The sequence below is a fragment of the Paraburkholderia sp. Cpub6 genome (assembly GCF_014201065.1).
Classification (GTDB): Bacteria; Pseudomonadota; Gammaproteobacteria; order Burkholderiales; family Burkholderiaceae; genus Paraburkholderia; species Paraburkholderia tuberum.
The window spans coordinates 113,698-208,148 of sequence record NZ_JACHDM010000012.1 but is presented as its reverse complement, the minus strand read 5'-3'; the positions used below and the strand labels follow the sequence as shown (position 1 = coordinate 208,148).

At 64.7% G+C, this 94,451-nt stretch carries 78 protein-coding genes and 3 pseudogenes (1 of these 81 running past the window's edge); 25 read left to right on the top strand and 56 right to left on the bottom strand.

Annotation, left to right across the window (positions count from 1 at the left end):
* Nucleotides 1-252: 252 nt before the first annotated feature.
* The 3 genes and pseudogenes from HDG33_RS21260 to HDG33_RS38365 form a co-directional block, all read right to left on the bottom strand.
* Nucleotides 253-1,002: a serine hydrolase gene (locus HDG33_RS21260; RefSeq protein WP_311548367.1), complete on the bottom strand. Its 750-nt coding sequence runs from the start codon at nucleotides 1,000-1,002 to the stop codon at nucleotides 253-255.
* 931 nt (nucleotides 1,003-1,933) lie between these two features.
* Complete coding sequence (locus tag HDG33_RS38370; RefSeq protein WP_409259051.1) at nucleotides 1,934-2,233, bottom strand: group II intron maturase-specific domain-containing protein; 300 nt, start codon at nucleotides 2,231-2,233, stop codon at nucleotides 1,934-1,936.
* A 93-nt stretch (nucleotides 2,234-2,326) separates the two neighbouring features.
* Nucleotides 2,327-2,605: pseudogene (locus HDG33_RS38365) on the bottom strand (reverse transcriptase domain-containing protein); the annotation flags it as partial.
* A gap of 257 nt (nucleotides 2,606-2,862) precedes the next feature.
* Here HDG33_RS38365 and HDG33_RS36980 point away from each other — a divergent pair.
* From HDG33_RS36980 to HDG33_RS21230, 5 genes are all read left to right on the top strand, one after another.
* Nucleotides 2,863-3,210, top strand: coding sequence for a hypothetical protein (locus HDG33_RS36980; RefSeq protein WP_221311487.1), 348 nt, complete (start codon nucleotides 2,863-2,865; stop codon nucleotides 3,208-3,210).
* A gap of 842 nt (nucleotides 3,211-4,052) precedes the next feature.
* Nucleotides 4,053-4,898 carry an IclR family transcriptional regulator gene (locus HDG33_RS21245; protein ID WP_184032955.1) on the top strand — a complete coding sequence of 282 codons (846 nt, stop codon included), beginning with the start codon at nucleotides 4,053-4,055 and terminating at the stop codon, nucleotides 4,896-4,898.
* Between the two features lie 433 nt (nucleotides 4,899-5,331).
* Nucleotides 5,332-6,729: an MdtA/MuxA family multidrug efflux RND transporter periplasmic adaptor subunit gene (locus tag HDG33_RS21240; RefSeq protein WP_184032953.1), complete on the top strand. Its 1,398-nt coding sequence runs from the start codon at nucleotides 5,332-5,334 to the stop codon at nucleotides 6,727-6,729.
* A gap of 23 nt (nucleotides 6,730-6,752) precedes the next feature.
* A complete protein-coding gene (locus tag HDG33_RS21235; RefSeq protein ID WP_184032951.1) occupies nucleotides 6,753-9,887 on the top strand; it encodes an MdtB/MuxB family multidrug efflux RND transporter permease subunit in 3,135 nt (1,044 codons plus the stop codon).
* Nucleotides 9,888-9,890: 3 nt separating this feature from the next.
* Nucleotides 9,891-13,217, top strand: a complete 3,327-nt coding sequence (locus HDG33_RS21230; protein WP_184032949.1) for an efflux RND transporter permease subunit — start codon at nucleotides 9,891-9,893, stop codon at nucleotides 13,215-13,217.
* A 17-nt stretch (nucleotides 13,218-13,234) separates the two neighbouring features.
* Here HDG33_RS21230 and HDG33_RS21225 read toward each other — a convergent pair whose 3' ends face one another.
* The 3 genes from HDG33_RS21225 to HDG33_RS21215 form a co-directional block, all read right to left on the bottom strand.
* Nucleotides 13,235-13,699, bottom strand: a complete 465-nt coding sequence (locus tag HDG33_RS21225; protein ID WP_090804017.1) for a hypothetical protein — start codon at nucleotides 13,697-13,699, stop codon at nucleotides 13,235-13,237.
* Nucleotides 13,700-13,776: 77 nt separating this feature from the next.
* The gene (locus tag HDG33_RS21220; protein WP_184032947.1) at nucleotides 13,777-14,340 is read right to left on the bottom strand and encodes a peroxiredoxin; all 564 of its coding nucleotides are present in this window, start codon (nucleotides 14,338-14,340) and stop codon (nucleotides 13,777-13,779) included.
* A gap of 171 nt (nucleotides 14,341-14,511) precedes the next feature.
* On the bottom strand, nucleotides 14,512-15,813 hold the full coding sequence (locus HDG33_RS21215) for an EAL domain-containing protein (RefSeq protein WP_184032945.1): 1,302 nt from the start codon (nucleotides 15,811-15,813) through the stop codon (nucleotides 14,512-14,514).
* A 353-nt stretch (nucleotides 15,814-16,166) separates the two neighbouring features.
* On the opposite strand from HDG33_RS21215, the gene HDG33_RS21210 reads away from it, so the two are divergent.
* Both HDG33_RS21210 and HDG33_RS21205 read left to right on the top strand, forming a co-directional pair.
* A complete protein-coding gene (locus HDG33_RS21210; RefSeq protein WP_184032943.1) occupies nucleotides 16,167-17,981 on the top strand; it encodes a bifunctional diguanylate cyclase/phosphodiesterase in 1,815 nt (604 codons plus the stop codon).
* 95 nt (nucleotides 17,982-18,076) lie between these two features.
* Entirely contained in the window at nucleotides 18,077-19,534 is a 1,458-nt protein-coding gene (locus tag HDG33_RS21205; protein ID WP_184032941.1) for an HDOD domain-containing protein, read from the top strand.
* Between the two features lie 100 nt (nucleotides 19,535-19,634).
* Here the strand turns inward: HDG33_RS21205 and HDG33_RS21200 are convergent, their stop codons facing one another.
* From HDG33_RS21200 to HDG33_RS21130, 15 genes are all read right to left on the bottom strand, one after another.
* Nucleotides 19,635-21,011, bottom strand: a complete 1,377-nt coding sequence (locus HDG33_RS21200; protein ID WP_184032939.1) for an EAL and HDOD domain-containing protein — start codon at nucleotides 21,009-21,011, stop codon at nucleotides 19,635-19,637.
* A 250-nt stretch (nucleotides 21,012-21,261) separates the two neighbouring features.
* Complete coding sequence (locus tag HDG33_RS21195; protein ID WP_184032937.1) at nucleotides 21,262-22,056, bottom strand: ABC transporter substrate-binding protein; 795 nt, start codon at nucleotides 22,054-22,056, stop codon at nucleotides 21,262-21,264.
* A gap of 146 nt (nucleotides 22,057-22,202) precedes the next feature.
* On the bottom strand, nucleotides 22,203-23,261 hold the full coding sequence (gene astE / locus HDG33_RS21190) for a succinylglutamate desuccinylase (RefSeq protein WP_184032934.1): 1,059 nt from the start codon (nucleotides 23,259-23,261) through the stop codon (nucleotides 22,203-22,205).
* Nucleotides 23,245-24,585 (bottom strand): N-succinylarginine dihydrolase, encoded by a 1,341-nt coding sequence (gene astB / locus HDG33_RS21185; protein WP_184032982.1) that lies wholly within the window; start codon nucleotides 24,583-24,585, stop codon nucleotides 23,245-23,247. Before astB ends, astE begins: the two co-directional genes overlap by 17 nt.
* A 12-nt stretch (nucleotides 24,586-24,597) precedes the next feature.
* Nucleotides 24,598-26,061 carry a succinylglutamate-semialdehyde dehydrogenase gene (astD, locus tag HDG33_RS21180; protein WP_184032932.1) on the bottom strand — a complete coding sequence of 488 codons (1,464 nt, stop codon included), beginning with the start codon at nucleotides 26,059-26,061 and terminating at the stop codon, nucleotides 24,598-24,600.
* Nucleotides 26,062-26,063: 2 nt separating this feature from the next.
* Complete coding sequence (astA, locus tag HDG33_RS21175; RefSeq protein ID WP_184032930.1) at nucleotides 26,064-27,101, bottom strand: arginine N-succinyltransferase; 1,038 nt, start codon at nucleotides 27,099-27,101, stop codon at nucleotides 26,064-26,066.
* Nucleotides 27,098-28,150 (bottom strand): arginine/ornithine succinyltransferase subunit alpha, encoded by a 1,053-nt coding sequence (aruF, locus tag HDG33_RS21170; RefSeq protein WP_184032928.1) that lies wholly within the window; start codon nucleotides 28,148-28,150, stop codon nucleotides 27,098-27,100. Before aruF ends, astA begins: the two co-directional genes overlap by 4 nt.
* A 67-nt stretch (nucleotides 28,151-28,217) precedes the next feature.
* Nucleotides 28,218-29,453, bottom strand: coding sequence for an aspartate aminotransferase family protein (locus HDG33_RS21165; RefSeq protein ID WP_184032926.1), 1,236 nt, complete (start codon nucleotides 29,451-29,453; stop codon nucleotides 28,218-28,220).
* A gap of 157 nt (nucleotides 29,454-29,610) precedes the next feature.
* Nucleotides 29,611-30,654: a GlxA family transcriptional regulator gene (locus HDG33_RS21160; protein WP_184032924.1), complete on the bottom strand. Its 1,044-nt coding sequence runs from the start codon at nucleotides 30,652-30,654 to the stop codon at nucleotides 29,611-29,613.
* A gap of 28 nt (nucleotides 30,655-30,682) precedes the next feature.
* Nucleotides 30,683-31,474 carry an ABC transporter ATP-binding protein gene (locus HDG33_RS21155; RefSeq protein WP_184032922.1) on the bottom strand — a complete coding sequence of 264 codons (792 nt, stop codon included), beginning with the start codon at nucleotides 31,472-31,474 and terminating at the stop codon, nucleotides 30,683-30,685.
* 91 nt (nucleotides 31,475-31,565) lie between these two features.
* A complete protein-coding gene (locus HDG33_RS21150; protein WP_184032920.1) occupies nucleotides 31,566-32,279 on the bottom strand; it encodes an ABC transporter permease in 714 nt (237 codons plus the stop codon).
* Nucleotides 32,280-32,284: 5 nt separating this feature from the next.
* A complete protein-coding gene (locus HDG33_RS21145; protein WP_184032980.1) occupies nucleotides 32,285-32,974 on the bottom strand; it encodes an ABC transporter permease in 690 nt (229 codons plus the stop codon).
* Between the two features lie 355 nt (nucleotides 32,975-33,329).
* On the bottom strand, nucleotides 33,330-34,283 hold the full coding sequence (locus HDG33_RS21140; protein WP_184032918.1) for a patatin-like phospholipase family protein: 954 nt from the start codon (nucleotides 34,281-34,283) through the stop codon (nucleotides 33,330-33,332).
* Nucleotides 34,284-34,342: 59 nt separating this feature from the next.
* Nucleotides 34,343-34,894 carry an outer membrane protein assembly factor BamE gene (gene bamE / locus HDG33_RS21135; protein WP_090803993.1) on the bottom strand — a complete coding sequence of 184 codons (552 nt, stop codon included), beginning with the start codon at nucleotides 34,892-34,894 and terminating at the stop codon, nucleotides 34,343-34,345.
* A 531-nt stretch (nucleotides 34,895-35,425) separates the two neighbouring features.
* Nucleotides 35,426-37,027 carry a rhodanese-related sulfurtransferase gene (locus HDG33_RS21130; protein ID WP_184032908.1) on the bottom strand — a complete coding sequence of 534 codons (1,602 nt, stop codon included), beginning with the start codon at nucleotides 37,025-37,027 and terminating at the stop codon, nucleotides 35,426-35,428.
* Between the two features lie 325 nt (nucleotides 37,028-37,352).
* Between HDG33_RS21130 and HDG33_RS21125 the strand changes: the two genes are divergently transcribed.
* Nucleotides 37,353-38,348, top strand: a complete 996-nt coding sequence (locus tag HDG33_RS21125; protein ID WP_184032906.1) for an LLM class flavin-dependent oxidoreductase — start codon at nucleotides 37,353-37,355, stop codon at nucleotides 38,346-38,348.
* 126 nt (nucleotides 38,349-38,474) lie between these two features.
* Here HDG33_RS21125 and HDG33_RS21120 read toward each other — a convergent pair whose 3' ends face one another.
* Nucleotides 38,475-39,266 carry an SDR family NAD(P)-dependent oxidoreductase gene (locus tag HDG33_RS21120; RefSeq protein ID WP_184032904.1) on the bottom strand — a complete coding sequence of 264 codons (792 nt, stop codon included), beginning with the start codon at nucleotides 39,264-39,266 and terminating at the stop codon, nucleotides 38,475-38,477.
* 554 nt (nucleotides 39,267-39,820) lie between these two features.
* Here HDG33_RS21120 and HDG33_RS21115 point away from each other — a divergent pair.
* Nucleotides 39,821-40,021: a hypothetical protein gene (locus tag HDG33_RS21115; RefSeq protein WP_184032899.1), complete on the top strand. Its 201-nt coding sequence runs from the start codon at nucleotides 39,821-39,823 to the stop codon at nucleotides 40,019-40,021.
* 51 nt (nucleotides 40,022-40,072) lie between these two features.
* On the opposite strand, the gene HDG33_RS21110 is transcribed toward HDG33_RS21115, so the two are convergent.
* Entirely contained in the window at nucleotides 40,073-40,990 is a 918-nt protein-coding gene (locus tag HDG33_RS21110) for a LysR family transcriptional regulator (protein ID WP_184032897.1), read from the bottom strand.
* A gap of 128 nt (nucleotides 40,991-41,118) precedes the next feature.
* Between HDG33_RS21110 and HDG33_RS21105 the strand changes: the two genes are divergently transcribed.
* Both HDG33_RS21105 and HDG33_RS37525 read left to right on the top strand, forming a co-directional pair.
* Nucleotides 41,119-42,051 carry a DMT family transporter gene (locus HDG33_RS21105; protein WP_184032895.1) on the top strand — a complete coding sequence of 311 codons (933 nt, stop codon included), beginning with the start codon at nucleotides 41,119-41,121 and terminating at the stop codon, nucleotides 42,049-42,051.
* 460 nt (nucleotides 42,052-42,511) lie between these two features.
* Nucleotides 42,512-43,741: pseudogene (locus tag HDG33_RS37525) on the top strand (acyltransferase family protein).
* Nucleotides 43,742-44,053: 312 nt separating this feature from the next.
* On the opposite strand, the gene HDG33_RS21090 reads toward HDG33_RS37525, so the two are convergent.
* Nucleotides 44,054-45,166, bottom strand: coding sequence for an alpha/beta fold hydrolase (locus tag HDG33_RS21090; RefSeq protein WP_184032889.1), 1,113 nt, complete (start codon nucleotides 45,164-45,166; stop codon nucleotides 44,054-44,056).
* A gap of 475 nt (nucleotides 45,167-45,641) precedes the next feature.
* Here HDG33_RS21090 and glgC point away from each other — a divergent pair, with 475 nt between their 5' ends.
* The 5 genes from glgC to HDG33_RS21065 all read left to right on the top strand — a co-directional run bounded on the left by glgC (nucleotide 45,642) and on the right by HDG33_RS21065 (nucleotide 51,810).
* Nucleotides 45,642-46,904: a glucose-1-phosphate adenylyltransferase gene (gene glgC / locus HDG33_RS21085; protein WP_184032885.1), complete on the top strand. Its 1,263-nt coding sequence runs from the start codon at nucleotides 45,642-45,644 to the stop codon at nucleotides 46,902-46,904.
* Between the two features lie 130 nt (nucleotides 46,905-47,034).
* A complete protein-coding gene (gene glgA / locus HDG33_RS21080) occupies nucleotides 47,035-48,495 on the top strand; it encodes a glycogen synthase GlgA (protein ID WP_184032883.1) in 1,461 nt (486 codons plus the stop codon).
* 269 nt (nucleotides 48,496-48,764) lie between these two features.
* Entirely contained in the window at nucleotides 48,765-49,631 is an 867-nt protein-coding gene (gene pdxY / locus HDG33_RS21075; protein ID WP_184032881.1) for a pyridoxal kinase PdxY, read from the top strand.
* Between the two features lie 145 nt (nucleotides 49,632-49,776).
* A complete protein-coding gene (locus HDG33_RS21070) occupies nucleotides 49,777-50,238 on the top strand; it encodes a hypothetical protein (protein ID WP_184032879.1) in 462 nt (153 codons plus the stop codon).
* 420 nt (nucleotides 50,239-50,658) lie between these two features.
* The gene (locus tag HDG33_RS21065; protein WP_184032875.1) at nucleotides 50,659-51,810 is read left to right on the top strand and encodes a branched-chain amino acid ABC transporter substrate-binding protein; all 1,152 of its coding nucleotides are present in this window, start codon (nucleotides 50,659-50,661) and stop codon (nucleotides 51,808-51,810) included.
* Nucleotides 51,811-51,868: 58 nt separating this feature from the next.
* On the opposite strand, the gene HDG33_RS21060 is transcribed toward HDG33_RS21065, so the two are convergent.
* Nucleotides 51,869-53,797: a DUF3857 domain-containing transglutaminase family protein gene (locus tag HDG33_RS21060; protein ID WP_409259050.1), complete on the bottom strand. Its 1,929-nt coding sequence runs from the start codon at nucleotides 53,795-53,797 to the stop codon at nucleotides 51,869-51,871.
* Nucleotides 53,798-53,984: 187 nt separating this feature from the next.
* Nucleotides 53,985-54,647 (bottom strand): hypothetical protein, encoded by a 663-nt coding sequence (locus tag HDG33_RS21055; RefSeq protein ID WP_184032871.1) that lies wholly within the window; start codon nucleotides 54,645-54,647, stop codon nucleotides 53,985-53,987.
* A 342-nt stretch (nucleotides 54,648-54,989) separates the two neighbouring features.
* On the opposite strand from HDG33_RS21055, the gene HDG33_RS37520 reads away from it, so the two are divergent.
* On the top strand, nucleotides 54,990-55,124 hold the full coding sequence (locus HDG33_RS37520) for a hypothetical protein (protein WP_260330535.1): 135 nt from the start codon (nucleotides 54,990-54,992) through the stop codon (nucleotides 55,122-55,124).
* A gap of 278 nt (nucleotides 55,125-55,402) precedes the next feature.
* Here HDG33_RS37520 and hutG read toward each other — a convergent pair whose 3' ends face one another.
* The 8 genes from hutG to HDG33_RS21015 form a co-directional block, all read right to left on the bottom strand.
* A complete protein-coding gene (hutG, locus tag HDG33_RS21050) occupies nucleotides 55,403-56,215 on the bottom strand; it encodes an N-formylglutamate deformylase (protein WP_184032869.1) in 813 nt (270 codons plus the stop codon).
* A gap of 51 nt (nucleotides 56,216-56,266) precedes the next feature.
* Entirely contained in the window at nucleotides 56,267-57,652 is a 1,386-nt protein-coding gene (locus HDG33_RS21045; protein WP_184032858.1) for a formimidoylglutamate deiminase, read from the bottom strand.
* A 15-nt stretch (nucleotides 57,653-57,667) separates the two neighbouring features.
* Nucleotides 57,668-58,897 carry an imidazolonepropionase gene (gene hutI, locus HDG33_RS21040; RefSeq protein WP_184032855.1) on the bottom strand — a complete coding sequence of 410 codons (1,230 nt, stop codon included), beginning with the start codon at nucleotides 58,895-58,897 and terminating at the stop codon, nucleotides 57,668-57,670.
* Between the two features lie 84 nt (nucleotides 58,898-58,981).
* Complete coding sequence (locus HDG33_RS21035; protein ID WP_184032853.1) at nucleotides 58,982-59,632, bottom strand: HutD family protein; 651 nt, start codon at nucleotides 59,630-59,632, stop codon at nucleotides 58,982-58,984.
* Nucleotides 59,633-59,640: 8 nt separating this feature from the next.
* Complete coding sequence (gene hutU / locus HDG33_RS21030) at nucleotides 59,641-61,329, bottom strand: urocanate hydratase (RefSeq protein ID WP_184032851.1); 1,689 nt, start codon at nucleotides 61,327-61,329, stop codon at nucleotides 59,641-59,643.
* Between the two features lie 61 nt (nucleotides 61,330-61,390).
* On the bottom strand, nucleotides 61,391-62,086 hold the full coding sequence (gene hutC / locus HDG33_RS21025; protein WP_184032849.1) for a histidine utilization repressor: 696 nt from the start codon (nucleotides 62,084-62,086) through the stop codon (nucleotides 61,391-61,393).
* Between the two features lie 25 nt (nucleotides 62,087-62,111).
* Nucleotides 62,112-63,632: a histidine ammonia-lyase gene (gene hutH / locus HDG33_RS21020; RefSeq protein ID WP_184032847.1), complete on the bottom strand. Its 1,521-nt coding sequence runs from the start codon at nucleotides 63,630-63,632 to the stop codon at nucleotides 62,112-62,114.
* Nucleotides 63,633-63,972: 340 nt separating this feature from the next.
* The gene (locus tag HDG33_RS21015; RefSeq protein WP_184032845.1) at nucleotides 63,973-64,896 is read right to left on the bottom strand and encodes a LysR family transcriptional regulator; all 924 of its coding nucleotides are present in this window, start codon (nucleotides 64,894-64,896) and stop codon (nucleotides 63,973-63,975) included.
* 158 nt (nucleotides 64,897-65,054) lie between these two features.
* Between HDG33_RS21015 and HDG33_RS21010 the strand changes: the two genes are divergently transcribed.
* Nucleotides 65,055-65,969 carry an NAD-dependent epimerase/dehydratase family protein gene (locus tag HDG33_RS21010; protein WP_184032843.1) on the top strand — a complete coding sequence of 305 codons (915 nt, stop codon included), beginning with the start codon at nucleotides 65,055-65,057 and terminating at the stop codon, nucleotides 65,967-65,969.
* A 130-nt stretch (nucleotides 65,970-66,099) separates the two neighbouring features.
* Nucleotides 66,100-66,282, top strand: a complete 183-nt coding sequence (locus tag HDG33_RS21005; RefSeq protein ID WP_018418561.1) for a hypothetical protein — start codon at nucleotides 66,100-66,102, stop codon at nucleotides 66,280-66,282.
* Between the two features lie 100 nt (nucleotides 66,283-66,382).
* Here HDG33_RS21005 and HDG33_RS21000 read toward each other — a convergent pair whose 3' ends face one another.
* Nucleotides 66,383-67,129 (bottom strand): thioredoxin family protein, encoded by a 747-nt coding sequence (locus HDG33_RS21000; protein ID WP_184032841.1) that lies wholly within the window; start codon nucleotides 67,127-67,129, stop codon nucleotides 66,383-66,385.
* A gap of 89 nt (nucleotides 67,130-67,218) precedes the next feature.
* Complete coding sequence (locus tag HDG33_RS20995; protein ID WP_184032839.1) at nucleotides 67,219-68,616, bottom strand: NCS2 family permease; 1,398 nt, start codon at nucleotides 68,614-68,616, stop codon at nucleotides 67,219-67,221.
* 441 nt (nucleotides 68,617-69,057) lie between these two features.
* Here HDG33_RS20995 and HDG33_RS20990 point away from each other — a divergent pair, with 441 nt between their 5' ends.
* Nucleotides 69,058-70,134 (top strand): PRC-barrel domain-containing protein, encoded by a 1,077-nt coding sequence (locus HDG33_RS20990; protein ID WP_184032837.1) that lies wholly within the window; start codon nucleotides 69,058-69,060, stop codon nucleotides 70,132-70,134.
* Nucleotides 70,131-71,378 (top strand): MFS transporter, encoded by a 1,248-nt coding sequence (locus HDG33_RS20985; RefSeq protein ID WP_184032828.1) that lies wholly within the window; start codon nucleotides 70,131-70,133, stop codon nucleotides 71,376-71,378. The genes HDG33_RS20990 and HDG33_RS20985 overlap by 4 nt, the downstream gene beginning before the upstream one ends.
* A gap of 106 nt (nucleotides 71,379-71,484) precedes the next feature.
* Here the strand turns inward: HDG33_RS20985 and HDG33_RS20980 are convergent, their stop codons facing one another.
* Nucleotides 71,485-72,624, bottom strand: a complete 1,140-nt coding sequence (locus tag HDG33_RS20980; protein ID WP_184032825.1) for a Gfo/Idh/MocA family protein — start codon at nucleotides 72,622-72,624, stop codon at nucleotides 71,485-71,487.
* Nucleotides 72,625-72,627: 3 nt separating this feature from the next.
* Nucleotides 72,628-73,395: a sugar phosphate isomerase/epimerase gene (locus HDG33_RS20975; RefSeq protein WP_184032823.1), complete on the bottom strand. Its 768-nt coding sequence runs from the start codon at nucleotides 73,393-73,395 to the stop codon at nucleotides 72,628-72,630.
* Nucleotides 73,396-73,726: 331 nt separating this feature from the next.
* Between HDG33_RS20975 and HDG33_RS20970 the strand changes: the two genes are divergently transcribed.
* The gene (locus HDG33_RS20970; protein ID WP_184009354.1) at nucleotides 73,727-74,719 is read left to right on the top strand and encodes a LacI family DNA-binding transcriptional regulator; all 993 of its coding nucleotides are present in this window, start codon (nucleotides 73,727-73,729) and stop codon (nucleotides 74,717-74,719) included.
* Nucleotides 74,720-75,295: 576 nt separating this feature from the next.
* On the opposite strand, the gene HDG33_RS20960 is transcribed toward HDG33_RS20970, so the two are convergent.
* On the bottom strand, nucleotides 75,296-76,195 hold the full coding sequence (locus HDG33_RS20960) for a LysR family transcriptional regulator (RefSeq protein ID WP_184032819.1): 900 nt from the start codon (nucleotides 76,193-76,195) through the stop codon (nucleotides 75,296-75,298).
* 103 nt (nucleotides 76,196-76,298) lie between these two features.
* Here HDG33_RS20960 and HDG33_RS20955 point away from each other — a divergent pair, with 103 nt between their 5' ends.
* Complete coding sequence (locus tag HDG33_RS20955; protein ID WP_184032817.1) at nucleotides 76,299-77,279, top strand: NmrA/HSCARG family protein; 981 nt, start codon at nucleotides 76,299-76,301, stop codon at nucleotides 77,277-77,279.
* A gap of 664 nt (nucleotides 77,280-77,943) precedes the next feature.
* On the opposite strand, the gene HDG33_RS20950 is transcribed toward HDG33_RS20955, so the two are convergent.
* Both HDG33_RS20950 and HDG33_RS20945 read right to left on the bottom strand, forming a co-directional pair.
* Nucleotides 77,944-80,052, bottom strand: coding sequence for an acyltransferase family protein (locus tag HDG33_RS20950; protein ID WP_184032815.1), 2,109 nt, complete (start codon nucleotides 80,050-80,052; stop codon nucleotides 77,944-77,946).
* Nucleotides 80,049-80,537: pseudogene (locus HDG33_RS20945) on the bottom strand (IS3 family transposase); the annotation flags it as partial. The gene HDG33_RS20950 and the pseudogene HDG33_RS20945, both read right to left, overlap by 4 nt.
* Before the next feature lie 192 nt (nucleotides 80,538-80,729).
* Between HDG33_RS20945 and HDG33_RS20940 the strand changes: the two are divergent.
* Nucleotides 80,730-81,275 carry a hypothetical protein gene (locus HDG33_RS20940; RefSeq protein WP_184032814.1) on the top strand — a complete coding sequence of 182 codons (546 nt, stop codon included), beginning with the start codon at nucleotides 80,730-80,732 and terminating at the stop codon, nucleotides 81,273-81,275.
* A 103-nt stretch (nucleotides 81,276-81,378) separates the two neighbouring features.
* On the opposite strand, the gene HDG33_RS20935 is transcribed toward HDG33_RS20940, so the two are convergent.
* The 7 genes from HDG33_RS20935 to HDG33_RS20905 all read right to left on the bottom strand — a co-directional run bounded on the left by HDG33_RS20935 (nucleotide 81,379) and on the right by HDG33_RS20905 (nucleotide 85,356).
* Nucleotides 81,379-81,834: a GNAT family N-acetyltransferase gene (locus HDG33_RS20935; protein WP_184032811.1), complete on the bottom strand. Its 456-nt coding sequence runs from the start codon at nucleotides 81,832-81,834 to the stop codon at nucleotides 81,379-81,381.
* A gap of 421 nt (nucleotides 81,835-82,255) precedes the next feature.
* Complete coding sequence (locus tag HDG33_RS38360) at nucleotides 82,256-82,519, bottom strand: CHAT domain-containing protein (protein ID WP_184032809.1); 264 nt, start codon at nucleotides 82,517-82,519, stop codon at nucleotides 82,256-82,258.
* 132 nt (nucleotides 82,520-82,651) lie between these two features.
* The gene (locus HDG33_RS20925) at nucleotides 82,652-83,326 is read right to left on the bottom strand and encodes a GntR family transcriptional regulator (protein WP_184032807.1); all 675 of its coding nucleotides are present in this window, start codon (nucleotides 83,324-83,326) and stop codon (nucleotides 82,652-82,654) included.
* A 126-nt stretch (nucleotides 83,327-83,452) separates the two neighbouring features.
* Nucleotides 83,453-84,400, bottom strand: coding sequence for an alpha/beta hydrolase (locus HDG33_RS20920; protein ID WP_184032805.1), 948 nt, complete (start codon nucleotides 84,398-84,400; stop codon nucleotides 83,453-83,455).
* A complete protein-coding gene (locus tag HDG33_RS20915) occupies nucleotides 84,394-84,672 on the bottom strand; it encodes a 2Fe-2S iron-sulfur cluster-binding protein (protein ID WP_116124114.1) in 279 nt (92 codons plus the stop codon). The genes HDG33_RS20920 and HDG33_RS20915 overlap by 7 nt, the downstream gene beginning before the upstream one ends.
* 22 nt (nucleotides 84,673-84,694) lie before the next feature.
* A complete protein-coding gene (locus HDG33_RS20910; protein WP_311548365.1) occupies nucleotides 84,695-85,051 on the bottom strand; it encodes a hypothetical protein in 357 nt (118 codons plus the stop codon).
* On the bottom strand, nucleotides 85,048-85,356 hold the full coding sequence (locus HDG33_RS20905) for a 2Fe-2S iron-sulfur cluster-binding protein (RefSeq protein WP_175165272.1): 309 nt from the start codon (nucleotides 85,354-85,356) through the stop codon (nucleotides 85,048-85,050). The genes HDG33_RS20910 and HDG33_RS20905 overlap by 4 nt, the downstream gene beginning before the upstream one ends.
* 234 nt (nucleotides 85,357-85,590) lie before the next feature.
* Between HDG33_RS20905 and HDG33_RS20900 the strand changes: the two genes are divergently transcribed.
* Entirely contained in the window at nucleotides 85,591-86,520 is a 930-nt protein-coding gene (locus HDG33_RS20900; protein WP_184032803.1) for an ornithine cyclodeaminase family protein, read from the top strand.
* An 85-nt stretch (nucleotides 86,521-86,605) separates the two neighbouring features.
* On the opposite strand, the gene HDG33_RS20895 is transcribed toward HDG33_RS20900, so the two are convergent.
* The 8 genes from HDG33_RS20895 to HDG33_RS20860 all read right to left on the bottom strand — a co-directional run.
* Nucleotides 86,606-87,373, bottom strand: a complete 768-nt coding sequence (locus tag HDG33_RS20895; RefSeq protein ID WP_184032801.1) for a YjbE family putative metal transport protein — start codon at nucleotides 87,371-87,373, stop codon at nucleotides 86,606-86,608.
* Between the two features lie 12 nt (nucleotides 87,374-87,385).
* A complete protein-coding gene (locus HDG33_RS20890) occupies nucleotides 87,386-89,011 on the bottom strand; it encodes a hypothetical protein (RefSeq protein WP_184032797.1) in 1,626 nt (541 codons plus the stop codon).
* Nucleotides 89,012-89,179: 168 nt separating this feature from the next.
* On the bottom strand, nucleotides 89,180-90,199 hold the full coding sequence (locus HDG33_RS20885; RefSeq protein WP_184032794.1) for a 2Fe-2S iron-sulfur cluster-binding protein: 1,020 nt from the start codon (nucleotides 90,197-90,199) through the stop codon (nucleotides 89,180-89,182).
* Nucleotides 90,200-90,213: 14 nt separating this feature from the next.
* Nucleotides 90,214-90,693, bottom strand: a complete 480-nt coding sequence (locus HDG33_RS20880; RefSeq protein ID WP_184032792.1) for a heme-binding protein — start codon at nucleotides 90,691-90,693, stop codon at nucleotides 90,214-90,216.
* A gap of 18 nt (nucleotides 90,694-90,711) precedes the next feature.
* Complete coding sequence (locus HDG33_RS20875) at nucleotides 90,712-92,166, bottom strand: aldehyde dehydrogenase family protein (protein ID WP_184032783.1); 1,455 nt, start codon at nucleotides 92,164-92,166, stop codon at nucleotides 90,712-90,714.
* Nucleotides 92,167-92,291: 125 nt separating this feature from the next.
* Complete coding sequence (locus tag HDG33_RS20870) at nucleotides 92,292-93,023, bottom strand: TenA family transcriptional regulator (protein WP_116124107.1); 732 nt, start codon at nucleotides 93,021-93,023, stop codon at nucleotides 92,292-92,294.
* Nucleotides 93,024-93,134: 111 nt separating this feature from the next.
* Nucleotides 93,135-94,229 (bottom strand): porin, encoded by a 1,095-nt coding sequence (locus HDG33_RS20865; protein WP_184032781.1) that lies wholly within the window; start codon nucleotides 94,227-94,229, stop codon nucleotides 93,135-93,137.
* A 168-nt stretch (nucleotides 94,230-94,397) separates the two neighbouring features.
* On the bottom strand, nucleotides 94,398-94,451 hold the final stretch of the coding sequence (locus tag HDG33_RS20860; protein WP_184032777.1) for an MFS transporter. It continues 1,278 nt past the right edge of the window; only the last 54 of its 1,332 coding nucleotides appear in the window; its start codon lies off the right edge, out of view; the stop codon is at nucleotides 94,398-94,400.

Genomic DNA, 94,451 nt, shown 5'->3' with positions numbered 1-94,451 from the left:
CTTCCGCTCATCGCCACGTCCTCATACCAGTGCTACACAAGACACTTTAGTACGCAGCGAACATATTTCAATGAATTTTTAACTCACGACACTAGCTCGCGAAACTTGTTTCATTGACACACCGCTGGAATAACGGTTCGATCGCCGACCCGAGCTGTGAGGTCGCCGCGCAAAACCGCGCAAATCAGTCAACGGTGGGCGTTGCGAAACGTAACCTCGGCGACGGACGCAACGCCCCAGCGCGTTGCGCGCTCAGCGGTGGCGCATGGTTCGGATCCAGCGCCGCAGCTCGATCGCGTCCTGAAAGTGCGCGTGCGGATTCGGAGCGCCGAGCAGCACGATCACCATCATGTGTCCGCTCACCGGCGTCATCACGATCAGGCAATGACCGGCCTCGTTCGTAAAGCCTGTTTTTTGCAGCGCAACGTGCCATGACGCGCGATGCACGAGCGGATCGGTGTTGTGATACATCAGCGGGCCGTCGCCGCCAAGAACGACTTGCCTATGGGACGTCGAATACGATTGTATCTTCGGATACCGGTACGCGGCGCTTGCGAGTTTCACCAGATCGCGCGCGCTCGATACGTTCTGCGGCGACAGTCCGGTCGGATCGACGAAATGGCTGTGAGTCATATGCAGACGCCGCGCCTTGCGATTCATCGCTTTGACAAAGCCGGCACGTCCGCCCGAATAATCACGGCTCAGCGCAAATGCCGCGCGATTCTCCGACGACATCAGCGCGATATGCAGCATCGTTCGACGCAGCAGCAGCGAGCCGACCGGCAGGCGCGAGCGCGACCACTTCAAGCGGTCGACATCGGCGTCCGTGATGCGTGACGGCTTGACCAGCGAGCGTTTCGAGTCGATCACCACCATTGCGGTCAGAAGTTTGGTCAACGACGCGATCGGGAGGCGCTGATCCGCATGCTTCATATACAGCGCGCGCCCGGTCGTCAGATCGACGACCATCGCAGCGCGCGCGAGCACCGCGGGTTTCGCCACGACGCGTTTGATATGACGGGCGCGCGCCATCGCGGGACCGGCGAATAAGGAGAACAAAACCAGGATCAGGATGCACGCACGCATGCCCCGACGCTCACGAAACATCTGCCGGACATATTGCCTGCTGCGCGAGCCGGGCGCGCCTGGTCCGTGGCAGCGGGAGTGGCGGCGAGCAAAGCGCCGGCGCATCCGTCGCGTGGACGCAAGGGGTCGAACGGAAAAACAGGAGTTTGCCGGTGCGTGCTGCCGGCACTTCGAATGTGGGAAAACTCATAAAGGAACGGCGGGAAGCGGTGATATTGAACGACGGCGACTCGGCTCGCGTGCCGTCACGAATGAAGAGAGGCCGGACCCGATGCCAACTTTGCATGGCCAGGCCCGCCACGGTCATTCGCGCTACGCACGCGTCGCGAAGCTCGGGCTTGTTCGGATACCGCTGTCGGTGCGCTTGCCTAACATCTGTCCGCATGCCTTCGGGGCGACCGTGTCTTCGGAGGGGTAACCGTAGGGATCGAAACTTAAGCGAAACTTAAAACGTCAATCGATTCACAGGGTCGGCACCGCGAAAGCGAAGCCCGGGGTCAAGCGCGAGAACTCAGTAATGGGCAGCGTGCGCGTTCCGCAACCGGCCCGGACGGCCCGCCGCGGCAGCGAGGTCGGTGATCGGGATCACCTGCCGCGAATATAGGACATTCCGAAAACAAAAGGATGCCCACTCGAGACCGGCGTGATCGGCGGGATCATCGTGGCTGGCTGAGACCCCCTTCCAAGGTCGAGCGCGCCGTGCCAATCGTGGCTTGAGCAGTTTCCTCTAGTGTGCGTTCACGACGAGCGTCCATTCGGTGCTGTGATGAGGTGAGTAGACCCGGGGAGTTGCCCCCCGAGCCTCTCGCAGAACCGAACGTGAGCCTCTCGACTCATTCGGCTCCCGTTATCCGACCGATACGCCAACGACACGCCAGTGGACAAACAACCTGGGGTGGGTGAACTTCATCTTGCGTAGCCATTCCGCACTACGTCGCTTGCGCTGCCGCAGCCTCCTGTACTTTCGTCGAGCCCACCGCATAAGCCGTAGGTCGATGTAGCCGAAGAGGCTGTGCATCGTCGTCCGGTAGAACGCCCCATAGTAGTTCCACCACCCTTGTATCGTCGTGTTGAATTGCTGCGCAAGTTCATCCAGCGTCGCCGATGTTCGTCGGTGTATTCGCCAACTTCGCACGTGCTGTCTCATCCGCTTTAAGGCATCGCTGCTCACCGCTGGCAGAAAGCCAGTAAATCGCCGCTGGTGTTTGCTCAATGCCCCTCTCGGTCTAAACGTAAAACCGAGGAACGTAAACTGCACATTCGGATAAGTGCCAGTGCGATTGCTGTCCTTGCAATACGCGATCTTCGACTTCTCCGGATGCATCGTCAGGCCACAGTCTTCCAGCCGTGACGCAATCGCTCGCATCACGGCTTGCGCCTGCACCAGACTGCGGCAATGAACCACCGCGTCGTCGGCGTAGCGCGCAAAGGGAGACTGAAGCCATGTCCGCTGCATCCAGTTATCGAACGCATAGTGCATAAACAGATTCATCAGGATCGGGCTGACCACTCCGCCCTGTGGTGTACCCCGCGTTCAGGGCAAATTAGTCCCCTCCGCAGTTTCGAACGGCGCAGCGTGATTATCGCGCGGACCCTAGCCTCCAGATGGGAGATCGCAGGCCGGACGGCGAGCAACGCCCCCATTGCTCGCGCGGCGAAGTCCAGGCCAATTAGCCACGCAAGATCGGCGACTACCGCTCTTGTCGGCGCCGCTCGCTGCGCTCCGTACAAGATCGAGCTCGTTCTGTTTCAGCCTGAGGACCAAGGAAGGAACCAGTGAGCCCGTGGCTCAGGGAATTCGTTACGCCGGTGGCGACCATCGCGTTCGGCAAAATCAGCTATGAAAGATCTTTGTCGATCAGATGCGTTGTGGTAAATGCAGGTAAGCACCAGAGGGGTGAATTACGAGACGCTCCGCCGCTACGTGGATTGGGTGTATCAGGTTCAGGGCGGCAAGGAAAATATAAGCATTGTCGTAAGGGACCGCGATCGCGCGATGATCAAGAGAGTTGGATTGGATCAACTGCATCAGATTCTCAGCCGGACACCGCCGCCGCATCCTCCTCAACAACCTGGCGGCAATTCATCCAAAAGAGCGAAGCGCTGGAGCAAGTAGATAAATAGGGTTATCGAAGGTGATCGCGTTCGCGAACGATGCGGTACGCCTCCAATGACCGTGGGCTGTCCGATGACAGCTTTCTGCGTCTGTGCCGGGCGCGAGACAGAATGAGCGCCGTTAGGGAGTGGCTTGCAAATTCACCGGGGACCGCCGCACGACAGAACTTCGGCGAGATGCTGCGTGGCTCAATGAAAATGCGGGCAATGGAATGGCCGAACGAATACGTGATCGGCGCGCTGGAGCGGCCACCTGTCGAGCGACGCTTGTCAACAAGTGGCACTTTGAATGCCACCGAAGTTCGTCGACGAGCACTCACCCGCCTACCGGGAGCGCGTTCACGGTAGCCAAAGCTCAGTCAGAATTGTGCATTGCACAGTGAATTTTCCCGGTGCTGCAGACTTTGCAGTACCCGAAAGACGAAGCTTACGTTCCTGCAGACTTTGTTGTGCACCCATAACAACCAAAAAAAAAGCGTCACGTTGCCGTGACGCCTTAAAAAGTTCTAGCCATTCCGAGGGCCGTGCTAGAACCTGAGAGAAGGTAATTCGAAAGGCGCAAGCGCATTGGACGGGCAATCGATCCTGCATTTTGGGATTTTTCCGCTCGCGCGTACCAAAATGCAGCGGAGACAAGCGACTTTCGAAATGAGGTTCCATTTTTTATGGTTATGCTGACTAAGTCAAGCAAAAAGATATAGTCGACCATCGATCGGCAATTCCTTCCGATACAATGACTTTTCTTAAAAATGTATGAATGGGTGCCCCGGTTTGGAGATGTCCCTGCCTCTGTGAGCGGCCGTCAACACGTTGTCGCACGAACAATTTGAAATGCTGTTCCATAAAAACGCATGAACCGATCCACTCCCAACCAACCCGTCGCCGCCAAGGTCCCCGCCAGCAAAGACCGAGACGGCCCAGGCGATGAAGTCACCGCGCTCGCGCGCGGCCTGACCGTGCTGCGCGCCGTCGCCGCCGCGCACGCACCACTCAGCAATCGCGAACTCGCCGAGTTGACCGGCATCCCGAAGCCCACCGTGTCGCGCATCACCGCGACGCTCGTGGGCACAGGTTTTCTGCTGCGACTACCCGACAGCGAGCGCTTCGTGCTGACATCGTCGGTGCTCGAACTGAGCAACGGCTTTCTGCGCAACTTCGACATCCGCTCGCGCGCGCGGCCGTTTCTGATCGAACTCGCGGAACGCACCGCGTTGTCGGTGCATCTGGCGGTGCGCGATCGCTACGACATGGTCGTCATCGACGCGATCCGGCCGCGTTCGGCGGTGCTCGTGTCGCGACTCGAAATCGGCTCGCGCATGAGCTTGACGCGCACCGCCGTCGGCCGGGCGTACCTCGCGGCGCTCTCGCAACCGGACCGCGACCGTCTGCTGGTCGGCCTGCAGACGGCCGAAGGTGACGATTGGGGCTATATCGGCAGCCGTCTCGCAAGCGCGATCCAGGACACCCTCGAACGCGGGTTCGCAATCGCCACCGGCGAGTGGTACAACGGGCTGAACGCGATCGCGCTCGGCTTCGTCGGGCCGTCGGGCGAGCGCTACGCAGTCAATTGCGGCGGCTCGGCCGACCAATGTCCGCGCGACTGGCTGATCGCGCGCGCCGCGCCCGCGCTGCTCGAATGCATCGACAAGATCGTCCTGGAGATCGGCGGCACGCCGGGGCGCCGACTCGACGAATAAGCCGTCGGCGGCAACGGGCGCCAAACGGCGCCCCGCGCAGATCGAACGCGGCGCCAGCCGCGCGTGATCTGCGAGCGTGGCGACGGCGGCCCGCCCTCGCCCGACGTTTCGCCGACATGCTGTAACCTTCGTAATCAACCGAAAAATACGCGGCTGGACTGTTACAGACGCCGCAACGTACGATCACGCATCCCGTCGCGGGACCGCGCGCCGCGAGCCGTGAGCGTCGTCGAAACGGCCGCGTCCAGCCGTGATGATTCCGCATTGCGTTAACATCCCTGTCCCGCGCCTCGGGTAGCATCGCGCTGAACATTGCGCGGCGCCCGCCGCCACGACCGCCCGACATGCCGCCCATGTGCCGGCCCACCGCCCTTCGAATGGCGGCGAGCGCATCGGCGGCTCACATCATCAAGCCAGCCACCCGACCGAACCGATGGACGAACAACAAAAGCACCCGGAAACCCAACGCCCTGCCGCTTCCCAGCCGTCCGCGAACGGCGCGCAATCGAGCGCGCCCGGCGCGGTGAAACGCCACCGCGGCCGCACCGTCGCGCTGATCGTCGCGGCGCTGGTCGTGCTCGGCGTCGTGCTGTGGCGCTGGCATCCGTGGGGCGGGCCCGGCAGCGGCGCGAGCGCGCCGGGGGCGGCGAGCGGCGCGCGCAGCGGCCGCTTCGGCCGCGGCGGTCCGAACGCGATGGCCAACATGGCGCAGCCGGTGCACGTCGCCGCCGCGACGCAGGGCGAGATGCCGGTCGTGCTGACCGCGCTCGGCACGGTCACGCCGCTCGCCACCGTCACCGTGCTGCCGCAACTGAGCGGCGTGCTGCAGGACGTCTATTTCAAGGAAGGCCAGATGGTCAAGAAGGGCGACGTACTGGCCCAGATCGACCCGCGCCCGTACGAAATTTCGCTGCGCAACGCCGAGGGCACGCTGGTGCGCGACGAGGCGCTGCTCGCCACCGCGCGTCTCGATCTGAAGCGCTATCAGACGCTGCTCGCGCAGGACTCGATCGCGAGTCAGCAGGTCGACACGCAGGCGTCGCTGGTACGGCAATACGAAGGCACGGTGAAGTCCGATCAGGCGAACGTCGACAGCTTCAAGCTCGACCTCGTGTACGCGCGCATCACCGCGCCGGTGTCGGGACGCGTCGGTCTGCGTCAGGTCGACCCGGGCAACTACGTGACCTCGGGCCTCACCAACGGCATCGTCGTGATTACGCAGCTCGATCCGATCAGCGTGGTGTTCACGACTTCCGAAGACAATCTGCAGCAGATCATCCAGCACACGCAGAACGGCGAGTCGCTGTCGGCCACTGCGTACGACCGCAGCAACACGCATCCGCTCGAAGTCGGCTCGCTAAAGACGATGGACAATCAGATCGACACGACCACCGGCACGATCAAACTGCGCGCGATCTTCAAGAACAAGGACAACGGCCTGTTCCCGAACCAGTTCGTCAACACTCGCCTGCTCGTCGATACGATCAGGAACGCGGTGATCGTGCCGACCTCGGCGGTGCTCAACGGCTCGATGGGTCCCTTCGTGTACGTCGTGAAGCCCGACAACACGGTCACCGTGCGCCAGGTCAAGGTTGGCCCGGTCGACGGCGAGCGCACCAGCATCCAGTCGGGCCTCGCGGTCGGCGAGCGCGTCGTGATCGACGGTTCGGACCGGCTGCGCGAAGGCGCGAAGATCACGATTCCGGCCGAGCGGCCGCGTGGCGCGTCCGGCGCATCGGCCGCATCCGGCGCGCACGGCGCGAGCGCTCCGGCGAGCGCCTCGGGCGCGCACGCGCATCGCGGCCGGCACGCGGCGCAAGCATCGCAATAAAGTAAAGGCACGGCACTTACCGCATGAATCCATCCCGCGCTTTTATTCTGCGTCCTGTCGGCACCGCGCTGCTGATGGCGGCGATCATGCTGGTCGGCCTCGTCGCGCTGCGCTTTCTGCCGCTGTCCGCGCTGCCCGAGGTCGACTATCCGACGATCCAGGTGCAGACCTTCTATCCGGGCGCGAGCCCGGACGTGATGACGTCGTCCGTGACGGCGCCGCTCGAAAGGCAGTTCGGGCAGATGCCGTCGCTGAACCAGATGTCGTCGCAAAGCTCGGCCGGCTCGTCGATCATCACGCTGCAGTTCAGCCTCGACCTGCCGCTCGACATCGCCGAGCAGGAGGTCCAGGCGGCGATCAACGCGGCGGGCAACCTGCTGCCGTCCGACCTGCCCGCGCCGCCGATCTACGCGAAGGTCAACCCGGCTGACGCGCCGATCATCACGCTCGCGATCACGTCGAAGACACTGCCGCTCACGCAGGTGCAGGATCTCGCCGACACGCGTCTCGCACAGAAGATTTCGCAGGTCGCCGGGGTGGGTCTCGTCAGCCTGTCGGGCGGCCAGCGCCCGGCGATCCGCATTCAGGCGAACCCGCGCGCGCTCGCCGCGTACGGCCTGAATCTCGACGACCTGCGCACCACGATCTCGAACCTGAACGTCAACACGCCGAAGGGCAATTTCGACGGTCCGACGCGCAACTACACGATCAACTCGAACGACCAGTTGACCGACGCCGACGAATACAAGAGCGCCGTGGTCGCGTACAAGAGCGGCCGTCCGGTGATGCTGACCGACGTCGCGAGCATCGTGGCGGGACCGGAGAATACGAAGCTCGGCGCGTGGGTCGACAAGACGCCCGCGATCATTCTCAACGTGCAGCGCCAGCCAGGCGCGAACGTGATCCAGGTGGTCGACAGCATCAAGGCGCTGCTGCCGCAGTTGCAGCAGTCGCTGCCCGCCGCGCTCGACGTCGAGGTCGTCACCGACCGCACCACGACGATCCGCGCGTCGGTGCGCGACGTGCAGTTCGAACTCGCGATGTCGGTCGTGCTGGTCGTGCTGGTGATGTACCTGTTCCTCGCCAACATCTACGCGACGATCATTCCGAGCCTGTCGGTGCCGCTGTCGCTGATCGGCACGCTCGCGGTGATGTACCTGTGCGGCTTCTCGCTCGACAACCTGTCGCTGATGGCACTGACCATCGCCACCGGCTTCGTCGTCGACGACGCGATCGTGATGATCGAGAACATCGCGCGCTACGTCGAGGAAGGCGACACGGCGCTCGAAGCCGCGCTGAAGGGCTCGAAGCAGATCGGCTTCACGATCATTTCGCTGACGGTCTCGCTGATCGCGGTGCTGATTCCGCTGCTCTTCATGGGCGACGTGGTCGGGCGCCTGTTCCACGAATTCGCGATCACGCTCGCGGTGACGATCGTCATCTCGGCGGTCGTGTCGCTGACGCTCGTGCCGATGATGTGCGCGAAGCTGTTGCGCCACACGCCGCCGCACGACAGTCACCGTTTCGAGGCGAAGGCGCACCGCTTCATCGACTGGGTGATCGCGCGCTACGCGGTCGCGCTCACGTGGGTGCTGAACCGTCAGCGCTCCACGCTGGTCGTCGCGGTGCTCACGCTGGTGCTGACCGGCCTGCTGTACGTGTTCGTGCCGAAGGGCTTCTTCCCGGTGCAGGACACCGGCGTGATCCAGGCGATCACGCAGATGCCGCAGTCGGTGTCGTTCGCATCGATGGCCGAGCGTCAGCAGGCGCTCGCTGACCAGATCCTGAAGAACCCGGACGTCGAAAGCCTGACCTCGTTCATCGGCGTGGACGGCAGCAACATCACGCTGAACAGCGGCCGCATGCTGATCAACCTGAAGCCGCGCGACGACCGCAGCAATACCGCGAGCGAGGTAATCCGCCAGTTGCAGAAAGACGTCGCGCATATTCCGGGCGCGTCGCTGTACATGCAGCCGGTGCAGGACCTGACGATCGACTCGACCGTCAGCCCGACGCAGTATCACTTCATGCTGACCGATCCGAACATCAGCGAATTCACCACGTGGGTGCCGAAGCTGGTCGACCGGTTGAAGCAATCGCCCGAGCTCGCGGACGTCGCGACCGATCTGCAGGACAACGGCCGCTCGGTGTTCATCGAGATCGACCGCGCGACCGCCGCGCGCTTCGGCATCACACCGGCCACGATCGACAACGCGTTGTACGATGCGTTCGGCCAGCGCATCATTTCGACGATCTTCACGCAGTCGAACCAGTACCGCGTGATTCTCGAAGCGCAGCCGACGATGCAGCACTACACCACGTCGCTGAACTCGATCTACCTGCCCTCTTCCACGTCGACGGGCGGCCAGGTGCCGCTGTCATCGATCGCGAAGTTCATCGAGCAACCCGCGCCGCTGCTCGTCACGCACCTGAGCCAGTTCCCGGCCACCACGGTGTCGTTCAACCTCGCGCCGGGTTCGTCGCTCGGCGCGGCGGTCAAGGCGATCCAGCAGGCCGAGAAGGACGTCGGTCTGCCCGCGTCGTTCCAGACGCGCTTCCAGGGCGCGGCGCTCGCGTTCCAGGCGTCGCTCGCCAACGAGCTGTTCCTGATCCTCGCGGCGATCGTCACGATGTACATCGTGCTCGGCGTGCTGTACGAGAGCTTCATCCATCCGATCACGATTCTGTCGACGCTGCCGTCGGCCGGCGTCGGCGCGCTGCTCGCGCTGCTGATCACCGGCCACGATCTCGACATCATCGGCATCATCGGCATCGTGCTGCTGATCGGTATCGTGAAGAAGAACGCGATCATGATGATCGACTTCGCGCTCTACGCCGAGCGCGAGGAAGGCAAGCCGCCGCGCGAGGCGATCTACCAGGCGTGTCTGCTGCGCTTCCGGCCGATCCTGATGACCACGCTCGCCGCGCTGCTCGGCGCGCTGCCGCTGATGCTCGGCACCGGCGCGGGCTCGGAGCTGCGCCGGCCGCTCGGCATCGCGATCGCCGGCGGCCTGATCGTGAGCCAGCTGCTGACCCTGTTCACGACGCCGGTGATCTACCTCGCGTTCGATTCGCTCGGCCGCCGGCTGCGCGAGCGCTTTAACCGCGGCGATTCGTCCGGTAGCGCCACGCCGCCCGCCACCGATGCAGGGAACTGAGCGATGAACCTGTCGCGTCCGTTTATCTCCCGACCGGTCGCCACCACGCTGCTGGCGATCGGCATCGCGCTGTCGGGGGTATTCGCGTTCACGAAGCTGCCGGTCGCGCCGCTGCCGCAGGTCGACTTCCCGACCATCTCGGTGCAGGCGTCGCTGCCGGGCGCGAGCCCGGAGACCGTCGCGACGAGCGTCGCGAGTCCGCTCGAGCGGCATCTCGGCTCGATCGCCGACGTCACCGAGATGACGTCGCAAAGCTCGGTCGGCTCGACGCGCATCACGCTGCAGTTCGGCCTGAACCGCAACATCAACGGCGCCGCGCGCGACGTGCAGGCGGCGATCAACGCGGCGCGCGCCGACCTGCCCGCGAGCCTGCGCAGCAACCCGACCTACCACAAGGTCAACCCGGCCGACGCGCCGATCCTGATTCTCGCCCTGACGTCGAGCACGCGGACGGCGGGCCAGCTCTACGATTCGGCTGCGACGGTGCTGCAGCAGTCGTTGTCGCAGGTGCAGGGGGTTGGCGAAGTGGATGTCAGCGGTTCGGCGAATCCGGCCGTGCGCGTCGAGTTGCTGCCGCATGCGCTGTCGCATTACGGCATCGGCCTCGAGGACGTGCGCGCGGCGCTCGCCGCGGCCAACGCGAACAGCCCGAAGGGCTCGATCGAGTTCGGCGAGAACCGCGTACAGCTGTACACCAACGACCAGGCGAGCAAGGCGTCGCAATACAAGGACCTCGTCATTGCCTATCGCAACGGCGCGCCGGTCAAACTCTCCGACATGGGCGAAGTCGTCGATTCGGTCGAAGATCTGCGCAATCTCGGTCTCTTCAATGGCAAGCGCTCGGTGCTCGTGATCCTGTACCGGCAGCCGGGCGCGAACATCATCGAGACCGTCGACCGCGTCAAGGCGATGCTGCCGCAACTGCACGCGTCGCTGCCCGCCGACGTCGACATTTCACCGACCTCGGACCGTTCCACTACTATCCGCGCGTCGCTGCGCGACACCGAACGCACCCTCGTGATCGCGGTCACGCTCGTCGTGATGGTGGTGTTCCTGTTCCTGCGCAACTGGCGCGCCACGCTGATTCCGAGCGTGGCCGTGCCGATCTCGATCATCGGCACGTTCGGCGCGATGTACCTGATGGGCTTCTCGATCGACAATCTGTCGCTGATGGCGTTGACCATCGCGACCGGCTTCGTCGTCGACGACGCGATCGTCGTGCTCGAAAACATCTCGCGCCACATCGAAGACGGCGTGCCGCGCATGAAGGCCGCGTTCATCGGCGCGCGCGAGGTCGGCTTCACGGTGATGTCGATCAGCATCTCGCTCGTCGCCGTGTTCCTGCCGATCCTGCTGATGGGCGGCATCGTCGGGCGGCTGTTCCGCGAGTTCGCGCTGACGCTGTCGCTCGCGATCGCGGTGTCGCTGGTCGTATCGCTGACGCTCACGCCGATGATGTGCTCGCGCCTGCTGCGCGAACCGTACGAAAAGCATGAGGAAAATCGCTTCGGCCGCTGGCTCGAACGCGGCTTCACGTCGATGCAGCGCGGCTACGAGCGCACGCTCGGCTGGGCGCTGCGGCATCCGCTGCTGATCGTCCTCGTCCTGCTGCTGACCATCGCGCTGAACATCGCGCTCTACATCATCGTGCCAAAGGGCTTCTTCCCGCAGCAGGACACGGGGCGCCTGATCGGCGGCATCCAGGCGGACCAGAGCACGTCGTTCCAGGCAATGAAGGGCAAGTTCTCGCAGATGATGGAAATCGTCGGCAAGAACCCGGCAGTCGACAGCGTGGTCGGCTTCACCGGCGGCCGGCAGACCAACTCGGGCTTCATGTTCGTGTCGCTGAAGCCGAAAAGCGAACGCAAGCTGTCCGCCGACCAGGTGATCCAGCAACTGCGTGCGCCGCTCGGCGACGTGGCCGGCGCGCGCACGTTCCTGCAGGCGGTGCAGGACATCCGTGTCGGCGGCCGGCAATCGAACGCGCAGTATCAGTTCACGCTGCTCGCCGACTCGACGCCCGATCTGTACAAGTGGGGGCCGAAGCTCACCGAGGCGCTGCAGGCACGCAAGGAGCTCGCGGACGTGAACTCCGACCAGCAGCAAGGCGGTCTCGAAGCGATGGTGACGATCGACCGCGCCACGGCATCGCGCCTCGGCATCAAGCCCGCGCAGATCGACAACACACTGTATGACGCGTTCGGCCAGCGCCAGGTGTCGACGATCTACAACCCGCTGAACCAGTATCACGTCGTGATGGAAGTCGCGCCGCAATACTGGCAGAGCCCGGAGATGCTGAAGCAGATTTTCATCAGCACGTCGGGCGGCAGCGCGAGCGGCGCGCAGACCACCAACGCGCCGGCCGGCACCGTGACGTCCAGAGCGACCAGCACGTCGACCACGACGAGCGCGGCAACCGGCGGCACGGCCGCCACCACCGCGACGAGCGCGGCCAGCATTGCAGCCGACTCCGCGCGCAATCAGGCCATCAACTCCATCGCGGCGAGCGGCAAGTCGAGCGCGTCGTCGGGCTCGGCGGTGTCGACCGCGAAGGAGACGATGGTGCCGCTGTCGGCGATCGCGAGCTTCGGGCCCGGCACCACGCCGCTATCGGTCAATCACCAGAGCCAGTTCGTCGCCTCGACGATCTCGTTCAACCTGCCGCCGGGCGTGTCGCTGTCCACCGCCACGCAGGCGATCTACGACACGATGGCCGAGATCGGCATGCCCGCCACGATTCACGGCAGCTTCCAGGGCACCGCGCAGGCCTTCCAGCAGTCGATGTCCGACCAGCCGATCCTGATCCTCGCCGCGCTCGCGGCGGTGTATATCGTGCTCGGCATCCTGTACGAGAGCTATATCCACCCGCTGACGATCCTGTCGACGCTGCCGTCCGCGGGCGTCGGCGCGTTGCTCGCGCTGCTGCTGTTCAAGACCGAGTTCAGCATCATCGCGCTGATCGGTGTGATCCTGCTGATCGGCATCGTGAAGAAGAACGCGATCATGATGGTGGACTTCGCGATCGACGCGTCGCGCAAGGGAATGTCGTCGCGCGACGCGATCTACCAGGCCTGTCTGCTGCGCTTCCGGCCGATCATGATGACCACCTTCGCCGCGCTGCTCGGCGCGTTGCCGCTCGCGTTCGGCAGCGGCGAAGGCGCGGAGATGCGCGCGCCGCTCGGTATTTCGATCGTCGGCGGGCTGATCGTCAGCCAGATGCTGACGCTCTATACGACGCCGGTCGTCTATCTGTACATGGATCGCATCCGCGTGCGCTGGGAGGCGAGAAAGGCACGCCGCGCGGGTGGCGCGGCGCCGACGTCGTCATGACGTAGTGAAGGTGGCGCTCACAGCTTCTGCTCGATGGCCAGAGAGAAAATCCGCTGCCATCGGCGCGCCGCCCGCTCGTTCGACATCGGCACGAGCCACTCGCCGTGCCGTGAGTCCTTGACCTTCAGCGCGAGCCGCGCCTGTGCGTCGCGGCCCTGTGCTTCGGCGCCGAGCAGATCGGCGAAGATATACGCGCCCTGCTGGTCGCCGACGCGAATCTCGCAGAGCCGCTTGGCCGCCGCGAGCCGCACCGAGCCCCAACTGCCCTTCAATTCGTGCGTCCAGTCGCCGTCGCGCACGTTCGGCGCGACTTCGCGGCGCCGCTGCCGCCAGTACGCGAGCGCACCGGCGATCAGCAACGCAACCAGCACAGCCACACCCTCCGCCACCGCCAGCCCGAAAGCGGCCTGCAGCGCATAAAAGGCACGCACCGCGCCGTACCCCAGCGCGATCAGCGCAATCAACGCAACGACAATCGGCATCGCAAGCTCATCCGGCAAATGGTTTTGGTCGGCTAGCGCGGGCAAACGCGACGGCGCGTTCGTCTCCTCACTGCCCCTCACTGCCCCTTATGGGCGGCCGACCACGCCTTGAGCGCGTTCAGCGTGTTCTCGACATGCTTGTCGGGCGACAGGCTCGTGTACTCGTAGATGATCTTGCCGTCGGGCGAGATCACGTACGACACGCGATTCGCCATGCCAGCCTTCAACGGCATGGCCGCGTCGTACGCATTGATCACCTTCGCGTCGGCGTCGGCCGCGACCGGGAATTTGCTGCGGCATTCGCTGACCGAAAACTTCGTCAGCGTATCGATGTTGTCGTGCGACACGCCGATCACCGTCGCGCCGTACTTCTTGTATTGGTCGACCGCATCGGCGAACTCGTGCGCCTCGATCGTGCAGCCCTTCGTGAACGCGGCCGGATAGAAGTACAGCACGACCGGGCCCTTCTTCAGTTCGTCGGCGAGCGAATACGTGTAGGTCTTGCCGCCGAGCGAGGCCTCGGCGGTAAACGTCGGCGCCGTATCGCCGGGCTTCAGGGTTGCCGAGGCGAGCGGCGAATGCATTGCGAATCCGAACGCCATGACGGCGGCCAGTACCGCCGGTATGTGTTTTGTCTTCATCTGCTCCTCCACGCGTGAGCGCACGCAATTGATCGGGTCCATCGGAGACAGCTTCGGCCGACGTCACAGGCCGTCGCTGAACTTGCTATTGGACCACGGATGCACACGCGGCGTGGGTCGTCGCCCGGATCACAAGCGAATCGAAAGGGTGCGGCGCGCGAGCTCGACGCATCAAACGCCCAATTCCGCCACGTGCGCGCCGAACCACGCCGCCGCCGACAGGTTCAGCTCCGACAGCACGTCGGGCGTCAGCGCGTGGAAGCCCGCCGCCGTCGCGACCGGCGCCGCGTCGCCGCCCTCGCCCGCGACCTCGGCGATCAGCAGCAGCGCGCCCAGTTCGCCCTTGCGCGCGACGATCGCGTCGCGAATCTGCGGCGCGAGGCCGAGTTTCTCGAGCACCGTGTCCGGCGTGCTGTCGAGCACGATGTGCACGAGCGAAAAAATCCCGGTCATGAACGCGGCGTCGGCGAATTCGCCGTCGGCCGGACGCAGCCAGTTCGCGGCGAGCTCCATGAAGCGCGAGCGCGTCGCCGCCAGTTGCACGAGCGGATCGGCGCGCCACGGCAACTCGCCGGTGTCCGCGTACAGCAGCAGTTGCGCCCAGCGCGCGATCTGCCGCGTGCCGGTCGCGATGATCGCCTCGCGCAGCGACGCGATGTTGCGCCCGAGGCCGAATGCACTCGAATTGACGAGCCGCAGCAGTTGCACGACCACGCCCGGGTTGACCTTCAGCTCCGCCTCGAGCTCGACGATGCCGGCGTCGCGCGACAGCAACGCGAGCAGCCGCAGCAGGCCCGGACGCAGCGAGCGGTTGCGCGGCGCGGCCAGCACCTGCGGCCGCGCGAAGAAGTAGCCCTGGAACAGATCGAAACCGAGCTCGTGGGCGAGCGCGAAGTCCTCGCGCGTCTCGACCTTCTCGGCGAGCAGCGTCTTGCCGTGGCCGCGCAGCGTCGACGCGAGCTTCGCGACGGTGCGGCGCGGCGTCTGCACGAAATCGATCTTGACGATGTCGGCGTACGGCAGCATCGCGCTCAGCTCGTCGGACAGATCGTGCACGTCGTCGAGCGCGACCTGGAAGCCGGCGCCGCGCAACTCGCCGAGACGACGCGCGAGCGAGGCGTCGTAGCGCACGGTTTCGAGGATTTCGAGCACGAAGCGCTCGGGCGGCATCAGATGGACGATGTCGCTAAAGAGCAGCGCGCGATCGATATTGACGAAGCCGCGATGCTGGCCGAGCACGGCGGGTACGCCGATTCCGCCGATCGTGCGCGCGACCACCTGCGCGGTGGCCTGCGTGTCGTCGCTGATTTCGGCGTAGTTGTACGTTCCGGCACGGAACAGCAGCTCGTAGGCGTGAAGCGCGCCATCGCGATCGAGAATCGGCTGGCGGCCGACATAGACGTACTGCGGGGCGGCGTCCAGCTCCCCGTGCTCACGATAGCCGGCCGACGCGCCGGCGAGGACATCACGCACCTCGACGTCCCGCGGGACGGGCCGTGGGGCTCTGGCGGACCTGACGACGGGGCGTTCGGACATGGATCATCAGTGCAAGGTTCGGAAAGTCTATGCAGCGCGACGTCATCAGCGTCGCCAGATAAAGGGGATTCGCCGTATTAACGGCCGCGAGGCGACGTCACTTTAACCGAATCGTCCCGGCGACGGCGCCGGGCTTCTCCTTACCAGATGTTTTTCTCCACGGGCCGCTAAAGATTTCCCCGCATGCGTCGTTATCTCGTTCTGATGGGGCGGCCTGCTATCTCCTGGCCGCCCGGACCGGCGGACAAGCAGCCCCGCCCGCGGACGAACCGAGGTTGCCAGCGACAAACATGGAAGCGAACACGATCACCGCGCCCCGCCGGGGCTCCTTGCGCACGGTCATCGACCGGCTGCGGGCGTTCGGCCGGCGCGAGGACGACGACCAGCCGAGCAGCGCGAACCGCCCGCCCCCACTGGAACAGGTGGTCGGCGCGGTCGATCTGCTCGCGCACGTCGACGATGCGCTGCGCTTCATCTACGTGTCCGACGCGAGCCTGCGCTTCATCGGCTATCACCGCGAATACCTGAAAACCGCGACGCTGCACGATCTGGTCGCGCCCGCCGACGTGCCGCGCCTCGACGCGCTGCTCAAGCTCGCGGCGGCCTCGGGCAACGTCGAGAAAGCGACGCTCGGGCTCGTCAAGTCGCTGACCTACCCGATCACGGTCGAGCTGCGGGTCGTGCGCAGCAGCCACGACGGCGTCGACGGCTACGCGATCGCCGGCTTCGACGTGTCGTCGTGGCGCGCCACCGAAGAGCGCCTGACCCAGGCGCTGCATCTGGACCGGCTGACCAGCCTGCCGAACCAGTCGGGCTTGCTGCACGCGTTGCTCGACGCGCAACAGAAGGCCGACGCGCACGGCACGCCGGTCGCGCTCTTGCTGCTCGATCTCGACGACTATCAGCGCGTGAATCGCGCACTCGGCTACGACGCCGGCGACGAGATGCTGCGCGACACGTCGCGGCGCCTGTTGAACATGACGAGCCCGAACGAAACGATCGCGCGCGTCGCCAGCGACGAGTTCGCGATCCTCGTGAAGCCTGCCGCGAGCCGCACCGACGCGGCGGCGGCCGCCGAAGCGCTGGCGCGGCGTCTGTTGACCGCGATCCAGCAGCCGTACGTGTTCAAGGGTCAGCAGGTGCACCTGTCGGCCAGCATCGGCATCGCGCTGTACCCGGACGTGCGCCACGCCAACGACACCGGCGGCCACGACACGCACCTGCTGCGCTGGGCCGACCACGCGCTGTTGCAGGCGAAGGCCGCGGGCGGCAACACGCTCGCGTTCTACGTACCCGACGACAACCCGGCCGACGCCGAGCGCCTCAAGCTCGAGGCCGACCTCTACGACGGCGTACGCAACGGCGAGTTTTCGCTACACTTCCAGCCGATCACGAGCAGCCGCACGCGGGGCGTGGTCGGTGTCGAGGCGTTGATTCGCTGGACGCATCCAGTGCATGGCCTCGTGCCGCCGTCGATGTTCATTCCGCTCGCGGAGTCGATCGGGCTCATCAACTTTCTCGGCAACTGGGTGCTGAAGGTCGCGTGCATGCAACTGATCCAGTGGGACGCGAAGGGCATCTCGCTGCAGTACGTGGCCGTCAACGTGTCGCCGCAGCAGTTTCGCGATCCGCGCTTCAAGGACTCGGTGCGCGAGGCGATCGAACTGACCGGCATCGATCCGCGCCGCCTCGTCTTCGAGATCACCGAAAGTCTGCTGATGCACGATCCGGCGCACGCGAAAGGCTTGCTCGAAGAGCTGACCGCGATGGGCATCCGCTTCGCCGTCGACGACTTCGGCACCGGCTATTCGAGCCTCGCGTACCTGCAGCGTTTTCCGCTCGCGAAGCTGAAGATCGACCGGAGTTTCGTCGAGAATCTGCTAACCTCGCGAAACGATCAGGCAATCGTTAGCGCTGTCGTCGGCCTTGCGCAGACGCTCGACCTCGAACTGGTAGCCGAGGGCGTCGAAACGGAAGCGCAACGCGAGCTGCTCACCGAGATGGGCTGCGATCACATTCAGGGCTGGCTCGTTTGCAAGGCGCTGCCGTCCGAGGAACTCGCGCAGCGGTTCGAATCGCGCGAGCTTCAGTTGCACGGCGCGTAACGGGCGATGCAGACACGACGCCCAGGCAGCGCAACAAGCCGGCTCACGACCGGCATGGCATTCACTGGAACACGTATGGCTTTTGCGGGACTCACATGGTAAAGGCGGCAGTGCTCGACCGGCTCTGGACGCGAATGAGCGAGCGCGGCGATTTCCCTATGCTGTCGCAATCGCTGCGTACCACCATGGCGGCAGTGACCAACGACGACCTCGACTTCACCGGCCTCGTGCAAGTGGTGCTGTCGGACTTCGCGCTCACGCAGAAGGTGCTGCGGCTCGCGAACTCGGCGATGTACATGGCGTTCGGCGGCAACATCACGACCGTGTCGCGCGCGCTGATGGTGCTCGGCATGGATGCGGTCGGCCATCTGGTCGTCGGTCTGAAAATCGTCGATCACTTTCATCAAAGCGCGCCGCGCCGCATCGACGCGAAACTCGAACTGAACCGCACGCTGCTGTCGGGCTGCGTCGCGCGCAAGCTGACCGAGCGCGGCGACTTGCGCGCCGGTGAGGAAGCGGTGGTCTGCACGCTGATGCGGCAGATCGGCAAGCTGCTGGTCGTGTTCTATCTCGACGCCGAATGGGACCAGATTCGCCGCCATATCGACGGCGGCGCCCTCGAAACCGATGCGTGCGTGCTCGTGCTCGGCGTGACGTTCGATGAAATCGGCGCCGAAGCCGCGGTGCGCTGGCGCCTGCCTGACACGATCCGCTCGGGCATGGGTGAGTTCGATCCGGAGGATGTGACGCAACCGCGCCAGGTGCAGTGGCTGCGCGCGATCACCAATTACTCGACCGCGGTCGCCGACGTGCTCACCCAGCAGAACATGCCCGAGGGGGAGCGCGAGGCACGCATCGGCGAGCTTGCGCACGAGTACAGCATCGCGCTGAACACCGACCCCGAGGTGCTGCTGCAGATGAGCGTCGCGCTAGCACGCGAGGATGGCGGCGACAGCGTGATGCGCGAGATCGTCGAGTTACGCGCGAATGCCGATGCGATCGCGCGCGAGGCGCTCACACCGGAGGCGCGCATCGAGATCGGGGTGAAGGATCTGCGCGGCCTGCCCGAGGGCAGCCCGCTCGCACCGACGCTCGCGATGGCCGCCGAGACCGTGCTCGCGGCGCTCGGCTTCTCGCGCACCGTGGTGTACGTCAAGCACAGCAGCGGCACGTTCAAGGCGCGTCTCGGCTTCGGGCCGAAGATCGACGCGGCGCTGCCGCGGCTCTCGTTCAGCACCGCGTTCGAACCCGACGTATTTCATCTCGCGATCGCGAACTCGGTGGGCATCTTCATCGAGAATGCGCGCGATCCGAAGATGGTCGCGCGGCTGCCCGAGTGGTTCCGGCGCTCGTTCGACGACGCGCGCGCGTTCGTGCTGCTGCCGATCGTCGACGAAACCGATCAGACGGTCGCGCTGCTCTACGGCGACTGGTCGCATACGCAGGAGGCGCGCCGCATCTCGCAGAAGGAGATGAGCGTGCTCAACGAACTGGCACGGGAGTTAGGACGTTTTTTCGGCCAGGGGCAGATGCGGGAAATGGAGACGATGTGAAGACCTGGCGTGATCGTTGATCACGCCGCTTCACTTCGATCCTTTCCGTGTTTGCCCGCAAACGATTTTATCCGGGCACCGTGCGGGGCTTTCACCCCACTCAATCCTCGATCCGCTCGAGCCCTTCCGCGCTGCGATCCGCGACGCCGGCCCATGCGCCGGCCGCGAGACCCATCTGCGCCACCTCTTCCACGGTCAACGGAGCAAGACGCTCGCATAGCGTGGCGACGCGCTCCCATGCGCCGCCTTCGAGCGCTTCGACCGCGCTCAACAGCAGACCCAGCCTGCCCTCGCGATGCAGGATCGCGGCCTGGATCGGTCGCGACAGCGTAAGGATGTTCAGCGTATTTTCGAGCGAGCCGCCGAACACCGCATCGACGAACGAAAACACACCGGTCAGGAAGGCCGCATCGGCTTCGTCGCGGCCCGCCTCGGGCATGCGCTCGATCGCGAGTTCCATGAAGCGCGCGCGCGTGGCCGCGAGTTGCAGCAGCGGATCGTCCTCCAGCGCGACCTTGCGGCCGTCTGCGTAGAGCAGCAGCTGCGTCCAGCGCGCGATGCGGTCGGTGCCGGTCGCGTTGATCGCGTCGCGCAGCGTCGTCACCTTGTGACCGACCGCGAGGCCGCTCGAATTCGCGAGCTTCATCAGATGCATGACGAGCACCGGGTTCAGCTTCAGCTCGGCTTCGAGCTGCGCGACCGTCGGGTCGCCCGCGAGCAGTTGCAGCAGATTGAGCAGCGCGTGGCGCGGCGCGCTGACGCGGCGGGTCGCCGAGCTTTGCGCGCGCGCGAAGTAATAACCCTGGAAGCGGTCGAAGCCGAGCTCGTGCACCGTTTCGAAGTCGGCCTGCGCATCGACACCTGATGCGAGCAGCAGCTTGCCAGCCGATTTCAGCACGCTCGCGAGCTTCGGCAGCAGCGCGCGCGGTGTGCGCGTGACGTCGATCTTGACGACTTCGGCGTACGGCAGCAGCTTCGCGAAAGTCTCGTTGGGCTGCGTGACGTCGTCGAGCGCGAAGCGGTAGCGGCGGCCATGCAGATACACGATACGCACGATCAACGCGTCGTCGACTTCGAGCGATGAAGGCAGCTCGAGCATGAAGCGCTCGGCGGGCAGTCTCAGGATCGCGTCGTCGAGCAGCAGCTCGCGGCTCACGTCGACGTAGGCCGGATGGCCGGTCAGCGCGCCGCGCACGTCGCCCTGCACGAGCCCGCGCACGATCGCGCGCGCGACGCGTTGCACCGGCGTGGGCGCGCGGCCCGGCAACGCGTCGGTTTCGGGAGGGAGATCGGTATTGGCTTGCGGGGCGGTGAGGTCCGCGTCGGCGAGCGGCAGCTCGGGCGCACGCACCTTGATCTCATAGCCGCACAGCATGCCGTCCCGATTCAGAATGGGCTGCCTTGCGTAGCTGGCGGTGAGCGATGTGTCGTCGGTCGTGCCGCTGTGGCTCAGAGTCTCGATTGCGATGGTGGTCATTCCAGTCCCCCGCTCGGCGCCGCTGGCGCCTGGCCGCTATGTTCTGTTTTTCGCTACACGTTGGCGCGTTTCTGTGACGTTGCAAGCTCCGTCGCGCGCGGCAGTGTGCGTCGCAATTTTATCGCAGCGTCATTGGGCACGAACAGGCTTACGAGGCAATATCTCGAAATATTTGTTGAACGTTTGCGACACGCGTGCAGAAAACAAAACGGCCGCAACGAGCGGCCGTTTTGCACACTCCGATGCATCGCTACTTCAGCACGACTTTCACGTCGAAGTATTTGGCGGCGAGGCGGTCGATCGTGCCATCCGCCTTCAGCTCCTTCAACGCGCCGTTCAGCGCATCCTTCAGTGCCTTGTCGTTCTTGCGCACGCCGTAGCCGACGCCCGCGCCGAGCAGCTTGTCGTCGCTGACGGCCGGACCGGCGAACTCGAAGCCCGCGCCCTGCGGCTTCTTCAGAAAGCCCTTCGATGCCGCTTCGGCGTCCTGGAACGACGCATCGAGACGGCCCGATGCAAGGTCCGCGTAGATCTGGTCCTGCGTCTGATAGGGCACGACGTCGACCCCGGCCGGCGTCCAGCGCGCCTTCGCATAGGTTTCCTGGATCGTGCCCTGCAGCACGCCGACGTGCTTGCCCTTCAGCGATGCGGGCGTCGGCTGCAGAGCGCTGCCCTTCTTCGCGATCATCTGGTTCGGGATCGTGTAGATCGGATCGGTGAAGTCGATCGCCTGGCGACGCTGGTCGGTGATCGTCATGTCCGAGTTGATCGCGCTGAACTTGCGCGCTTCGAGCGCCGGGATCAGGCCGTCGAACGAGTTCTCGACCCACACGCATTTGGCCTTCAGCTTCGCGCACACGGCATTGCCGACGTCGATGTCGAAGCCCTGCAACTCGCCAGCGGGCGACTTCGATTCGAACGGCGCATACGACGCCTCGACGCCGAAGCGCACTTCCTTGATCTCAGCCGCCGACGCGGTGCCTGCCGTCAACAGCGCCGTCGCGGACAGCGCGAGCGCGGCCAGGTTGGGCCAATTCTTCTTCATTACGGATGTTCCTTTACGGTGTGGACTGAAACCGAGCCGATTCTGCGCGCACAGGCGGATTACGCCCGCCGCGCTGCGGACTCGCGCGGCCGGCGTGACCCGTAGGTGCGACAGCCGCGAAGCCCGCGATTGTACATGGAAGCTGTCTAGACAAGCCTGGACAGCGTATCGGCGGTGGTGTCGACGACGAGCAGACCGGCGCGCAGGCCGGGCTTGACCGTCGGGTTCGGAAACACGATGCGCTCTTCGTCGTGCTGCACCGTGTATTGATAGTCGCCGTCGCGCGCCAGCAAGCTGCCCTTTATGAGCGGCGTGAAGTTCGGCACGTCCGGCGCGAGCAGCAGCTCGAATGCGTCGCTTTGCTTGGTCAGCTGATCGACGACGGTGAACACACGCGGCAGAGCGGCTTGCGCGTCGGCTCGCGTGCCGGCCAGCAGCGCGCGCACCGCGAGATCCGCGCCCTCGAAGCGTGTCAGGTCGTTCTCGCCGAACGGCCGCACCTTGCCGAGTTCGAGCGTGCACGCAGCAGCGCCACACGCTTGCGCGGTGAAGTGCGAATAGGTGTTGCCCCTCGTCGTGTGCAGCAGCACCGCGCTGATACGCGCGTCGCCGAGCCATTCGAACATCGCGCGCGAAAACGGCTTGCCGGTATGCGGCAACAGCGCGAAGCGCTCGAACACCGACGCGCGGATCGCCGTATGCATGTCGATATGCCAGCGCGCGCCGGGCGCGGCGGACGCGTCGGCGAAAAAGCGCGTCGCGGCCTGTTCGAGCGCGGCCGCGCGCGGCGCCTCATGACTGTGCGGCAGTTGCAGATGACGGCCGCTGAACAGCCGGTTCAGATCGTCGTCGCGATAGCGGCCGCCGTCGCGCATCGCCTCGATGTTGCCGAGAATCACGAGCAACCGGCATGCAAGCACGGCGCGGCCCTGCGCGATATCGGCGACGATGCGCGACAGCAGTTCGATCGGCGCGGTTTCGTCGCCATGCACGCCGGCCGACACGAGCACGCTACGGATGTCCGCGTGCTGCTCCGCGGGCTCGATGACGAGGACACCGTCGCCCTGCCACGTCCAGCGCACGCCGTTCGCACCCGTGCCTTGCGCTTGCTGCGCGGCAGGCCGGGACCCCGCGAGCGTCCACGCGAGAAAATCGTCGAGCATCGCGCTCGGGGCCGCCATCGCGTGCTCAGCGCTGGAAGTCATACAGCGAGCCCAGAGCGAGGATTTGCGTCAGCTCATCGAGCGCGGTGCGCGACTCGACCAGCAGCTTCGGATCGGTGAGATCGGCGGGTGCGAGACGATCGCGGTAGTGCTTTTCGATCCACGCATCGAGACGGCCGAACAGCGTGTCGTCGAGCCACACACCCGGCGCGACCGCCGCGCGTTCGGTGTCGTCGAGTACGACGCGCAGCCGCAGACATGCGGGGCCGCCACCGTTCTTCATGCTCTCGCGCAGATCGAACACGAGCACTTCGTCGATCGGACCGCTGTGCGAAGTCAGCTCATCCAGATACGCGGCCACGCGCGGATTTTCGCGGCACTCCTGCGGCACGACCAGCACCTGCTTGCCATCGGGCCGAGTCAGCAGCTGGCTGTTGAACAGATACGACGTCACCGCATCGGCGACGCTGACCTGGGCGTCGGGCACTTCGATTACGTTGAACCCTGCGTGCAGGCTCGCGAGCTTCGCGCGCAGCTCGTCGTACACCGCCTGCTGCTCGACGAACGCGAGCTGATGGCAGAACAGCGTGTTGCGATTGCCGACCGCGATCACGTCGTTATGGAACACGCCCGCGTCGATCACTTCAGGGTTCTGCTGCGCGTACACGGTCGCCGCTTCCTGCAAGCCATGACGATGCGCGACCGCGCGGCTCGCCTCGAACGTCTGGCGCGCCGGATAGCGCTTCGGTTCCGGCCCGCGACGATACTCGCTGCGGCCATACACGAAGAATTCGACACCGCGCGCCTTGTATTGCTCGCAAAAGCGCGTGTGATTCGCCGCGCCCTCGTCGCCGAGCGCGGGCGTGCCGGGCAGCGCCTCGTGCACGACGAAACGGTCGGTGTCGCTGAACATCGCGCGCAGCGTGCGGCGTGTCGACTCATGTTCGATCGCGCGATGCAGCTTGCTGCACAGATTGGCCGGCGTGAAATGCACGCGGCCGTCGTGCGTATCCGCGGACGGGCTCACCGTCGCCGCGTTCGCGGTCCACATCGCCGAGGCCGAACTCGCCGCCGCGAGCAGTTCGGGCGCGTTGTTCGCGACGCGCGCGATCACCGAAGCATCGTCGCCGGAAAAACCGAGCTCGCGCAACAGACGCATCGACGGACGCTCCTGCGGCGGCAGCACGCCCTGATGAAAGCCGAGGTCCGCCAACTGCTTCATCTTGCGCAGACCCTGGCGCGCGGCGGCCTTCGGATTCGCGACCGACTTCTCGTTGTTCTGCGACGCGACGTTGCCGAACGACAAGCCCGCGTAGTTGTGAGTCGGGCCGACCAGGCCGTCGAAATTGGCTTCAGTGGCTTGCAGCATCGTCGATCCTTAGAATTGAAGGCCCGGCGAGACGCTCGCGGGCATGTTCAGTTGCGCGCTCTCGACCGAGGCCATTGGGTATGCGCAGTAGTCGGCCGCATAGTACGCACTCGGCCGATGATTGCCGGAGCGGCCCGGCCCGCCGAACGGCGCTCCTGAAGAGGCGCCATTGGTCGGCCGGTTCCAGTTGACGATGCCCGCGCGAATCGTGCGCTGGAAATGCGTCCACAGCGCTTCGTCGTCGGCGAGCAGGCCCGCCGAGAGACCGAACTCCGTATCGTTCGCCCGTTCGAGCGCGTCGTCGAAATTGCGGTAGCGGATGATCTGCGCGAGCGGACCGAAGTGCTCCTCGTCGGGCAGGTCCTTTACGTCGGTCACGTCGAGAATCGCGGGCGTGACGAAGCCGAGTTGCGGGTCGCGCTGCTCCATTTTCAGCAGAGCCTTCGCGCCGCTCGCGAGCAGACGCTCCTGCGCGCCGATCAAACGCGAGGCCGCGCGCGCCGACACCACGGCGCCCATGAACGGCTGCGGCTGCGCGTTGTATTCACCGACGCCGATGCGCGCGGTCACTTCCGTCAGGCGCGCGAGGAAACGCTCGCCGAACGCATCGTCGGGCACGAAGATGCGGCGCGCGCACGTGCAGCGCTGCCCCGCCGACAGAAACGCCGATTGAATCGTGTGGTGCACGGCGGCGTCGAGGTCCGCGACCGGGCCGATCACGAGCGGATTGTTGCCGCCCATTTCGAGCGCGAGCACGATCTCCGGCCGTCCGCCGAACTGTTTGTGCAGCAATGTTCCCGTATCCGAACTACCGGTGAAGAACAGTCCGTCGATCTGCCGGTGATTCGCGAGCGCGATGCCGGTGTCCTTCTCACCCTGCACGAGATTCAGCACGCCGGCAGGCAGCCCCGCGTCGCGCCAGATCTGCACGGTCAGCGCCGCGACGCCGGGCGCAAGTTCGGACGGCTTGAACACGACCGCATTACCGGCGATCAGCGCGGGCACGATATGCCCGTTCGGCAGATGGCCCGGGAAGTTGTACGGCCCGAACACCGCCACCACGCCATGTGGACGATGCCGCAGCACCGCGGTGCCGTCGGCCATCGCCGAGCGCTTTTCGCCGGTGCGTTCGTTGTAGGACTGAATCGAGATCTCGACCTTCGCGGCCATCGAGGCCGCTTCGGTGCGCGCTTCCCACAGCGGCTTGCCGGTCTCGCGGCCGATCGCTTCGGCGAGCGCTTCCTTGCGCTCTGTCACGAGCGCGGCGAAGCGGCGCACCACCGCGCAGCGCTCGTCGAGCGCCAGCGCCGACCACGCGGCGAACGCGCGGCGCGCGCTACGTACCGCGCGATCGACGTCGTCCGCCGACGCGCTGTTGCCTTGCCACACCACCGCGCCCGTGCCGGGATTGCGCGATGCGAATACGGGTCCTGTGCCGGCGGCCCATTCGCCGTCGATGAAAAGCTCGCTCATGATCATCCCTGTTTGTGTTTCAACGGCAGCACCCGCAGCGGGTCGCCCGCCTGCACGCGAAGCGCGTCGGCCTCGGCCGCGCTCAGGCGGCACACACCGTTGCGCGGCACGCCCGCCACGACGCCAACGCGAAAATCGCCGAGCGACGTATTCGATACCATCGACTTCGGCCCGTCCTGCGCGGCTTGCTCCGCTGCCTCGCCAATTTCAACCGCCACCAGCACGCTTTCGCGCACCGTGCGCAAATCGGCGATATGGCATTCGAGCACCGGACCCGCGTCGAAAATATCGACGTGATTCTCATAGCGCAGCCCTTCGGCTTCGAGCATGCGGCGCGCGGGAATCGTGTCGTTATGCGTGAGGCCGACGCAGCGCTGCGCCTCTTCCGGCAACAGTTCGACGTACACCGGATAGCGCGGCATCAGCTCGGCGAGAAACGCCTTGCGGCCGTGCGAGCTCAGATAGTCGGCCGCGTTGAAATCGATCTGGTAAAAATGCGAGCCGACCGCGCGCCAGAACGGCGACGTGCCCTGCTCGTCGAAATGGCCGCGCAACTCCGCGCACAGACGCTGCGGAAAACGCTCGCGAAACTGCGCGAGAAACATGAAGCGCGAGCGCGACAGCAAGCCGCCGACGCCGCTCGTGCGATAACGCGGGCTCAGGAACAGCGAGCACACTTCCGCATAACCGGTGAGGTCGTGCGAGATGTTCAGCGCGTGCATGCGCGTCCAGATGCCGAGATCCTGGCTCGCGTGCACGACCGTGCTCACGCGATAGTTGTAGAACGGCTGCTGCAGACCCACCGCCGTTTCGATACCGCAGACGCCGGCCACGTCGCCGGTCGCGGTGTCTTCCATCACGAAGAAATAACCGGCCTCGTGCGGCGCGGCCTGATCTTCCATCGTGCGGCGCGCGCGCTCGACACGCGCCGCGAGCGCATCGCGATCCGGTTTGAAGGTGGTCAGGCCCGGCCCGGTTTCCTGCGCGAGCCGCATCAGCGCATCCACATCGCCTCGTTGTACTACGCGAACGACGATCATTGCGCGTCTCCCGATTGTTCATCCTGCGGCTGATGCAGCGGCACGCAGCGCACCGCATCGCCGTCCCGTACGCCGAGCGCGGCGCGCGCCGCCTGTGACAACCCGGCGCCCGACTCCTTGCCGGGCGCGAGATCGCCGAGCACGCAACGGAACTCGCCGGCGGCGCCGTTGTGCGCGATCAGGTACGTTGCGCCGTGCGTCGCAGCTGCCTCGCGCACGACGCGCGTTTCGTTGTGCTTCACGCTGACACTGCGATCCACCTGCGCGGTCAGTACCGGACCCGCGTCGAAGATGTCGACGTAGCGATCCGTCTCGAAGCCTTCCTCGAGATGAATCTCATAGGCGAGCAGCGCGTTCGCGTCCGGCTCGCCGAGCACGCGCTGCGCCGCTTCGGGCAACAGCGGCACATACACGGGATAGGTCGGCATCACTTCGGCGATGAAGGTGCGGCTGCGGCCGCCCGATTCGACTTCGATGTCGGCGAAATCGCGGCTGAAAAACTTGCGCCCCACCGCTTCCCAGAACGGCGATACACCGTTTTCGTCCGTCACGCCGAGCAGCAGCGAGAACACCTCGGGCGTGAAGCGCTTGCGATTCGCGGCGATGTACATCATCCGCGCGCGCGACATCAGTTGCGCGGCCGCGTCGCCGCGCAGCGACGGGTCGATGTAGTAGCCCGCGAGCCGGCTCTTGCCGGTCAGCTCGTGCGACATCGTCAGCGCGTGAATCTTGCGATTCACATGCAGTTCGCGCGACGCATGAATCAGCGCGTCGTTGCGAAACACGTAGAACGGGTCCGCGTAACCGGCCGCCGCGACGATGCTCGCGGTGCCCATCAGCTTGCCGGTCTCCGAGTCTTCGAGCACGAACAGATAAAACTCCTCGCCCGGAAAATCGACCTCCGCGCGAAACGAGTCTTCCGACAACGCGACCCGCGCTTCGAGCGCGCGCCGGTCGTGCGGCAGGGAATGCAGCACCGGCTGCGCGGTGCGCGCCATATGCTCGAGCGCATCGAGATCGGCAAGGCGGCCTGGACGTACGAAGAGCATCATCGTTCCTGTTGAATGTGACGCATGATCCGCTGCATCAGCGTGGGCGTGCGGGACTGCCTGAACATCAATGCGACGCCGCCTGCGCGTTCGCGCCGACGAGTTCGCCGAACGCCGTCTCGAGACGCGCGAAGCCTGCGGCCATGTCGTCGAGCGGCATGATCAGCGACGGCACGAAGCGCAGCACGTCCGGACCCGCCATCAGCATGATCACGCCGTGCTGGCCGGCCGCGGTGACGAAGTCCTTCGCGCGGCCCCGGAACGTGTCGTTCAGTTCGGCGCCGATCAGGAGACCCTTGCCACGCACTTCGGTAAATAGCCCGAAGCGCTCGTTCAGTTTCGCGAGATGACCCCTCAGCACTTCGCTGCGCGAGCGTACGCCTTCGAGCAGCTTCGGGTCGCTGACGAGTTCGACCACTTTTTCCGCGATCGCCGAGCCGAGCGGATTGCCGCCGTAAGTCGTGCCGTGCACGCCGACCTTGAAGTGCGCGGCGAGCTCTTTGGTGGTCAGCATCGCGCCGATCGGGAAGCCGTTGCCGAGCGCCTTCGCGGTGGTCAGGATGTCCGGCGTCACGCCGGTGTCCTGGTACGCATAGAAGAAGCCGCTGCGGCCCACGCCGGTTTGCACTTCATCGAAAATCAGCAGCGCGTTGTGCTGGTCGCACGCTTCGCGCAGCGCCTTCAGGAACGCCGGATCGGCCGGGATCACGCCGCCCTCGCCCTGGATCGGCTCGACGATCACCGCGCAGGTCTGGGCGCCGATCGCCTTCTTCGCCGCTTCGACGTCGTTGTACGGCAGATGCGTGATGCCGGCCGGCACCGGGCCGAAGCCTTCCGAGTACTTCGGCTGGCCACCGACGCTGACGGTAAACAGCGTGCGGCCGTGGAACGACTGCGCGAACGAAATGATTTCATCTTTCTGCGCGCCGTGACGGTCGAACGCGACGCGGCGCGCGAGCTTCAGCGCGGCCTCGTTCGCCTCGGCGCCCGAATTCGCAAAGAACGCGCGGTCGGCGAACGTGAGGCTTTCGAGGCGCTTCGCGAGGCGCAGCACCGGCTCGTTCGTGTAGCCATTGCCGATGTGCCACAGCTTGCTGCCCTGCTCATGCAATACCTTCAGCAGCTCCGGATGCGCATGACCGAGCGCGGTGACGGCGATGCCGCCGGCGAAGTCGATATAGTCGCGGCCTTGCGTGTCCCACACGCGCGAGCCGAGACCGCGATCCGGTACGAAGGCGGCGGGGGCAAACACCGGCACCATGACTTCGTCGAAGGTCTGGCGTGTCACAGTCAGGTCGTTCATGGCAATTCCTTTTACGGGTGACAGGTAATACAGCTAGTGTAGGAAACCGCGCGCGGCACGTCTTGCGCATACGCGACGCTTTCTATGAGGTTCCGCGCGTCGCGGCTGTCGAGCTTTGCGCTGAACTTGCCGCGGTTTCGCTTTCAGATGGCTTGCGTCAATCGAGCTCGGGCCGCTCGATCAGCGCGGCCGGCCGCGGCTCGCTCGCGCCGCCGTGCGCGCCGGTCTGGCGGTCGATCCAGTTGCGGCGATCCTCGCGCGGCGTGACGCCGAAGCGCTCCCGATACGCATTCGAAAAGTGCGCCGCCGACGAAAACCCGCATGCGAGGCTGATCTGCACGACGGATTTGCTGGTGCGCTGCAATTGCGTGCGCGCCTTCGACAGCCGCAGCCCCAGATAGTATTTGGACGGCATCGAGCCGAGATACTGGCGAAACAGGCGCTCGAGCTGCCGCCGCGAGACGCCGACGAGGCCGGCGATTTCATCGGTGGTCAGCGGGTCCTCGATATTGGCTTCCATCAGCAGCAGCGCGTCGTTCAGGCGCGGGTGACGCTCGCCCGGCGCGGTCACGAACGGAATGCGCTGACGCTCCTCGCCCGCGCGCAGCACGCCTACGCCGAGCGTATCGGCGATGCGCTCCGCGAGTTCGGGCCCGTGCTCGCGGCCGATCATCGCGAGCATGAAGTCGACGGTCGCCTGGCCGCCCGCGCAGGTCGCGCGATCGCGATCGATTTCGAAGATCTGCTGCGTGACGATCGAGCGTTCGAACTGTTCAGAGAACTGCTGATAGGTTTCCCAGTTCACGCTGACGCGATAGCCGGACAGTTGCCCCGCCATCGCGAGCCACCACACGCCGTGGTGGATACCGGTGACGAGCGGCGTGCGCTGACCGACGCGCGCGAGGCTCGCGAGAAACAGACGGTAGTCGGCGAACTGCTGGAACCGCTCGCTGACGATGATCAGCCAGTCACACGCGATCGCGTCGCCGAACGCGGCATCGGCCGGCCATTGCGCGCCGCCCGCGAGCGGCACCGCGCGGCCGTCCCACGAACATACCTGCACGCGATACAGCGCGCGGCCGTCGATTTCATTGGCGAGACTGAGCGCGTCGACGATCGGCCCGACGCCCGACATCGACACGGGCGGCAGTGCCACGATCGCGACCTGGGTCGTGCGAGCCGGGGTGGACGTGCGGGCCATCGGGTGTCCGTGAAAAGCGAGCCGCGCGTTACTTCAGGCTGCCGGACAGGAACTGCTTCAGGCGCTCGCTGCGCGGCGCGCTCAGCACCTCGGCGGGATTGCCCTCTTCCTCGGTGCGGCCCTGGTGCAGGAACATCACATGGTTCGACACGTTGCGCGCGAAGCCCATTTCGTGCGTGACGACGATCATCGTGCGGCCTTCGTCGGCGAGCTTCTGCATCACCTTCAGCACTTCGCCGACAAGTTCGGGGTCGAGCGCGGAGGTCGGCTCGTCGAACAGCATCACATCCGGGTCCATCGCGAGCGCGCGCGCGATCGCGACACGCTGCTGCTGGCCGCCTGACAGATGCGACGGATACTGCTTCTCGAGACGCGGCGCGAGCCCGACCTTCTCCAGATACTCGCGCGCGCGGTCCTCGGCTTCCTTGCGCTTCAGACCGAGCACATGAATCGGCGCTTCGATCACGTTCTCGAGCACGTTCATGTGCGCCCACAGGTTGAAGTGCTGGAACACCATCGCGAGCTTCGTGCGGATGCGCTGCAGCTGCTTGTGATCGGCGACTTCGAGATTGCCGGCGCGATCGGTTTTCGTCTTGACCGCTTCGCCGTCGACGATGATCTGCCCGGCGTTCGGCCGCTCGAGAAAATTGATGCAACGCAGGAAAGTGCTCTTGCCCGAGCCGCTCGCGCCGATGATGCTGATCACGTCGCCCTTGTTCGCGTTGAGCGACACGCCCTTGAGCACTTCGTTGTCGCCGTAGCGCTTGTGGATGTCCTGTACGGCGAGCTTGCAAGCTTCGGTTTGAGTGGTATGGAGCAAGATGCTCTCCCAGTGAGAATACGGATCGGTCTGGTGCGGACGCCGCCCTGCCGAAGCTCGAGGCGCCCGATGCTATGTCGTCAACGCGTGCTCAGTGCGTGCGCACTGCAAGATGCGCGAGCCAGCGACGCTCGGCGCGCCGGAACAGCGCAACCAGCGCAAACGACACCACGAGATAAATCAGCGCCGCGAGCCCGAACGCGTTGAACGACTGGTAGGTCGCCGAATTCGCGTCGCGCGCGACCTTCAGGATGTCGGGCACCGTGGCCGTGAACGCGACCGTCGTCGCGTGCAGCATCAGGATCACTTCGTTACTGTACAACGGCAACGCGCGGCGCAGCGCGGACGGTATCACAATGCGCCGGTACATCGTGAACGCGCTCATGCCGTAGGCACGCGCCGCCTCGACTTCGCCGTGCGAGGTCGAGCGGATCGCGCCCGCGAAAATCTCGGTCGTGTACGCGCAGGTGTTCAAGGCGAACGCGAGGATCGCACAGTGAAAGCCGCTGCGAAAGAACGCGTCGAGCAGACTGTGCGAACGCACGAACGCGAAACTGTACACGCCGGTGTAGATCAACAGCAGCTGGACGTAAAGCGGCGTGCCGCGAAATACGTAGGTGTACAGACGTACCGGCGTCGACAGCCAGCGCTTCTTCGACACGCGCGCAACCGCGAGCGGCACGGCGCACACGAAGCCGATCGCGATCGACGCGACCAGCAGCCACAGCGTGACCGCGAGACCCGACAGGCGTTGCCCGTCCCAGAACAGATACGCCTTCCAGAATTGATTGAGGATGTCGATCATGACGCTCAGAGCTCCGCGTGTCGCACGCCGATCGAATAGCGGCGGTTCAGCCAGATCAGCACGAGGTTCGATACGGTGGTGATCGCCAGATAGATCAGCGCGGCGACGAGGATGAAGAAGAACATGTTGAAGGTACTCTTGCCCGCGTCCTGCGCGGCCTTGACGACGTCGGCGAGACCGATGATCGACACGAGCGCGGTGGCCTTCACGAGCACCTGCCAGTTGTTGCCGATGCCGGGCAGCGCGAAGCGCATCATCTGCGGGAACAGGATGCGCGTGAACACGCGCACGCCGCTCATGCCGTACGCGCTGCCCGCTTCGAGCTGGCCGCGCGGCACCGCGAGAAAGGCACCGCGAAAAGTCTCGGTGAAATACGCGCCGTAGATGAAACCGAGCGTCAGCACGCCGGCCACGAACGGATCGATGTCGATCTGCTCGATGCTGAAGATGTCGGTCAGATCATTGAGCCAGATCTGGATGCTGTAGAACAGCAGCAGCATCAGCACGAGGTCGGGCACCGAGCGGATCAGCGTCGTGTAGCCGGTCGCGATGACCCGCAAGGGCCGGTTGAACGAGAGTTTCGCCGCCGCGCCCGCGAGGCCGAGCAACACAGCGGCCGCCAGCGACAGAACGGACAGCTCGATCGTCTGGAGCGTGCCGGCGAGCAGCACGGGACCAAAGCCGTATAGGAACACGCGTGTCTCCATCCAGGTTCGTAGAATTGGCGCGGATGGCGGCGGCTTCATGGGCTGCTCGCTGCTCCGGCATGGCGCGGAGTCTCGCAAGCTGAAATCAATTTCTCAAATACCGGGCGGGTGGCTTGCTGCGACGCAACATGGCACTTCGACGCACGAGGGAACGCTCGTAGCGCTTGGTTTCACAGGGGTTATCGCCTTGTCGCACGCGCGGCGCGCGCCTGGCCGTGCGGCGATTTCGCAAGTTTCGGGTCGCTTTTTCGATAGGCCGCGCCGACGGCGGTGGCACCGCCCGAACGCGTCGCGCTGTTGCATCAGCGCGTCCACGCCGGCTCCAACGCCTGACAGCTCGCGCTCAGTCGAGCCCGAGCCGCGCGCGAATCGCCGGCAGCATCTGCTCGACCGCCTCGCGCCCTTCCTCGATGGCTGGCGCCGCGCGATGAAAATCGAAGATGCCCATGCCGCCGAGACGCGGCTGGATCAGGATATCGGCCGGTTCGCCAGCGAGCCGGCTGCGCGTGATGCGCACCTGCATGATGTCGATGCTTTGCGCGATCGAGCTCAGCATCGACGGCACCTGCGCGCTTGGCTTCGGCGGCACGCGCACGTCGTCGGTGGCGCTCGCCTCGGCTGGCGCGAGCCAGCGCGGCCACGGCTTGCCGTTGCGGCGCAGCGCGACGGGCGGCGGCGCGGTGGGATCGAGAGCGGGCGTTTCGATGAACGCGCCGCCGAAGTCGCGGCCGTTCAGGATGTCGTTGTTCAGATCGATCGCGATCACGCAGTCCGCGCGCATGCCACGCGCGACCGACACCGGCACCGGATTGCTGAGCCCGCCGTCGACGAGCCACACGCCGTTGTGCCATACCGGCGTGAAGATGCCCGGAATCGCAATCGACGCGCGCACCGAGTCGATCGTGCTGCCGTCCTGCAGCCAGATTTCGCGGCCCGTGTCGAGTTCGGTCGCGACCGCCGCGAACGGCACGTGCAATTGCGCGATCGAGCAGCCAGCGAATTTGTCGGCGAATAGCTGGATCACCTTGCGCCCGCCAAGCAGACCGCCCGAGATGCGCAGATCGAGCAGCCGCACCACGGTCTGCCACGTGAGACGCGACACCCACTCCTCGAGCCAGTCGAGATCGCCGTTCGCATAGACCGCGCCGACCAGCGCGCCGATCGACGTGCCGCACACGACGTCGGGCCTGATGCCCGCGTCTTGCAGCGCGCGAATCGCGCCGATATGCGCCCAGCCGCGCGCGGCGCCGCCCCCCAACACCAGCCCGATCCGGCTGTATCGACGTCGACGTATCATGCCTACCCCGCTTTTTCGGCCCGCTTATCCGGCCGTCTTCTATTCGACATTGCCCCCGCCTATCGCCCGCGGATCACGTCCGAGCGTGACGTGGTGTACACCCTCTGGTTCCGGTCGAAGTGAACGTTGAAGATGCCTTCTTCGGTCACGCCGCCCTCGCGCCATTTCCAGCTCCACACGGTTTCCGGCTTCAGCGGAAACACCGCCACCTGTCCAGGCTTGCCAAGCAAGCGCCGCACCTCGTCCTCGGTCATGCCCGAGCGAACCTGCGCGAAGTTGTCCGCGGTCAGCACCTGCGTGATGGCCTGCAGCTTGCCGTCGCGATCGATGTCGACCATATAGGTGTTCAGGCCTTGCGGGCCGCGCGGATATTCGAAGCGCTTCGAGCCGTCGGTGAAGGTGCGCGTGGTCTCGGGCTTGCCCATCTGCGCGAGGATTTGCGCTTCGGTCGTGACGCCCGGCGTCATGTTCTTGAGCAGCAACGCGTCCGGTTTGACGGCGTTGAAAAAGTCCTTGAGTTTTTGCACGGCTTGATCGCTCTGCTGTTGGTCGCAGCCGGTCAGCGCAAAGCACGCTATCAGTAGCGTGACGCCCAGCGGTTTGAGGCTCACTTCGGTTCCTGTCCGGATGTGTGGGATCTGTCGTCGCGGCGCCTGGCCGGTCTGTAGTGTGTACTACAAGGATAACCGCGCACGGAGAAAACCGCGAGCAAGGCGGGCGCGACGGGTGCGGGTACGCACGCAACGTGTTGCGCGCAGCACTAATGAATCGGCTGAGGTCCGTCGAGATGGGCACGCCAGAAGCAAAAAGGCGACGCTGTGTACAGCGTCGCCATGTCGGTCGATAGGATCAACCGGAAGTGACGGCGGCTCATTAGCCGCCTTGCGCGAGGCACCGCGGACGACGCGCAGCGGTCTGCTCCAAACGAAGCGATGAGCAACCTTGGCTACTCACCTTGCGCCATCGCCGAATGACAAACCGCTGCCGTTTATGGCCGCCCTGGTCCCTCGAAAAGCCTTCCAGATGCCGCTAATCTAAACGCATCGGAGGGTTTCGACGAGAGCGCGTTTACACCGAATCGGCAGAAGATTCGCGCGGCGCAAGAGGGGTGCCGGATGGCCGGCCCCCGGATCGCCGGCCCATCAAATCACACGAAAGCCGTGCGTGCCGTCGCGCGCGAGTTGCGCGACGAGCCCATGCTCCCACTCCAGATACGCGCTCATCGCTTCACGCGCGTTCTCGGTGCCCTCATACGGCCGCTGATAATGATCGATCCGCGGCGACGCCATCCGCGTGCCGCCCGACTCCACGGGCAAGCCCGCGTCGATCCACGCGATCGTGCCGCCGCGCAGCACCTGCACCGGCCGCCCGGTCGCCGCGGCGAGCTCCGGCGCAACGAAGCGCGCGAGCACGTCGCTGCCGCACGTGAGCACATAGCGCTTCGCGTCGGGCAGTGTGCGCAGCGCGCCGGCGAGCTGACTGCGGATCACGAACCACGCGCCCGGAATATGCCGCCTCAGATAGTGCGTGCTACTCGTGAAGTCGAGCACGACGGTTCCCGTCGACTGCAGCAGCGCGGCGAGCTCGGCCGGCGCGATGTCGTCGACGTCGGGCGGCGTGACCGCGTTGCGCGCCAACGGCGCCATACCCTTCTCGGCGAAATCGGCCGCCGTCAGGCCATCGACCACGTACACCTCTACGTTCATCTGCGCGAGCCACGATGCGGTCATGTTCGCGCGCACACCGTCGCTGTCCGCGAGGATCACGCGTGCGCCGCGCACCGTCACGAACAGGTCGGTTTCCTGCACGAGCTGGCCGCCCGGCGCGCTGCGAAAACCGGGCACGTGGCCCGCCTCGTATTCCTCGGGGTTGCGCACGTCGAAGCGATAGACGGTACGCATCGCTTCGTCGGCCCAGCGGCGCGCTTCGTCGCGCGACGTGCGGCGCACGCGCGCCCGGTCGGCAAGCGCGCGCGCGCCGTCTGCCGCGGCGAGACGGGAGGCGTCGTCGACCGCGCCTTCGACACGCCGCGCGCTGCCGTGCGCGAGCGGTTGACCGGCGAGCGTCCAGCCCATCGTGCCGTTGCGCAGCGCGGCCACCGGATTCGGCACGCCCGCGTTGATCAGCGACTGCGCGCCGATGATGCTGCGCGTGCGCCCCGCGCAATTGACGATGATGCGCGTGGCCGGATCCGGCGCGAGCTGCCGCGCGCGCAGCACCAGCTCCGCGCCCGGCACGCTGATGCTGCCGGGGATGTTCATGATCTGAAACTCGTCGAAGCGGCGCGCGTCGAGCACCACGACATCGGCCTCGCGATCGAGCAGCGCCTGCACCTGCTGCGCGGACAGCGACGGCGTATGACGCACGCTTTCGACCAGTTCGCCGAACGCCTTGCTCGGCACGTTGACATCCTTGAACAACTCGCCGCCCGCTTCGCGCCAGCCTTGCAGGCCGCCTTCCAGCAAGGCGACGTTGGTATAGCCGAGTTCGGCGAAGCGCTCGGCCGCACGCCTCGCGAGGCCTTCGCCGGCATCGAACACGACGATCGGCACGGCCGGGCGCGGCAGCCGCAGCGGCGCGTCGAGTTCGAGCCGCGACAGCGGCAGATTGGCGGCGAACAACGGATGACTGCGCGCGTGCGAATCTTCCTCACGCACGTCGACGAGCGCGATCTCCTCGCGGTCGAGCAATGCATGGCACACGTCTTGGAATGACCGGGTACGAAACTCTTTGACGACATTCATGGGATCGGGAACTCCTTCGCTACATTCCGGATGTCCGGCAACGGGTCGCGTCACCGCACCGATACTTAACCGTACACTCGAATTCCGATCGGCGCACGGTCACTCGCTGGATTGCTGATTCGGGCGCACTGCGAATGCGAAGCACCGCCGCACGAACACGCTACGCATGCGCAATTTCCGCGCCATGGGTCGCGCCTCAGCGCGCCTCATCGGTCCTGCCGACCCTTCCGTCGACAGGGGCATCGCCGCGCCGCCAGCAGAAAAGGCGCCGCTTTGCCACAATGCCCCATCGCGCGAAAGCGCCGCCCATCGCAATCAACAGACAATGATCCCCTTCTCGGTTCTCGATCTTTCGCCGGTCACCGCGGGTGCTACGCCGGCTGACGCGTTCAGGAACACACTGTCACTCGCGCAGCACGCGGAAAAGCTGAACTACAAGCGTTACTGGCTCGCCGAGCATCACAACATGACCGGTATCGCGAGCGCGGCGACCTCGGTCGTGATCGGCTACGTGGCCGGCGGCACGAAGACGATTCGCGTCGGCTCCGGCGGCATCATGCTGCCGAACCATGCGCCGCTCGTGATCGCCGAGCAGTTCGGCACGCTCGCGTCGCTGTATCCGGGGCGGATCGATCTCGGCCTCGGCCGCGCGCCCGGCACCGATCAGACCACCGCTCGCGCGCTGCGCCGCGATCTCCAGGCGAGCGCCGAAACCTTCCCCGACGACGTCGTCGAATTGCAACGGTATTTCGCCGAGCCGGTCGCGGGCCAGCGCATTCGCGCGGTGCCGGGCGCGGGCCTGAACGTGCCGCTGTGGCTGCTCGGTTCGTCGCTGTACAGCGCGCAACTGGCCGCGGCGCTCGGGCTGCCGTTCGCGTTCGCGTCGCACTTCGCGCCCGATTACATGATGACCGCGTTGCAGGTGTATCGCACGCAGTTCCGGCCGTCCGCGACGCTGGCGAAGCCCTATGCGATGGTCGGCGTCAACCTGTTCGCCGCCGACACGAACGACGAAGCCGCACGGCTGTTCACGTCGCTGCAGCAGCAGTTCATCAATCTGCGGCGCGGCACGCCGGGACAATTGCAGCCGCCGGTCGAGCGGCTCGACGCGTCGGAGATGGAGTTGAACAACGTCGCGCGTGCGCTCGCCTGCACGGTGCTCGGCGATCGCGACGCAATCCGCGAAGGTCTGCAATCGATCATCGGGCAGACCGGCGCGAACGAGTTGATGCTGACCGCGCAGATTTACGATCACGCCGCGCGGCTGCGCTCGTTCGAGATCGGCGCCGAGGTGCGCGATGAAATGATGGCGGCCAGATAAGCGGTTCGCGAACCGATCGGCGGACGCGGCGACGCACGAAAAAAGGGCGGCTCATGGCAAGCCGCCCTTGTCTTTGCACTGAGTTGGGGCCGGTCGTGTGAGAAGCCGGCCCGATGCCCTCGGGGTCTAGAAGGCGCTTTTTATAACGCCCCCGTCGGCCCGCAACGCGGCTCCCGTCGTGGCCGACGAAAGCGGACTGGCGATATAGGCCACGAGCGACGCGATTTCCTGCGGCGAACCAAATCGCTTGATGAGCGAGGTGGGACGGACCTTCTCGAAGAACTCTGTTTCGAACGCTTCAAACGATTTGCCGTCGGCCTTGGCAAGGGTCTCCACGAATTCACCCACTCCCCGCGATTTCGTCGGCCCCGGCAGCACGCTATTGACTGTAATGCCCGTGCCGGCAACGGCTTCGGCGAGCCCCCGCGAGACCGCCAGCTGCGCGGTTTTCGTCATCCCGTAGTGGATCATTTCAGCTGGAATCTGCACCGCGCTTTCGCTCGAAATGAAAATGATGCGCCCCCAGTTGGCCTGCCTCATCGCAGGCAAAAACAGGCGAGCGAGGCGTACCCCACTCAAGACATTGACGTCGAAGAACCGCTGCCAGTCCGCATCGGGAATCTCTTCAAACGGCTTGGGCTCGAAGATGCCCAGGTTGTTGACCAGAATTTCCACGTCCGGATAGCGTCGCGCGAGCTCTTCTGCTGAAGCGGCGGTACTGAGATCGCCCGCAAATCCCTGCACGTCGCCGCCCGTCTGCGCTTTCAGCTGCGCGACTACGTCGTCCACAGATGACTGGGAGCGGCCGTTCACGATCACACGAGCGCCCTCCTGCGCCAACGTGGTGGCGATAGCGAGACCGATGCCGGCTGTGCTGCCGCTCACCAGTGCGAGCTTGCCTGTCAGGTTCAGGTCCATGGGTGATTTCCTTTCAATGGATGAATTAAAAATGGCGACATCGGGTCTTGAACGTCGGATGCCGCCAGGAGGTTCACGTACGTGTAATCGATGCGCCACCATCGACCAGTGAGGCGGTTCGGTCAAGAACGCCTGCGATTCGTTGCTGTTGTTCATGCCTAGACACATCTGCGTGTCCACGGCGCGCGGCAACACCGATTAAGTCAGGATCGGGCGTAGAGCCTCGCTTTCGAACAGGAAAAAGAGTAGATGATCTGACGGAAATGGCCAGGAGCAGCAAAGCGTATATGTGAGTCACGCACATGAGTGGCGGGCGGATAGCGAAGCAGGCAGACCTGAAGTACGTGCAGGAGAAGGAAAACAAGGCCATGTCAGCGATTTTCCAACTTCGTTTGGCTAAGTGATGGTGGCGCCCAAACTGGCATCATCGCGATTCACCGGGGGATGCGCGCTCCGCGCAGATCACGCCCGGATGGCATGACATGTGCGTTGTGTGCTGCAAGCAGCCGGCCGCTTAAATGTTTCTACAACCCTCTCGTTCAAGGAGACACATCATGAATACGCTGACCATCGACGACATCCAGAACTCTGCAGAACTTGATCACCAGGAGATGACCAAAATCCAAGGTGGCCGGATGAAACTACCCGGCCAGCACATCGGCTCGATCCTCACGTCCGCTGATGGCGACCCTGTCGGCGTCTATGTCGACGGCGTGCTGCAAAACTCGATCACCGACGGCTTCTACCACGGCTGACAGCAAAGGAGGCGCGCAGCCCTGCGCGCCTGATGCCGTCGGTGTGGCAGCCTACCTGTCGTGAAGCTGGCTCACCAGGTAATCGATGAGCGCACGTGCTCGAGACGGTAAAAAACGACTCGACGGATAAAGCAGCCAGACCGGTCCCATATATGTACGGGCCTCGAATTCCCAGTCGGTCAGCACCCGGACAATGTCGCCCCTCGAAATCGCCTGCGCGGCAGCAAAATCGGGCAAGCTCGCAATGCCCAGGCCATGCAGCGCAGCATCCAATCGCGCGCCCGCATCATTGGCGATGTATCGCCCCTTCACTTCGACCGACTGTGTCTCAGAGTCGCGGCGGAAATGCCATCGATTGTCGTCGACCGTCTCCCCTAGATACATGCATGCATGCCGAGCAAGGTCGTGCGGCTTGGCCGGTGTCCCCCGTTCCGCGAGATAGGCAGGTGACGCGCATAGAACCCATTTGACCGCTCCAAGTCGCCGGGCAGCAAGGCCTAGCGGAGGCGAACGCGTGAGTCGGATCACCATATCGACATCGTCACGTAGCGGATCGACTTCGTGGTCGGCGAAGACCAGATGGACATCCACGTCGGGCCACATGCGCAGAAATTCGGGAACAAGCGGATGGATGACAGATCTCGCAAATGAAATCGGCGCACTGATGCTGACCTTGCCTCGCGGATCACCCGTCACTTGTCCAGCGACGTCGACGGCGCCCGACGCTGCGCCGACCATATCCCGGCAATACCGGTAGATCTGCGCGCCTGAATCCGTCAAACGGATGCTACGGGTCGAGCGCTCAAGCAACCGCGTGCCAAGCGAATCCTCAAGGCGCTTGATCTGCCGACTGACAGTCGACGGTGTACTGCCCAGTTGCCGCGCGGCAATGGAGAAGTTGCCGGCGTCGACGACCCTCGCAAACGTCGCCATGTCGGGTAGCAACGCAAAGAGTTCATTGGGATTCATCGCGACCCTCGCACGCGCACAGTTATTTGTGCATCTCAAACATAAAAGATGTTCCGCTGACCCGGATTATATTTGTCAATGCAATACCCGACAATTTGGGCCGTTCGAATGAAAACAGAAGGTCCGTCATGTCGAAGCAAAAGAGCGCGTTGTGGATATCCGACCTGATGCTGCTTGCGGTCGCGATGGTGTGGGGCACGAGTTATGGGGTCGTGAAAGGCGCGCTCACGATCTATCCCGTGCTCGGTCTGCTGGCGTTGCGCTTCGGGCTGACGTTCCTCGTGTTGTCGCCGGCGTTGCGCTCGCTCCGACACGTCAAAGCGTCCGCCTTGCTGGGTGCGCTCGGCTCCAGTGCAATCCTGCTCAGCATCTTTTTGGCCGAGACTTTCGGGATAGTGCACACACGCGCGTCGAATGCGGCGTTCCTTATCAGTCTGTGTGTCGCGCTTACGCCGCTGGTCGAATGGGTGTTGCTACGACGAAAGCCGTCGAGTGGCGAATGGATCGCCGTGGGCCTGTCGCTGACGGGCGCCGCGTTCGTGAACGGAGGCGTGATCATTCCGACCGCGGGCGACGCGCTGATTCTTCTTGCGGCGTTACTGCGTGCGCTGATGGTGTGCGTGACCAAGCGTGTGATGCGCGAATCGGAACTTGCTGCGCTGTCGGTGACGGCGGTCCAGGCAGGCGTCGTTGCATTGGGCAGTGTCCTGGCGGCGCTCGTGTTGCCGTCACAACATTGGGATGCGCTGCCGCCGCTCAGTGGGCACGGTGAATTCTGGGCGAGCATCGCTTACCTCGTGCTCGCCTGTACGTTGTTCGCTTTCTTCGCACAGAACTTCGCCGTCAAGCGCAGCAACCCAACGCGCGTCGCTTTGCTGATGGGAAGCGAGCCCGCGTTCGGTGCGCTATTCGCATACGTATGGCTCGGTGAGCATCTTTCTGGCTGGGCATGGTTTGGCGGAGGTCTGATGGTACTTGCATCGGTGCTGGCGGCGGTTCCGTTTAAAAGGGACGCCAACGCGGCGCTTGAAATGCATCCCGCCACTTTGGTCGACGGTTAGCCTGTCTTTAGGTCGCAAGCAGCCGTTCGACCTGAGGCTTCGAATGACCGCTACCAAGGCGACTACGGCCGGCCGCATCGTTGTATCCCGCTCCGTGGCTCGGCTGTGTAACTCGGGCCGACCAATCGGGCCTTTGTGGTTGTGAAAGCCAGTTCGGACGCGCAACAGCCATATCCGCCTTATAGAAAGCCTCTCATACAGTTCAGCGACCGTCGGAAAGAAGGGCCATCCGCCTCGTTCGACCTGTTATGGAGGTCCGGCCCGCGACGGCAAGGTCGCAACTTCGCGAACAGCGGTCATTGCCTGATAAGCCTCCTGTTGAATGCGCCAATCGTTTGAATACGCCAATCCGTAGGGTGTTTTTGACGATCCGGCATTCGTGTCTGACCTATCGTCTTATCCTTGGGTGAGCTTCGTGGAATCCCTCGGTCGGATCGACCGCAAACAATATAACAAGGGCATGCTATGTGGAGGCCAGGTCCTGGCTATGACTAACGCCGTCGTGTCAGTCCGTCCCGCCAACGCGCGGAAGAATATCGAAGTGTTCACTTCGTTGCGCGGTATCGCATGCCTGATCGTTGTTATGGCGCACGTGTGGAGCATCCTTGACTGGCCGCGCCTTTTTGCCAACGATCGTTCAATCCTCTCTTCGTATCGATTCATTGGCGGCTTGTTCAATGCTTCGGGCGCCGTTCAGATGTTTTTCGTGTTGAGCGCATGCGTGCTTGCAGTGTCGCTGTCAAATGAACCAACGCAACAGGCGCCGCCGGTTAAAAAGTTCTATGTGCGGCGCTTTTTCAGGATCTACCCAGCCTTATGGGCTTCAATTGTCCTGACGCTATGTCTCTGACATTTGATTCGATCCCCGCAGGCGTTGGACTCTGGGCTTTATAGCGCGTGGGGAGCGTGGCAAGCGTACCCTTCGCCGCCCACTGCAAAACTCATCGCGCTCTCCATGCTGGGGCTCTACGTACACCTGAACGGGCCGCTTTGGACCTTGCGTGTCGAGCTGTTCTACTCTCTCGCATTTCCAGTTATCTATCTGCTTGCCCGGCATCCACGCAAGCGGTGGGCGTTACTCGCTTGTGTTTCCCTATTGGCCCTGTTACCGATCCCGCGGGTGTTTTGTATGCATTATGCGTTAGCCTTCGGACTCGGCGCCGCCATTCCTTTCCTGCCGCGCGCGGGCGATGTTCCATACCGCACCACAGCTACCATCGCATTGATTGCGCTGTTGTTCTCGCAGATGCCCGCGGACAGGCTCGGTATAGACATGAAAGCTGCCGAGAACATCGAGATGCTGGTCGCGTTCGTCGCCGTATATTGCCTGTATCACAGCGGAAGGTCGATGCAGGCACTTGAAGCCAGGCCGTTCGCATTTATCGGCGAAATCTCCTACAGCGTCTATGTGCTGCATTTCCCCCTTCTGTTCGCGTTGACGCCGCTAGTCGTCGAGGGTTTCGGACCGATACAGGTACGCGCGCATCCGTTGGCGTCTCTGCTCGTTCTCACCGTTGTCGCCCTTTGCACAACGATCTTCGTGGCAGCGCTCTCGCGCCGTTATGTCGAACCGCCTGGGGAACGCCTCGGCCGGATCTTCTACGCAGCGAGCAAGGAACAGTTTTCGCGCGGGTCTACCACTGGCAAGTCACCAAGCGGCGCAAGCAGGCGCCCGTCTGCGCGGGACTGACAGAGAAGCCCCAGCTTGCGCATGTCTTGCTGCAGGCTATATGTCTGCGGGTTGAAATCCTCATCTTGCCAGTCACGCGACAGTCCGAGCAACGTGAATCGTCGCCGCACAAGCGACCGGTCAATGGCGGCAAACCGCCATTGGGTTTCAGGTTAGCGAGCTACGTGACGGACAGTTCCTGCCCGACTACCGCCTGTCCGCAGGCGGCCCTCTCCGAAACATCGCGCTGGACCGCAAAATAGCCCCAGGCAGCTTCGCTTAACCGAGAGCGACGCAGGAGTATTGCGGCGGGACAGAAACCCACGTGATCGATCAACGGTTTTCCGGCGCCGCTGCCAACCAGTCCAACAGCGCCTTATGAAACGCCTTCGGATCCTGCATCTGCGGCGCATGCCCGAGTTCCGGGAATTCAATCAAGGTCGCGTGCGGAATCGCTTTTGCAGCCTCTTTGCCGAGTTCCGGGTAACGGCCAATCTTCGCACGCACCTCGGGCGGCGCCGCATCCTTACCAATCGCCGTCGTGTCCTTCTGACCGATCAGCAGCAGCGTCGGCATGCTGAGCTGGCCGAGCTCATAAAAAACCGGCTGGGTGTAAATCATGTCGTAGAGCAGCGCGGAATTCCACGCGACGATCTGCTTGCCCGGCCCACGATACATGCCCGCGAGCATCTGCACCCACGGTTCGTAGTCCGCGCGCCATTGCCCCGCGTAATAGGTCGCCTGCTCGTAGCGGCGGATGCCGTCCGCGGTGGTCTTCAGCTCCCGCTGATACCACTGGTCGACCGACAGCGACGGCACGCCCTTCGCCTTCCAGTCCTCGAGTCCGATCGGGTTCACGAGCACCAGTTGCTGCGTTTCGCGCGGATACATCAGCGCATAGCGGACGGCGAGCATGCCACCCGTCGAATGACCGACCACCGTCACCTCGCTGACGCCGAGCGAATCGAGCAGCGCATGCGTATTGCGCGCGAGTTGCTGGAAGCTGTACTGATAATGCTCGGGCTTGCTCGATTTGCAAAAGCCGATCTGGTCCGGTGCGATCACGCGATAGCCGGCATCGCTCAGCCGGCGAATCGTCGCGTCCCACGTCGGCGAACAGAAATTCTTGCCGTGCAGCAACACCACGGTGCGGCCGTTCGCATGCGCGGGCTTCACGTCCATGTAGGCCATCTGCAAAGGCACGCCCTGTGACGTGAATTCGAAGCGTTCGACCGGCGCCGGGTAGCTGAAGCCCTGCAGCTCCGGACCGTAGGCCGGGCCGGAATCGTCGAGGGAAGACGCGGCCGCGGCGCTCGCGACGGCCGGGCTCGCCTCGCTGACCGGCACGCCCGCCGGCGTCGCGGCCACCGCGACGGACGCCGCGCACAACATGGCGCAGGCGCAGACCCTCGACAGGGCAAGCAGGAATGGGCGGTGAAGATTCATCGGGATGCTCTGCAAAAAACGCAATAGGGATGCACGAGGCAGGGAGCGCACGATTCTACGATGTGCCGCCGAACTCCGCCGCCAGTCGCGCACTGCAGGCACGGCCCACGGCCGCGGCGAGATGGCATGCATATTGCGCGTTCTGGGCTCAAGCATCGTCCGGACACGACCTCGTGGCCAATGTGTTGCGCCGCACCGAAAAACGCGCCGTAACAGGCGATCGTTTGAGGATGGTCCGCCACGCGGCCGCCGCAATAAACATTATTCGCTCGCGTCCAATCGGTGCTAGAACTGACTGACGGACCCGCGAAAACAGGCAGCGAAGAACGGCAATGCGGCACGACTGCCAGGCAGCCCGAATCATCAGCGCAGAGGAAGCGACCAGATCATCCCGGGGGTATATCAATCAAGCAACCATCTTGCATGAGGTCGGAGCGAGTGCTGAAGGGCTCATTCCGATCGACAGGAGACAAATATGAATACTCCGGCACGGCTGAACGACTTACAGCGCACTACCCTCGCGATCGTCCTCGCCGGCGGACGCGGTACCCGGCTCGGACCGCTCACGAATAAGCGCGTGAAGCCGGCGGTGCACTTCGGCGGCAAATACCGGATCATCGACTTCGCGCTGTCCAATTGCCTGAATTCCGGCATCCGCCGCATCGCGGTGGTCACGCAGTACAAGGCGCATTCGCTGCTGCGGCATCTGCAGCGCGGCTGGAGCTTCCTGCGCGGCGAGATGGGCGAGTTCATCGACCTGTGGCCCGCGCAGCAGCGCGTCGAAGGCGCGCACTGGTATCGCGGCACCGCCGACGCGGTGTTCCAGAACCTCGACATCATCCGCTCGATCCGCCCGAAGTATGTGGTCGTGCTCGCGGGCGACCACATCTACAAGATGGACTACACGCGCATGATCGCCGATCACGCGGACAGCGGCGCCGACTGCACGGTCGGCTGCATCGAGGTGCCGCGCATGGAAGCGGTCGCGTTCGGCGTGATGGCCGTCGACGAAAATCGCCACGTGACCGGCTTCGTCGAAAAACCGGCCGACCCGCCTGCGATACCCGGTCGCCCCGACACGGCGCTCGCGAGCATGGGCATCTACGTGTTCAGCGCCGACTACCTGTACACGCAGCTCGAAGAGAACATCGCCGCGATCGATACCGATCACGACTTCGGCAAGGACATCCTGCCGCGCGTCGTCACGCAGGGCGTGGCGATCGCGCATCCGTTCAGCATGTCGTGCGTGTCGTCGGACCCGAGCGTCGAGCCGTACTGGCGCGACGTCGGCACGATCGACGCGTACTGGGCCGCGAACCTCGATCTCGCGTCGACGATACCGACGCTCGACCTGTACGACGAGTCATGGCCGATCTGGACATACCAGGAGCAGCTGCCGCCCGCGAAGTTCGTACGCGACATGAAGGGGTTGCAGGGCTCCGGCAACAATCTGATCGTCTGCGGCGGCTGCGTGATCTCGGGCTCGCAGATTTCGCGCTCGGTGCTGTCTTCGAACGTGAAAGTGAGTTCGTTCTGTAATATCAATGAGGCAGTGTTATTGCCGCAGGTCACGGTCGGCGCGAGTTGCCGTCTGCAGAAGGTCGTGATCGACCGTGGCTGCACGATTCCGGAAGGCACGGTGATCGGCGAAGACCCGGCGCGCGACGCCGAGCGCTTCTATCGCACCGACGAAGGCGTCGTGCTGGTCACGCAGGAGGCGTTGCGCGAGCATCCGTAGTAGCGCGCCCGCCGCCTGCCCGCGCCGGCGGCCACGCGCCGCCGGCCAGGCGTCGCCTGGCTTCGCCCGAACCACCACTGACTATTTGCCGACCCCGAGCAACCCTGCCACCCCGACAGAGACCCGGCCTATGACGATTCGCGCCCTGCACGTCGCAAGCGAGCTGTATCCCCTCCTCAAAACGGGCGGTCTCGCCGACGTCGCGGGCGCGCTGCCGTCCGCGTTGATCGAGCGCGGCGCCGACGTGCGCGTGCTGCTGCCGGGCTTTCCGGCCGTGCTCGCCGGCCTGCGCGATCTGCAGCCGGTCGCGCAACTGGGCAGCCGCTTTGGCGCGCCGAACGTGACGCTCGAACGCGGCACGCTGCCCACCAACGGGCTCGCCGTCTACGTGATCCGCGCCGCGTCGCTGTACGATCGCCCCGGCAACCCGTATCTGAACGACGAACACGTGCCGTACGGCGACAACGCGCAGCGTTTTGCGCTGCTCGGCTGGGTCGCCGCGCAACTCGCGCAGCAAACGGACCCGACGTGGTCGCCGCAGATCGTCCACGCGCACGACTGGCACGCGGGGCTCGCGCCCGCCTACCTGAAGGCCGCCGAACGCGAGCACGGCCGCGCGCCCGCGCGCAGCGTGTTCACGATCCACAACCTCGCCTACCAGGGGATTTTTCCCGCGCATCAGTTCGGCCTGCTCGGCCTGCCGCACGATTTCTTCAACATGCACGGCGTCGAGTTTTATGGTCAGTTGTCGTTCCTGAAGGCGGGGCTCTACTACGCCGAGCGCATCACGACCGTCAGCCCGACCTATGCGCGCGAAATCCAGACGCTCGCGCACGGCGGCGGGCTCGATGCACTGCTGCGCCATCGCGCGCACGATCTGAGCGGCATCCTGAACGGCGTCGACTACACGGTGTGGAATCCCGCCACCGATACGCTGCTCGCGACGCACTACAGCGCGTCGAGACTGGCGGGCAAGCTCGCCTGCAAGGAAGCGCTGCAAAAGCGCTTCGGCCTCGCGCAGAGAAGCGACGCGCTGCTGTTCGGCGTCGTCAGCCGGCTGACCGAGCAGAAAGGCCTCGATCTGCTGCTCGGCGCGGTGCCCGAGATCGTCAAGCGCGGCGGGCAACTGGTCGTGTTCGGCACCGGCGATCCGGCGCTCGAGAATGGCCTCAGGATGGTCGCGCAGGCGCATCCGGAATCGGTCGCGGTCGAGCTCGGCTTCGACGAAACCCTCGCGCATACGATCATCGCCGGCAGCGACGTGGTCGCGGTGCCGTCGCGCTTCGAGCCGTGCGGGCTCACCCAGCTCTATGCGCTCGCCTACGGGTCGCTGCCGCTCGTGCACTGCATCGGCGGTCTCGCGGATACGGTCGCCGACGCATCGCTCGAAAACCTCGCCGACGATTTCGCCACCGGCTTCGTGTTCGAACGCTTCGATCCGAAGGGACTCGCCTCGGCGATCCGCCGCGCGTTCGCGCTGTACGGACGCCGCACCGAATGGAAGGCCACGCAGCGGCGCGCGATGCGCCAGGACTTCGGCTGGGGCGCGTCGGCCGACCGCTATCTGGCCTTGTATCGCGAGCTCGTCTGAAGCATCCGGCCGCACGCTGAACTGTCAGCTTTCGTTAATCTTCACGCGCGTTTGATGGTTCGGCGCAACAGCACGGGGACGGATCAACTCGCGGCTGTCAAACTCCTGTATCGTTTGCTGGCTTGCCGGCTATGCAGTTCGTGCGTTTTTCCTGCACCATCTGTATCAGGCATGTCTGCCGCACGGCGCCCGGGCCATCGGCCCGCCCGCGCGAGCCTCCTCTTCCAGTGTTTTGTTGATCGCGCATGACCGGTTGCGCGAGCCTTACCATGACGAAAAACGTTCTGAGCATCCAGTCCCATGTCGTGTTCGGTCACGCCGGCAACAGCGCGGCCGTGTTTCCGATGTGCCGGCTCGGCGTCAACGTGTGGCCGCTCAACACCGTGCAGCTCTCGAATCACACGCAATACGGGCATTGGAGCGGCAGCGCGATCGACGCATCGCAGATGGAAGATCTCGTCGACAGCATCGGCGCGATCGGCATGCTGCCGCGCTGCGACGCAGTGGTCTCCGGCTATCTCGGCACGAAGGAACAGGCGCAGGCGGTGATCGAAATCGTCAAGGCGGTGAAGGCCGCCAATCCGCGCGCCTGGTACTTCTGCGATCCGGTGATGAGCGCCGCGGGAGGCTACAAGGTCGAGCCGGGCATCCAGGAATTCCTCGTGCGCGAGATGCCGGAGATCGCCGACGGGATCGCGCCGAATCACATCGAATTGCAGCGCCTCGTCGGTCGCGAGATCGAGACATTCGAGGAAGCCGTCACCGCGTGCCGCGAGCTGCTCGCGCGTGGGCCGAAGCTCGTGCTCGTCAAGCATCTGCTCGATCGCAACAGCCCCGCCGACCGCTTCAACATGCTCGTCGTCACTGAGCGCGAAGCGTGGATGGGACAGCGTCCGCTCTATCCGTTCGCGCGCCAGCCGGTCGGCGTCGGCGATCTGACGAGCGCGGTCTTCGTCGCGCGCACGCTGCTCGGCGATTCGATCCGCTCGGCCTTCGAGCACACGCTCGCCGCGGTCAACGCGGTTGTCAAGGCGACCTGGCAGGCCGGACGCTATGAACTCGAACTGGTGGCGATGCAAAACGAAATCGCCCAGCCGCGCGAGTGGTTCGATGCGTGGGTCGCGGAAACGGCTTAGATAACCTAGGCAGGTCGCTCGTTGCCGAGCGCCCTCGCCAGCACCCTGCTGGCGGCCGTCCTATAATGCGTGCCGCGTGGACCAGGGCTTGCGCCCTCGCGCCACGGCATTTTTAGCATCCGGCATTCAGCAGACGAGGCATTCGATGGACGGTCATATCCGCAGCGAGCGGGAAGAATTTTTTGAGCAGTTGTGCATCAGCGTCGACGCGGACGAAGCGCACGAACAGGAAGCGATCGAGTTCTTCGAGAACCAGTTCGACCAGCCCGACTTCGATCCCGCGCAATGGCTCGATATCGCGCTCTACTACTCGGCCGCCGTCGCGCGCGGCATCGTCGACATGGTGACGGCCGACGACAAGGCACGCAGCAACATCGCCGAAATCATCGCCGACAATCTCGACATCTCGTACGGCGAGGACGACTGCCAGCAGTTCGCCGAGACGATCGAATTCGCGCTGAACAACGGCGTGCCGGTCGATCTCGACGTGGTGCTCGACGGCTGCCAGCGCGCGATCGACGATCTCGACACGTGGGCCGACGACGACACGAAGGCGCCGCTTTTGCGTCTGCGTGAAGAGCTGCTGCGCCAGCAAGGCGAGCGCTAGGCAAAAGGCTCGAATCTCCTCCGACAACGCAACACCGCAACACCGGCCGGCGCGCTCGCGCCGGCTTCTTAAGCATATGCCGTAATCCGCAGCCCAGGCGGACCTTCGCACGGCAAGCCAGCTTGCATGCCTCACGCACGCTCCATGTGCACCACAGGCACCTGTTGCCGCCTATGCCGAAATGCTCATCCAAAACGCCACGAATTGCCAAGACGACGGCAATTTGGCTTTCTATATTCGCCCCAGATTGACGTCGCGAACACGCTGCGAGGCTCAACGCCGGTGCGCGTATTCCAGCATTGTGAGCGGCGAGCGATCCTTCGTAGTCTTGCGATGCGCGAGGGCTTGCCTCGGCCTCACGTGTCGTACCGCTTTGCTGTCGTACCGCTTTCATAACTACCGTCGATGCAAGGAGAGACCATGAGTCTTCGCAACACGCTGAAACCGCTGGCCATGCTCGTGGGTGCGATGTTTGCCGTCGCGCCTGTTGCCAGTTTCGCCGACGACCTGCCGGTCAAGATCGGTTTTGCCGCGCCGCTGACGGGCGCCAATGCCGGCTACGGCAAGGATCTGGAAAACGGTGTGCGGCTCGCGATCGACGAAGCCAACGCGCAGAAGATCAAGATCGGCGACAAGGTCGCGCATTTCGAGATCGTCTCGCAGGACGACCAGGCCGACCCGCGCGTCGGCGTGCAGGCCGCGCAGAAGCTGGTCGACTCGGGCGTCGCGGTGGTCGTCGGCCACTTCAACTCGGGCACGACGATCCCGGCCTCGCAGGTCTACGAGCAGGCTGGCATTCCGGTGCTCGATCCCGCCGCGACGAATCCGATCATCACGGGCCGCGGCTTCGCGAACACCTTCATGGTGATTTCGACCGACGCGCAGAACGCCGGCAATGCGGGCGCCTATGCCGTCGAGGTGACGAAGGCCAGGCGCATCGCGATCATCGACGATCGCACCGCGTTCGGCCAGGGCGAAGCCGACGAGTTCGAGAAGGCCGTGAAGGCGCACGGCGGCAACATCGTCGCGCGCGACTACACCGACAACCACGCGGTCGACTTCAGCACGCAGATCACCAAGTTCAAGGGCGCCAATGCGGACCTCGTGTTCTTCGCCGGCCTCGACAGCCAGGCGGCGGGCTTCGCGCGGCGCATGAAGCAGCTCGGCCTGAACGCACAGCTGGTCGGCGGCGGCGGCGTGATGGACGAGGACTTCATCAAGCTCGCGGGCGATGCGTCCGACGGCGCGATGGCCTGGGAATACGGCCGCCCGCTCGCGCAACTGCCGGGTGGCAAGGACTTCAACGCGAAGTTCAAGAAGCGCTTCGGCGCGGACGTGCTGTCCTATGCGCCGTTCGGCTACGACGGCGCGTGGGTCGCGATCAAGGCAATGCAGCAGGCCAAATCCGACTCGCCGACCGTGTACCGTCCGGCGCTCAAGTCGATCGACTATGACGGCGTGACCGGCAAGATCTCGTTCGACAGCACCGGCGCGTTGAAGAGCGGCGCGTCGACGCTGTATCAGGTGAAGAACGGCGCGTGGGTGCCGGTCGTGACGAAGAGCGGCACCTAAGCTCCACGTCCGGTAGATCGTCGCGGCCCTGCCCGGCGCGTGGCCGGCGCGGGGCGCGCTACTGCCACGCGCTCGCCGCCCGGACGACCACCTCGGCATCGAGATCGCGCTCGATGCGCACGAGGTCGTCGCGAATCGCCGCGAATTCGTTTGGCGTACACATCTGATGGCCGAACGCGGCGCGCAGATGCCGGTTGACCTGCAACGTGCGCGTCGCCGGATCGAAGACGTAGTGCGACGCAAACGTGAGCAACGGGTCCTCGACCGTGTTGTCGGTCGGCAGGTCCGTCACGCGCACGAAGCGCGGCAAGCTCATTTCCAGCGTTTCATCGAATTCCCCGCCGATGCACGCCCACGGCTGCGTTCTGACGGGCTCCGCGAGCCACGCCTCGACCTGCGAGCCCATGCCGCCGGCGAGGCTCGTGAGCGCCCGCACGGCGGTCGTGCCGTCCGGCCAGATCAGATGCGGCACGCTGCCCTGCATCGTCGTCGCGAACGGACCGCCGGTCACGGCGACGTCGTCGGTCTGCAATTGCGCGGAGCCGTGCAAGCCCGTTTGCAGCAGACGCCTGGCGGCAAGCTGCTGCGCGCCCTGGCGCGTCGCGCGGCGGAACGTGTTGCGTTCGAGCTCCGCGGTATAGCCCTGATCCTCGACGCGGTACGCATAATGTGCGGTGCCGTTTTCGTCGATGTCGATCTGCACGCGCGCCTTGCGTTCGCGCCGTTGAGTGGCCGGCGTGCGCGCGAGCACGCCGTCGTCGACGAGCAGCACCGGCCGGTCCATGACGCCGCCAGGCAGATAGCCGAACGCGGTGCCGCCCGCCGTCGTGTCCGCGAATTGCGCCAGCCCGGGAATCCAGATGATCGCGTGATTGATCGCGCTCGCGCCGTAGCCGGGGACCTCGGGCAACGTATAGTACGGACCGAGATTGAGCAGCACCGGCTCGCTGCGAATGCCGGCGGCCGCGAGCAGCGCGCCGTATAGCGCGACGTGGTCCTTGCAGTCGCCATAGCGGTTGCGCAGGATGTCGGCCGCCTTGTGCGGAATCGCCGCCGTCTCGCCGAGAAAAAGCGCGACGTAGCGGATGTTCAGACGCATCCAGTCGTACAGCGCGCGGGCTTTGTCGCGGGGATCGGTAAGGCCGGCCGTCAGTTGCTGTGCGAGACCGATGATCGCGGGATCGTCGCGGGTCGCGTCGTTCTCGGCGGGACCGCGATAGCGCGCGGCGAAGCTCGCGAAGTCCGGCACCGTCGACACCATCAGCCGGTCGCCCCAGTTCGCGTAGCCGACCGCGCCCGCTTCGAGCCGCACATAGGTGCCGTGCCGGTAGTCGAACTCGTAGCGCGTGCGGCCGTTCGCGGTGACGGGCGGCATCGCGACGTAGCCGCGCGAGTCCGCATAGAGCGGCACGTCGGCGGGAAGGTCGAAGATCAGACGCTGCTCGTCGACGGGCTGGAGCGACGGCTCGACCAGATAGGCGAAGGTGCCCGCTTGCAGCGGCTTCGCGCGGGTCTTGCGAAATGCCAGGTGCACGCGCGAGCCGATCGTGACGCCGGGGAAGATCACGGTGCGCAACACACCGTCCTCGAAGCTCGGCGCGCCGGACGAGCGCGGCTCCTGCACGTCGCGGATCGCCTCGGGACCGACCGCATGCGCGGTGCCGTCGGGGTCGATCGTGTCGGCGGCCAACTGTTGCACCTGCTCGATGTCCTTGTTGAACCACACGTAGCGTTGCGCGATCTCGTCGACGCCGCTGGCCGTGTCCGCGCGCATCAGCGTGTCGTCGTGTTCCTCGATGGAACCGTCCTTCTGGATCACGAACAAATGGACGTCGCGCTCGATCGTCGCAGGGGCACGTTCGTTGGTGGAGGTGGCGATTTCGCCGGCTGCCGCGCAAAGGGGTAAGGCGATGCCGCTCGCGGCGGATAGCGCGGCAAGCAACGCCGCGGCGCGCACGCCGCGCACGCGGCACGCGAGCCCGATCATCGCGATCGACGTGTGCGCCAACGTGACGACGACGTTCCCCAAGATCCACCTCGGCCAGGTTCGTGTCGTCGTTGTAGCACATCGCCGACCCGTGCGTTTCGGGCCGGGGTCGGCGTTGCCGCGTCGAGCTCGAGCGGCATTGAAGTCACCGGCGCACCCGCGACGCAGCGGCCGGCGTCGATCGTCTTCACTCGCCGTCGTCGAGCTGGCTCAGCAGCGCCTGCAGTTTTTCCACGTGCCGCAGCAGCATGTGGCGGTGCTTGTCGATCTGTTCCAGCCGGCCCTCCAGGTCGGCTTGAATGCGGTCGTCGAGTTCGGCCGCGGCCATCACGTCCTCGACCTTCGCTCGCATTGATGCGAGTTCCACCGGCGCGTGCAGCAGATGCCGCTCGAAGCGCCGCACTTCCTGCGTCGCGAGATCGCGCACCTTGCGAAAATGCGCATGACGGCGGTGTGCTTCGACATCGAGCGTTTCTTCCTCGAGGCGTCGCGCGGGCGGCGGCTGCCCAAAAATCGGCTCGGGCCGCAACACCGTCTTCTTGCGCACCGGATGCGCGGTGCCCCGAAAGCGCGCGAGGGGCTGCTCGTTGTCGATCGCCTCGCGCGCATTCGCCGGAATCTCGTGACCGGTATGCGGCACGTTCATCCAGCCGCCCGGCAAACCGGTGACGGCCTCGACGCCGCGCACGAATTCCTCGCTGAATTCGCGTTGCCCGGACAGCATCAGCTTCAGGTAGCTCGCGGAAAACGTCATCATGCGCGCGAGCCGGCTCGCGGCGCCGACCTCGCTGGTCAGCAACACCAGGTTCGCGCGCCAGACTGGCAGCAGCAATTCGTCGGAATCTTCCATCGCTGGGTCTTCCATCTTTTCGCCTGATGAATCGATGACCGCGTGGCGCATGTCATCGTTTTGAAAGGGTCGTCGTCTCGCGGTGTCGCGTGCAATGCCGCTATGCCGCTTTGCGTGCGGTGGGGCCCAGATGTCGAAGGTACACATTTGACACGGTACGCACCGGCCAATTCAGCGCAAAGCGCGTTAAAACAGGGCTGACGACACATCGCGTGTTGCATTGACACACGTATTCGCGCGCCGGTCCTATCCGCGGCCGCTTGATGTGGCATGCTTACACGCCGATGCGGCACGCGTCGTGCTGCATGGCTTGCTCCACAACACTGACTTAAGGGTTTTGTAATGAAGAAAATCGTTCTCGCCATCGCCGCAGCCGTCGCCACCCTGAGCGCGATCGCCCCCGCTCAGGCCAATGAGCATCACCACGAGTGCCATAAGGTGCACGTGCATCATCATTGGGAAAAGCGCTGCCACTAATGGCGGTGAAACCGTGTCCGATGGACGCGGTGCACATCAAAAAGCCCCGTTTTCGCGGGGCTTTTTTTCATGGCGCGCCGCGTCTTGAAACAGCCGGCGCACGATACGCTGTGCGCGCTCGACGCTCAAACCATTCCATACGAACGCGCCCGCACGCAATCACGGACACATGCTGTTACACCTTCGCGATACGCTGACCGATGCAGGCCGACGCGGACCGCGATGCCGCGCGTTCTTGCAGCAATCGTGATCCGCGTGGTGAGAAAGGAATACAAGCTTCAGGCGGATTTCACGCGAGCGAGAGCCGTCGTTACCAGCGCTTCGAGCAGTGGCGCGACCTTCGCGGCGAGGTCTTCATCGTATGCATAAGGCAGGCGCTCTTCCATGTAGGTGATCTGCGACAGCTCGAGTTGCACCGCATGCACGCCCTGCTCGGGCTGCCCGTATTGCCGCGTGATATAGCCGCCCTTGAAGCGGCCATTCGCGATCGCCGTATAGCCGCCGTGACGCCCGACCAGCGCGGCCAGTTCGTCAGCCAGGCCCGGCGCGGCGCTCGCCCCGTTCGACGTGCCGAAGTTGAAATCCGGCAGACGTCCGTCGAAAAAACGCGGCACGCGCGAGCGGATCGAATGCGCTTCCCACAGCAGCACCATGCCGTGCTTCGCCTTCAGCGCCGCGAGCTCGCCGGTCAGCGCGTCGTGATACGGCTTCCAGTAGGCGTCGCGACGGCGCGCGATTTCGGCGTCGTCGGGCAGATGGCCGTCGCGATAGAGCGGCTCCCTGTCGAACGTGTCGACCGGCAGCAGACCCGTAGTGTCCTGCCCCGGGTACAGGTTCGCGCCGTCGGGAGGACGGTTCAGGTCGACCACGTAGCGCGCGTAGGTCGGCGTCAGGATCGACGCGCCGAGGCGCTTCGCGAATGCATACAGGCGATCGAGATGCCAGTCGCAATCGTCGGTGCGTTGCGCGACCGGAGTCATCGTCACGGCGATGTCGGCGGGGATTTGCGTGCCCAGATGCGGGATCGAGATCAGCAGCGGCAGGCTTCCCTGATGCAGCGAGAAAACCGGCGTGAGGTTCGAAGCAGTCATGTCAGTCCGGAATCAGTAGGATCGGCGAATCAGTTCGGCGGGTCATGGCCGTTATTTGAGCAGTTCCGCGAGCGCCGCGCGATAGCGCACATATGCGCCCTCTTCGTCGCGATGCCGGCGATCGTCGACGACCTTGACGCCGCCCGCGTAGACGTCGCGGATCGGCGTATCGCCGTGCTCGCAGAATACGACGCCTGACAGCCACGCCTCGCGCTCATGCCCGGCGATGCTCGTATGGTCGGCGTCGAGCACGAGCCAGTCCGCGCGATGGCCCGGCTGCAACGCGCCGACCGTGCGGCCGGTCGCACGCGCGCCGCCGCCGAGCGCGGCCGCGTACAGACGATCCGCGACATGCGGAGCTTGCGCCGACGCCAGCACGTTGCGCTGCCGGCGCGTCAGACGCTGGCCGTATTCGAGCAGACGCAACTCGGCGCGCCAATCGACGCCGACATGGCTATCCGAGCCGACGCCGATGCGGCCGTGCGCGTCGAGATAGTCTTGCGCGGGAAAAATGCCGTCGCCGAGATTGGCCTCGGTGGTCAGACACAAACCCGCGACCGCGCCGCTCTTCGCGAGCGCGAGCGTTTCGTTCGCATCGACGTGGGTCGCGTGCACGAGACACCAGCGGCTGTCCACATCGAAACGATCGAGCAGCCATTGCACCGGCCGCGTGCCTTCGGTTTCGAGGCACGCGTCGACCTCGGCGGTCTGTTCGGCGATATGGATGTGGACAGGCACGGTTGCGTCGATGCCGCCGAGCAACGTGCGCAGCGACGCCTCCGATACCGCGCGCAGCGAATGCGGCGCCACGCCGTAACGCAGCGCCGCATGTTCGGGGCGCGCGGCGCGTAGCGTGCCGAGCAGATCGAGCAGGCTCTCAGGCGTATTGATGAAGCGCCGCTGATCGTCGCGCGGCGCGCGCGCGCCGAAGCCGCTGTACTGATACAGCACCGGCAGCATCGTGATGCCGATACCGCTCGCCGATGCCGCGTCCACCACGCGTTGCGCAAGCTCGGCCTGATTCGCGTAGCGCTGGCCGTCCTGCGCGTGGTGCACGTAGTGGAACTCGCACACCGACGTATAGCCCGCCTTCAGCATCTCGATGTAGAGCCACTGCGCGACGCTCGCGAGGCCTTCCGGCGTGATGCGCGCGGCAAAGCGATACATCAGGTCGCGCCACGACCAGAAGTTATCCGTCGCGTTGGCGCGATATTCGGTGAGCCCCGCCATCGCGCGCTGGAACGCGTGCGAGTGAAGATTCGGCATGCCTGGCATCAGCGGGCCCGCCGCCTTCGGCACACCCGCCGGCGCCTCGGGTCGATCCGTCGTGACCGCGCTCAGCGTGCCGTGAGCGTCCCATTCGAGCAGCACGTTGCGACGCCAGCCCTCAGGCAGATACGCGTCAGCGGCGAACAGCGATTGATTGGATTGCGTCATCTCTCAGGTTCTAGTTCAGGTCACACGCGACTCGCGCCGCGTATAAACGGTTTCGCCCGCGCGCACGACGCGCGCGCAGAGCGGCCGGCCAATCCAGTAAGCGAGCTCCGCCAGCGAATCGACCGACCACACCGCGAAGTCGGCCGCGCGACCGACCTGCAGCGCACCGTGCCGATCGCTCTTGCCGAGCGCGCGCGCAGCGTGCGTGGTGACGCCTTGCAGCACCTCGGGCACGGTCATGCGAAACAGCGTGCTCGCCATGTTCATCATCAGCAGTAACGAAGTCGCCGGTGAGGTGCCCGGGTTGCTGTCGGTCGAGATCGCGATCGGTACCTCGTAGCGCCGCAGCAGTTCGAGCGGCGGCAACTGGGTCTCGCGGATGAAGTAGTACGCGCCCGGCAGCAGCACCGCGACGGTGCCCGCTTCCTTCATCGCGGCGACGCCGGCTTCGTCGAGAAACTCCAGGTGATCCGCCGACAGCGCGCGATGCCGTGCCGCGAGCGCGGTGCCGCCGCCGTTCGACAACTGCTCGGCGTGCATCTTGACCGGCAGCTCGTAGCGCGCGGCCGCGTTGAACACGCGCTCGCTCTGTTCCAGCGAAAAACCGATGCGCTCGCAGAACACGTCGACCGCATCGACGAGGCCTTCGTCCGCGAGCGCGGGCAGCATCGTGTTGCAGACTTCGTCGATATACGCGTCCGCTCGGCCCGCGAATTCAGGTGGCAACGCGTGCGCGCCGAGAAACGTCGTATAGACCGTGACCGGATAGCGCTCGCCGAGTTGCCGCGCGACGCGCAGCATCTTGCGCTCGCTCGCGAGATCGAGGCCGTAGCCCGATTTGATTTCGATCGCCGTCACGCCTTCGGCGAGCAGCGGTTCGAGCCGCGCGGCCGCTTGCGTGAACAGCGACGCTTCGTCCGCGGCGCGCGTCGCGCGCACCGTCGACACGATGCCGCCGCCCTGTCGCGCGATTGCTTCGTAGCTGACGCCCGCGAGCCGCTGCGCGAATTCGTCGGCGCGCTGGCCGCCGTACACGAGGTGCGTATGGCAATCGATCAGGCCCGGCGTCACCCATGCGCCGCGCAGATCTTCGCGCGGCCATGCGGCATAGGGCGTGGGTAAATCGGCGAAAGCGCCGAGCCACGCGATACGGCCGCCGTCGACCGCAATCGCGGCATCGGCGAGCGTGTGGCGAGGATCGCCCTGCGGGCACAAATTCAGGTGATGCCAGACGGTTTGCTTCATCGCGTGCTCTTTGCCGCTCGTTGCGTGTCTGTGGATGGGTTGTCCGCGATGGAGCGCATGTGAGGCCCAATCACGGTTGATTCGTCATCGCGTGTAGCGGATCGTGATCGCGAGCACCGCGCCGTCGCCCGTCAGCGTACAAGCGAGCGCGTTTGGCCCGTCGACGCGCAGCGTGTCGCCGGTGTCGAGCCGCACGGCTTGCGCGTGGTCCGCCGCCAGTCCGACCGTGACCGCGCCGCCCGCGCAAAACAGCAGCGCCACGTCGCCGTCGAGCACGCGCGGCGCATCCTGCCGCGTGCCAGCGCGCCACACGTCCAACTCGCCCTGCGCCACGTCGCGCCGCACCATCAGGTTGAAGTCGCGCGTCGCGCCGTCGACGAGCCGCGCGTCGATGCGCGTCGCGCCATCGAAGCGCGCGATGTCGAGCGGCTGCCGCAACACATGCGTCGAGGCGACGCCCGCATCGCCCAGCTCATCGAGCAGCATGCCCGCGCCAGACAGCAACACCAGCGTCCGGTCGACGCCGTCGAAGCGCGAGAACGGTCCCGCCTGCGCAACCTCGGCGACGCTCACGCGCCACACGAAGTCGGCGCTCGCCGCGCGCTGCCCGCCGCCGTGCGACGGAAACGCCGCGACCTCACGCGTGAACCCGCCGCCGTTTTTCCACGGCGCCGCCACGAGGTCGGCGCCGCGAATCAGCGTGACGCCTGCCATGCCGCCCGCGTGGTTGGCCATGGTCAGGATCAGCGGCCCAGCATCGGCAGATTCAGACCGGCCTCGCGCGCCGTCTGCTGCGCGAGTTCATAGCCCGCATCCGCGTGCCGCATCACGCCGGTGGCCGGATCGTTCAACAGCACGCGGCCGAGGCGCTGGTGCGCGGCTTGCGTGCCGTCCGCGACGATCACGACGCCCGCGTGCTGCGAGAAGCCCATGCCGACGCCGCCGCCGTGATGCAACGACACCCACGACGCACCGCCCGCCGTGTTCAGCAGCGCGTTCAGCAACGGCCAGTCGCTGACCGCGTCCGAGCCGTCCTTCATCGATTCGGTTTCGCGGTTCGGGCTCGCGACCGAACCGGTATCGAGGTGATCGCGGCCGATCACGATCGGCGCCTTCAGCTCGCCGTTCCTGACCATTTCGTTGAACGCCTGGCCGAGCCGATAGCGATCCTTCACGCCGACCCAGCAGATCCGCGCCGGCAGACCCTGGAACGCGATGCGCTCGCGCGCCATGTCGAGCCAGTTGTGCAGATGCGGATCGTCGGGGATCAGTTCCTTCACCTTCGCATCGGTCTTGTAGATGTCCTCGGGATCGCCCGACAGCGCGACCCAGCGGAACGGGCCCTTGCCTTCGCAGAACAGCGGCCGGATATACGCCGGCACGAAGCCCGGGAAATCGAACGCGTTTTCCACGCCCATTTCGAGCGCCATCTGGCGAATGTTGTTGCCGTAGTCGAGCGTTGCCGCGCCGCGTTCCTGCAGCGTCAGCATCGCCTGCACCTGCGTGGCCATCGACTGCTTGGCCGGCGTGACGATGCTTTCCGGCGCGGTCATCATGCGCTCGCGCCAGTCTCCGACCGTCCAGCCCTGCGGCAGGTAGCCGTGAATCGGATCGTGCGCGCTCGTCTGGTCGGTCACGCAGTCCGGCGTGATGCCGCGCGCGACGCACTCGGCGAACACGTCGGCGGCATTGCCGAGCAGGCCGACCGAGATCGGCTTGCCCGCGCGCTTCGCTTCGTCGAGCATCGCGAGCGCCTCGTCGAGCGTCTTCGCCTTCTTGTCGACGTAGCGCGTCTTCAGACGGAAGTCGATGCGCGTCTCGTCGCATTCGACCGCGATCATCGAGAAGCCCGCCATCGTCGCCGCGAGCGGCTGCGCGCCGCCCATGCCGCCGAGACCGCCGGTCAGAATCCAGCGGCCCGTCGGGTCACCGTTGAAGTGCTGGTTCGCGACCGCGAAGAAGGTCTCGTAGGTGCCCTGGACGATGCCCTGGCTGCCGATGTAGATCCAGCTGCCCGCGGTCATCTGGCCGTACATCATCAGGCCCTTGCGGTCGAGTTCGTGAAAGTGTTCCCACGTCGCCCAGTGCGGCACGAGGTTCGAGTTCGCGAGCAGCACGCGCGGCGCGTCCGCATGGGTGCGGAACACGCCGACCGGCTTGCCCGACTGAATCAGCAGCGTTTCGTCTTCGTTCAGGTCCTTCAGCGACGCGAGGATCTGATCGAAGCAATCCCAGTTGCGCGCGGCGCGGCCAATGCCGCCGTACACGACGAGCGCGTGCGGGTGCTCGGCGACTTCGGGGTCCAGATTATTCTGGATCATCCGGTACGCGGCTTCCGCGATCCAGGTCTTGCAGGTCTTTTCCGCGCCGTGCGGTGCGCGGATCGTGCGAGTCGGATCGAGACGCGGATCGATGTGTTTCGGATTGTTCATGGTGTCCCTAATCATGCGTGAAGAGGTTCGATAAAGATTCGGCGAAGACGAAAAAGCGAATTCAGAAATGCCCAGTGAAGCGGTAACGGGTGCCCGGATGCCACAGATTCGCGATCGAGGCGACCTCGCCTTGCGACCACGTGCGCCGGTGCAGCACCAGACACGGCTCGCGTTCACTCATGTTCAACAGCTCGCGCGTGATCTCGTCGGCGGCGAGCGCCTCGATGCGGTACTCGACGCGCTGCAGCGGCGCGACGCGCACGAGGTACTGGTTGGGCGTGGTGTTCGTGAAGTCCTGCCGCGCGTATTCGGGTGCGACGGCCGGATTGACCCAGCGTTCCTCGAGCTGCACCGGCTCCTCGTTTTCGAAATGCAGCAGGCGCGAATGAAACACGGGGCTGCCCGCGCTCACCTGCATCTCTTCGGCGAGCGCCGCATCGGCGATGCTGGCGCCGATGTTCAGCACCCTCGCCTGATAGCGATGACCGCGCGCAACGATTTCATCGGAGATGCTGCGGATCGCCACCAGGGTCGACTCGTACTTGGGACGGGCGACGAAAGTGCCCGAGCCTTGTACACGTGTCAGCACCTGCTCCGAGGTCAACTCGCGCAACGCACGGTTGACCGTCATGCGCGCGACGCTAAACTCGCGCGCAAGCTCGTTTTCGGAGGGCACCTGGTCGCCTTCGGCCCACTCGCCCGCATGAATGCGCGCGAGGATGAAGTCCTTGATGCCCTGATAAGCGGGTGCGTTCATCGGTGTGATCCGCGCTCTCGACGACTCATTGTTCCGACGCGAACGAGAACGGGCTCAGCTTCGCGACCGCGCCGGCCTGCACGAGCTTCGTGACCGCCGCGATGTCCGGCGCGAAGTAGTGATCGAGCTCGTAGTGCGCAACGTCCTTGCGCACGAGGTCCATCACCTTCTGCAGGCTCGGGCTGGTCTTGTGCGGCGCGCGCAGATCGACGCCCTGGGCGGCGGCGAGCAGTTCGATCGACAGGATGTTCGCGGTGTTGTCGGCGATATCGCCGAGCTTGCGCGCGGCGAACGTCGCCATCGACACGTGGTCTTCCTGGTTCGCGGACGTAGGCAGCGAATCGACCGAAGCCGGATGCGCGAGCGTCTTGTTTTCCGACGCGAGCGCGGCGGCCGTCACATGCGCGATCATGAAGCCGGAGTTCACGCCGCCATCCTTGACGAGGAACGGCGGCAGGCCCGACAGCGTCGCGTCGATCAGCAGTGCGATGCGGCGTTCGGCGAGCGCGCCGATTTCCGCCACGGCGAGCGCCAGGTTGTCGGCCGCGAACGCGACCGGCTCGGCGTGGAAGTTGCCGCCCGACAGCACTTCGCCGGTGTCCGGGAAAATCAGCGGATTGTCGGAAACCGCGTTCGCTTCCATCAGCAGCGTTTCGGCGGCATTGCGCATCTGATCGAGACACGCGCCCATCACCTGCGGCTGGCAGCGCAGGCTGTACGGGTCCTGCACCTTGTCGCAATCGGCGTGCGACACGTTGATCGCCGAGCCTTGCAGCAGCGAGCGATAAGCCGCGGCCGCGTCGATCTGGCCTCGATGGCCGCGCAGTTCCTGGATGCGCGCATCGAACGGCTTGACCGAGCCCATCGCCGCGTCGACCGATAGCGCGCCGGCGACGAGCGCCGTGCGGTACAGGTCTTCGATCGCGAACATGTTGTACAGCGCGAGCGCGGTCGAAGCCTGGGTGCCGTTCAGCAGCGCGAGCCCCTCCTTCGCCTGCAGCGTCAGCGGCTTCAGACCGACGAGCGCGAGGCCTTCGGTGGCCGGCATGCGCTCGCCCTTCGCGAACACTTCGCCGACGCCGAGCAGGGTCGCCGACATATGCGCGAGCGGCGCGAGGTCGCCCGATGCGCCGACCGAGCCCTTGACCGGGATCACCGGCAGCACGTCGGCGTTGAACAGCGCGATCAGCGCCTCCATCACTTCGCGGCGGATGCCCGAGTGGCCGCGGCCGAGACTCGACAGCTTCAGCGCGATCAACAGACGCACGACCGGGCGCGACATCGGCTCGCCGACGCCGACCGCGTGCGACAGCACCAGATTGCGTTGCAGCAGTTCGAGCTGATCGCGCGGAATGTGCGTGCTGGCGAGGCGGCCGAAGCCGGTATTGATGCCATAAGCCGGCTCGCCCCTGGCGGTGATGTCGGCGACGGCCTGCGCGCACGCGTCGATGGCGGCATGGCTCGCGGGATCGAGTTGCAGGGTGACCTGCTCACGCGCGATCTGGCGCAGTTGCGGGAGGCTCAGGTAGCCGGGCTTCAGAATCATGGTTGTCGTCCTGTCTATACAAGTTCAAATAAGTCTAGCCGGCGGGCCTTGTATATACAACTTGTTTTTCGAGATTTCGTGCCTGGGGATTTCCATTATTTGGCACGTGGCTCGGCGGGAGCGCGGCGGGTTTGGCGGCAGGTTTGGCGGCAGGTCGCAGGCGGCGTGTCCTGGACGCATGGGTCGGCGTGGCCACCGTGATTTAGCCCACAGTTGTATATACACCTTCGCGGCGCGGGTCGCCATCTGGCCAAAATTGGCGCGCTCTCGCCGGCGGGAAGCCGGACACGCCGGCTCCGCCGATATCTGGGTTATAGGACAGAAGGCTCTGCGACGCGGATCAGAGCTTGACCCGCGCCGCGATGAAATCCAGAAAGCACTGCACGCGCCCCGCGAGCGATGCGCTCTGGTAGTACACCGCATGCACCGGCTGCCGTTCATCGACGAGCAGGTTGCCGAGAATCGGCACGAGGCGGTTTTCGCGCACGTCGCCGGCGGTCATGAAGTCGGCCAGACAGGCGACGCCCCAGCCGGACAGCGCCAGTTGCCGCAAGGTTTCGCCGCTCGACGCGGTGATCGACGGTTCGATCTTCAGCAGCGCGGCTTCGTCCCGCTGCCCCTTGGCGCGCTTCGTTCCCCTGCCCCCTTCGCGCAACGGCCAGCGATTCAAATGCTCCGGCGCCGTAAAGCCGATCAGCCGATGCGCGTGCAGCGCGTCGAGCGTGGCCGGCTCGCCGTGCTCGGCCAGATACGCCGGGCTCGCGAGCACGCGCAGCCTGCTCTCGCCGAGCGCGCGCGCATGCAGCGTCGAATCCTGCAGCGCGCCGATGCGAATCGCGATGTCGACCTTCTGTTCGAGCAGATCGACGATCCGCTCGTTGCTGGTCAATTCGAGCCGGATCTCCGGATACAGCGCCGAAAACGCGGTCATATGCGGCGCCACGCAATGCAGCATGAACGGCGACGCCGCATCGACGCGCAAGCGCCCCGACGGCCGTTGCCGCCCGCGCGCGACCGACTCCTCGGCCTCTTCGAGCGCGTCGAGGATCGCGCGGGCGCGCCGCAGGAACGCGTCGCCTTCCTCGGTCAGATGCAGACGCCGCGTCGTGCGCCGCACGAGCGCGGTGTCGAGCTTCTGCTCGAGGCGCGTGAGCGCGCGGCTCACGCCGGAGACGGTCTGCCCCAGCTTCTCGGCCGCCGCGGTAATCGAGCCGCTGTCGATCACGGTGACGAACACCAGCAATTCGTCGGTGGAGGTTTTCATTGTTGACTTCAGATCAAGATTGATTTGAGACTAACACGCTTTTTGCGAGAATCGGCGCGAGCGATACTGCATGCCTGTCGATCGGAGTTGGCGCTTTAGCGCTTACTCCGATCCCATGCAAGAGATTGCGGTCTTGGCATTTCCCTCAGGAGAACGTCTTGAAGATTTTCGTTACTGGCGCAAGCGGTTTTATCGGCGGCTCGATCGCGGCGCATCTGGCGCGCGCCGGCCATCAGGTGCGCGGGCTGATTCGCAAACCCGAACACAGCGGCGAGTTGCAGCGGCTCGGCATCGAGCCCGTGCTCGGCACGCTCGACGACCGCGCGTTGCTGATCGCCGAAGCGCAAGCGGCCGACGCGGTGATCAACGCCGCGAGCAGCGATCACGAAGGCGCGGTACGCGCGCTGATCGACGGACTCGCCGGTTCGAGCAAGGTGTTCCTGCACACGAGCGGGTCGAGCATCGTCGGCGATGCGTCGGGCGGCGAAGCGGGTGAAGCACGCATCTATCACGAAGACGCGCTGCCCACCCCGACCGCCGACAAGGCCGCGCGCGTCGCGATCGATCAACTGGTGCTCGACGCCGCGCAACGCAACGTGCGCTCGGCCGTGCTGTGCAACACGCTGATTTACGGTCACGGCGCGGTGGCCGGCAGCGCGAGCGTGCAGTTGCCGCGACTCGTGCGCCAGGCGCAGAAAAGCGGCGTCGTGCGTCATGTGGGAAGCGGCGGCAACGTCTGGTCGAACGTGCATATCGACGACGTCGCCGAGCTGTATCGCCTCGCACTCGATAAAACCCCTGCCGGCACGTTCTATTTCGTCGAAAGCGGCGAAGCGTCGTTCCGCGACATGAGCGCCGCGATCGCACGCGCGATGAAGCTCGGCGCGCCGCAGGACTGGCCGCTCGAAGACGCGAAACAGGAATGGGGCTACGAAATGGCCTCGTACGGTCTTGGCTCGAACAGCCGCGTGCGCGGCGAACGCGCGCGCAAACTGCTCGGCTGGCAACCGCGGCGCAGGTCGGTGATCGAATGGATCGAACGCGACATGATGGGGCCGCAAAGCACCGTTTGACGCGGCTTTGCGCGCCTCGCGACGTAAGCTGTGTAAGCGCGGTCGTTGCGAATCCGTAAGCTCCTTTCGATAAAATCGCGGGCACCTGACGGTGCGATTCCACCGTCGCACACACGCCCCGATTCGACCGATGAGCTTCGCGCTGAACTTCGACTGGCTGACCAACCTGATGGCGATTCTGTTCGTCGTCGCGTGTCTGTACGACACGCGCTACGACGAATACGGCGTGCTGACGCTCGCGGCCGCGGCGATGAGCCTCATCGTGATGGCGATGGAAATGTTCCTCAGACCCGCCTTCGAGATGGCGCTGTAGCGAGCTGATGCAGCGCTCGTGCAGCACAGAGGCGGCGCGCCAGCTAGCGCGGCGCGCGCCCCTCGCCCCCTTCGCCGGCCCGCTTCACCGCTTCACCGCTTCACACCGTGTACGATCCGCACGCCGGGCAAGCCGCGCGCGCGTGGTCGTCGTAGCGGTCGTGATGCCTGACCCAGTCGGTCAGATTACTGTTCTCGTTGCGGCCTTTCGGCGCGATGTCCAGAAGCGCGTAGGTGTTCACGAAGCGCTCGTCGCCGCGTGCGTAGCATGAGTACGTGTGATACACGTCGCCGTTTGCGTCCTTGTAGAACACGCTGTGGCCGTGCTGTTCGTCGATGCCGACGTCCTGCTCGGTGAAGTTGTAGAACGCCTTTTTACTCGCCAGTTGCTCCGGCGTGAACGACACGTGGTAGTCGAAATTGAAATCGCTGCCGCTCGACGATACCCACGGAAAGGTCCACCCCATGCGCCGTTTGAACGCGTCGATCTTCCCGAGCGGCGCGTGCGATACCGTCACATAGCTGACGTCGTGATGGACCAGATGCGTGAGAATGCCGCTCATATGGTCCGACAGAAACGAGCAGCCGACGCACCCCTCTTCCCAGTCCGGGCCCAGCATGAAGTGATAAACGATCAGCTGGCTGCGGCCGTCGAACAGCTCCGCGAGCGTCTTGCGGCCTTCCGGCGTATCGAACGTATAAACCTTGTCGACCTTGACCCACGGCAATTCGCGGCGCTTGCGCGCGAGTTCGTCGCCGGCGCGCATATGCGCTTTTTCGTCGGCGAGCAGCGCGCGGCTCGCGGCGAGCCACTCTTCCCGGCTGCCGATGCGATGTTGCGGTTCCATCTGCGTCTCCTTTCCTGCGGATGCAGGGCTTGACCTCAAGGTTAAGGTTTAGAGACGCTGACGCGAAAGTCAAGGAGCCGCAACGAAACTCAGATCGCCCAGCCGCCGACATAAAACCCGACCAGCACGACTGCGATCGCCACGGTCCCGACATTGAGCTTGCGATACTCGCCGCTGACGACGCGTCCGATCACGAGCGTCGCGAAGCCGAGCATGATGCCGGTCACGATGTTCGCGGTCAGCACGATGAACACCGCGCACACGAGCCCCGCCATCGCGTCGACCATGTCGTCCATATGCAGCTTGCTGACGTTCGACAGCATCAGCAGCCCCACGTACATCAGCGCGGGCGCGGTCGCATACGAAGGCACCAGCGCGGCGAGCGGCGAGAAGAACATCACGACGAGAAACAGCAGACCGACGACCGCCGCCGCCATCCCCGTCTTCGCGCCCGCCGCGACGCCGACCGTCGACTCGATATACGCGGCCGCCGGCGCGCCGCCGAGCAGGCCCGAGAAGATCGAGCTCAGCGAATCGGCGCTCAGCGCGCGGCCGCCGTTGATGATGCGGCCGTTTTCGTCGAGCTGCCCCGCCTGGCCCGCGACCGCGCGGATCGTGCCGGTCGCGTCGAACACGGCGGTCATCACGAGCGCGAGCACGCTCGGCAGCACCGCCATCGACAGCGCGCCCTTCACGTCCATCGCGCCGATCAGCGACGCATGACCCGGCGCGCTCAACGACGGCACCGCGAAGATGCCGTGAAACGCCACGGCCGGATCGATCGCGAGCCCGATCGCCGAGATCGCGACGATCACGATCAGGATCGAGCCCGGCACGCGCCGCCGCACGAGCCCGAAGATCGCGGCGAGTCCGGCGACCGACATCAGCGCCGGCAACGCCGCAATATTGCCGAGCGACACCGGCAGCCCCGCGCCCGGATTCTTGACCACGAGCCCGACGTCGTTCGCGGCGATCAGCAGCAGGAACAGGCCGATGCCGATCCCGGTGCCGTGCGCGATGCCGACAGGCAGGTTGCGCAAAATCCACGAGCGCACGCCGGTCACCGAAATCGTCGTGAACACGACGCCCATCAGGAACACCGCGCCGAGCGCAACGGTCGGATGCAGGCCCTTGCCGAGCACGAGGCCGAACGCGGTGAACGCGGTGAGCGAGATCGCGCAGCCGATCGCGATCGGCAGACGCGCCCACACGCCCATCAGCAGCGAGCCGAACGCCGTGGTCAGACACACGGCGACGAACACCGCGCTGGTATCGAAGCCCGCCTTGCCGAACATGCCGGGCACGACGAACACGGAATAGACCATCGCGAGGAAGGTCGTGATGCCCGCGACGATCTCCTGGCGCTGCGTGCTGCCGCGCGCGGAAATGTCGAAGTAGCGGTCGAGAAAGCCCTTACCGCGGAATGATTCGGTGTCGAAGGATTCGCTCGCGACGTCGGAATTCGCGAGGGCCTGGGGTTCCAACATGATGAGTGCCTCCTTTATCAGCGCGCTGAAACGGCCGCTAAAGCGGCCGTCATCAGGTTCGTCTCGTGGATTGGTTGGTGTGGGTAACGCTTTTCTGAGTCGAAATGTAGGTGAAGCGAACTATGTGTCCAATCGCATGAATGGCATGCCGGACATGTCGCGCGACTTATATCTTTTGCGCGACGGTCGCTCGCGCGAGCGCTGCGCGCGTATACACCTACGGCATACGGGCAGCCGCGAAACGCGCCGAACCCACCCCGGCGATCGCGTTCCAGGCACGCGGCGTGCAGCGCCATACCGCCAGCGCATCGGCGAAACCGCCTGCGACGCAACCGGCGAAAGGCTGCCCGCGCGGCAGCGCAGGTTAAACTCTGGGCCGTACCCCATCCAACCGCGGCGGCTCATCGCGCCCGTCCGCACCTGCCCGTGGAGTTTTTCCTGATGACTGGCGGTTTTCCGCGCCCCGCCGGGCGCCTGCCGATTGTCCCGTTTGGACCGCTTGGACCGCTTCGCCCACTCGATTCGCCTGATTCGCCTGATTCGCTCGATGTGCTTCGACTGTTCCGCTGGCTGTGCACCGTGGCCGCGCTGTTCGCGTTCGCCGCGCTGTCCGGTTGCAGCAGCCTGCTGTGGGGTACGCAGCAGGCGCCGATCGTCGATGCGACGGTGATGCCGGTCGAGCCGGCAAGCGCGCCGGTCGCCGCGTCCGCGTCCGAGCCGGTCGAGAGCGAGGCGAACGAGGGGCCCGAGGAGCCGAAGAAACCGAAGAAGCCGGTCGTGAAACCGCGCAAGGTCGAACCGCCGCCGCCTGTTGTCGTGCCGGCTCCGCCGCCGCCCCCGCCGCCGCCGCCGCTGATCGTGCTGCGCACGATCGAGCGCAGCGACGCGCGCGCGCTGCTCGACAGCCAGGTGCAGAAGCCCGACGGCAAGGTGGTCGGCCGCGCGGTCGACATGATCGCCGACGCGGCCGGCAAGCCGCGCGAGATGGTCGTCAATCTGCAGGGCTTCCTCGGCGTCGGCGACCGCAAGGTGAACTTCCCGTGGGGCGCGTTCCACTTCACGCCGACCGCGAAGGGGGCGCCGATCACGCTGAACCCGACGGCCGTGCCGAGCACCGCGAACAAATCGAACCCGCTGGAACTGCCGCTGCTCGATGCGACCGTCGAGCGCGCGAACGGCGCCAAGGTGGGCCGTGTGGTCGACGTGCTGATCGACGGCAACGCGCAGCCGCAGGCGATCGTCCTCGACGTCGGCGGCATGGTCAGCACCGACCGGCGCACGATCGCCGCGAACTGGTCGGCGCTGCGCTTCGTCACGCGCGACAAGGAACTGCATCCGCAGATCGATCTGAGCGACGCGCAGATCAACGCGACGCCGCTCTACGCGAGCGACAAGCCGATTCGCGCGGTGTCGCCGGCGCCGCCCGCGCAGCCTGCCGCCAGCGCCGCGCCGGCGGCCTCGGCGCCGCCGGCCGCATCGTCGGCCGTCGCGGTTTCCAACGCCCGGGCGGTCCGATGACGGTCCGTACTATGGTCACGGCGCGAAGTCTGCGCGCGCTCGATTGGCTCAACTTCTTCGTCGCCAACGTGCAGACGGGCTTCGGGCCGTTCATCGCGTCCTACCTCGCATCGCACAAGTGGACCCAGGGCGAGATCGGCATGGTGCTGTCGGTCGGCACGATCAGCGCGATGGTCAGCCAGGTGCCCGGCGGCGCCGCGGTCGACGCGTTGCGCAACAAGAAAGCGGCGGCCGCGTGGGCGATCGGCGCGATCATCCTCAGCGCGATGCTGCTCGCGATCAGCCCGACCGTGCTGCCGGTGATCGCCGCCGAGGTGTTCCACGGCTTCGCGAGCTGCATGCTGACGCCGGCGCTCGCGGCGATCTCGTTCGCGCTGGTGGGTCGCGCGAATCTCGGCGACCGGCTCGGCCGCAATGCGCGCTGGGCGTCGATCGGCAGCGCGGTCGCGGCCGGTCTGATGGGACTGTTCGGCGAGTACTACTCGCCGCGCGCGGTGTTCGTCCTGACCGCGGGCCTCGCGGTTCCCGCGCTGATCGCGCTCGCGATGATCCAGCGCACCGACACGATCGAGCTGCCGCAAGCGGCGCCCACCCCCGAGCAGCTCGAGCGGCGCGAAAGCCTGCGCGAGCTGCTGCGCGACAGGCGCATGCTGCTGTTCGCCGCGTGCATCGTGCTGTTCCATCTGTCGAACGCGGCGATGCTGAACCTGGCCGCCGGCGAAGTGACCGCCGGCATGGGAGACAACGTGCAGCTCGTGATCGCGGCATGCATCATCGTGCCGCAGGCGATTGTCGCGATGATGTCGCCGTGGGTCGGGCGCTCGGCCGAACGCTGGGGCCGCCGGCCGATTCTGCTGCTCGGCTTCTCCGCGTTGCCGATCCGCGCGCTGCTGTTCGCGGGCATCAGCAGCCCCTATCTGCTCGTGCCGGTGCAGATGCTCGACGGCTTGAGCGCCGCGGTGTTCGGCGTGATGCTGCCGCTGATCGCCGCCGACGTCGCCGGCGACAAGGGCCGCTACAACCTGTGTATCGGCCTGTTCGGGCTCGCGGCCGGCATCGGCGCGACGTTGAGCACGACGGCGGCGGGCTTCGTCGCCGATCGTTTCGGCAACACGGTGAGCTTCTTCGGCCTCGCGGCGGCCGGTGCGCTCGCGGTGCTGCTGGTGTGGGCGGCGATGCCCGAGACGCGCGACGCGGCAACGGCCAGCAACGGCGATGGCGCGGCTGTGCCCGGTCGCGGATAGTCGGCAGCGAGGTGAGTCGCGCGGAGCTGTATGAGCCGGGGCGTGGTCTGATGGTCGCAGTCGGATCACGTCGCAACCGGCTTGACCACTGCGGAAGTCAGGTGAGTCAGTCGGCGAGAAACACCTCTTCGCCTCGACCCAATGCCACGACGACGGGTCGCTGCACGACGGTCTCGATATCGACGTGCCGCCCCTCGCGCGACGAGCGTTCGAAGGCATCCAGCACCTCCAGCACGTGTAACGCCAGTTCGCCGCTCGCGCGATGCGGCCGACCTCGGCGCAACGCCATGGCCATGTCCAGCACGCCCACAGCGCGGTAATTGGCCACCCGCGCACCGCTCCTCAACGTGAAGTTGTCGACGCCAAAAGCATGGACCTGTGTGTCGAGCGGCTTAAAGCCGCTATCACGTTCAGCCACGCGCGGACTCCCGCCAAAGAAATTGGGATCGACGCCCAACAGGCTACCTTCCGTGCCATAGATCTCGATAGGCGCACGCTGATGGGCCCACACGTCCCAGGAGGCGCTCATCACCACGTTGGCCCCACCCTCAAAATGCAGGATACCGTTGACCGTGGTGGGCACCTCGACCTCGATGACCTGGCCCCTCAGCGGCTCACTGGAGATGATGCGCTGGGGAAAACCGATGGTGGCGCAAGCAGACACGCGTGCCACCGGCCCAAGCAGGTTGACCAACTGCGTCACGTAATACGGGCCCATGTCGTGAATCGGGCCGCCGCCAGGCTTGAAAAAAAACTCAGGATTGGGATGCCAGGACTCCATGCCGCGGGACAACACGGCCACGGCCCCGCCAATGGCACGCCCAATGCGGCCCGCATCGAGCGCCGCGCGGCACGCCTGATGGGCCGCGCCGAAGAAGGTGTCCGGTGCGCAGCCCACGCGTAATCCCGAAGCCCCGGCTCGCGCCAGCATCGCGCGTGCGGACGCGAACTCGGTACCCAGGGGCTTTTCGAGGTAGACGTGCTTGCCCGCCTCCAGAATCTGCAGGCTTACCGGCACATGCGCGTGCGGCACCGTAAGGTTGATGACGATTTCGATGTCGGGGTCGGCCAGCAGCGCAGCCACCGTCATCGCGGCAACGCCGTGCTGCTCGGCCTTGGCTCGGGCGGCCTCCGGACGCAAGTCGGCGCAGGCCTTGATGCGGACGAATTCCGAATTCGCCGCGCCGGTGAAATAGGCATCGCTGATGTTGCCGCAACCGATGATGCCGACAAAGACAGGTTTCATGGATCAGGCTCCGAGCTGGTGCAGATAGGCAAAGGCATTGCGGGCGAAGCGTTCGCCGTCGCTGGGATTGTCGTGCTCGGCGGCGAGAAAACGCGCCCCCGCTTCGCGGCAGGCGGCGGCCAGCGTGGGCCAATCCATGACGCCGTGACCGACGTCGGCCCAGCCGTCCTCGTCCAGTTTTTCACCCGCGGGCGCGAGGTCTTTCGCATGGGCCGAGACCACGCGGCCCGTATAACGACGAAGCCATGGCAGAGGATCGGCGCCGCCGCGCACGAGCCAGGCTACATCCACTTGCCAGCCGAGCGGGCTTGCCCCGGCGGACTCGAACAGCAGTTCCAGCGCCGTTGCGCCGTTCTCCTTGGCGCTGAGTTCCCAATCATGGTTGTGGTATGCGAGGGCGATGCCCTGAGCGGCTAGCCGATGGGCGAGGCCGCCCAACTCGTTGCCGAGCGCCCGCCAGTATGCGGCGTCACTGTCGCGCTCGGCGGGCGGCACCGCGGGCATGACCAACTGGGTGATACCGAGGGTCTCGCACGCCGCGGTCACTTCGTGCAAACGCTCACGCAGCATGGCCATACTGAGGTGGCTGGAGGAGGCGCTAAGGTCGCGCGCCTGAAGCTTGTTCCGGGTGTCGGCCGCATTTTCGAGCAAGGACCCGATCAGCTCCACCTGGCGAAATCCGGCTTGGGCGGCAATGTCGAACTGCCGGTCGAGTTCGCCCGCATTACGCAGGCTGTAAATCTGGATGGAAATGGGCAAGGCTTGATTCATGGTCGTCAATCCAAAGAGTCAAGGTGGATGCGGCACGGATGGCCTACGGAGCTGGGCGCAAGTCAAAAGGTAAGCGCTTTCCCGTTCACCTGGAACAGGGGCTTTACCCTATACAGCAGGAGCCGGCACAAACAGAAGTACGCGAGAAGCTTCGGATAAGCGGATTGCATAACGCCACGGTTTGCAGCAACACCATGGATTCCCGCAAGCCGAGTCTGAATCCCCGCTCAGTTTCGAGGTTCGATGACGCATGATGGGAAAACCTTTTCCCGTGATGCTAAAATTGTTACCTTCCTGCTGGCGACAAACGCGCCGCTGCCTGAACGAACCAATGCGAAGCAAACCCTCCATCGAAGCCGTTGCCCGCGAGGCTGGCGTTTCCATTGCCACGGTGTCGCGTGTGCTCAACGGGACGAAGGCCGTGACGGCGGCCACGCGTGAGCGGGTCGAGGCAGCCGTACGGGCACTGAACTACCGGGCCAATCCGTTCGGCCGCAGCCTGAGTACCGGTCAGAGTCGCATTCTGCTGATGCTCATGCCGGATTTCGCCAACCCCTACTACGCCGAGATCGTGCGCGGGGCCGGCGCGGTCAGTCGCCAGGCCGGTTACACGCTGCTTCCGGCGGATCTGGAAGCCTGGACTGGCACGGCGGACGCCTCGCTGCCGACGCTGGCCGGCAGTCTGAGCGACGGCGTCATCAATCTCGTGCCCATGTCCGACCCGGCAGCCCGGCGCGAGGCGGCGAACGGCAAGCCATGGGTCAATTGCTCGGAATTCTTGCCCGGTAGTGACGTGCCTTATGTCAGCATCGACCACCGCCAGGCCGGTACGGATGCCGTGCAGTACCTCATCAACAAGGGCCATCGGCGCATCGGCTTCATCACCAGCGATGAGCGCTTCCTGTATGCGCGTCAGCGCCGCGAGGGCTATGACGCAGCACTACTGCGCGCCGGTCTCGCGCCTGCGCCCGAGCTTGTCTGCGTTACTGGCGACAATAGTTACGCCGCCGGAAGCCAGGCGGCGGCAAAGCTGCTGGCGGTGGTGGATCCACCGAGCGCCGTGTTCGCCGTGTCGGACACGTTGGCCATCGGCGCGATCAAGGGCTTTAGCAAAGCCGGCCGGCGGGTGCCGCACGACGTGGCGGTAATGGGCTTCGACGACGTACCCATCGCTGGCATCTTCGAGCCGGGGCTGACGACCGTGGCCCAGCCCATGGTCGAGCTGGGCGCCGCGGCGGCCGAAATGCTGCTGGCGCTGCTCGACGGCCAACGCCCAGCGTCGCGCATCCTGCAGCATCAGCTGGTGCTGCGGGAGTCGGTTTGAGCGGTCGATCGGGAGAAGTCAAGATCTGCTTTGCCCACTGAGGTGGTTTGTAGCTGGCTCAGTTTTGGTGAGGCTGCCGACGCCGATGCATTTCGGCCACCTTGCTCCCACGGCTCATGAAATCGTTCGTTGAAGCTTTCGTGGTCGCCGTGGTTGGCGCCGTCGCTGTGGCGGTTTTTGCTCAGTCGAGCCAGCCGAAGACCCATCAACAAATGCTTGAAGAACTGGTTCAGATCGGAATTCCCGGCAGCGCTCGACCTTTGCGCCGCAGTTGTTGCCCCTGTGGCATTTGTTGATTAAGGCTGATGACGCGCCGAGCGTGAACATCCGCTGGCTACTGCGGAACCGCCGATAGAGCACGTGCGGGCGCACGCGAGCGAATGGCTGGAGATGGGCCGGCTACCGCCCGATGCGGTTGGCTGTTGTCGACCCGTTGCTGACATCATCCCTCTCAGTCTGATCGCCCAAAAGCGGTCGTTCAAATTGAACAGATCGCCTGTCAACCCAGGCGTCGCACGCACGCGCTTAGACTGCCCTGAGACTGCCGCTTCGTCCAGCTCTCTTTGCGGACTCGTCTCACCCGGCGACGAGCGTCCTAAGCACCTCGCGCACCCAGCGGTGGCCAGCATGTCCGTGACTGCGCTCGTGCCACAGCATGCCCACCTCGAAGCCCGGAACGGGAATCGGGCACTCGACGACCCGCAACGCATCGGCGTGATCGCGCACGAGCCGCTGTGGCACTAGAGCGACGAGGTCTGAGCGGGCCGCAATATCCAGCACAAACAGGAACGAGGCCGCGGACAGCACCACATTGCGCCGAAGGCCGAGGCCCGCCAACGCGTCATCCACAGGTGTGGCGAAGTCGCCGCCACGCAACGACACGATGACATGCTCGAGCTGCGCGAACTGCGAAGCCGTGAGCTTGCGGCGCAGCTTGGGATGGTCGCGGCGGCCTATCAACACGTAGCGCTCGTTGAACAGGTGGCGGCTGCGCAGGCCGGTCGGGGCGTCACCGGGCGTCATTAACGCGAGGTCGACCTCGCCGTGAGCCATTTGCGCCGCCAGCTGGGGAATGTCCAGGATACGCAACGCCATCCGCACACCAGGCGCCTGTTGGCGCAGCTGTAGTACTAGCGGCTGCACGAGCGCGGCCTGTAGGTAGTCGGTGCAGGCGATAGCCATAATCAGCTGGGCCCGCGCGGGATCGAAATGGCCATGCTGGCTCACCGTGGCGCGCAATTGATCAAGCGCATTGCGCAAGGGCGCCAGAAGTTCGTCGGCCTTCGCCGTGGGAGTCATGCCGCGCTGCGCCGGAATCAGCAACGGGTCAGCAAACAGGTCGCGCAGGCGCACGAGCTGCGCGCTCACCGCTGGCTGACTCAGGTGCAGGCGGCGGGCGGCGCGCGTCACGTTCTGCTCTGCGAGCAGGGCTTCGAGGGTGATCAACAGGTTCAGGTCTATGCGTTTGGTATCCATCGCATGGATAGCAGATCAGTACATTGATGATTTTACTCTATAGCGGTTTTTGTCCAGACTGCACATGTCGGCGCGCGTGTTGCGTGCCTGTATGGAGAGCCTCATGACGCCTTTTGCACCATTGCCCCTGATTACCGTCGCTGGCGCCTCCAGCAAGCAAGGCCGCAGCGTGGCCTGCGCCCTGCTGGGTAGCGGTCGCTACCGCGTGCGCGCTCTCGCACGAAGTGCAGATAGCGCACCCATGCGCGAGCTGGCCCAGCGCGGCGCCGAGATCGTCATCGCGCCGTTGGAGGCGGGTCGCCAAGCCGAGCTTGCTTCGGCTATGCGCGGCTCGCACGGTGCCTTCCTGATGACACCGCCGATAGCGCCCGTGCCCCCGCCGGGCCGCCCCGAATTAGCACTGGGGCTTGAGCTGGCTGATGCGGCGCTCGCCGCGGGCGTGGAGCATATTGTCTGGAGCAGCCTCGAAGACGTCGAGGCTCGCACGGGGGGCACCCTGTGGGCGCCACACTTCACCGAGAAGGCCTTGGTAGAGGCATACTTGCGCACGCTGCCGCTGCGCAGCTCCTTCATCCAGCTCGCTTTCTTCTACAGCAACTTCCTTGAGTACTACGTGCCACGGCCGGAAGCTGACGGCAGCCTCAGCTTCGCCGTCTATCTGCCGCCAGATACGCTCGTGCCATTTGTCGATCCGCTGACCGCAACCGGTCCCGCAGTGCTGGCGCAGTTTGACGAACCGGAGTCTTATTCCGGCCGAACCCTGCCCGTGATCGGTGAGGTCCTGACCGCGCGTGAGATCGTGGACACCTTCGTCCGCGTGACGGGCCGGCGTGCGCACTACGCGTCAGCCTATACGCGCGAGGAATTACTAAGGCACTTCCCCGCGTTCGGTGCCGACGAGTGGCTGGTGCGCGAGCTTGTGGGAATGGTCACCTATGCGGTCGAATACGGGTACTACGGGCCAGAACGAGATTTAGCATGGAGCCGACGAAACGACCCGAACGCACTGACATGGGAAGGTTTTCTGCGGCGCAGTGGTTGGCGTGGAGAACTCACCAGCTTCGGGGTTGCAATGGGCAAATAGACGATTACGCATGCGGTCGACTAAAAGACCGTCTGGCAGGGGCGGCCTCTCAACCTACGCCCTTACGCGGCAAAGTGGGCGGTGGTGCGGGAAACTGACATCTCACCGGCGTCCTTCCGGGAGCCTGTAAAGCGAGCGGAACCCCCAAAAGCGGTCAACCATGACCGACCGCGTTTGGCCGACCTCTGCCCGACGGCGGTCGGCCCTTCGCGACCCTGAACGGCCTGCTATCTTGATCCGAAACGGACGCTCACGCTGGCCGGATTTTCGCTTTCCAGAAATACCTTGCAACCGGTGAGGTTGAACCGGTTCGCCGCAGCCTCGGCTCCCCTTGCCAAGGGCGTTGCCGGTATAAATCACTGCACAACGCGGGCTGCGAATCGGATGCCCAATGCCCGCCATGGCGGGGAACCTGGCAACAGACACATGAACCACGAACCGACCTTGCTAAAGAGGGAGAGTCCCTATAGGTTGTAACGGCACTCCATAGCCCTTGAACGAAACCGGTGCATCGGCCGACGGCAGAACGGAGAGGGAACCTTTCTGCATGCCTCATTATATTCGTCGCCCCCTCCGTCAACCTGACTGTACCCAAGCTCGCACAGCCGGTACTCGATCTTCGGACTAACTACCTCGCCAGCCATCGCCGGAACTCTTCCCCGCATCAGCTCGCGGACCCCGCTTCCATAAGCTTGCTGACGAGCTGCTTAAAGCTTGGCAACAGAAGCCTGTTCGCATAGCCGCTGAGGTGATCGCCATCGAAGACGAGCGGCCGGCCGTCGGCGGTGTGCGTTGAGCAGACCGAATCTGGGCACAGTGGTGGCAACGGGTCCCATACGCTAACTTCGGGGACCGCCTGCACGATGTGCGCATAGGATTCGAGCACCGGCGCCCGCAAGGCTTCCAGATCCGCACGGGCGATGCGGTCGCCGCCGGAACAGACGGGATTGTCGCGATTGAACCAGTCCGAACATCGGAACGGCTGGCTCCGAAACTCGGGTGTCGGCCCCTCCAGGATGACCTTCGCCCCTTTGGCTGCCAGTTTCTGCAAGATTGGAATGGCCTCTCGCACGCCGTCTACCCGGCTTTGCACGGCCTCTGGACCAAACATGTAGCCCCAGGCGCTCGAGTCGTCGAAGCGGGCCCACTCGTCGGAGAAACGTGGCAGCCGCAGCGAAGGCAGGAAGACCACGTCACCGGGCCTGATCTGCGCCTCGATTTGAGCGATTGCCGCATCCGTCACCGGCGCGCAGCTCGCCACCTCATCTTGTTTGCGCGGCAGCAAAACCATGAACGGACAGCCTCCATTGTTGTACGCGAAGATCTTCACGCCAGTATCCCGGGCGAATTCGCGCAACATCCTGTTGTAGGCCATCGCGTGCGAATCGCCGATCACGTACAGGCGCCCGCGATAGGTCGCCGGAAGCGAACATCCCGCACGTGAATATGTCCATACGCGCCCCCCGTTGAGCTTCGTCCTATCCCACGTGTCCAGACATCCGTCATTGCTGGGCTCAAGGGGGCGGCTCGGATACCAGTCATCGGCACGTTGTGACACCACGCTCAGCGACAGATTCAGCTGGGCTACCTGAATGCCAACCCACAACAGCGCTCCGCACGTCAACGTAGCTACGCCCGCACCTACGACAGCGGGACGCCGCATGCCTTTCAGGACCGCCGAGCGCCGCACAGGATTCTCGACGTAGTACCAGGACGCTGTCGCCAGCGCGAAGGTCAGTACGGCCGCAAGCAGGCGCCAGACAGGCGCATCGATCCCCGTCGTCCACCGCAGCAGCACGATCACAGGCCAGTGCCAGAGATAAAGCGAATATGAGATCTTGCCGACGAAAGTCACCGCTGGTGAAATGAGCAGCCTGTGCAGCCAATCCCGCGGCTCTCTTCCGTGCAGCGCGTACAGTACGCCAAGCGTGCCGGCAACCGGCAGCAGCGCTCCCGGAAAAGGAAGCAGCTCCGGGCGCAAGACCTTGAAACCGACCGCAAGCAGCACCAGCGAACCACCGAGCAACGCCATCGAACCCAGCGTCCCATTGCGGTCGATCACGCCGAGCGGGCGCTTCGCGAGCGCGAGCAACTGGTATAGCAGGATACCGGATGCCAATTCCCAGAAACGCCCTGGAATCAGGTAAAAGTTTAGCCCCTCATTTCGCCTCGAAAGCCACCATGCGCTCAACACGGACAGAGCGAGCGCGCCGGCGAACAGAACAACGCAAAGCGTCTTTCTCGGACGTTTGCTCACCCACATGAAGAAAAGCAACGGAAAGATCAGATAAAACTGCTCTTCTACCCCAAGTGACCAGGTATGCAGGTACGGGTTGAATTCGGTGCGTGGCGAAAAATAGTCATCGCCGATCATCGCGAGCACCACATTGCTCAACCCAAAGAAAGCAAAGAAGCCGGTGTATTTGTTGGTATCGCTCAGCCACGCGTTTGGAATGAACAGTGCTGAAAACAGGCCGGTCACCAGCAGGCACACCACGAGCGCTGGCACGATCCGCTGCACCCGACGCGAATAGAAATAGAACACGAAGCGCGAAAACTGCATCGATTCGAGGTTTCCAACGGATGCGCTGACAACAAACCCGGAAACCACGAAAAAGATGTCGACCCCTGCAAGCCCGCCGGGTAACCACTGCGCGTACAGGTGATAAACGATGACCGACAACACTGCGACCGCACGCAAACCGTCGATGTATGCCGCGTGCGCAGGACGGGTGAGTTGCGGCGCAGTAGTAGCGTTATGGCGTGGATTCATGGCATGAGAGTTAATGAGGCCGGTCGGAATCCGTGGACGCCAACGGGTTTAGCAGCGATCTTGTTCAAGTAGAAACGCTGCGTGAAAACCGCGGGAGACAGATAGTCAAGCTGCGCTTGTGTCCGCTGCCGGTTATAAAGGATCTCGATGTATTCCGTGATCTCTTGCTGCGCCTGCTGCCGACTGGCGAACCGCCGACGATAGGCCAACTCGCTCTTCAGCGTGCCCCAAAATGATTCGGTCGATGCGTTGTCAAAGCAGTTTCCTCGTCTGCTCATTGAGGCTTGCATGCCGAACTGGCTGACAAGATTCTGGCAAGCATGCGCGCAAGATTGGCTGCCGCGGTCTGTGTGGTGAATCAGACCGGCCGGCGGTCGGTGCGACGCGACCGCCCGAAACACCGCCTGCATCACCAGATGCCTGGTCATACGCTCGCTCATCGCGTAACCGACCAGCTCTGCGCTGAACAGGTCCTTTGAGCCCGCCGCAGGGTTGCCGGAACGTCTGCTCGCGCGGGGTTCAGACCTGCTCCGCTGATTCCGCGGCGATCATTGCATATTTCATCTCGATAAATAACCAGAAAAAGCGAAGGTGCAGTTGCCCTTTCTCTCGTTTGCTTTTACGTACGATTGTGGCGTAAAAAGTTTAGGGAAATGTATAGGCCCGCGGTGTATTTCGTGCGCTGCCCCACAGAAGCGATAAGAAATGTCGACTTCATCGTCGAGGAACTTCATCGGCGCGAACCGGAGGATCCATCGCGCATCGGTGCGACGCGCGTTGCCCTGCAGAACCAGCGTAACAATCTGCTTGCCTTCGCTGGCGTGCTGGACCAGAAGCTCGGCGCCATGGACCGCGCGAGCGGCGTTTCGGACCACCTCGTGCGGGCGACTTGTCTGCTGCACCGCAAGCCGGACACCTCCGTCACGTTCTGGCAGGCGTGGACCGGCTGCACGCCGCCATCGGCCACAAGTTCCACGATCTCTACACGGCCGTGTCGCAGGCTCGACGATGAGGACAGCGCTGACTGCCAGCGTGAAATACGCATCGGCCCGATCAATACCGACCCAGACGCCGACGGCGAATGCAAGCATGAGCGCGACACTACGTGCTATGGCATGACTGCTCTGTTCGAAATCACACAAACGCCCGCTCTTCGATGTCTACTCGAAGTCACATGTAGTCCTCGTCCAAGTGTCGGCAATTTGGGCGATCGTGCCGACTGAGCGCTACTGCCCGAACTCGGCAGTACATGGTTAGGCGTCTGGACGCTCGAACTTCTGTCGCCGACTTCAGCGATGGGCCGCGCCCTATGAATACCAATGCAGCCTAGCTTTCTTCCTGTGTTTCGATTGGCTGACGCACATAGTAGATATCCCATTCTCCTTCGTCAGTCTGTACAAATCCGTACCGCTGGTAGAAGCGGTTTGAATCACTGCCGCGTAGAACACCGAGGCGGATTGGCATGCGTTGCGCGTCGGCGTTCGCGAAGACGTCCCGCAAGACGGCTGCGCCGATTCCTTTCCCTTGGTGCGCCGGCAGAATGTAAAGGTGGTCCAGTAGCCAGTAGTCTGCCTGTGGGCGGATGAGGATAAAGCCCGACCGAACGCCATCGACCTCTATGAATCGACACCGCGCAGGGTCGAATGACGCGAGGAAGCGCTCGCGGGCACGCTGCGGGTCGAAACGACCGATGCGCTCCAGACTCTCGCGCATCGCGGCGATACGAATGGCGACCAGTGTGTCGGCGTCGGACTCGGTTGTATCGGAAAAGGCGATGTTCATTGGAAACGGCTTCCGGTCAAAGGATTCGCGAGGCTTACTTCTTGTGCGAATACTATCGCGCCGAATCGATTGTCACCAATTTGCACTTTGGGGCCGAAGGTCCGCTCATGGCCGACAGTCGCCCGATGCGTTTGACCGTAGCCGACCCATTGCTGCCGGTGGGGCCGTCGAAGCCAGAAGGGCTGGCTTCTGGATGGTAACGGTCATTCGATACTGTCAGTCGGGAACAAGTCATTGGCCGGTGCGACCGGCGGGCCGCCCCTGCCTTGATCAATTACGGTCCGAAGTCGAAAGGCGGCAGGGCCAGAACGTGTCACCGAAGATCACTCGAAACGATAATTGAGCGGGCACGCCGACAAGCAGCCCTAGCGATAGACGGCGCGCAGACGCCGGCCGGTGGCGACGGTTCTCAGTGCACTAGCTACGCGACATCAGAACGTACCTTGCCCCCAGTAATAAGGATGGCGGTAGTGACTTCGCAGCTCGGCTGCGGCGACTGAATAGGCGTCTCCAATATCGTTGGTTCTCGCCAGGCGTTGAAAGAACGCATTCGAAAACTGCATGGTTTCCTGTCGTCGACCAGCCACGAGGTCACGATCAGGCACTTCGCTCCTGCAGCAAACAGTCCTCGTGTGAACCCCATCACCTCGTTGCCAGCGTCGACTTCACCGGCCGCGTCTGGCATGCGCTCAGGAACGCTGTCTCTGTCTTTGACAGATCGGCAGTTGCGATGTCAGATGCGCGCAGCAACACGCCGCGGCCAGACGGGTCGAGCAACAGAAATGATGCCATTGGATACACGGGATTCTGCAATCCGTCAGCGCGCAAAACGCTCGAGATAATGCTGCGCCGCGCGCGTCACATGGCGCTCGGCGAGCAAGGCCGCGAGCGCCGCATCGCCAGATTGCACCGCGCGCAGGATCGCCGCGTGTTCGTGCCAGGTGACGCGCACCTCTTCGTCGTTCGCGTTCACGAACAGTATGCGCGTACGGTCGCGCAGCGAGCGCATCAGGTCCGACAGCATCGCATTGGCGCCGGCCGCGTACAGCAGGTCGTGAAAGCGCGCGTTCAGTTCGAGCAGGCCCGCGGCCTCGCCCGCCGCCACCTTCGCGTTGCCCTCCTGCAGCACCGCCTCGATCTGCGCGACGAGTTCCGGCGTGCAATGCTCGGCGGCGAGGCGCGCGTTGAGTCCTTCGAGGGTCGCGCGGATCTGCACCATCTCGCGCGCCGCCGAAGGATCGAGCGACGCGACCACCGCGCCATGCCGCGGGCGCACCTCGACGAGCCCCTCCGCCGCGAGCGCGCGCAGCGCTTCGCGCACCGGCACGCGCGACACTTCCAGCTCCTCCGCGATCCGCCCTTCGACCAGCCTGTCGCCGGGCGCGTACTCACCCGTTGTGATCGACTCGCGCAAGCGGGCGATCACCAGCTCCGAAAGCTGCTTGTGCATGATCGGCTCACGCCCGTTTGCGCTGATGGCTCCCCGCACCATGTTGACTCTCCACGTCTGACCGTTGCTCCAACTGTTGGCGCAATTCTAGCAGCGCCAGGGTTTTCGTAGACTGTAGACATGATACGAAACGCGAATGTGCTGCGCGCCGTCGTGCAACGTGCGCGGTCAACGCGGCGCCGACGCGACGAACGCGAGAATTTCGCGTCCCAGATACTCCTCGCCGGAATTGAAATGCGCGACGATCGACGTGTGATTGTGGCCGCGCATCTGCACGAAACGCGGCGGCACGCCGCGATGGCGCAGCAGTTCGATAAAGAACGCTGCGCCGTAGTCGTCGAGAAAGCGGTTTTCGTATTCGGCCACCGCGATCATCACCGGTACATCGCAGCGAGCCGCGTGTGTGAGCGGCGAGCGCTCGGCGTAGCGCGATTCGTCCGCGCCGAAATAGGCGCGCACCGGGCCCGCGTTCGGATTACGCGGATCGACGTCGGCAAAGAGACGCGCGCTGATCAGCACGAGACCGGCCACATCGCGCGGTCTCACAGCGTCCGCGAGCGTCGGATCGAACAGGCAGCCCGCCGCGTGCGCGCCGCCCGCCGAATGCCCGATCACGAAGATGCGCGCGGGGTCGATGCGCCAGCGCGCAGCATGTTCGCGCAGCCAACCGAGCGCGCTGGCGACGTCCTGCGCGCCGCCCGGCCACGGCGCTTCGTCCGCGAGACGGTATTCGACGTTCACCGCGACGAAGCCCTGACGCGCAAACCAGTGACACACGTTGTCGTAGATCGCGCCGTTCACGCTTTTGCTGCCGCGCACGAATGCGCCGCCATGCACGAACAGCACGGCTTCACGCGGGGTATCGGCAGGTGTGTCGAGCGGCTCGAACACGTCGAGCACCTGACGCGGATGCGCGCCATACGCAAGCTCACGTTCGACGCGCGTTTTGTCCATCGGCGCGGCCATCACGAGCGGCGTGTAGCAGTCGATCACCGCCTTGCGGTTCGCGATGATGTCGTCATTCCAGCGCGGCCCCAGCGCGAGCATGTGCTCACGCTGCTCCGGAGCGAGCGGGCCGAACGGCGCGAACGCGGCGTCCTCCGCGCGGCTCACCATGACACGCTCACATTGCCATTGACGAAAGTCTGGCAAGCCATCCGGTAGCCGCTCGCCAGTTCCTCGGGGCTCAGGTGACGGCGCTCCTTCTGCTTGACGTCGTCGGTATGTTCGCGGCCTGCTTCGACCTTGCACTTGCAGGTGCCGCACAGCCCGCCGCCGCATTTGAACGGAATGCCGCCCTGCTCGCGCAGCGACACGCGTAACAGGTTGCTATTGGCGGGCGCTTCGACGGTCTTGCCGCCATTGCTCAGGAAAGTGATCTGCACCATTGCGATTCCAGAATCCTCAGTCTCAGTTATTGCGCCGGCTCACACGCGCCTCTTCGTGGCCGTGGCCGGTCAGGCCTTCGATTGATTGCAGAGCGTCACGCAGCGTCGCGAACTTCTCGAAGAATTTCGTCGGCACGAGGTTGACCGTCTGCTGCCCCGTTTCTTCGACGATGCGCACGCGCGAGTCGCCCTCAAGTTGCGCGACGACGAATTCGGCGACATGCCGCGCGCCGTAAAAGTAGTCGTGCGTTTCGACAGGCGTGATGCCCGGCGTCGGCTCGCTGCGGTATTGGCCCGGCCGGCTCGTGAGTACGATGTATATGCGATGTCCCCGTTGCGGACGCACGCCCGCGCGCTCCGCATTCATGTTGGCGTTCACGGCTCGACGGGCAGGTCGTCCTGCTCGAGTTCGATGTCGTGCTCGATCCACAACTGGCACGCGAGCCGGTAGCCCTCGTCGAGCCGTGCGCCCAGTTGCTTTTTCTCCTTCCAGTTAGGCGGCGGCAAATACTCGCCGCCCGCCAGCACGCGGCACGCGCAGCGCGCGCATTTGCCCATCCCGCACTCGTAGCGCAAATGCGGAAACGGAAACTGCTTGATGCCCGCGCGAACGACGAGATTGGTGTTTTCCTTCACCTCTGCCTCATACACCTCTGCGTTCCTGCGGAACACGACGACCGGCATGCATCCTCCTGCGACCAGAATTACGGACCCTTCGCTTGAGTGCGAAAGCGATGGAATCAGTGTACCGCGTTTTGGAACATTGTATACCGTTATCAAGCACATTAGCCCTCGTGGAAACGACGGCGCGCCGAGACGCTCTGGTTTATGGCACTAGCGAATCTCCCCGCTGGTCGCCATTTCAATTTGAGTATACCGTATACGATATTACGACCACTCAACCAAGGACACCAACCCATGTTTCACTTGACCGACGCGCAAATAGACGAACTGATCGACTTCGAACACGCAATCCCCGCACTGGAAAGCGCATTTCGCCAACACGCGCGCGGGGCTGCCGCCGTCCAGCGGCGCGTGCGAACCGAAGCGGGCGGGACCAAGCTCTCCACACTCGGCGCGGTGCTGCCCGACGCCGATGTCGCCGGCGCAAAGGTCTACACGACAATTCGCGGCCAGTTCAATTTCGCGATCATCCTGTTCCGCGCATCCGACGGCCAATGCCTCGCCACGCTCGACGCGAACGCGATCACCCGCCTGCGCACCGCCGCGACCACCGTGCTCGCGGTGCGGCGTCTCGCGCGCAGCGGCGCGCACACCGCCGCGATCTTCGGCACGGGCGTGCAAGGCCGCGCGCATGCGCACGCGCTGGCGATGTTCACGGAGTTGAAGACGCTTCGGATCGTCGGCGTGGAAGGCGACGCCGAGCTTGCGCACGCGCTCAACGAAGCACACCGCGCGCGCGGCGTGACGGCGAGCGCAATGGACACCGCGCGGGCCCTCGACGGCGCCGACGTGGTCGTCACGGCAACGCGCGCGACCACACCGCTCTTCGACGGCAACGCAGTGATGCCGGGCGCGCTCGTCGCGGCGATCGGCTCCAGCCTGCCGCACGCGCGCGAGGTGAACGACACTGCTTTGTCCCGCGCGAGCCGAATCGTCGTGGAATTGCGCGATCAGTCGCGCGACGAAGCGGGCGATCTCGTGCTGGCCGCGCCCGGCGTGGTGGACTGGTCGAAGGTGGTTGAGTTGGGTGAGGTGCTCGAAGACGATACGCTCGCCCGTCAGCGTGACGACGAGATCATCGTGTACAAGGCGGTGGGGATCGGGTTGCAGGATGTTGCGCTCGCGGCGCTGGCGTATCGGCGGTTTGTCGAGCGCAACTGCTAAGGTCTGCGTGAAATGGCTCGGCTTGTGAGCCGGGCCATGTGCCATGTTGATCAGCTTCGTTGCATCTTCAGCGTCTCCTGCAACATCACCCCGCTCGCCAGCGCCTCAATCCGACCCGCTGCATGAACGGCACGAACAGCACGAGCGCGGCCATCGCAACGCACACCAGCACGCGGACAAGCCACTCGTCGCCCGCACCGTCGCCAATTGCGTCCGCGACGTCGCGCAACACTTGAGCCACATGCGGATCGGCGAGCAGCATATCGGCGGCGATCCATCCAAGCAGCGCCGAACCCAGCCAGATCACCAGCTGGAACCGTTCGATCATGCGAAGCATCACGGCACTGCCCAACGCGATAGCCGGCGCGCCCACCGCAAGCCCCGCCAGCACGACCGCGACACGCGATTCGGCCGGCAACGTCTCAGCCACCGCTGCTGTCGCAAGCCCGTTATCGAGGCTCATCGCGAAGTCGGCGAACAGGATCAGCGCGACAACGCGCCAGAGCGCCTTCGCAGCAGGCGCTTCGTCGGATTCGGCATGGGACGCGCCATCGTCGCGCAGCAACTGCATGCCGATCCACGCGAGCAACAGACCCGCGACCACATGCATGTATGGAATCGCGAGCAGATAGCCGATCGCGTAGACCATCGCGAAGCGCAGCACGATGCCGAGGCTCGTGCCGATCCAGACACCCGCGCGCCGTTGCTGCGGCGGCAGCGACCGGCACGCGAGCGCGATCGCAATCGCGTTGTCGCCGCCAAGAAGAAGGTTGATGAAAACGATCTGCAACACGGCGGGCGCGTAGTGCGCGAAGCCCGCCGCGAAGTCCTGCGAAAACCCGAGGAATGACATTGGCAGCCTTCCTCAAGCGAACATCACGGCCGCGAGCGTGGCGATCACGAGACCGCACACGACGGGCAGAAACAGCGCCCGCACCGCGTCGAGCACCGGCACGCGCGCGAAGCCCGTGACCGCGATCAGCGACGACCACGCGACCAGCGTGCCGCCGCCCGTCCACACTGCGCCCATCTGGCCGATCGCGGCGAGCGTTGCAGCGGGCAGGTGGACCATCGGCGCAAGCGCACCGGAGAGCGAACCCGTCAGCGGCAAACCCGCGAAGCCCGAACCGTCGATGCCGGTAATCATCCCCATCAGCAGAACGCCGAACGACACGAACAGCGGGTTCTGCGGAATAACCTGGCTGCACGCCTGCACGAGTTCGAACAGGAACGACGGCACATGTGCGCCCGCCGCCGCGCCGAGGATCGGTCCTGCCGTGCTCGCATCGCCGACGAAGAAGAAGCCCGCGATCGGCAGCACCGCGCCCATCGCCTTGAACGCGAACACGAAGCCGTCGATGATGTGCTCGGCCGTGCGGTCCAGAAAGCCTTTGCGTCCGTGCGAAAGCGTCGCGAGCATCATCAGCACGGCCGCCATCCCGCCGATCAGCGCGGCCGCGTCGCCGCCGCGAATCGCGCCCGAGCCGATCATGTCCGGCCGCATCATCACGACCACCACCGCGAGGAACGCGAGCGGCGTGGCGAGCGCGAATACCTTCGACCACAGTTCGCGGCGATCGAGCAGCACGTCGGCGGCGATCGGCGACATCTGCGTCATCTGCAATGCCGCGCCGCCTTGCGGCATCGGCGCAATCGACATCGCCGCGAGCGCGCCCTCGCCTTCCATGTGCGACGAAGAAGCTCCTTCATGTTCAGCCGCGAGATTGCCGCTCGTGCCGCGCGCCAGTTCCACCTTCGCGAAGCTGCCTTGATGCTCCGGTTCGCCGTCGGCGGTGACCAGGCCCTGCGTTTCCCACACGCTGAGATTCGCCGCCGACGGCGCCTTCACACGACCACGCACGACGAAGAACCACGTCATCCCGAGCGCAACGAAGCCGACGATCAACGACAACCCGAACGCGGTATTCGCGACCGTGAGCATGTCCGCGCCAGCGGCCCGCGCGCTGATGCCCGGCGCGACCTTGATCACATAGTCCGACGACAGCGCCATCCCCTGCCCCGCGATTGCAATTGCGGCGGCGGCGCCGAGCGGCGGCAAGCCCGCATAGACGGCAGCCGGAATCAGGATCGCACCGACGAGCGGCACCGCAGGCGTCGGCCAGAAAAACAGCGAGATCAGATACGTAATCAGCGCGAGAATGAAAAACGCCGCGTGCCCGTTGAACATGATGCGTTTGAACGGCCGCACCATGCGCACGTCCGCGCCGAGTTCGCGCAGCCCGTTGAGCAGCGCCGTCATCAGCGCGATCACGAGGAAGATATTGAACAGCTCATGCGCTGCCGTCAGGCTGCCCATGAAGATGGCCTGGAAGCCGACCAGCAGCTTGCCGGACCACGCGAATGCCACCGCGAAAGTGGCGAGAATCGCGGGCACGACCACATTTGCACGGAAGATCATCGTCGCGATGATCGCGACAACGCCAGCCAGATAACAGAAGTGTGCTGGCGTTAGAACAGCGATTGAGTGCATGGGAAGCCTCAGCTCGATAGGAGGTCGGGGACGATAGAGCGTTGTGTTGTGTCAATACTATTTGCTGCGACTCGCGGCAAAAAAAGACCGTGCGAGTTTTTGTTGGTGATGCAACGGAATCGGGCGCAGTCCGCATCTGACCCTTGCTCGCGCGCCCTTTTTGCGGTTTCAATCCGTTGCGTCAACGCATTGCGGGTGCTGGAACGTGAAGCTGTCCGCATACAGGTAGCGCACGCTCGCGCCATGAGCGACGAACGCGCTGCGCGCATCCGCGATCATTGCGGGCGATCCGCACAGATACAGCGCGTGCCCGGACAGATCGGGGTGATCCGCGAGCACCACTTGCTGCACGTAGCCGCGTGCGCCGGACCAGTCGCCGTGCGCGCGTGAAAGCACCGGCACGTAGCGGAAGTCTTCGTGCGTTGCGGCCAAGTGCGCGAGTTCGTCGTGCAGATACAGATCGTGCTGCGTGCGCGCGCCCCAGTAGAGGTCGATCGGCGGCGACTCTCCGCTGTCGAGCATCGTCGCGAGCATGCTGCTCAACGGCGCGATGCCGGTGCCCGTCGCGACCATCACGATCGGCCGGTAATCCTCCTCGTGATAGCCGAAGCCGCCGAGCGGCGCATCGATGTCAAGCGTGTCGCCGGCACGCATCGCGGCCAGCAGGTCCTGCGTGAAGTAGCCGCCGTCGATACGCCGGATGTGCAATTCGATATGCCTATCATCCGGACGCGAGGCCATCGAGAAGCTACGTGCCCCCGCTTCGCCGAGCAGCACGTTCAGATACTGACCGGGCCTGAACGTGAGCGGCGACGCGTGATCGAGCGCGAGCACGAGACGCGTGACGTCGCCGCTCAGCGCCTCCACCTTGCGCACCGTCGTCCGATGCCGCTGCGGCGGCACCGGCGCGGCAAGCACGCGTTCGGTGCTGATCTCGAGGTCCGCGAGCGCATGCGCCTGGCACATCAGCGCATAGCCCTCGGCGGCTTCTTCCGGCGACAGCGCGAGCGGCGGTTCCACGTAATTCACGCTGCCCGCCACCAGCTTCACGCGACACGTGCCGCAACCGCCGAACGCGCATTCGGACGGCAGCGTCACGCCCGCGCGCTGCGCGGCTTCGAGCACGGTTTCGTCGCTCGTCGCGTCGAAACTGCGCTGCGCCTCGATCCAGGTAATCCGATAGCTCACGATGGCCCTCGCAATCACAGCTTGATGTCGGCTTGCACGAGCACTTCGTGCCCGCTCTCGCGCAACGCGTCGCGCAGTGCGGCGAGACCCGCGAGACCCGCCTGGGTGTCCTGCTCGCCGTTGCCGCCTGACAATCCGATGCCGCCAACAACTTGCTGATCGACCACGATCGGAAAGCCGCCGACGAACGCCGCGAAGCGTCCCTCGAAGCTCCATTGAATGCCGAACGCTTCGTTGCCCGGCAGCGCGGGACCGTTGGGCGGCGTCGTGAACAGATGCGTCGAGCGCCTGTGGCCCGCTGCGGTGAAGGCCTTGTTCCACGCGATCTGCGGACCCGTCACGCGACCGCCGTCCATGCGTTCGAGCGCGAGCGGAAAGCCACCTTCGTCGCACACGCAGATGGATTCGCACACGCCGATCGCCTGCGAACGCGCGAGCGCCGCCGCGACCATCAGGCGCGCTTCGGCTAGTTCGAGTTTGAAGAATGATTTCATGGTCAAAAAATTTGCCGGTTAGATGCCGCGATAAACGGTCTTGGTCTGCAGATAAAATTCGAGCCCGTCGCGGCCCGATTCGCGGAAGGTGGCCGTGCTGGAACGCTTGAGTCCGCCGAACGGCGCGTTGACGAGATTGCCCGTCGTCGTGCGGTTGATCTTCACGGTGCCCGCTTCGATGTCGTTGGCGAAGCGGTGCATCAGCTTCGGGTCGCGTGTAACGAGCGCGGCGGCGAGGCCGTATTCGCTGTCGTTCGCAACCGCGATGGCGTCGTCGTAATCGTCGACGTCGATCACCGCGATCACCGGCCCGAAGATTTCTTCGCGTGCGATGCGCGCATCGCGCGGCACGTCGGTGAAGATCGTCGGCGTGACGAAATAGCCGTGCGCGAAATCGCCGTCGCTCAGTTGCTCGCCCCCGCACACGAGCGTCGCTTCACGCTTGCCGGTTTCGATGTAGTCGAGCACCGTGCGCAATTGCCCCGCAGTCGCAAGCGGGCCGATGTCGATGTCCGGCTGCATGCCGCTGCCGACCTTCAACGCGGCGGTCTTTGCAGCCAGCCGCTCGACGAACGCTGCGCGAATCTCACGTACCACCAGCACGCGGCTCGTGCCGGTGCATGCCTGGCCTGTTAGCGAGAAGCCGCCTTTGATCGTTAGATCGACGGCGAGATCGATGTCGCCCGCATCGAGCACAATCAGCGGGTTCTTGCCGCCCAACTCCATCTGCGTGCGCGTCGAGAGCGACGCGGCTCGGTGAATCTGTTCGCCCGCCGAGGTAGAACCGGTGAACGAAACGGCCCGCACTTCACGCGCGCCGATCAGCACGGGCCCGACCGCGCTCGCGCTGCCCGTGACGAAATTGAGCACGCCCTTCGGAATGCCCGCTTCGACGAACGCTTCGGCAAGGCGCAAGCCGCTCAACGGCGCATCCGATGCGGGCTTGAACACCACCGTGTTGCCACAGATCAGCGCGGGCGCGATCTTGCGCGCGGGGATCGACACCGGGAAGTTCCACGGCGAAATCACGGTCACCACACCGAGCGGCTCGCGCACGGTGTAGACCATCGACGCGGCGTCGTCGCTCGGGAATGTTTCGCCGCCATACGACTGCGCTTCGATCGCGTAGTAGCGCAGCGTCTGCGCCGCGCGCATGAACTCGTCCTTCGCGAGCGCTTTCTGCTTGCCCTCCTCGCGCGTCAGTTCTTCGCCGAAACGCGCAGCGTTCTGCTCCAGATACGCGGCGGCGTCGAGCAGGATCTTCGCGCGCGCGCCTGGCGTCTGGCGCTTCCACGCACCGAACGCTACCGCTGCGGCGCGCACAGCCGCGTGCGCATCGTCTTGCGACGAAGCCTGAAAGCGGCCGACCACGTCGCGCGTATCGGCCGGGTTAAGGTTGTCGAAGGTGGCGCCGGTGAGGCTCGCACACCATTCGCCGTCGATGTAGTTCTGAAACGTCGGTACGTTTGTCATGTCTGCAACGGCCCTGCAAAAGTGATCTGGTTTGCCCGTGACGGGCCGACGCGCGGCGGAATCAAAAAAAACGCGCGCCGGCCGCGCATCGGCCCTGGATCGGCCCTGGAAAGGCGCGGCTTGCTTTAAGCCGCGAGGCCCAGTTCGGGCAGCGGGATCTCTTTTTCGACGTAGTCGTAATAGAGCGCCGTGGTGTACAGCAGACGCATCTGCGCGCCCACTTCGCAGATCTTCAGGCAACGCTGTTGCAGCTCCGGCGTGTTCGCGTGTTCGAGCACGATCTGATAGCCGCGCTCGCCGTGGATCTCGTCGGACACGATGTGCAGGTCGAAGAACTCGACTTCCTCATCCGTGAACTTATAGAGATCGCGCAGCGTCGGCGTCTGCTTGCGGTAAATGGACGGCACCTGCGACTCCAGCCCGACCACCAGCGCCGCGACCGCCACCACCGGGTCTTCGCGCATCGCCACCGAATAGCACCAGCCTTGCAAACCGCGCGTGGTCGGCGACATGTTGTCGGGATCGACCACGCGTTCACGCGTCGTGCCGCACGCTTCGGCGAAGCGGATCAGCAGGTCCGTGTGACGGTCGCCGCCGATTTCCTCTTCGTACATGTTCGCGAGCAGGAAGTCTTTCGCCTCGGTCATGTGATCCGGCGTGCGCGCGTACAGATAGCCGAGGTAGTCGGCGAACGGCCCGACGTAGTGGTAGTGGTTCTCGGCCCAGCGCGCGAGATGCGCGCGCGTCAGCTTGCCGCTCGCCCACGCGATGCTGAACGGCGCCTTGTTCGCGCTCTTTCCCTTGATCGCTTCTTCAAGTGCCGCGCGGAAAGTTTCGCGGTCCATCAGTTCTGCCATGTCCGACTCCTTCTTGGGGTGAATTGCCCGTCAACCGTGACGGAGATCAACTCAGTACACTGTATACAAGAATAACGGAAAAGCCAACTCCGCAAAGATCCTGGTGTGCGGCTAGAACGAATGACGCAAACCGATGCCCGCCGCCGACTGCGTATTGCTGCTCGACGCCGAGATGAACTGCGAGACCTGCGCAACATGCGCATCGCCGAGCGCGCGTTGCAGCGTCGCGAACGCGTAAAGCTGCGTGCGCTTGGACAGCGAGTAATTCAACACCGCGTTGTACTGGATGTAGCGCGGGTCGGCGTCGTTCGCGTCGACGGAACCTTCCGTGTACGTGACGCCCAGACCCGCCGACAGTGCCGGCGTGAAGTAAAACATGTTGTTGATTTCATAGTTCATGAAATTGACGTCTTGCCCTTCGAAGCCCTGCTTGTACTCGACATGCGTGACGTCGGCGCTGATCTTGGCCTTGCCGATCTTGTACGACGCGCCGCCGCCCACCGTGAGGAACGAATGCGCGGCGAGCGCATATTCGCCTACCGCCGAATTGGTGTCCTTCCAGAACGTACCCGGCGACAGTTCGCCCGGCTGGCGCGCGTACGTCATGCCGAAGCCGGCATAGAGCGGTCCGTTCTCGTAGCTGCCGCCCAGACTCCACATGCTCCGGCTGCCGAAGCTGCCCGCCTGGCCGCCGAAGCTGTACATCGCGCTGCCGGTGAAGCCGCCGAAGCTGTTGGCATAGCGCACCGCGTTGTTCACGCGCACGCCGCGGTTGGTCAAGTCCATGTCGCCGGGGTGCTCCAGGTAGACCGACCAGTCCGCCGCGGTGAGTGGCGCGACGTAATCGACCATCGACTCGTACTGGCGGCCGAGCGTGATGCGGCCCCAGCGGTCGTTTTCGAGGCCCACGTAGGCTTGGCGGCCGAACATCAGGCCACCCTGACCGAGCGAGCCGTCCGTCACGTCGAAGCCGTTTTCAAGCCGGAAAATCGCGCGCGAGCCGCCGCCCAAATCTTCCGAGCCCAGAAAGCCGACGCGGCTGCCGCGCGTCGAGCCGCTCGCCATCGCGTACGAGCGGCCACCGTCCTGATTGCTCGTGTAGATCACCGCTGCGTCGATCAGGCCGTACAGCGTGACGCTGCTTTGCGCGTGCGCCGTGACCGAAAGGCATGCAAGGCCTGCCGCGCTCCAGAAAGTCTTGTTCATCCAGGGGTTCCTTGATTTTTTCATTGAAAGACCTGCCGCTCCGGGGACGGTGCTCTCGTGACCCTCTCCTACCGCACCGTTCGTTTTTGTATTCTGTATACTGTAATGACGAAAACAAATGAACAATAAAAATTTCGAGGTTTATTGCTCCGCTTCGTTGATGTTGGATCAACGCGAAGTGCCCGTCGAGGTGATTGCTTGACCCGCAGCGGCGGAATGCGC

Coding starts and splice junctions, on each gene's coding strand:
- HDG33_RS20935 (WP_184032811.1), bottom strand. CDS start 81,834: ATGAACATCGCCTTTTCCGATACAACCGAGTCCGACGCCGACACACTG.
- HDG33_RS21005 (WP_018418561.1), top strand. CDS start 66,100: ATGAGCTTCGCGCTGAACTTCGACTGGCTGACCAACCTGATGGCGATT.
- HDG33_RS21230 (WP_184032949.1), top strand. CDS start 9,891: ATGAACCTGTCGCGTCCGTTTATCTCCCGACCGGTCGCCACCACGCTG.
- HDG33_RS21110 (WP_184032897.1), bottom strand. CDS start 40,990: ATGAATCCCAATGAACTCTTTGCGTTGCTACCCGACATGGCGACGTTT.
- HDG33_RS21125 (WP_184032906.1), top strand. CDS start 37,353: ATGATCCCCTTCTCGGTTCTCGATCTTTCGCCGGTCACCGCGGGTGCT.
- HDG33_RS20980 (WP_184032825.1), bottom strand. CDS start 72,624: ATGAAACCTGTCTTTGTCGGCATCATCGGTTGCGGCAACATCAGCGAT.
- hutI (WP_184032855.1), bottom strand. CDS start 58,897: ATGAAGCAAACCGTCTGGCATCACCTGAATTTGTGCCCGCAGGGCGAT.
- HDG33_RS21055 (WP_184032871.1), bottom strand. CDS start 54,647: ATGGAAGATTCCGACGAATTGCTGCTGCCAGTCTGGCGCGCGAACCTG.
- HDG33_RS21130 (WP_184032908.1), bottom strand. CDS start 37,027: ATGAATGTCGTCAAAGAGTTTCGTACCCGGTCATTCCAAGACGTGTGC.
- HDG33_RS20950 (WP_184032815.1), bottom strand. CDS start 80,052: ATGAATCCACGCCATAACGCTACTACTGCGCCGCAACTCACCCGTCCT.
- HDG33_RS21060 (WP_409259050.1), bottom strand. CDS start 53,797: ATGATCGGGCTCGCGTGCCGCGTGCGCGGCGTGCGCGCCGCGGCGTTG.
- astA (WP_184032930.1), bottom strand. CDS start 27,101: ATGATCGTCGTTCGCGTAGTACAACGAGGCGATGTGGATGCGCTGATG.
- HDG33_RS20900 (WP_184032803.1), top strand. CDS start 85,591: ATGTTTCACTTGACCGACGCGCAAATAGACGAACTGATCGACTTCGAA.
- HDG33_RS21165 (WP_184032926.1), bottom strand. CDS start 29,453: ATGAACGACCTGACTGTGACACGCCAGACCTTCGACGAAGTCATGGTG.
- HDG33_RS20880 (WP_184032792.1), bottom strand. CDS start 90,693: ATGAAATCATTCTTCAAACTCGAACTAGCCGAAGCGCGCCTGATGGTC.
- pdxY (WP_184032881.1), top strand. CDS start 48,765: ATGACGAAAAACGTTCTGAGCATCCAGTCCCATGTCGTGTTCGGTCAC.
- hutG (WP_184032869.1), bottom strand. CDS start 56,215: ATGACTGCTTCGAACCTCACGCCGGTTTTCTCGCTGCATCAGGGAAGC.
- astE (WP_184032934.1), bottom strand. CDS start 23,261: ATGACTTCCAGCGCTGAGCACGCGATGGCGGCCCCGAGCGCGATGCTC.
- HDG33_RS20875 (WP_184032783.1), bottom strand. CDS start 92,166: ATGACAAACGTACCGACGTTTCAGAACTACATCGACGGCGAATGGTGT.
- HDG33_RS21120 (WP_184032904.1), bottom strand. CDS start 39,266: ATGGACCTGAACCTGACAGGCAAGCTCGCACTGGTGAGCGGCAGCACA.
- HDG33_RS20890 (WP_184032797.1), bottom strand. CDS start 89,011: ATGCACTCAATCGCTGTTCTAACGCCAGCACACTTCTGTTATCTGGCT.
- hutH (WP_184032847.1), bottom strand. CDS start 63,632: ATGATTCTGAAGCCCGGCTACCTGAGCCTCCCGCAACTGCGCCAGATC.
- HDG33_RS20870 (WP_116124107.1), bottom strand. CDS start 93,023: ATGGCAGAACTGATGGACCGCGAAACTTTCCGCGCGGCACTTGAAGAA.
- HDG33_RS21035 (WP_184032853.1), bottom strand. CDS start 59,632: ATGGCCAACCACGCGGGCGGCATGGCAGGCGTCACGCTGATTCGCGGC.
- HDG33_RS20920 (WP_184032805.1), bottom strand. CDS start 84,400: ATGGTGAGCCGCGCGGAGGACGCCGCGTTCGCGCCGTTCGGCCCGCTC.
- HDG33_RS21045 (WP_184032858.1), bottom strand. CDS start 57,652: ATGACGCAATCCAATCAATCGCTGTTCGCCGCTGACGCGTATCTGCCT.
- HDG33_RS21245 (WP_184032955.1), top strand. CDS start 4,053: ATGAACCGATCCACTCCCAACCAACCCGTCGCCGCCAAGGTCCCCGCC.
- HDG33_RS21065 (WP_184032875.1), top strand. CDS start 50,659: ATGAGTCTTCGCAACACGCTGAAACCGCTGGCCATGCTCGTGGGTGCG.
- HDG33_RS20970 (WP_184009354.1), top strand. CDS start 73,727: ATGCGAAGCAAACCCTCCATCGAAGCCGTTGCCCGCGAGGCTGGCGTT.
- HDG33_RS21200 (WP_184032939.1), bottom strand. CDS start 21,011: ATGACCACCATCGCAATCGAGACTCTGAGCCACAGCGGCACGACCGAC.
- astD (WP_184032932.1), bottom strand. CDS start 26,061: ATGAGCGAGCTTTTCATCGACGGCGAATGGGCCGCCGGCACAGGACCC.
- HDG33_RS21220 (WP_184032947.1), bottom strand. CDS start 14,340: ATGAAGACAAAACACATACCGGCGGTACTGGCCGCCGTCATGGCGTTC.
- HDG33_RS21070 (WP_184032879.1), top strand. CDS start 49,777: ATGGACGGTCATATCCGCAGCGAGCGGGAAGAATTTTTTGAGCAGTTG.
- HDG33_RS21235 (WP_184032951.1), top strand. CDS start 6,753: ATGAATCCATCCCGCGCTTTTATTCTGCGTCCTGTCGGCACCGCGCTG.
- HDG33_RS20975 (WP_184032823.1), bottom strand. CDS start 73,395: ATGAATCAAGCCTTGCCCATTTCCATCCAGATTTACAGCCTGCGTAAT.
- HDG33_RS20955 (WP_184032817.1), top strand. CDS start 76,299: ATGACGCCTTTTGCACCATTGCCCCTGATTACCGTCGCTGGCGCCTCC.
- HDG33_RS21240 (WP_184032953.1), top strand. CDS start 5,332: ATGGACGAACAACAAAAGCACCCGGAAACCCAACGCCCTGCCGCTTCC.
- HDG33_RS21115 (WP_184032899.1), top strand. CDS start 39,821: ATGAATACGCTGACCATCGACGACATCCAGAACTCTGCAGAACTTGAT.
- HDG33_RS21210 (WP_184032943.1), top strand. CDS start 16,167: ATGGAAGCGAACACGATCACCGCGCCCCGCCGGGGCTCCTTGCGCACG.
- HDG33_RS21140 (WP_184032918.1), bottom strand. CDS start 34,283: ATGATACGTCGACGTCGATACAGCCGGATCGGGCTGGTGTTGGGGGGC.
- HDG33_RS21150 (WP_184032920.1), bottom strand. CDS start 32,279: ATGATCGACATCCTCAATCAATTCTGGAAGGCGTATCTGTTCTGGGAC.
- HDG33_RS21105 (WP_184032895.1), top strand. CDS start 41,119: ATGTCGAAGCAAAAGAGCGCGTTGTGGATATCCGACCTGATGCTGCTT.
- HDG33_RS20905 (WP_175165272.1), bottom strand. CDS start 85,356: ATGCCGGTCGTCGTGTTCCGCAGGAACGCAGAGGTGTATGAGGCAGAG.
- HDG33_RS20865 (WP_184032781.1), bottom strand. CDS start 94,229: ATGAACAAGACTTTCTGGAGCGCGGCAGGCCTTGCATGCCTTTCGGTC.
- HDG33_RS21015 (WP_184032845.1), bottom strand. CDS start 64,896: ATGAAAACCTCCACCGACGAATTGCTGGTGTTCGTCACCGTGATCGAC.
- HDG33_RS38370 (WP_409259051.1), bottom strand. CDS start 2,233: ATGAGACAGCACGTGCGAAGTTGGCGAATACACCGACGAACATCGGCG.
- HDG33_RS20925 (WP_184032807.1), bottom strand. CDS start 83,326: ATGGTGCGGGGAGCCATCAGCGCAAACGGGCGTGAGCCGATCATGCAC.
- HDG33_RS21090 (WP_184032889.1), bottom strand. CDS start 45,166: ATGAATCTTCACCGCCCATTCCTGCTTGCCCTGTCGAGGGTCTGCGCC.
- hutU (WP_184032851.1), bottom strand. CDS start 61,329: ATGAACAATCCGAAACACATCGATCCGCGTCTCGATCCGACTCGCACG.
- glgC (WP_184032885.1), top strand. CDS start 45,642: ATGAATACTCCGGCACGGCTGAACGACTTACAGCGCACTACCCTCGCG.
- HDG33_RS20915 (WP_116124114.1), bottom strand. CDS start 84,672: ATGGTGCAGATCACTTTCCTGAGCAATGGCGGCAAGACCGTCGAAGCG.
- HDG33_RS20985 (WP_184032828.1), top strand. CDS start 70,131: ATGACGGTCCGTACTATGGTCACGGCGCGAAGTCTGCGCGCGCTCGAT.
- HDG33_RS21205 (WP_184032941.1), top strand. CDS start 18,077: ATGGTAAAGGCGGCAGTGCTCGACCGGCTCTGGACGCGAATGAGCGAG.
- HDG33_RS37520 (WP_260330535.1), top strand. CDS start 54,990: ATGAAGAAAATCGTTCTCGCCATCGCCGCAGCCGTCGCCACCCTGAGC.
- HDG33_RS20960 (WP_184032819.1), bottom strand. CDS start 76,195: ATGGATACCAAACGCATAGACCTGAACCTGTTGATCACCCTCGAAGCC.
- HDG33_RS21000 (WP_184032841.1), bottom strand. CDS start 67,129: ATGGAACCGCAACATCGCATCGGCAGCCGGGAAGAGTGGCTCGCCGCG.
- HDG33_RS20895 (WP_184032801.1), bottom strand. CDS start 87,373: ATGTCATTCCTCGGGTTTTCGCAGGACTTCGCGGCGGGCTTCGCGCAC.
- HDG33_RS38360 (WP_184032809.1), bottom strand. CDS start 82,519: ATGCCAGACGCGGCCGGTGAAGTCGACGCTGGCAACGAGGTGATGGGG.
- hutC (WP_184032849.1), bottom strand. CDS start 62,086: ATGAACGCACCCGCTTATCAGGGCATCAAGGACTTCATCCTCGCGCGC.
- HDG33_RS21195 (WP_184032937.1), bottom strand. CDS start 22,056: ATGAAGAAGAATTGGCCCAACCTGGCCGCGCTCGCGCTGTCCGCGACG.
- aruF (WP_184032928.1), bottom strand. CDS start 28,150: ATGCTCTTCGTACGTCCAGGCCGCCTTGCCGATCTCGATGCGCTCGAG.
- HDG33_RS20990 (WP_184032837.1), top strand. CDS start 69,058: ATGACTGGCGGTTTTCCGCGCCCCGCCGGGCGCCTGCCGATTGTCCCG.
- HDG33_RS21225 (WP_090804017.1), bottom strand. CDS start 13,699: ATGCCGATTGTCGTTGCGTTGATTGCGCTGATCGCGCTGGGGTACGGC.
- glgA (WP_184032883.1), top strand. CDS start 47,035: ATGACGATTCGCGCCCTGCACGTCGCAAGCGAGCTGTATCCCCTCCTC.
- HDG33_RS21160 (WP_184032924.1), bottom strand. CDS start 30,654: ATGGCCCGCACGTCCACCCCGGCTCGCACGACCCAGGTCGCGATCGTG.
- HDG33_RS20995 (WP_184032839.1), bottom strand. CDS start 68,616: ATGTTGGAACCCCAGGCCCTCGCGAATTCCGACGTCGCGAGCGAATCC.